This is a genomic window from Enterobacteriaceae endosymbiont of Donacia marginata, assembly GCF_012567685.1.
Lineage (GTDB): Bacteria > Pseudomonadota > Gammaproteobacteria > Enterobacterales > Enterobacteriaceae.
The window spans coordinates 354,422-462,406 of record NZ_CP046184.1; the positions used below are offsets into that span (position 1 = coordinate 354,422).

Genomic DNA, 107,985 nt, shown 5'->3' on the forward strand with positions numbered 1-107,985 from the left:
ATAAGAAACTTTAATAAAATAAATTTATAAATCATATTGTAAAAAAAAAATTACAAATTTGAAAATTTACAAATTTAAAAATTTACAAATTTAATAATACTCTGTAAAAGAGTGCCCTTAAAAATCTTTTATAAATTTTGAAAGAACAACAAAACAATATTAACTATCTTACATATTCACAATAAATAGTCAAGTATTTTATTTCAATTTTAAAGAAAATTATATTTTTATATTTTAAAACTAGAAATTTTTTTAAAACCTTTTTTTAAAAATAAAAACTCTATTTGTTTTATATATTTACTTTTTTCAGTATATAAAACAACATTTTCTTTTTTTTTTACATTTATTTGATTATAATTAAGATATTTTTTAAATTTTAAAATAATACTTTTCTTTGAATCTAAAAAATATATATTTTTAGGGAAAATAGTTTTTAATTCATTCAAAATTAATGGAAAATGTGTACAACCTAAAATTATAGTATCTGGAAATATTTTAAAATTATCCCAAGATTTAAAAATTTTTTTTATTTCGTTTATTTTAATTTTATATCCTAATAATTTTTTTTCTGCTAAAAAAACTAATTTTGAAGATGATATAGTTTTTATTTTATATTTTTTATTTAAAAAATTAATTTTTTTTCTAATTTTAAAATTTTTTAAAGTTGTATTAGTTGCTAAAAATCCAATTACATTATTTTTAGTTTGCTTTATAGCTAAATCAATAACAGGAGTAACTCCAATAATAGGAAAATTAAAATAATTTCTTATAATTGGTAGACTCGAAACACTAGCAGTGTTACATGCAATAACTGCTAATGTAATATTATAATAATTTGAAATTTTTTTTAAAATTTTTTTTAAACGTTGTAAAATAAAATTTTTTGATTTATTTCCATAAGGAAAATATTTATTATCTAATAAATAAATAAAATTTATATTTAAAAAAATACTTTTTATATAATTATATATAGTAATACCACCTAATCCAGAATCAAAAATAAATATTGTATTTTGTGATCTTAAAAATATTTGTTTCATAAATAATCCTAATTTATTTACAATATTTATATTTAAAATATAAATAATGTTATTTTATAACAAATAATATATATTATTTACTATAAATTTATAAAATTTTTTAAAATATTTAAATTAAAGATTTATATCTTAAATTATGAAAAAGTTAATTTATTTAGATTATGCTTCTACAACTCCCACTGATCAAAGAGTTTTAAAAAAAATGAATAATTATCTTACTATAGAAGGAGTATTTGGTAATTCATCTTCTTCAAATTATTTAGGCATAAAAACGAAAAAAAAGATTGAAAATGCTAGAATAAATATAGCAAATATTATTGGTAGTAATCAAGAAGAAATATTTTTTACATCTAGTGCAACTGAATCTATAAATTTAGCTATTAAAGGAATTATATATAGTTATTTTACTAATAAAAAAAAATATATTATTACAAGTAATATGGAACATAAATCTGTATTAGAAACTTGTAATTTTTTAAAAAAATTAGGGATTAAAATTATATATATGACTAATTCAAATATTGGAGTTTTAAATTTAAATTTATTAGAAAATAAAATTATAAATAAAACTATTTTAGTTTCTATAATGCATATTAATAATGAAATAGGAACAATTAATAATATTAAAACTATTGGTAATATATGTAAAAAAAAGAATGTATTTTTTCATGTAGATGCTACACAAAGTGTAGGTAAATATTCATTAAATTTAAGCAAAATGAATATTGATTTATTATCATTTTCTTCTCATAAATTTTATGGACCAAAAGGTATTGGAGTTTTATATGTAAAAAAAAAATCTAAAATTATTTTAACTCCATTATTACATGGTGGAGGACAAGAGAAAGGATTAAGATCTGGTACTTTAGCTAATCATCAAATTATTGGTATGTCAACAGCATTAATTATTGCTAATAACGAAATAAAAAAAGAAAAAAAAAGAATAAAAATATTAAAAAAAAAACTTTGGAATGGAATAAAAAATATTTCAGGGATATATTTAAATGGAAGTCTTCAAAATAGTTCTCCTTATATAATAAATATAGGTTTTAAAAATATCTTCAATAAAATTCTTATGTTAGAAATGAGAAATATCCTTATTTCATCTTCCTCTGCATGTAATTCAAATAAATATAATATTTCTCATGTTTTAAAAGCTTTAGGATTAAAAAAAGAATTAATACAAAGTTCTATTCGTATTTCTTTCGGAAGATTTACTACTGAAGAAGAAATTGTTTTTTTAATTAAAAAATTACATATTATTGTAGAAAAAATTAGACTGAAATAATATTTTATAATATTTAATTTATTTAAAATAAATATAATTTATATACATATTATATAATATGTACAGATGTAGTATTTGTTGTTCCACTAGGAACAAGGGCACCAGAAACCATTACAATAACATCTCCTTTTATAGCATATTTACTAGCTAACGCTACTTTTTTACCTATGATATAAAAATCATCTGTAGATGATATTTTATCAACTAATTTAGGAATTACTCCTTTACTTAAAATTAATTGTTTTACAGTTTTTTTATTCGTAGTTAAAGCTAAAATTATTGCTTTAGGAAAATATTTTCTTATTGATTTTGCAGATTTTCCTAATTGAGTTGCTACTATTATTAAAGGAGCTTTTAATTTTTCTGCAATTTCGACTGCACTACGACATACTGCATCTGTAATACTCATATCTGTATTATCATAAAAATTTATTCTATTAGTCATTGTAATATCTGTTCTTTCACAAATTGTAGCCATAATAGATACAGCTTCTAATGGATATCTACCGTTAGCACTTTCTCCAGACAACATAACTGCATCTGTTCCATCTAAAATAGCATTAGCTACATCACCAGCTTCAGCTCTAGTTGGTCTAGGATTTTTAATCATAGAATCTAACATTTGTGTTGCAGTTATCACTACTTTACCAAAATAATTACATTTTTTAATTATCATTTTTTGAGCAAAAATAACATTTTCTACAGGTATTTCTACTCCTAAATCACCTCTAGCAACCATGATTCCATCAGATACTTCTAATATTTCATCAAAATTATTTAATCCTTCTTGATTTTCAATCTTTGCTATAATTTTAATATCATTTCCATTATGTTTTTCTAAAAATTTTTTTATTTCTAAAATATCTTGTTTTTTTCTAATAAAAGAAGCTGCAATATAATCTATTTTATTTTTACATGCAAAAATTAAATCATATTTATCTTTTTTTGATAGAGAAGGTAATTTTATAGATATTCCAGGTAAATTAATACTTTTATTCTCTGATAATTTTCCGTTATTTAATATTTTACATATTATTTTATCATTAATAATTTTTAATACTTTCATTGCGATTAAACCATCATCTATTAATATTTTATTTCCTATATTTAAATCATTTATAAGACTAGGATATGTAATCGCAACACATTTATTATTACCTATTACAGATTTATCAGTAGTTAAAATAAATTTTTTTCCAGTATATAAATATACATCTTTACCTTGATATAACTTCATAGTCCTTATTTCAGGACCTTTAGTATCTAATAAAATTGCTGCATTTTTACCTGTTTTCTTTATAATTTTTTTTAAAGTATCAATACGTTTTTGATGATCATCATGAGTACCATGTGAAAAATTTAATCTTATAATATTCATACCTAAATTTAATAAATTAGATAAAATATATTTAGATTCAGAACTGGGGCCTATAGTACAAACTATTTTCGTTTTCTTCATAAAATTTATATTTCCTAGATTATTTTATTGAAAAAATAGTAAAATTTATATTATAAAATTTTAATTTATTTATTTTAATTAATAATTAAATTTTTTAATTTCTTTTTAATTGTTTTTATAATAATATTAATACCTTGTATTCTAGAATAAGTTAAATATCTATTAAAATTTAATTGTTGAAAACATGATTTAATATCAAAAGAAATAATTTCATTATAAGTTTTTCTATTATAAAAAATAAAAATTATTGTTAGTAATCCTTTAACTATCGAAGAATCACTATCACCTTTAAATTGAATATAATTATTAGAAATAATTTTCATAGAAATCCATACTCTACTTTGACATCCTGGAATAAAATTTTCTGAAGAATATTCTTTCTCTGATAAAATAGGTATTTGATTACCTAATTCAATTATATATAAATATTTTTCTTCCCAATTATTACAACTTATAAAGTTATTTTTGATTTCATTTATACATGGTAAAGTATATGACATAATTATTTACTTAATAAATTATTTATATAAATTAATTTTTCTATAAAAAAATTAATATCATTTGTATTATTATAAATAGAAAATGAAATCCTACACATAGATTGAACATTAAAATACTTCATAACAGGAATAGAACAATGATGTCCAGTACGAATAGCTATTCCATATTGATCTAAAAAACTACCTACATCATATGAATGATGTTTCCCTAAATTAAATGAAATTATACCTACTCTATTTTTATTAAATTTTTTTTTTCCAAATATTTTTATATTTGATATATTATTAAGTTTTTCCAAAGTATATTTTGTTAAAAACCTATTATGGTTAATTATATCTTTTATATTAAAAGACATAAACCATGATATTGCCATACCTAATCCTATAATACCAGCTATATTAGGAGATCCTGCTTCAAATTTCCAAGGTATTTTTTCCCAAATAAATTTATTTTTATATATATCCATAATCATTCCTCCTCCACCTTGCCATGGAGGCATTGATTCTAATATTTTTTTTTTCCCATATAATATACCTATTCCAGTAGGTCCGAAAATCTTATGACCAGAAAAAACAAAAAAATCACAATTTAAATCTTGAACATCAATTTTTTTATTAGCAATAGCTTGCGCTCCATCGATTAAAGTTATAATTTTTTTTTTTTTAGCTAATTTAATTATATTATCAATTGGATTAATCGTTCCTAAAATATTTGAAATATATGTAATTGATATTAAACAAGTATTTTTATCAATTAAATTATTAATTTTATTTAATTCTAAATCTCCATTTTTATTTAATGGAATTATACGTATATTAAAACCTATTTTTTCTGATAATATTTTCCAAGGAATAATATTGGAATGATGTTCCATTTCAGAAATAATAATATTATTATACGATAAAATATTATTTAAACCCCAAGTATTTGCGATTAAATTAATACTTTCTGTAGTACTTTTAGTAAAAATTATTTCTTCAGTATATTTTGCGTTAATAAATTTTGATATTTTATAACGTATATTTTCCATTTTATTTGTTGCTTTTACACTTAAACTATAAATACCTCTATTTACTGAAGAATATTCATTCTTATAAAAATTATTTAATGCTGAAATTACTTTTTTAGGTTTATGAACAGTAGCTGCATTATCTAGATAAACAAAATTTTTTCCATTAATTTTATTTAATAAAATTGGAAATTGTTTTCTAATAATTTTTATATTAAAACTCATGAAAAAAATTCTCTATTGATAAATAAAATAATATTTTTTTTAAAATTTTTTTTTTTAAATCATTATTTTTAATTTCTTTTAAAGAATCTAAAATAAATGATATAAGTAATATATTATATGCTTTTTTAAAGCTTATTCCTCTCATTCTTAAAAAAAATATTTGATTATAATCTAATTTCCCTGTAAAAACACTATGTGTGCATTTTACATCATGATTTAATATATCTAATCTTGGTTGTATATTTATTTTTGATGATTTACTTAATAGTAAACTACTATAATTTATTTGTCCATCTGTTTTTATGGCATTTTTATTAATTTTTAATAAACCAATTGAATTAATAATTGAATTATCTAATGTAATAGCTTTATGTATTTGAATACTACAACAATTTTGTCTATTATGTTCAACATAATTATTTAGATTTATAAAATTATTATTTTTAGCTAATGATATACTTTTATATATTAATTTTGATTTTTTTCCTATAAATTTAAAATTATTATTTTGTTCTATATTTTTATTAGACATTAAAAAATCATGTTTTTTAAAAAAAACATTATTATGTATATAAAATTCATTATTTATGATACAATAATTCTTATTTTTATTTTCATTTGTAATAAATTTATAATATTCTAACTGAGAATCATTATTTAAAATTAAAGTATTATAAATATTATTTAAGTATAATTGATTTATATTTATATGATGTTCAATAAATATTAAAGGATGTTTATTATTTAAATAAATATAATTTCGATAATTAGACATAAAAATTTTATTTTTTTCATTATTTATATTAAAATAAACTAAATAAAGAGGCATAATATTAATTTTTTTTTTATCATGAATATGAATTGTTACGATTTCTTTAGTTAAAGATTCAGATAAATATGTATAAATATTCTGTTGAGAATTAATATCTTTAAAATTACAAGTATTATACTTTTTTATATTTATATTATAATATAAATTATTTATATTACTAATATTTTTATTTATTTTACCATTAATAAAACATATTATAATTGCATCTATTTTAAACAAAAACTTTTTTAATTTATTAATATTTATTAATAAATTTTGATTATTTATTAATAGATTATTATTAATATATTTTAAAAAATTTTTTTTATTATTATCATATAATTTATTTTTTAATATATTTTCTAATTTTAACCAATTAAATTCTGATTTCTTAGAAAAATGACATTTTTTATGTAATTTATAAATATTTTTTATTTGTTTATAAATATTATTTTTCATTAAAATATCCATATCCGTGTTTCTCTATATGAGAAATAATATTACAATTTCCTGATTTTATAATTTTTTTATTATATAAAATATGAATATAATCAGGATTTATATATTCAAGAATACGACGATAATGTGTAATAATTAAAAAAGATCTATTTGAATTTTTCATAATATTAATTATTTTACATACCAATTTTAACGCATCTATATCTAATCCAGAATCTATTTCATCTAAAATACATAAATCAGGTTCTAATACAAGCATATGAAATATATCATTAATTTTTTTTTCTCCACCAGAAAAACCAACATTAACAGAACGTTGTAAAAAATCTTTTGATTTACCTAAAATCTTAATTTTTTCATTAATAATTTTATTATAAGTAAATCTATCTATTTGTTTTTTTTCTTTATATTTTTTTATAGCTTTTAAAGAATTATATAAAAATATATTATTACTTACTCCTGGTATTTCAATTAAATATTGAAAAGACACAAAAATTCCTTTTCTAGCTCTAATTTCAGGTTTCATACATAATAAATTTTCATTTTTATAAAATATTTCTCCTTTAGAAATAATATATTCTTTTTTACCAGATAATACATATGATAATGTACTTTTCCCTGAACCATTAGGGCCCATAATTGCATGGATTTCTCCAGAATTGATATTTAAATTAAATTTATTTAAAATAATTTTATTATTTATGTGAACTTGTAAATTATTAATTTTTAACATAATTTTCTTATATTATCCAATACTATCTTCTAAATGAAGAGATAATAATTTTTGTGCTTCAATTGCAAATTCTAAAGGGAATTTAATAAAAACTTCTCTACAAAATCCATTAATAATAAGTGAAATAGCATCTTCCATATTTAATCCTCTTTGTAAACAAAAAAATATTTGTTCTTCTTCAATTTTAGAAGTAGTTGCTTCATGTTCAACCTGTGCTGTATTATTTGCAATATTTAAAACAGGATATGTATGTGTACTACATTTAGAACCAATTAAAATTGAATCACATTGAGTAAAATTACGAGAGTTTTCTGCAGTTTTATTAATACAAACTAACCCTCTGTAAGTATTTTTACTATTTTCAGTAGAAATACTTTTAGAGATGATTTTTGATTTTGTATTTTTTCCTATATGAATCATTTTAGTACCAGTATCAGCTTGCTGATACCCATTTGTTAAAGAAACAGAAAAAAATTCGCCTATAGAATTATCTCCTTTTAAAATAACACTGGGATATTTCCAAGTAATTGCAGCTCCTGTTTCTGATTGAGTCCAAGACATTTTACTATTTTTTCCTTTACATATTGCTCTTTTAGTCACGAAATTTAAAATACCTCCTTTATCTTTAATATTTCCTGGGAACCAATTTTGTACTGTTGAATAATTTACTTGAGCATTTTTATGGAGAATTACTTCAACAACAGCAGCATGTAACTGAGAATTTTTTCTAATTGGAGCTGAACACCCTTCTATATAATTAAGATAACTATTTTCATCAGCAATTAAAATAGTACGTTCAAATTGTCCAACATTTTTTTGATTAATTCTAAAGTAAGTAGATAAATCTATAGGACAACGTATGTTTTTCGGAATATATATAAATGTACCGTCAGAAGCTACAGCTGCATTTAATGCAGCAAAAAAATTATCATCAGCAGGTACTACTGAACCTAAGTATTTTTTAACTAATTCAGGATAATTTTTTATAGCATTGTTTAAAGAACAAAAAATAATTCCTTGATTTAATAATTTTTTTTGATTTGTTGTAATAACTGATACAGAATCAAAAATAGCATCTATAGCTATATTAGAATTATTATTAATAGGAACATTTAACTTATTGAATGTATTTTTTACTTCAGATGTTAAATATTTATTTTTAATATTATTTTTAATTTTTAAATTATATAAAGGAGCTGAATAATATATATATTTTTGATAATTTAATTTTTTATAAAAACCATTTAACCAATGAGGTTCTTTTTGCTTTATCCATGAATAATATCCTTGTAATCTAAAATTTAACATCCATTTTGGTTCATTACGAATTTTAGATATTTTATGTATTATATCTAAATTAATGCCAGGAATAAATTTTTCATTTTTTAATTCAGTAAAAAAACCTTCTTTATATGTTCTTTTTTTTTCTCTAAAATATTTTAAATTATTATTCATAAAATTATTTCTTTTTTAATCAATATTAAAACTTTTTTTACAACCACAAAATTGTTTAATTTTTTTATTATAAAATTCAAATGATTGACTAAAATTATTTTTTTTAAAATCAATAATAGTTCCATCTATAAAAATAATATCTTTTTTATTTACAAAAATATATATATTATTTTTTTTAAATAAAATTTCATTACTAGGGATATCTTTTACTAAAAAAATTTTATATTTAAAACCAAAACAACCAGATTTTTTTAAAAATAATTTTATGCCTTTATCATTATATTTTTTTATTATTTTATTTATTTGTAAAAAAGCATTTTCCGTTATATATAAACCTTCATAAAAATCTATATCACATTTAAAATGTACTAAATTTTTTTTTATTATCATATAATAACCTAAAAATATAATTATATATATATTTTAATTTATAGAAAAGATAAAAAATATAATTTATAAAAATCAATTTTAATTATTTAAATTAAAATTATTAATATAATAATATTATATTATATATTTTTTTTAAAAAAAAAGATTATTTTTCTTTCTTTAAAGAAAAATCTTTTAAACGAAATCCTAATAAAAATAATATAATCATATATAAAACAAAAATAATTAAACAAATACTTAATAAAAAAAATATACGTATTTTAAAAGATGATAAAATTAACCATTTTTCAGAAATTAGATGAGAAATAAATAATAAAATTATGCTTAAAATAAATGTTACTAGACTAATACGAAATAAAAAATTAAACCAACCAGGTTCTGGTTTATAAATATTTTTTTTAATTAATTTATTAAATAATAAAATAACATTTAAAAATGCAGCAAAACATATAGAAATAGGAAATCCTATATGGTGTAGAAAAAAAATAAAAAAAGGACTAAATAATTGAGTAATTATTAAAACTATTATATTAATTTTGACAGGAGTTTTAACATCTTGTCTAGCATAAAATCCAATTGCTAAAACTTTAGCAATTATTAAAAATATTAATCCTACTGAATATATAATAATATTTATTTGTGTCATTAATACATCAAAATAAGTAAAAGCTCCATATTGAAATAAAGAAATTAATAATGTTTTTGATAAAAAACCTAAAATTAAAGAACTAGGTATTATTAATAAAAAACATAAACGTAAACCAATATCCATTAATTGATTATATTCCTTTTCATTATTTTGTGTAAAAGAATCAGTTAAGGCAGGTAATAATACTATTGTTAATGCGATACCAAACATTCCTACCGGTAATTCCATTAAACGATCAGCATAATAAATCCAAGTAATAGATCCCGTAATTAAAAAAGATGAAAAAGCAGAATTAATTAATAAAGATATTTGAGTAGCCGCTACTCCAATAATAGCTGTACCCATTTTTTTAAAAACTCTTAATACTCCTTTATCAAAATTTTTAAAATGAGGAAAAATTAACATATTTATTTTTTTTAAATAAATTAATTGATAAAAAATTTGTAATAATCCTCCAATTAATACTGCCCAGGCTAAAATTAAAATTGAGGGTTTCAGCATTTTAGGAAAAATAATAATTAATAAAATCATACTTAAATTTAATAAAATAGGAGTTACTGCTGGTACAAAAAAATTTTTCCAAATGTTTAAAATTGAACTTGCTAATGAAGATAATGATATTAATAAAATATACGGAAAAGTCATTTTTAATATTTTAGATGTCAGTTTTAGTTTAAAATCTGTATTAACAAATCCAGGAGCAATTATAGAAATGATTAAAGAAGAGAATATTATTCCTAATAATACTATTATAGAAAGTATAATAATTAATATACCTAATGTGGAAGCAATAAAATTTTTTGTATCTTTTCTACTTCTTTTATTTTTATACTCAGCTAAAATTGGAGTAAAAGCTTGAGAAAAAGCTCCTTCTGCAAAAATACGACGTAATAAATTAGGCAATTTAAAAGCGATAAAAAAAGAATCACTATAAACACCTGCCCCAAAAACTTTTGCTATAAGACTATCTCTGATAAAACCTAATAATCTAGAAAACAATGTTATTATACTCACTGTCGTTAATGACTTTAATAAATTCATATAATTCCTAAAAATAATAGTTTATTATATAAATAAATTATTTTAATAAAAAATTCAATATAATAAAATATTTTCTTTTTTAAGAAAAAATATTTTTTATTTTAACAAAAATATTTATTTTATTTTTTAATAAAAATTTTAAATTTTATAGGTAAAATTTTATGAATATAAAAGAAATATCTAGAGCTAAACTTCCAACAAAATGGGGTGAATTTATTATAATAGGTTTTGAAGAAATAAATACAGGTAATCATCATATTGCATTAGTATACGGATTAAAAAAAATATATAAACATTCAATTATTTTAACAAGAATACATTCAGAATGTTTAACAGGAGATGCTTTTTTTAGTTTACGTTGTGATTGTGGTTTACAATTACAATTAGCTTTAGAAAAAATTTCTAAAGCTAATTGTGGTATATTAATTTATCATAGACAGGAAGGTAGAAATATTGGTCTGTTAAATAAAATTAAAGCATATAATTTACAAGATCATGGATTAGATACTATAGAAGCAAATTTAAAATTAGGTTTTCGTGCAGATGAAAGAAATTTCATCTCTTGTATCAATATATTAAAAATATTAGGTATTTTAAATATTAAATTATTAACAAATAATCCTTATAAAATTAAAATTTTAAAAAAAAAAGGGATAAATGTTATAGATAGAATTCCTTTAATTATAGATTATAATGTTTATAATTATAATTATTTAAATACTAAAAATATCAAATTAGGGCATATATTAAATTAATGTATTATATAATTTTTTAGCATATTTTAATAAATTTTTTAGAACTAGAATTTTTTTTTCACATAATTCATTTTGTAAAAATTTTTTTATTTTTAAAATATAATTATCAAGAAATTTTTTATTAAAAATATTTTTTTGATATATATTCCATTTTTTTTGTTCTACTTTACTTAAAGTAGATGGAAAATTTCTTGCTTTATATTTAAATAATAAAATATTAGCTCTTTTATCTTTAAAAGATAATTTATTTAAATTTGAGTAAATATATTTTTTATCATTTATTTTTTTAAATTTATATAAATCTTCATTTGGAAAAAAATTTTTATATAATTGTTCATCTACATTATATATATTTGTATTATCATATTTTTTATAAAAATTAATTAAATTTAATTTAATAAAATTTTTTATTTTTAAAAAATTTTTTTTTAATATTAAAAAATTTTTTATATATAATAAAATATTAAATTTTAATCGCTTAATATCTGTTTTTTTTAAAATCTTAATTGGTATTAATAATGGAGATTTACTAAAATTAATATATTGCATATATAAAAAAACATATTCTTTATTTATTTTGTTTTTATTATTTAAAATTTTTAATAAATTATCTACATTTTTTTTTAAATTAAAAGTAATTAATATATTTTTATTTTCTGGATGCCAAAATAAAGGGGTAATACAATTTATATTGTTATCTTTATTTTTATAAATATTACTAATATGAATTAAAATTTGAATTTTTGATAAATTTATGATTTTTATTAATACTTTTTTATTTCTATATTTTAAAAAATATTTATATAACAATGGTTGTTTATTTTTTATTAATTTAGTAATAGATATTGTTGTATATACATCAGATAATGCATCATGTGATTTATAATACGGTATTATATTATTTAAAATAGCTATTTTTTCAAGATTAAATATTGGAATATTATTAATTTTTGGCCAAAAGATACCATTAGGTCTTAATACATAACATGCTCTAACTAAATTTATTATATCCCAACGACTATTATTATTTTTCCAAAACCAACTATATGAATCATAAAAATTACGATAAAATAAAAATTTACTAAATTCATCATCAAAATTAATATTATTATATCCTAAAATACAAGTATTAGGATATGAAAATATTCTATTAATAAAATTAGCAAATTTATTTTCTTTAAATCCTTTTAAATTAACTAAAGAAGGACTAATATTATGAATAATAATAGATTTAGGATTAGGTAAATAATCACTAGGTAATTTACAATAAATTACTGTAGGTTCCTTTATAATATTTAAATCTATATCAGTACGTATACAAGCAAATTGTGCAATTCTATCTTTTTTAGGATTTAACCCAAAAGTTTCATAATCATAAAATAAAAAATTAAATTTTAATTTTTTTTTCTTTAACATAGTAGTATAATACTATTATATTATTAATATTTTAACAATATTTATTATATAAAATTATGGGTGAGATGGCCGAGTGGCTTAAGGCGCATGCCTGGAAAGTATGTATATGGAAACATATCAAGGGTTCGAATCCCTTTCTCACCGAGATATTGTATTTTATAAATATTTATTTTATAAACGTGATATAAAACATGTTTAATATAAATATAACTAAAATAATGAACCATTATGGTTATTTAATTATATTATTAGGATCATTAATTGAATGGGAAACATTAATTATTATTTCTGGAATGTTAGCTCATAAAAAAATATTATTTTTACATAAAATTATTATTATTACTATTACAGGATCTGTGATAAGTAATCAAGTACTGTTTTTTATAGGTAAAAAATATAGTAAAAAATTTTTATCTTTTTTAAAAGATCATAATTTTAAAATTCAAAAATATCATAATTTAATGATTAATTATCCCTATATATTTATTATTATTACAAGATTTATTTATGGTTTTAGATTAATTAGTCCAATTACAATGGGTATTACTAATATTTCTAATATAAAATTTTTTTTATTAAATATTATTGGAGCTATTATTTGGACTATTTTTTTTACTATTACTGGATATTTTTTTGGTGAAATTATATCTAATTGGATTAAAGATTTTAGCAAAATTATTAAATATTTTTTATATATTGTTTTATTATTTATAATAATAAAAATTATTATAAAAATAATAAAAAAATTATTTTTTATTTTAAATAAAAAATAATTTTAATCTAAATTAAATTTTTAATATAATGAATAATAAATTCAGGATAAATACCTAATATAATTATTATTATTGTTAATAATAAAAATAAATTTTTAATAAAAAAATAAAAATTATTATTTTTTATTTTAGAAATATACCAATCTCTATTTACTTTAGATGGTATTAAATATAAACTAATAATAATTCGTAAATAATAATATAAACCTACAGAACTTCCTAATATAATAATAATAGTTAAATACCATATTTTCATTTTTATACTTAAAAGTATTAAATAAAATTTAGATATAAACCCTATAGTTAATGGAATACCTGCTAAAGAGAACAACATAATTGTAAATATAAAAGCAAGCATAGGATCATACCAAAATAATCCTCGATAGTAATATAATTTATCTATATTTTTTTCTTGAAAATTAAAACTTTCAAATAAACTTATTATTCCTAAAATTACTAAATTATTTACTATATATCCAATAATATATATTACCATCATTTCTAATGAAAGAATATGTATTGTATTTTTTTGATTATAAATTAAAATTATTAACATATAACCAATATGGGCTATAGATGAATATGCTAATAAACGTTTAATGTTATTTTTTGTTTTAACTCCCATAATATTACCAAAAATTATAGATAATATTGATAATATTATTAATATTTTATATAAAAAATATTCATTATTATTAATTTGAGTAAAATAAATTAAAAATTTTACTAAAAATATAAAAATAGATAATTTATTAAATGTAGTTAAAAATATTGTTACCGATGTAGGAGCTCCTTGATATACATCAGAAGTCCATAAATGAAATGGCACTATTGATAATTTAAAACTTAAACTTACTAAAATTAAACAAAATCCAATTGTAGTTAAATAATTAACTAAAAATTTATTATAAAATAAATAATGATTTATTAAAAATGTAAAATTTAAATTTCCATTATCTAAGTAAATAAAAGATATTCCAAGTATTATAAAAGATGATGCAATAGTAGATAAAATTACATATTTAATACTAGCTTCTAATGAATATTTTAAGTTAATATTATAACTTATTAGACCAAATATAGGTATAGATATTAATTCAATACCTACTAACATAGAAATAAAATTATTTGAATTTAATAATACAATACTACCCATAGTAGATATTATTGTTAATAAATAGAATTCATCTTTATTATATTTTAAATTAGATAACCATTTATATGATATTAAACATGTTATAATATTATTACAAATTAATATAATTATATAAAAATTTGAATACATATCATTTAAAAATAAATAATTTATTGAAAAATTATTATTTTTAGTATAAAAAATAGATATTATTGTTAATATAAATCCCCAAATTGTAATAATTAAACTTGTTAAATTATTTCTTTTAATAGATATTTTTATTAATAATAATATTAAAAATGTAATAATAGTAATTAAAGGTATTAATGATTTAGTCATAAAAAAATTCTATTTTATTTGATAAATTTATTTAAAATTAAATATATATATTTTATATATAATTAAGTAACATAATTCTATTATAAATACTATTTACAGTAGAATATGAAATATTTAAAATAATTTTTGGATAAAATCCTAAAATTAATAATAAAATTAAAAGTATAAAAATAATAATTTTTTCTCTTAAAAACATATTTTTTATAATAATATTTATTTTAGTTTTAGGCCCATAAAAAATTTTTTGTACCATATTTAAAGAATATATACTAGAAAATAATAAACTAAAAGAAGCAATACTTGCACATATAGGATATGTATGAAAAGTTCCTAGCAAAATTAAAAATTCTCCTATAAAATTTCCTGTACCAGGAATACCAATACTAGCTAAAGAAAAAAATAAAAATAACCCTGGTAATGTATTTAATTTATTCCAAATTCCTCCCATTAATTTAATATTCCTTGTTTTTAATCTTTCATATATTTGCCCACAAAGAATAAATTGTGCTGCAGCAGAAATTCCATGTGATATCATTTGTATAATGACTCCTTGATAAGCTAATTTATTATGACTATAAATTCCCATTAAAATAAATCCCATATGAGAAATAGAAGTATATGCTATAATTTTTTTAATATCAGATTGTATACAAGCCATCAAAGAACCATAAAATATACCAGACATTCCTAATAATATTGCAATAAAAGAAAATTTTAAAGATGATATAGGAAATAATGGTAAAGTAAATCTTAATAAACCATAAGCAGCTGTTTTTAATAAAATACCAGCAAGATCAACCGAACCAGCTGTAGGAGCTTGACTATGTGCTTCAGGTAACCAACCATGAAATGGGAGGATAGGCATTTTCACTGCAAAAGCAATAAAAAAAGATAACATTAATAAAAATTCTGTTTTTAAATTTACATAATTATTTAATAAAGAAGTATATTCAAAAGTTAATATACCAGTTGTTTTTTGATTTAAAAAAACTAAAGATAAAATTCCACATAGCATTAATAATCCACTAGATTGTGTATAAATAAAAAATTTTGTAGCTGCTTTTATACGGCTTTTTCCGCTTTTCCCTTTATGTCCCCATAAAGATATTAAAAAATACATAGGTATTAACATAATTTCCCAAAATAAAAAAAATAAAAACATATCTACAGATAAAAATACCCCAATAACAGCGCTTAAAATCCATAATAAGTTTAAATGAAAAAAACCATGCCATTTTTTAATTTCATTCCAAGAACATATAATTGCCATTAAACCTAATAACCCAGTAAGATTAATCATTAATAATGATAATCCATCCATCGCCAAATGAAAATTTATTCCAAATCTAGGAATCCAGTTAAATATAAATTCTGATATCCAAACAGGATATATAAATAATGTTTTTGTATTATAATTAATTTTATATGTAATACATTCAAAAATTGATAATAAAAAGATAAAACTAATAGAAATTAAAGATATCCAGCGAGGTAATTTGAAATTTATTTTTTCACTTTGCCAACAAAATAAACCACTAATAAAAGGTACTAGTATTAACCAGGGTAATAACATAAAATTTCCTAATTATATTTTATATAAAAATATTAATTTTATTATAAATTTAATATTAACTATTAATTAATATTATTAAATATAATATAATTAATATTATTCCTAAATATATTAATGATATATACCAACGAATATATCCATTTTGACTTAATAATAATATATTTCCTATTTTATTGATCATTTTTATTGTTAAAAAATCTATAAATTTAGCAATAGGATCATTTTTTATAATTAATAATATTTTCATAAAAATATTTACAAAAATTTTTTTATAAATAAAATCTATATAACATCCATGTAAAAAAAAATTATTTATAAAAGAAAATTTATAATAATAATTAATAATTATTTTAATAAGATAATTTTTTTTAATATAAAATATATATAATATAAAACTAATTAGAAATATAATAATAGATATTATTTCTAATATATGATTATAATAATTATTATTAAATAATACTTTATTAGGTAATAAAATATTATTTTTTATTGGTAATAACTTTATTCCGATATGGCTAGAAAGTATACTTAATACTATTAATGGGAAATTATGTGTAAATTTATTATTAATAATAGGTAAAATATTATTTTTACCATAAAATATAATATAAATCATACGTATTGTATATAAACATGTAAAAAAACTACCTATAATACCAATTATAAATAATATAATATGATTATTTATTAAAATTTCATATAATATTTTTTCTTTAGTAAAACCACTCATTGTTATAAAAGGTAATGATGCTAAAGATATAGCACCACATAAAAAACAATAATATATAAAGGGAAAATATTTTTTTATCCCTCCCATTTTAAATATATTTTGTTGGTTATTACATGAAGTAATAATAGATGCAACACATAAAAAAAGTAATGCTTTAAAAAAAGCATGAGCTATTATATGAAATAAAGCAGCATGAAATGAATGAATTCCTAATGCTAAAAACATATATCCCAGTTGACTCATTGTAGAATAAGCTAAAATACGTTTTATATTATTTTGTGTTAATGCAGACCAACCAGATAATAATAAAGTTATTGATCCTATAATACTAGTTAAAAAAAGTATATTATTATTCATCAAAAATAATATATTATTACGTAATATTAAATAAACTCCTGCTGTAACCATAGTAGCGGCATGTATCATTGATGATACGGGTGTTGGTCCAACCATAGCATCTATTAACCAAGTATTTAATGGAAATTGAGCAGATTTTCCTAATGATCCTATAATTAACATTATAGAAATAATTTTCAAATAATATGCTTTATAATAAATAGGGGAAGATGTTATTAAATATGATATTTTAGAAAAACTTAAAGTATTAAAAACTTTAAATATAAAAAAAATTCCAATAATTAAAAAAATATCACTAAAACGAGTTATTAGAAATGCTTTTATAGCAGATAATCCATTTTTTGATTTTTTATTAAAAAATCCTATTAATAAATAGGAACATACTCCTACCCCTTCCCATCCAAAAAACATTAAAATAAAATTATTAGCTAAAATTAATAATATCATATTTGAAATAAATAAATTAGTATATGCAAAAAATCTAGAATATCCTTCTTTATTTTCCATATACCAAATTGAAAAAATATGAATTATAAATCCGACCCAAGTAATGAGTAATAACATAATTAAAGATAATTTATCTAAATATAGAGAAAAATCAATATATAAATAATCAATATTTAATATTTTCCATAAAGTTTGTTGATATAATAAAATATTATTTTTTATAAAAATAAATCCTATAATTAATGTAAGAATTGCACTTATTCCTACAAAACTAACTCCAATAATTGAAATTTGAGTTTTATTAAGATAATTTGAAAATAATGATAGTATTAAAAAACTAACTAATGGCATTAAAATAATTAAAAAAAGAAATTTCATCCATTCATCTCACTAATTGAATCAATATTAATATTATTTTTATAATGATATAATTTTATTAATAAAATTAAATTTATACAAGTTTCTATAGCTGATATACTAATTGATATAATATACATAATTTCTCCTTCTGTTTGTTTCCAATAATTACCAGAAATTATGCATGATAGTGCTGCAGAATTAATCATGATTTCAGTAAAAATTAAAATATATAACATATTATTTCGAATAATTATTCCTGTTAATGCAAGAATAAATATTACGATAATAAATATTAAAACATGATATAAAGGTATCATTTTATACTCTTCTATTATTTTAGATTTTAAAAATAATTTTTTATTATTCTTGTGTTTTACCTATATGGAACACAGTAATTATTGCAGATAATAAAAGTATTGATATTAATTCTACAATAATTTTGTATTGTGTAAATAAATTAATACCAATATCTTTTATATTAATAAAATTCATAAAAATATATTTTTTATTATATGTTTTTTTTAAAATAAAAAATATAAGTATAAAAAATACTAAAGTTAAAAATAACATAATAAATAAAAAAAATATTTTTTTTAAAAATATTTTTTCTTCTTCTAATTTAATATTTTTATAATCTAAAAACATTAAAACAAATATAAATAGAATAACAATAGCTCCTGTATAAATAATAATTTCTAATGAACCTGCAAAATAATCTCCTAAAATAAAAAATATGCATGATATTGAAATTAATGAAATTAAAAAATATAATAGTGAATAAATAGGATTAATACTAATAATAATTAAAAATATGAAAATTATTGATATTAATTCTAAAGTATAAAATATTATTTCCATATGTAATTCCTTTTTAAAATTTAAAAATTATGGTAAGATATTTTTAATATCAACTTCAATATTTAAATCTTTATTTTTTTTATTATCATTATTTTTAATATTAACCCCCGAAATATCATAAAAATTATATTTAGTATATTTTCCTTGATTATTTTTTAATAAATCATTTTTTTCATAAATTAAATCTTTTCTATTTAATTCACATAATTCAAAATCTGGGATTAATTGTATTGCTCCTGTAGGACAGGATTCTTCACAAAATCCACAAAAAATACATCTAGATATATTAATTCTAAAAAATTTTGGATAAGACCTTCCGTTTTTACTTACTGTTTTTTTTAAACTTATACACCCAACTGGACATGATACTGCACAAAGATTACAAGCAACACAACGTTCATTATTATTAACATCAGATGTTAGTATAATTCTTCCTCTATATCTTGGTGGTAAATAAATTTTTTCTTCTGGATACATTATAGTCTCTCTTTTTTTAAAGAGATTAATCCATACTAAAAAAATACTTCTTATTTGACTTATTAAACCTTTAAAAAATTTTTTTATTTTCATTATTTTTAAAATTTACTTATTTAAGTATTACAAAAAATGCAGTAATAACGAGATTAATTAATGTTAATGGTAAACATGTAAACCAACTAAAATACATTACTTTATCATAACGAGGTCTAGGTAATGATGCTCTTATTAAAAAAAATAATAATATAAATATAAAAGTTTTTCCTAAATACCATATTATAGGTGGAAAAAATGGACCTAACCACCCTCCAAAAAATAAAATTACAATTAAAGAAGATACAACTATAATATTAATATATTCTCCTATAAAAAAAAGACCAAACTTCATACCAGAATATTCAATATGATAACCATCAATAAGTTCTTGTTCTGTTTCTGGTTGATCAAAAGGATATCTATGACATAATGCAATAGAAGAAATAAAAAAGGGTATAAAACCAAAAAATTGGGGAATAATATTCCAACAATATTTATATTGATAATAAACAATATCATATAAATTAAATGATCCTGTTTGACAAACGATACCCATTAAGGATAAACCTAAAAAAATTTCATAACTTATTATTTGAGCAACACCTCTTATTGTTCCTAATAAAGCATATTTATTATTACTTGCCCATCCTGCAAATAGAATAGAGTAAATAGAAAGACTAGCCATCATAAAAAAAAAAAGTATCCCAATATCTAAATTAGATATCATTAATTTAGGAGTAATTGGTAATGTAGCAAATACAGATAATAATGTATTAAAAGCTATAATTGGAGAAATATTAAATAATAATTTATTTGAAAAATTTGGGGTCCAATCTTCTTTAAAAAAAATTTTTATCATATCTGCTAATATCTGTAAACATCCATATAATCCAACTCTATTAGGTCCATAACGATTTTGAAATAAAGCTAATATACGCCTTTCAGCAAAACTTAAAAAAGCACCACTGATTATTAATAATAATAATATAAATATTATTTTTAATAAAAATCTTAATTCTATATTATTAAAAAAAGAAAATAAAATCATTTTAATACCTTTATTTTTTCAATAGTTTTTCCTAAAAAGGATAATGAAATTTCTTTTGCTCCTAATGGCATACTAATTAATCCCTGATGTAAAAATTCTGAAATACATACTTTTAATATAAAAACATTGTTTAAACAATGTAATTCAACTAAATTATTAGTTAAAATTCCTAATTTGTCAGCATCTTTTTTATTTAAAAAAACATAATGATTAGGAAAATACTTTTGTATTAAAGATGATTTTTGTACTAAACTATTACTATTAAATAAAGTATAATGAGAAATAATTATTAATTTATTAGATATAATAAATTTGTTATCATAATTTTTTTTTTTAAAATTTATTTTACAAGTTTTTTTTTGAGAAATTTTAAATCCTGTAGAGCCATATTTTGAAGAAATTCCTATTTCTTTTTGAAATTTATGTAATGCTTGAGAAGAATTCCATCCAGGAGACCATAAAAATGGAATTTGAGTACAATTAATATTTGAATTATAATTTCCTTCCATAGAAAAATTAAAAATAGTATCTTTATCTTCTGGTTGTTTAGGTTCATGTACATTAATATTAGATAATATAGATGTTCTACCACTCAATCTGATCGAAGATCTGGCGAATTTTCTATTATATACTTTATAATTAGAATAATATGATGCTAAATGAATACCATTAAGTATTGGGATATATTCTTCGCATTTTTTAATAATTTCATCTAATGTAATTTTTTTATTTAAATTATTTAATTGTGCATATATTTGATATATCCATTGCCAACTAGATTTTCTATTATTTTTTTTATTATAAAAGGATGGTTTATATACTTGGAAAAATCGTTGTGCTCTACATTCATTATTAATTACAGTCCCACTACTTTCTAAAAAATTTGATACTGGTAATATTATATTAGCTTGTCTCATAGTTTTAGTCAAAATATGATCTAAAACAATTATGTTAGGAATATTTTTAAAAAAATTATTTAATTTATTTTTTTCTTCATAAAAATATAAATCATTTTCCATAATAATAATTGTATCTATATCAATATAATTGTTAAATTTATTTTTTAGAAATAAATCATGTAAAGATTTTCCTTTAATTAAACCAATTCCCATACTATTTACTTTATTTAATACATAAAATAAACCTATATTTTTTTTTTTTTTATTTAATGCTTTAGCTATAGCATAAGATGCTGAAATTAATTCTATAGAACTTGATCCAGTACCAGAAATAATTAAGGGTTTTTTAGCATTTAATAATGTTTCCTTTATTTTTAAAATTTGATTTTTTAAATTTTTATTATTTAAATTAGAATTAATATTTTTATTTTCAATATAATTAGCTAATATAAACCCAAATTCAGATTGATCTAAAGTAGGTGCGTAATAATTCCATGAAGATATATCATCTAATAATGTTTTATCGTTACTTGTTATAAATAATGGATTAAAAAATTTATTTTTAAAATTTAAAATTGCATCAGCATGCCAATAAGGAATATTTTTATATTTTTTAAAATTAAAATTATTTTTTATAGCTTGTCTTACAGCTAAGGCAGCTCTTGGATTAGTATTTGTTAAATCTTCTCCTAATATTAAAATAGCATCATAATCTTCTATTTCAGATAATGTAGGAAAATATATATTTTTATTTTGTATTATTTTAATAATATTATTAATTTGTTTTTTTTCATTTTCTAAAATACCTAAATAAAAATTATTTTTTCCCACTAATTTTTTTAAAATAACGTTACTTTCTATACTTGCTCGAGGTGAGCCAATTCCAATTATTTTTTTTGATTTTAAGATTAAATTAGTAATTTTTTTAATAATTTTTTTATTATTTAAAATTAATTTTTTATTATCTTTATAATATATTATTTTAATAGGATTACTTTTTAAAAAAGTATATCCATACCCAAAATAACCCTTATCACAAAGAAAATAATGATTAATTTTTTCATGAAATCTATTTTGTATACTAGATAGTTGTCCATAACGTTCTCCTACAAAAATATTACATCCTAATGAACAATTTTGACAAATACTGGGAGCATATTGCAAATCCCATTTTCTTGAATAATTTATATTATAAGTTTTATCAGTAAAAACTCCTGTAGGACAAATTTCAATTAAATTTCCAGAAAATGGACTTTCTAATATACCATCTAAATATCTTCCAAAATAAATATTATTTTTTGAACCAAAAACATTAAAATCTTTACCATCTGCATAATTTTTATAGAATCTTAAACAACGATAACATGTAATACAACGATTCATTGTATGTGATATAAATGGACCTAAATATTGATTTTTATATTTTCTTTTAGAAAATTTATATCGACGAATATAATGTTCAGTCATTACAGTCATATCTTGTAAATGACAACTACCACCCTCATCACAAATTGGACAGTCATGTGGATGATTTAACATTAATAATTCAATATTTTTTTTACGGAAATTAATAGAATCTTGATCATTAATAGAAATATATAATTGTTTTATCGGAGAAGACATACAGGACATAATTATTTGTCCATTTTTTTTCATATTATCATATTGTTTTATAGCACACTGACGACATGAACCAATACTGCCTAAAATTGGATGCCAACAAAAATATGGTACATTAAACCCTAAAGATAAACATATTTTTAATAAATTATCTTTTTCATTAACTTTATAGAATTTACCTTCTATATTAATATTAATCATAATATACATTCCATCATATTATTTTAGTATATTTACTTTTATTAAAAATAATATATTAAACATAATTTTTATATAAAAATATTTAATTAATAATTCCATATTCAAATTCATGTAAAAAATATTTTAATGCACTATTTAAAGGTTCCATTGCTCCAGGTGCATGAGCACAAAAAGAACCTCCATTTGTTAATTGTTGACTTATATCTTTAAGAAGATAAATATCTTTCTTATTACCTTTTTTTTTTTCTAAATTATTTAATATTTTAACAATCCAAGGTAAACCTTCTCTACAAGGAGTACAAAAACCACAAGATTCTCTAGCAAAAAAAATTTCTAAATTTTTAACTAAAGATACCATATTAATAGTATGATCTATAGCCATAGAGATACCTGTCCCTAATCTACTTCCTGCTTTACTAATACTTATAAAATCCATAGGTAGATCTAAATGATTTTTTGTTAAAAATCCAGTTCCAGCTCCTCCTGGTTGCCAGGCTTTAAATATAAATTTTTTTTTCATACCACCTGCATATTTTTCTAAAATTTCACGAGCAGTTATTCCAAAAGGCAATTCCCATAATCCTGGTTTTTTTACATTACCAGAAAAACCTAATATTTTTGTTCCGTTATCATATATACTTTTAGATATATTTTTATACCAAAGTGGTCCATATTGAATTATACTAGGTATATTAAATATAGTTTCTACATTATTAATACACGTTGGTTTACCCCATAATCCAACTGCTGCAGGATACGGAGGTTTAAATCTAGGATTTGCACGTTTTCCTTCTAAAGAATTAATTAAAGCTGTTTCTTCTCCACATATATATCTTCCTGCTCCTATATGTAAATATAAATCAAAATTAAAATCACTATTTAATATATTATTACCTAAAAATTTTAAATTATAAGCTTCTTTTATAGCTATATTTAAAATTTTTGCACAATTTATATATTCACCTCTTAAAAAAATATATCCTTTATTAGCTTGAATAGCAAAAGCACTAATAATAATACCTTCTATTAATTGATGAGGAATATGTTCCATTAAAAACCGATCTTTATATGTACCTGGCTCCATTTCATCAGCATTACATAAAAAATAACGAATTTCTTTGTCATTTTTTTTCTGGGGGATTAAACTCCATTTTAATCCAGTATAAAATCCTCCCCCTCCTCTCCCCTTTAATTTTGATTGTTTCACTATATTAATAATATCTTGAGGAGAATGTTTTAATAAACTATTTTTTAAAATTTGATAACCATTTTTTTTTATATATTCTTTTAAAAAAATTGTTTTATTTTTCTTAATACGCCATGTTAGAGGATGTGTTTCTGGATTGGGATTTATTATTTTCATTAATATAATTATCCAATATTTGATTTATATAATTAATAGATAATGAAGTATAAATTTTTTCATTAATCATTATAACTGGACTATTTTCACAATGTCCTAAACAGCAAATAGGTATTAAAGTAAATAATTTATTAGATGTTGTTTGTCCTGGTTTAATATTTAATTTTTTTTGAATATATTTTAAAATTTTGTTATATTTAGTAATATAACAAACAACACTATCACAATATTTAATAACATATTTACCTACTGGAGATCTAAAAATTTGACTATAAAATGTTGCTATACTATCAACTTCAGAAGGATTTACATCTAAAAGATTAGAAATAATAATAATATTATTATTAGATATCCATCCATATTTTTTTTGAAAAAATATTAATATTTCAATAATAGCTGCATTATTAGATTCATAATGACTTTTAATTTTATCAATTATTTTTAATTCTTTTTTACTTAAAAATATATTTATATTATTAGTTATTTTTTTATTCATTATATTATACTTTTTAACGATCTACATCAGACATAACAAAATCAATACTACCTAAATAAGTAATTAAATCTGATATTAAATTACCCTGAATAACAGATGGTATTTGTTGTAAATGTGCAAAACTAGGTGTTCTAATTCGTGTTCTATAACTTATAGTATTTCCATCACTAATTAAATAATAACTATTAATTCCTTTTGTAGCTTCTATCATTTGAAATGATTCATTGGCAGGTATTAATGGCCCCCAAGAAACTTGAACAAAATGATGAATTAAATTTTCTATATTATTTAACATTCTTTCTCTTGGTGGTGGAGTTGTTAAAGGATGATCAACTTTATATTGTCCTGAAGGCATATTATTTAAACATTGTTTAATAATATGTAAACTTTGCCAAATTTCTTCAAATTTTAATAAAATTCTTGAATAAGAATCACTAATATTATATTGTCCTATAGGAATATCAAAATCAAAATTTTCATATCCTGAATAAGGTCTCCATTTACGAATATCAAAATTTAACCCAGTAGCTCTTAATCCTGTCCCAGTAATTCCCCAAGATATAGCTTCTTTTCTATTATAAGAAGCTATATTTTTAGATCTAGATATTAAAATACTATTTTCTAGTGCCACTTTTTTATACATATTTAATCGTTTAGGTAACCAATTTAATAATCTTTTTACTAAAATATCCCAGCCATTAGGTAAATCTTGTGCTAAACCTCCTATTCTAAACCAAGCAGGATGCATTCTAGCTCCTGTAATAGCTTCAATTATATCATATATTTTTTGTCTATCTGTAAAAACTAAAAATATAGGAGTCATTATACCTAAATCTTGCATAAAGGTAGATAGACATAATAAATGGCTATTAATACGAAATAATTCAGATAACATAATTCTAATAACTTTAATTCTATCTGTAACTGAAATATTAGCTAATTTTTCTATCGCAAGAATATAAGGCATTTCATTTATACAACCACCTAAATATTCAATTCTATCTGTATATGGTATGTATGTATGCCATGTTTGTCTCTCTGCTATTTTTTCTGCTCCTCTATGGTGGAATCCTATTTCTGGGATACACTGTACAATTTCTTCACCAGATAATTGTAATATTATTCTAAAAGCACCATGAACTGACGGATGATTAGGCCCTAAATTTAGATACATATAATTATTTAATTTATTATTTATTGAAAAATTATAATTTTCTGGATTAAATTTAGTAGATTCAATATCTTTCTTATATTTTTCTTTTGTTAAGAAATAAGGTGTACATTCAGTTGCTCTAGAAGGAAAATCTTTACGTAAAGGAAAACCATAATTCCAATTTTTTGGTAATAATATATGTGATAAATTAGGATGATTAAGAAAATTAATTCCGAACATTTCCCAAATTTCTCTTTCATACCAATTAGCATTTTTAAAAAAATTTGTAATAGTATTTATATTTAAATCATTTTCTTTTAAAGGAATTTTTATAATAATATCAGAATTTCTATTAATAGATATCAAATAATAAAATAATGAAAAATCCATTTTTTTCATTAAATTAAATTTATTAAAATGTAATCTTTCATCTATACCATGCATATCATATAACATATTATATGGATTATCTATTTTAGAAAAAAATTTTATAAATTTTATTAAATCTTTTGGTCTAATCCAAATAGTTAATGGCATTTTATTAGTAAAATTATTTTGTATAATAAAATCTTCAAAATTAAATTTTTTATTTAATTCATTTATGATAGGTTCTATATTTTTCTTATAAAAAAATTTATTATGTGCATCTCCTATTTTTTTAACTATATTATCAAAAAAATTATTCATAATAGATCCTATTATTAAATATAATATTATATATTTTTTATTGATTTAAATTTAAAATTTTTGTCATTAAAAAATTTATTAGACGATTTTAATTTAGCTTTATAAATACCCTGATCTCCTATAACCCATGATAAAGGACGTCTTTCATAATTGATAGATTTTTGTAATAATAATAATGCTTGTATATATGATTCTGGTCTAGGAGGGCATCCTGGTATATAAACATCTACAGGTAAAAATTTATCAACTCCTTGTACTACAGAATATATATCATACATTCCTCCTGAATTAGCACAAGATCCCATAGAGATTACCCATTTAGGTTCTAACATTTGATCGTATAATCTTTGTATAATAGGAGCCATTTTTAAGAAACATGTCCCTGCTATTACCATAAAATCAGCTTGTCTTGGAGATGCTCTTAATACTTCAGAACCAAAACGGGAAATATCATTAATAGATGTAAATGACGTAGTCATTTCAACATAACAACAAGATAATCCAAAATTATAAGGCCATAAAGAGTTTTTTCTTCCCCAATTAATAATTTTATGTGTAATCTTTTTTAAATTACCTAAAAAAATATTTTTACTAATTTGATCAGTTAAAGGATCTGTATCAATATTTTTTTTACTTTCTAAAGGATAATTTTTTTTATTATTTTTAATTTTATTTAGAATATATTTCATTTTATTATGTATTTTAATTGAATATAATTAATGGTTTTTATATTGCCAATGTAGGGCTTTTGTTTTAAATAAATAAAATAAAGTTATTAAAATAGTAAAAATAAATAAAATTCCTTCAATAAAACCTTCTAATTTTATTACTTTAATAGTAAGAGCCCATAAATATAAATATAAAGATTCAATATCAAAGATTATAAAAAATATTGCTATTAAATAAAAATTAATATGTATTTTAATTGGAGAAAGATCATAAGAACAAACTCCTGATTCAAATGGAATTTGTTTATCTATACCATAAGAACGACCTCCTAAAAAAAATGATATTAATATTACTAAACAACTAATAGTTATGGCAAAGACTTGAAATAATATAAAATATTGAGGATTATAAATTAATTTGTTTATTATCATAATTATTTATTAAAATAAATTTAAATTACATAATTTTTTATTAAAAAATTTTTTAAATGATTAAAATCATTAGATAATATATGAGATAAATTTTTTTTTTCTATACAATCAATTAAAATTTTAGGTAATAATATTTTTTGATGTAATGTATTATAAATATAATTTTGAAATTTAGCAGGATGTGCAGTACCAAGAAATATGTTAAACGTGTCTTCCTTTAAGATTTGTTTTTTTAATGCACAAAAACTAACAGATGAATGGGGTTCTAAAATATATTTATATTTTTTAAAAAAATTTATTGTTGTTTTTGTTGTTTGTTTATCTGTAATCGCAAAAGATTCTAATTTATTTAAATCCCAATTATTTTTATTAAAAATTTCTATAATTCGAGGCCAATTATTAGGGATACTAACATCCATTGCATTAGATAATGTTGCTATTGTTTTTTTTGGTTTCCAATATCCTTTATTTAAAAATCTAGGTATTGTATCATTTATATTAGTTGCTATTATAAATTTATATATAGGTAGTCCCATTGTTTTTGCTATTAATCCAGCAGTTAAATTACCAAAATTACCACTAGGTACTGAAAAAACTATTTTTTTTTTTCTTTTATTTAAAGGAATTTGTGTAAAAGCTTCAAAATAATAACATATTTGAGCTATCAATCTACTAATATTAATTGAATTTGCTGAATTTAAATTTAGAATATTACTAAGCTCTTTATCATTAAAAATTTTTTTTATAAGTTTTTGACAATCATCAAAATTACCCTTAATAGCAATTGTTGTTATATTATTTCCTAATGTACAAAATAATTTTTCTTGTAAAATAGAAATTTTTTTATAAGGATATAATATAACTACTTCAATATTTTTCATTTTATGAAAAGCATGAGCAACAGCGGCACCTGTATCACCAGAAGTAGCAGTTAAAATAATAATTTTTTTATTATCAAAGAAATTTAGCATTTGAGCCATAAAACGAACACCAAAATCTTTAAATGCTAAAGTTGGTCCGTGAAATAATTCTAAACAAGCAATATTTTTATCAATTAAGTTTAATAATAATGGGAAATTAAATGCTTTAGCTACTTGTAATTTTAAATTACCCCATGAAATTTCTTTTTCATCCAAAAATAATGAAATTATATAACTACTTTTTTCTATAAAATTGAGATTTAATATCTTATTAATTATTTTATGATTTAGTTTAGGTAATTCCCCAGGAAAAAATAAACCTTGATTTTTTCCTAACCCTTTTTTTAAGGCTTGACAAAAATTTATATTTTCTTTTTGAGAATTAAGATTATAAAATTTCATTTTTTCTCCATAATTTGAGTACCTATATTATTAATTTTACATATATAAACAAATCCTGTATTATTTTTTAAATAGTTTTTTTTTAACCATATAGCCATATTATGTGCATAATTTAGGTTATTAAAAATACTAAATATTGTTGGGCCTGATCCTGAAATTCCATAACTTAATGCTCCTAATTTTTTTGCTGTATAAGAAATTTTTTCAAAATTAGGTATTAAAGATTTTCTGTATGGTTCGGCAATAAAATCTTTCATTAATTGAGATGCTAATAATTCTTGTTTTGTATGACTAGCATTAATAAATCCTGCTAAATATTGATTTTGTTTAATTAAAATTTCTTTTTTATATAGTTTTGGTAAAATTTTTCTAGAACAAAAAGTAGATAATTTAATTCCTGGATATGCAATTACCCAAAACCAATTTTTAAAAATTGGAATATTTTGAATAATTAAATTATTTTTATTATCAATTAATATTAATTTCATTCCTCCTAATAAACATGGAACTATATTATCATAGTGTATATTCCCAGATAAAAATCCCTCTAATTCTCCCATTAATTTTAATAAATCAATATTATTTAATGGATTATGATAAAATAAATTTATTGCTTTTAAAAATGCAACTATTGAACATGCACTAGAACCTAGTCCTGATGCTACAGGAACATTTTTTTCTAAAATTATTTTTAAAGGAATTTTTTTCCCAACTTTATCACAAAATTTTGTCCAACAATGAAAAATAATATTTTCATAATTATTTTTTGGTAAATCATTTATAAATATTCCTTTATTAATTAATATAAATTTATTAGATGAAGAAATTGTTATTAAGTCTCCTAAAATACCTTTATCAACTCTAGATAATGCTATACCTAATGTATCAAAACCTACATTAATATTTCCAATAGAAGCAGGAGAATAAATTTTAATCATAAATAATAATTCCTTATATTTTAATTAAATTAAACGTAATAGATCAATTAAGACTCCTGCAGCAGTAACATTATTACCAGCTCCATATCCTCTTAGTACTAAAGGGTATGGTTTATAATAATTAGTATAAAAAGCAAAAGAATTTTCTCCATTTTTTATTTCAAAAAATGGATGATTATTGTTAATTTTTATAATTTTTACTTTGCACACACCTTGTGAATTTATACTTCCAATATAACGTAATACCTTATTATCCTCTCTTGCTTCTTTAATTTTTTTTATATAAATTTTATCTATTTCTGCTAAAGAATTAAAAAATTTTGTAAGAGATTTTTGTTTATTAAATTTATCAGGAATAATTGATTCAATAATAATATCATTTAATTCTATATTAAAACCAATTTCTCTAGCTAATATAAGTAATTTTCTAGCTACATCTATTCCTGTAAGATCTGTTCGTGGATCTGGTTCTGTAAAACCCATTTTTTGAGCCATTATTATTGATTGAGATAAAGTAACACCTTCTTCTAATTTACCAAAAATAAACGAAAGTGAACCAGATAAAATTCCAATAAAATTAATAATTTTATCACCTGTTTTTAAAATATTTTGTAGTGTATTAATTACTGGTAATCCAGCTCCAACATTTGTTTCATAATAAAATTTTAAATTTAATTTACTTGCTGTAAAACGTATTTGATTATAATATTCTATTGTGGTAGAATTTGCTTTTTTATTAGTAGCAATTATATTAAAACCATGATATAAAAAATTTATATATTGATCTGCAACTTCTTGTGAAGAAGTACAATCAATAATTACTGGATTAATAAATTTATATGTTTTAGATTTTTTTAATAATTTTTTTATTATATTGTCATAAGTATTATTTTTGATTTCTTTTTTCCAATTTTCTATATTAAGACCATTAAAATTAAATAAAAAATTTTTTGTATTTATAATACTACAAATTTTTAAAAAAATATTTTTATTTTTAAAATAACATTTATTTTGATAAATTTGTTTTAATAAAGTACTCCCAATACTTCCAGTACCTATTATAAAAATTTCTAATATTTTTTCTTTATGAAATAATATTTTATGTGTTATTTCTATAATATTTTTTGCATATTTTTCTTTTATCGCAACAGAGATATAATTTTGAAAAATATTTTGTGATATAGCAAATATGTTAATATTTGTTATTTTAAAAATATTTAAAAATTTAGAAATTATATTTGTAGAGTGATTAATATTATTATTTACTAATGTAATTAATGATAAATTTTTAATTATTTTAATTGATTTAATCAAATTATATTTTAATTCTAAATAAAATTCATCTTCTAATAAATTCTTTAATTTATTTAAATTTTTATTTGATAGTAAAATATTGATATTACAATCTTCTGAAGATTGAGTAATAAAATAAATAGATATTTTTAAATTAAATACAAAAAATAATATTCTTGATATAATACTTTTAATTTGTTTATTTTTATCTCCATATATATTTAATATTGATATATTTTTTAATTCTGTAACTCCTTTAATTTTTGGTAAAATATGGTTTTTAATATTAAAATTATTAATTATAGTACCGTCTGAGTTTAAATTAACTATATTTTTAATAATACAAGGTATATTTTTCTTTAATATCGGGGCTAAAGTTTTATAATGAATCACTTTTGCACCAAAATATGCTAATGCTATAGCTTCTTTATAAGAAATAAATTTTAATAATTGTGTATTTGGTATTATATTTGGATCTGCTGTGTATATACCATCTACATCAGTCCAAATTTCACAACATTTAGCTTTTAAACAAACAGCTAATATTGCAGCAGAATAATCAGAACCATTTCTACCTAATAAAACTGTTTGTTTTTTTTTATTAACAGCAGAAAAACCAGGCATTAACATTATATCAATATTTGTTAAATTAATATTTTGAATATTTTTTGAAGTTAAATTAATATCTACTGTAGATTCTAAATAATTTCCATATGCTAATAAATATTTCTTAGGAGAGATGATAAATATTCTATATTTTTTTATTGTTAATAAATATTCTAATAAAATAATAGAAAATTTTTCACCTTGTGATAAAATTTTTGCTTTGATAATATCAGGACAATAATTAATTAAATTAATACCATTTAATAATTTTTCTATTTTATTAATAATTTTATTTATTTTATTATTTATAATATTAATATCTAGATTTTTTATATTTTCTTTAAAATTATTGACTATTTTTATAAAAAAATCTTTTAGATAAATTATATCTTGTTTATAATTTTTTTCTTTTATAGATTTTTCTATCATTTTTTCTAAAATATTTGTAATATTTGCGGGAGCAGATAGGACTACAGCTATTTTTTCATTTTTTAAATAAATACGTTTAATTATATTAGTTACTAATAAAAATCTTTCTGCATTTTTTAAAGATGTCCCACCAAATTTCAATACTCTCATATTATTAAACCACCTAAAATTTTAAAATATAAAAATATGAATAAATATATGTTTATAATTTTATAAAAAAATAATGATAATATTATTTAATATATTTATTTTTTTATCTTAAATAAATTTTTTAATAAAAAATTATAAATAATTTAAAATAAATAATATTTTTACATAAAATATTATTTTTAAATTTTAAATTTATTTTAGATATATTGTAACATGAAAAATATTTTATGAATTAAATAATTATATAGTTTATATAAACATTTTTAAAAAACTAAATTATTTTTTATAAATATTATTTTTTTATTTTATAATAATATCTTTAATATTTTTAAAATTTTTATAAAAAAATCCTTTTTCTCCCTTAACTGAAAGAAAAATTTTTAATTTTTTATAATCTAGTTTAAATATTTCACTTTTTGTTTTTATATAAATTACAGAATTCTTATTTATAAGAAAAATCCATTTTAATTTATCTTTTTTTTGAATAAAATCTTTATTTTTAATAAAAATTAATCTATTCCCTCTTCCACGAGATAATCTAGGGATTTCACTAATAGAAAATAATAAAAATTTATTTAAATAAGAAATCACTAATATCTTATTATTTTCATTTTGGATCACTAATGGAGGTAGTATTTCTGCATTTTCTGATAAAATAATAGATAATTTACCATTTCTATTACATGCTATTAAGTCATGAAATTTACATATAAAACCATAACCAGAATTAGCAGAAAGTATAATTTCTTTATTATTAGGTTCCATTAATAAACTTTTGATTATAGATCCTTGTGAAATATTTATTTTCCCATTTAATGGCTCCCCACTACTACGTGCAGCAGGTAAAGAAAATGGATCAATACTATAACTACGTCCTTTAGAATCTAAAACTACTATAGTTTGATTTTTTTTTCCTTTGACTGATAATAAAAAAGAATCTCCTGATTTATAATTTAAATTTAAAGGATCTATAGTATGACCTTTTGCGCACCTAATCCAGCCCATTTTAGATAAAATAATAGTAATTGGTTCATTTAAAATTAATTCAGATTCATTTAATAATTTTGCTTCTTTTCTTTTTTTAAGTATTGAACGACGTGTATTACCATAATTATTTGCAGCTAATAATATTTCTTTTTTTAACAATAAATTCATATTTTCTTTTGAAAATAATATTTTTTCAATATTTTTATATTCTATTTCTAATTTTTTTTTTTCATCTATTAATTTTTTTTTTTCTATAAATGAAAGAGAACGTAATTTAAAGTTTAATAATGTTTCTATTTGTATATCAGTAAGATTAAATTTTTTTTTAAAAATAAAATCAGGATTTGGATTTAAACGAATAATTTTTATAAATTCTTCTAAATTAGAATAAACAATTAATAATCCTGTAATTATGTGTAATCTTCTATGTATTTTTTTTAAATTAAAATTTAAACGTTTTTGTACTATTTTCCGTCTAAAGATAATCCATTCTGACAATATTTCTATTAAATTTTTTACAGCAGGTTTGTTATTTAAACCTATCATATTTAAATTAATACGATAACTTTTTTCTAAATCAGTAAGAAAAAATAAATGGTACATAATTTGTTCTATTTTTAAATAATTAAAATTACTACGAATAACAATAACTATCCTAGTAGGATTTTCATAATCAGATTCATCTCTAATTTCATCAATCATTGGTAATTTTTTATTTCTTATTTGTGTAGTAATTTGTTCAATAATACGTATTCCAGAAATTTGATAAGGTAATGATGTAATAATAACTTTATTATCTTTTATCTGCCATGATGCTCTTAATTTAATAGAACCTTTACCTTTTTCATATATTTTATAAATTTCATCTTTAGGTGTTATAATTTCACTTCCGGTAGGGAAATCTGGACCTTGAATTATATTTAAAATTTCATTTAATTTTATTTTAGGATAGTCAATTAATTTAATTATAGCATTAGATATTTCTTTAATATTATGAGGAGGAATATCTGTTGACATACCCACTGCTATTCCTGTTGATCCATTTAAAATAATATTAGGTAAACATGCAGGTAATATTTTAGGTTCAAATAATGTTCCATCAAAATTAGGGATAAATCTTACAGTACCTTTTTCTACTTCGCCTAATAATATATCAGAATATTTTGATAAACGAGCTTCTGTATATCTCATTGCTGCAAATGATTTAGGATCATCTTGAGAACCCCAATTACCTTGTCCTTCTATTAAAGGATATCTATAAGAAAACGATTGTGCCATTAAAACCATTGCTTCATAACATGCTACATCTCCATGAGGATGATATTTTCCAATAACATCACCAATTGTTCTAGCTGATTTTTTAAATTTACATATAGATTTTAATCCTAATTGAGCCATAGCATATATAATTCTTCTTTGTACTGGTTTTAATCCGTCCCCGATATGAGGTAATGCTCTATCAGAAATTACATAAATAGAATAATTTAAATAAGCATGTTCTGCAAATTTATCTAATTGTATAGATTCTATTAAATTTTTTTGTATTGCTTTATTCATATATAATTTTCCTCATTATCATTTATATAAATTATATATTTATTATTATAAAGAATATTTCTAATATTTTAACTATAAAATAAAATTTTATTTAAGTTTCAAATTTAAATAAATTAAATTGAATTTTATAGAATAAATATGTTATTTATATGCAATAATATTTTTATCTATGGATATTTTATTATGCAAAACATTTATTTTAAAAATAAAAGATATTTAATAACTCCTAACGAATTAAGAAAAAAATTACCGTTATCTCAAGAAAAAAAAGAACAAATATTAAATTCACGTAAAATTATATCAAATATTATTTCAGGTAAAGATCATAGATTATTAATTATTTGTGGGCCTTGTTCTATTCATAATATTGATGAAGCAATAGAATATAGTAAATTTTTAAAACAAATGTTTTCTAAAATTAATAATAATATATATCTTGTAATGAGAGTCTATTTTGAAAAACCTAGAACTATTTTAGGATGGAAAGGATTAATTAATGATCCATATATGGATCATTCCTTTAATATAAACAAGGGGATATATTTAGCAAGAAAATTATTAATTAAATTAGTTCAGAATAATATCCCATTAGCAACAGAAATATTAGATCCTAATACATTAGGATATCTTGATGATCTTTTAAGTTGGATAGCTATTGGAGCACGTACTGTAGAATCACAAATACATAGAGAAATAGCTTCATTAGTTAAAATACCTGTAGGGTTTAAAAATAATATCAATGGTAATATTTTTTCTGCTATAAATGCAATTCAAGCCTCTGCTATAGAGCATCATTTTATTAGTTTAGATAATAATGGTAAAATTTGTATTATTGATACTAAAGGAAATAAAAATTGTCATCTGATTTTAAGAGGAGGACAAAAACCTAATTATGATAAATCTAATATATTAGAATGTGAAAAAGCTTTATTAAAAGTAAATTTAAAACCTAAAATTATGATAGATTGTAGTCATGGAAATTCTAATAAAGATTTTAAAAAACAAATTTTAGTTATACAGTCAATAATTTCACAAATTAAAGAAGGAAATAATTCTATTATAGGTATAATGCTTGAAAGTTATATTAAAGAAGGAAATCAAATTTTAAATATTCAAAATTATAAAAAATTAAAATATGGAATATCAATTACAGATGGATGTATAAATTTACAAACAACAAAAAATATTTTATATAAAATTAATACTGAATTAGATTTAATTCTTAAACAACGCTTATTATAAAATAATATTATTATTATATAATTATAAAAAATATGTTAAATAAACTAAATTTATTACGTAATGAAATTGATATTTTAGATTTAAAGTTATTAAATATAATATCAGAAAGATTAAAATTAGTAAAACAAATAGGATTAATAAAAAATAAACATGGTTTACCACTTTATGTTCCAGAAAGAGAAAGATATATAATTAATTTAAAAAAAAAAGAAGCAAAAAAAAAAGGAATGTCTCCTAATTTTATTGAAGATATATTTTATCGTATTATTAATGAATCATATTCATATGAAAAAATAAAAATATTTAAAAAAATAAAACCTAATTTCTCAAAAATATTAATTATTAGTCATCATAAAAAAATAAGTATTTTATTTAAAAAAATGTTAACTATAACTGAATATAATGTTAATTATATAGAAGAAAAAAAAATTAATATTGATAATATTACTTCTTTATTTGAAAATATAGGTATGATTATTTTAGATATATCAAAATTTTTTTTTAAAAAATTAATTAAAAAATTATGTCTTTTACCTAAAAATTGTATTTTAGTTGATTTATCCCCTATAAAAGAAATATTTATGACAAAAATATTAAAAATATATAAAGGTCCTGTTTTAGGCTTATATTATTTATTTAATTATCAAGAAAATTATCTATTTAAGGAAACAATAATATATTGTTATGGACGTAAAGAGAAGTACTATTCTTGGTTTTTAAAACAAATAGAAACTTGGGGATTACAAATTAAACATATGAATATAATAGAACATGATAAATATATTTTTTTTATAGAATCATTAAAATATTTTTTTACATTAATATATGGTATTTTTTTAAAAAAAACAAAAATATCATTAAATGAAGTTTGTATTTTATCAAAACCTATATATTATTTAAATTCGTTAATTTTAAAAAATTTTTTTTCAACAAATCCAAAATTATATTTTTATTTAATTGAAAATTCTCAAAATAATACTAAAAAAGTTAAAAAATATTTAGATTATATTAATAATTTAGTTATTTTAATTGATAAAGATAAAAAAATGAAAATAATTGATATTTTTAATAAAATTAAAAAATTATTAATAACAAATATAGAAATTTTAAGATAAAGGTTTAAAAACTTAATATTATTTAATATTAAGTTTTTTTATATTTTATTTTTTTAATAACATTTTATTATATGAATCTTTTAAAATTTTTCTAACAAAATATATATTCTTACTAGAAGAATATTTTTTTAAAAAAATTAAACATCTATTGATAGTAGCTATATAATTTTTTTTTTTAAAAAAAAAATTTATAATATTTAAATCGAAAAATTGTATTCTTTTTTCCATATGAATTAATTTTTTTTTTAAAATATTAGTATATATATTTTTAGGGAAATTTTTAATAAATATTTTTGTATCATGAATAGCTAATTGAGTATAAAAAGGATTACAATCATTTCTATTTATTTTAAAAAAATTTTGGATTAAATTATTAGAATCTAAAGATATTTCCGATAGAATTCTTACATAAAAAACATAACTAATAAACGCAGATATATTATATGATTCCATAAATTCTTCGGATAATTCTAAAACATTTAAAAAATCTTTATGAAGATAATTTAAATAAATTAAATATACTAAAATTTTTTCAGTATACATATTATATGGGTAATTAACATATAAATTACTAAATTTAATTAAAGCTTTATCATACTCTTTATGAGTTAAAGTTTTTATAGCTTCTAAATAGCCATGTTTTAATGAAATATTTAAATTTTTTTTTTTTAAGATTGAATGATATTCACAATTAGTTGTAAATACTAACAATATACATATTAAAATATTAATAAAAAAAAATTTGTTTTTTATAAAAATTTTCATTTTCTTCTTTTAAAAAACTAACATTATATACTAATATATACTAAATCAATTTTTATATTAAAATATTAAACATATGAAATATATAAATTTAACATTAAAAGTTTGTTCAATATATAATCAACAAAGATTAGATGTATTTCTTAATAAGAAAATTATACAATTTTCAAGATCACAAATAAAAAAAATTATAATTAATAATAATGTAAAAATAAATAATAATATTATAAATATTCCTAAAAAAAAATTTTTTTAGGTGATATAATTATATTTAATCCTTTAATTTTAAATAAAAAAAATATATGGAAAGCACAAAATTTAAACTTAAATATAATTTATAATGATAAATATATTTTAGTTATAAATAAAATAACTAATTTAGTTGTTCATCCTGGTAATAAAAATGAAAATAATACTATTTTTAATTCTTTATTATTTTATTATCCATATCTACGAGATGTACCTAGAGCAGGTATTATACATAGATTAGATAAAAATACTACAGGATTAATGATCATAGCAAAAAATATGAATTCATATATGTTTTTAAAAAAAGAATTAAAAAAACATAATATTATTAGAGAATATGAAGCGATTGTAAATGGAATAATTAAAAAAAATGGGATAATTAATTATCCAATAAAACGTATATATAAAAAAAATCATGTTTATATGAAAATTCATTCATTAGGTAAAAAAGCAATAACAAAATATTTTATAAAAAATATTTTTAGAAATCACACTTATTTAAGAATTAGATTAAAAACAGGAAGAACACATCAAATTAGAGTTCATTTATCATATATTCAAAATAGTATTGTTGGAGATCCAGTTTATAAACAATTTAAAAATAATTATATAATTAATAAATTTTATAAAAATAAAATTAATAAAATAATTCAAAGACAAGCTTTACATGCTTGTTATCTAAAATTTAAACATCCATTCTATAATATAGACATTAAATTATACTCAAAATTACCAAATGACATAAATAATTTAATTAATTTTTTAAAAAAAGATAAAATTTAAAAGAAAAAATTATTTATTTAAAAAATTATTTTATTAAAATAAATAATTAGTTTATAATAATAAAATCAAATTTGATCTTTTATTTAATCAAGAGTGATAAAAAATATGATAAATATAAAAAAATATGTATTATTTTTTAGCATGTTCTTTTTATTATTAATTACATCTAGTAATTGTATTGCATCTGAAAAATCATCTAAAATTTCATTTTATGATGTATTAACAAAAGAAGAACAAAAATTATTTATTAAAGAATTTGGTAATAAACCAGTTATAGTTGAATTTTTTTCATTTTTATGTCCACATTGTTATGAACTTCATAAAGGGACTAATCAAAAAATTTTAAAAAATAAAAGACTAAAAAATGTAAAAATTGTAAAAATTCATTATAATCAAGTAGGACAAGAAGATGGATTATCTACTGTATTAGGCTATACTTGGGTTGTTGCTAAAATACTAAATGTAGAAGATAAAGTAATTGGCCCAATTTTCGATGGTATACATAAAAATGCATCTATTCGTGATTATAAGTCCATAAAAAAAATTTTTATAAAAAATACTGGAATGAAAGGAAATATGTTTGATGCAGCATGGAATAGTAATATAGCAAAAATATTATTTGAAAAACAATATGATTTAGTGCAAAAATTTGGTATAAATGTAGTACCTGATATATATATCAATAATAAATTTATAATTAATCTTTCTGAATTATATTCTAGTGATAATTATAATTTTTATCAAAATTATATTAATTTAATAAAAAAACTTTTAAAAAAATAAAAAGATACTACTTTATAGTATAGTTATAAATATGAGAAAAAAAATAATTTTAATAGATGGATCATTTTATTTATATCGTGCTTATTATTCTTTACCTAATTTAATGAATACTAAAGGATATCCTACAGGTGCAATATATGGTTTTATTAGAATGTTTAATAAAATTATAAAAATGAACACTAATAGTTATTTTTTAATTATATTTGATACTAAAGGAATATCTTTTAGAAAAAAAATTTTTGATAAATATAAATCAAAAAGAATAAATATGCCTGATAATTTAATTATACAAATTAAACCTTTATTTAAAATTATACAGGCAATGGGTTATAATGTTATATATATAAAAAATATAGAAGCTGATGATATTATTGGTACTTTAGCAATACAAGCTGAAAAAAAAAAATTTTTAGTTTTTATTTTTAGTATAGATAAAGATATAACTCAATTAGTTAATAAAAATATAAAAATAGTAAATCCTATTAACTATTCTATTTCTGGACCGAAGGAAATATATCAAAAATATGGAGTATACCCAAGATGTATTAGTGATTTATTAGCATTAAGTGGTGACCCTATTGATAATATCCCCGGAGTTCCAGGAATAGGTAATAAAATAAGTAAAAATTTAATAAATAAATTAGGTAATTTAAAATATATTTATAATAATATAAATAATATCAATAATACTAATTTTAGATCAGGAGATATTATAAGAGAAAAACTTATAAAATATAAAAAATTAGTTTTTTTATATCATGAATTAACAAAAATTAAAACAAATATTGTTATAAATATAGATTATCTTAATCCTCTAAATTTAAAAATTACACCACAAATAAATTATTTAAAATATCTATTTAATAAATATGAATTTAATAAATTAAATAAAATTATTTATAATTAATTTTATATATTTTATAAGTTTATTATATTTTTTTTTAAATTCTATAAATTATTTTTTTATGATTTAAAAAATTACTTATAAATTATAAGTTAGTATTTATTAAATTATTTATTTTTTTCATATAATTAAATTAGTATTAAGTTATAAAATATTTAAGTCTTATTGATAATAAGATTAAATTTATATTTTAATAAAAAATTAAATAATTAAAATATTATTTTATTAGGATTTTTTTATGAAAAAAATACGTAATATAGCTATTGTTGCACACATAGATCATGGTAAAACCACATTAATAGATAAATTATTACAAGAATCTGATAATTTTAGAAATATTTCTATAGAAAATAATAATATAAATAGAATTATGGATAGTAATGAATTAGAAAAAGAAAAAGGAATAACTATTTTTTCGAAAAATACGTCTATTTTTTGGAAAAATTATAAAATTAATATTATTGATACTCCAGGCCATGCGGATTTTGGAGCAGAAGTAGAACGTGTTTTATCAATGGTAGATTCTGTATTATTATTAGTAGATGCTGTTGAAGGCCCTATGCCTCAAACAAGATTTGTTACATTAAAAGCTTTTTCATATAATTTAAAACCTATTGTATTAATAAATAAAATAGATAGAAAATTTATTAGACCAGATTGGGTTATTAACCAAATATTTGATTTATTTGTAAATTTAAATGCTTCTGATGAACAACTAGATTTCCCAATAATATATACTTCTGCACTTAAAGGAACATCTGGATATAATATGAATAATATCCAACATAATATGAATGTAGTATATGAAACTATTATTAAACATGTTCCTGAACCTCAAGGTGATATTAATGAGCCATTTCAAATGCAAATATCTCAAATAGAATATAATAATTATATAGGAAATATTTGTATTGGTTTAATAAAAAAAGGACAAATTAAAAAAAATAAATATGTAACTATTATTAAAAATAATAAAATTTTTAAAAAAATTAAAATTTTATATATTATATTTAACATAGGATTAAAACCTATATATAGTGACAGTGCTAAATGTGGCGATATCGTTGGAATTGCTGGTTCAGGATTTGAAGAAATAAGTATTTCAGATACTATTTGCGATATTAATTATAATATACCTTTACCTATATTAAAAATAGAAAAACCGAAAATAAGTATGTTATTTCATGTAAATGATTCCCCTTTTTCTGGAATAGAAGGAAAATATATAACATCTAATAAAATATTTAATAGAATTAAAAAAGAATCCTTAAATGATGTAGCTTTAAAAATTGCTGAAACAAAAAATAATAATATTTTTCATGTTTCTGGTAGAGGAGAATTACATTTAGTTATTTTGATAGAAAATATGAGAAAAGAAGGATTTGAATTATCCGTATCTAAACCGCAAATTTTATCTAAAATAATAAATAATAAAAAATTAGAACCATTTGAAATATTAACTTTAGATTTTGAACAAAATAAAAAAGGTCATATAATACAATTAATTAGTCGTAGAAGAGCGATTATAAATAATATTATTTTAGATAATGATACTAATAGAATAAAAATTGAAGCAATTATTTCAAGTAAAGGGTTAATTGGATTTCGTAATGAATTTATAAATACAACTTCAGGAAATGGTATAATGAATTCTTTTTTTAGCCATTACGATATTAATAAATATCATATGATTGAAAATAGAAGTAATGGAGTTTTAATTTCTAATAAAGAAGGTTATGCTGTTGCTTTTGCTTTATATAATTTACAATCTAGAGGTAAATTACTAATTAATCCAGGAGAAAAGGTATATGAAGGGCAAATAATAGGAATACATAATAAATCTAATGATCTTATTGTAAATTGTTTAATTAATAAAAAATTAACTAATATGAGAGCATCAGGTAATGATAATCCTATTAATTTAATTTCTGTAAAAAAAATGTCATTAGAAGAAGCAATAGATTTTATTAATAATGATGAATTAGTTGAAATCACACCAAAATCAATTCGTATTAGAAAAAAATATTTAAAAAAATCCCAGCGTAAATTTAAAAAATTTAAAAACATTAAAAAATAATTATTGGAGCTGGGGGGATTCGAACCCCCGTCCAAAATTACTACACTTTCGGAACTACATGTTTAGTTTTATCTTTTGAAAAATTATTAATATAAACTGATAAAACAAAGTTTAATATTATATAGTCTAATAATTCTTTAATATATAATTTTTAGACCAATTATATACGATCTCTTTTATTTATGACCTATTTACTTTTTATCAAAGAGAAAAATAATAAGCAATAGGGCTTTTACAGTTTTTTATGCTGCTAAAGCATAGTTTTGATTATTTGCAACTATTTTGTACGGTTTTTTTACAAGGCCTACCGTTCCTTGACATGCTCCTAGAGTTTTATAACCTTGTCAAATCCATAATCAGCCCCATATATTTTAAAGATTTTTTTTTAAAAAACGTAATTTATTAAAATTCCATTCTTTATTTTTTAATATATTTCTTTTATCGTATTTTTTTTTACCTTTAACAATTGCAATTTTTAATTTACACCAAGATTTTTTCCAAAAAAGGCCCATTACAACAACTGTAAAACCTTTTAAATTTATATAGTTTTTTAATAATTCTATTTCTTTTTTTTTTAATAACAATTGTTTTTTTCTATTATTATCATATTTAATATGACTACAAGTGGTGATTATAGGACTAATATTCAAATTAAATACAAAAACTTTATTATATACAAAACTTATATAACTATTAATAATAGTCACCTTATTTAATCTTAAAGATTTTACCTCCCAACCTTCTAAAACAAGGCCTGCATTCATTTTTTCCTTAATAAAAAAATTATAAAAAATTTTTTTATTAAAAATAATATATTTTTTTTTTCCATTATAAAATATTAAATATTAAATATTATTAATTATAATAAATTTATGTAATAATTTCAATATATTATAAAATAATATATATTTTTTAAAAAAAAAATTTTAAATTATATTTTATTTTATTATTATTTAATAAATTTGTAATATTTATTATTTAAATAATAATATATTATTATTTATAATAAGTGTTTATTTTTAAAATTTTTTATAAAAAATTATATAAGGATAATATATGAAAAATAATCAATCATTAAATGATATAGAAAAAAATAATATAGAAAAAAAAGAGAATAATAATAAATTAAACAATTTAAAAAAAAATAATAATATAAAAAATGAAGAATCTATAAATAAATATAAACAAAAAAATACTATTGAATATTTTAAAGAAAAAAATGATAGTTATAAACTTGAAATTATTAAATTTAAAACTAAATTAAAAAAATATAAAAATGACATATGGGATTTAAAGTTACGTTCTCAAGCTGAAATTGAAAATATTAGACATAGATCTTTACTAGAAATAGAAAAAGCCTATAAATTTTCATTAGAAAAATTTATCAATGAATTACTACCTGTAATAGATAATTTAGAAAGAGCTATTAATTTAAAAATAATACAAAAAAATAAAATTAATTCATCTATAATAGAAGGTATTAAGTTAACTTTAAAATCACTTTTAATATTAATTAAAAAATTTGGTGTTAGTATTATAGATGAAATTAATATACCTTTTGATCCTTCTAAACATCAAGCAATGTCTCTTATTGAATCAGATATTATTAAAGAAAATTATATTATAGAAATTTTACAAAAAGGATATTTTCTTAATAATAGATTATTAAGACCAGCTATGGTTATAGTATCAAAAATTAAAAAAATTGAGAAGCATAATTAATATTTATTTTAATAATATGTTCATATACTATTAAATAGTTTATGAACATATTATTTATATAAATATATTTTAAAAATTTATAAAAAAATAAGGTATTAATAAATGACTAAATTTTGTCAAATAACAGGTAAAAAAACTATAAAGGGTAATAATCGTTCTCATGCAATGAATGCTACTAAAAGAAAATTTTTACCTAATATTCATTACCATAAATTTTGGTTAGAAAAAGAAAAAAGATTTATAACTATAAGAACATCTGCAAAAGGGATAAGATTAATAAATAAAAAAGGAATAGAAAATACTTTTTTATATAAAAAATTAAGGTAATTTTATGGCAAAAAAAACACGTGTTATAATAAAATTAATTTCATCAGCTAAAACTGGTCATTTTTATACTATTACTAAAAATAAAAAAAATATAAAAAAATTAGAAATTAAAAAATTTGACCCTTATATTAGAAAACATATATTATATAAAGAAAAAAAAATTAAATAAAAATAAATTTTATTTAATTAATAATTAATTATATATTAATCAATAATGTTATCTTAATAATTAACCATTATTGATTAATTTTTTAAAAAATTTTATTCAAATATTTTAGAATTTTTAAATCTTTTCTTAAATTTTTCTACACGTCCTTTAGTATCTGTTATTTTTTGTTTCCCTGTATAAAAAGGATGACATAAATTACAAACATCTAAATTAAATTCTTTATTATTTTTTAAAGTTGATCTAGTATTAATAATATTACCACAAGAACATTTCATAGTAATTTTATTATATTGAGGATGAATATTTTTTTTCATAAATTACCAATAATATTTTTTTAAAAAACTATTATTTATTTTATAAATAAATTTTTTTATTACAAGGTTATTTTATAAAAAAATAAAAATATTAAATTATGAAAATCATTAAAGTAGTATTTAATAATGCTATTATTTATAAAAAATTTGATTATTTATTATCTAAAAATATACCAATCTATATTGGATGTAGAGTAATAGCACCTATAAAAAAAAAGAATTATATAGGAATAGTCATAAAAATACAAAATAATTCTAAAATATCTATAAAAAAATTAAAATTTTTACATAAAATTTTAGATAAAACATCACTTTTTAATTCTTTAATTTTAAAATTTGCAAGTAAAGTTTCTAAATATTATCAATTTCCTATTGGATTAATTTTATTTCAAATATTACCAATTTTTTTGAGAAAAAAAAATAAATATGTTTTAAATTTAAAAAATAATTTGCAATTTAATAAAATTAATATGATAAATAATAATAAAATAATAAAATTATATAATAATAAAAATAAAAAAAAATTTATTATTAATAATAAAAAAAATAATATATTAAATTTTTTTCAAAAAAAATATTTTCAACCAAATTTTTTTGTTTGGATTACACAAGATAATATTATTTTTCTTGAAAAAATAAATATTTATTTAGATCTTATAAAAATTATTTTATCTCAAAAAAAACAAATTTTAATAATAGTACCTCAAGAATATAATTTACTAAATTTATATCAATATTTTATGTCTAAATTAGATATTTTAATCTGTTTATTATATTCAAATTTTTCAAATAAAAAAATATTATCAATTTGGGAAAATATAAAAAATGGGACAATATCAATTATTATTGGTACAAAATTTACTATTTTTACACAATTTTTAAAATTAGGATTAATTATTTTAATAGAAGAACATAATTTTATATATAAAAAAACAAACATATTTAAATATAATATACGAGATATTGCTATTTTAAGAGCAAAAATAGAAAATATTCCCATAATACTATGCTCTAAAACATTAAGTTTAGAAACATTATATAATATTAATATAGGGAAATTTAAATTATTATTTCAAAATAATAAAAAAATATTATATAAAAATTTTTTTAAATTTAAAATATTGGATATAAATAAACAAATATTACAGTTACAATTATTTTCTAAAATTTTAATTAAAAATATACAAGTATGTATTGAAAATAATGAACAAATTATTATTTATAATAATCATCAAGGTTATTCAAAATTAGTTTTCTGTTTCTTTTGCAAAAAACCATTAAAATGTATTAATTGTAATACAAATTATATTTTTTATAAAAAATTATGGAAATTATATTGTATATATTGTAAAAAAAATATTAGTATGTTAGATTACTGTCCTTTATGTAAAAAAAATTTTTTTATACCAATTGGTATTGGAAATGAAAAATTAATTGAGTTTTTAAGGAAATTATTTCCTAATATATTACTTTTAAATATTACCAATAAGAATTTTATAAAAAAAACTTTATTAATTAAAAATAATAAACCAGCTATAATAATAGCTTCTCAAATTTTATATAAAGAATATTTTTCTTTTTTAAAAAATAATTTAATTATTATTTTGAATATAGATAGTGTTTTTTTTTCAAAAAATTTTAGAGCAATAGAATATTTTTCACAATATATTTTTAATATATTAAATAATCATTTAGATATAAAAAAAAAAACAATTATTATTCAAACACATTATCCGCAAAATAAAATTATTAAAAAAATTTTTAAAAAATATAATACATATTTTGATATATCAAATTTTCTTTTAAAAGAAAGAGAAATGATGTTATTACCACCTTTTACTAATCATATTATTTTAATATTAGAATCTAATGATAAAAAAATTTTATTAAATTTTTTAAATATTTTAAAAAAAAAAATTATATTTAAGTATATAAATGAAAAAAATTTTTTTATTATTGGACCTTTATCATTAATACAAAATAAAAGGAAAGGATTATTTCGAAAACAAATTATTTTACAACATATTTTTAAAAAAAAATTACAAATTATTATAAAATATATTATTTCTATTTTTAAAAAAATTATAAATTCTAATAAAATAAAATTGATAATTAATGTTGATCCAACATAATTTAAAATATTAAAAATAGATCTATTTAGTATTTTATACTTAAATAAGGTAAATATTGTATGTATGATTTTAATAAATTTGATGTAATAGTTGTAGGTGGAGGACATGCTGGAACAGAAGCTGCTATCGCTAGTGCAAAAATGAAAAAAAAAACGCTCTTAATTACAAATAATTTAGATACAATAGGGCAAATGTCTTGTAATCCAGCAATAGGTGGGGTTGGTAAAAGTCATTTAGTAAAAGAAATAGATGCATTAAATGGGATAATGGCCACAGCAATTGATTATTCTGGAATTAATTTTAAAATACTTAATAGTAGTAAGGGTCCCGCAGTTCAATCAACAAGAGCACAAGCGGATAGAGAAATATATAAATCTCAAATTAAATTACTTTTAAGTAAAGAAAAAAATTTATTTTTTTTCCAACAAGAAGTAAAAAAAATAATAATTAAAAATTATAAAATAATAGGTATTCTTACTAAAAATAATGATATTATAAATGCAAAAGTTGTAATTTTAACTACTGGTACTTTTTTAAATGGTAAAATTTTTATTGGATTAAATAATAAATTTAATGGTGGTCGAATTAATGATTCCTCATCTACAGACTTAGCCAATTTTTTAAATGAATTACCCTTAAAAAAGGGAAGATTAAAAACAGGTACTCCTCCTAGAATTGATAAAAGAAGTATTGATTTTTCTAAATTAGAAATACAAAATAGTGATATTCCTTTACCTTATTTTTCTTTTATCGGTAATGCTGAACAACATCCTAAACAATTACCTTGTTATATTACATATACTAATAAAAATACACATCAAATAATAATAGATAATATTATTCAAAGCCCAATATATGCTGGGTTAATTAAAAGTAAAGGGCCTAGATATTGTCCTTCTATTGAAGACAAAATTATTAAATTTCCTAATAAAGATCAACATCAAATATTTTTAGAACCAGAAGGTATATTTAGTTATGAGATATATCCTAATGGTATTTCTACTAGTCTTCCTTTTGATATGCAGTTTACTATTATAAAATCTATTAAAGGTTTAGAAAATGCATATATTACAAGACCAGGATATGCTGTAGAATATGATTTCTATGATCCTAAAGGATTAAAACCTACAATGGAAAGTAAATTTATAAAAGGATTATTTTTTGCAGGACAAATTAATGGTACTACTGGGTACGAAGAAGCTGCGGCACAAGGATTAATAGCTGGATTAAATGCTTCTCTTTTAATTGATAAAAAAAAAAACTGGTATCCATTAAGAAATCAAGCATATATTGGAGTATTAATAGATGATTTATGTACTTTAGGTACAAAAGAACCGTATCGGATGTTTACTTCTAGAGCAGAATATAGATTACTTTTAAGAGAAAACAATGCAGATATCAGATTAACAGAAATAGGATATAAATTAGGTTTAGTTGATAATTTACGTTGGCAAAAATTTAATGAGAAATTAGAAAATATTGAAAAAGAATATCAAAAAATTAAAAATTTTTATCTTAATTATAATGACAAAAAAAATATTAAAAAAATTAATCTTTTATTAAAAAATCCTATTAAAAATAATATAAATGGTATAAATTTATTAAAACGTTCTGAAATTAATTGTTTAGATTTAATAAAATTAAATATTTTTAATTTTAAAATAAAAAATTTAGAAACTATTAAGTATATTGAGACAGAACTAAAATATCAAGGATATATAAAAAGACAAGAACAATTTATAAAAAAATTTAAAAAAAATGAAAAAATATTAATACCAATAAATATTAAATATTTTAATATAAAAAGTTTATCAAATGAAGCAATAGATAAATTTAACTTATATAAACCTTTTAACCTTGGCCAAGCTTCTAGAATACCTGGTATAACACCTGCCGACATTTCAATACTTTTAATTTATTTATTAAAAACTAAAAATAATTAATATATTTAAATTTAAAAAAGTAATTAAAAATATTTAATTAAATTTAATAATATATATAAATAAAACTTATTATTAAATATTTAAATTTAATTAAAAGAAATACATAATGTATGTTAAAAAAAAATTTCAATCTCTAGATATTAGTATTCTTACTACTTTCCAAAGGAAATCGTATATATTTTACTTTATCTAGAGTATTATATACTTTAACTTTATATAGAAAACTTTAATTCAATATATTCTTGAAACATTAAAAAATATTAATAATTTAATTAACAATATACCATATCGTATATGGTTTTGATAAAGAAAAACTTAATAAGTTTTTAAAAAATGAAACATATATTAAATGGATATATTAACTTTGGAGGTACTGTAAAATAATTTTTGTTAAATTTTAATAAAAATAAAGATATTTTAATATTATATAGAGATGTTCCTCTAATTTTAAAAAAACAATAATATAATTATTATAATGAAAAACCTAAAAAAGGTATTTCTGTATTTTCAGTAACAATAAATAATTCTAAAGAATATGGTAAAATTTATGTAACAAAAATAGAGATATAATTGGTATTATTAAACATATAGAAACAAATTAAAAAGAATTAAAAATATTAATACTGGGATATTGATTATTAATATTATTTATTTAAAATAAATAAATTAATAGAATTAATAATAATAATTTAAAATCAGAGTTTTATATTATTGATATTATTAATTTATCTTATAAAGATAAAAAAAATATTAGATGTATAAATTTTAAAAATTTAATAGAAATTAAAGATATTAATAATAATCAATTAACACAATTAGAAAAATTATATCAAAAAAAACAAATTAAAAAATTACTTATTAATGAACTTAAAATTTTAAGTACAAATAGATTTAATTTATAAGGTTCTTTAAAATATTGATTAGATATTATAATAGAAGAATATGTATTAATTAAAAATTTTGTGAAATTAGGAAATAGAGTAATAATAAGTAAAAGGTGTATACTAAAAAATAATATTCTTACAAACGATTATAGAATACTTCCTATTCAATAATAGAAAATATAATTTTAAATAAAAAATATCAAATTAATTCTTTTAGTTGTATAAATCAGAATCATAAAATAGATAAAAAATAACATTATTAATTTCATAAATAAAAAAATGATTTTTTATAAAAAATTAAAAATAATAGTTTTATTTATATAAAGTTCAAAATGAATAATTTTATTAAAAACTATAATTATAAGTTAATTATAATAAAATTAATAAATAATAAAGTTTAAAAGAAATATTAATTGTAATATTATAATTAAAAAATTTTTCATTTATAAAATTAAATTAATATGATCTTAATATGATGTTATAAATTATTTTAAAAAACATAAATTTAATTTATAAAAAAATTAAAAAATTTACATTAAAAATCATATTTAAAAATTACATATAGAAATATTTATTTTTATTTTTTACTGAAAAAATTTAAAAATAATAATTTTTATAAAATAAATAATAGAAAACATCTATTAATAAATAGAAAATTATTAAAAAATAATTTACATAATAAAAAATTATTTTAAATACAATTTTATATATTCAATTTTTTATTAAAATAATAAAGATTATTTAATTTATTATAATTAATAAAAATTATTTATATTAGTTATTTTAAAATAATAAATAATTACTAACAATTTTTGTTCTAAAATAGAAAAATATAATAATATATATTAAAATATAAAAAAATATTTTATTTAATTAAATTTATATTTAATTTTATAAAAAAAAAATTATTTTTAGAAAATAATATATGTAATTAAAAAATTTAATTAAATAATATTAGTTTAATTAATAATTTTAATTTTTATAAATAATTTTTAAAAAAATTAAATCTAATATATAAAATATTTATATTTTAATAGATTATAATAATCTTTATTAATAAATATTTTAAGTTTTGTAAAATAAATAATAATTTTATCTGATAAAAAATAATATATATATTTTTTTATATAAAAATATAATATTATTATAATTTATATTATTTATTATACTTTTATTAAAAAAAATAATGATATAAATAATCTAAAAAATTTAGTAAAATCTATTAATTTTAAATAAAAATCTTATTAAAGATAAAGATCTTTTTTTTTTGTTTTTTTTAAATTAACTAATTTTTTCTAAAACGAATTTTTATTAAATTATATTTTTAAATTTATTAATAAATATTATTAATATTTTTTTAAAAGGTTTTATATATGAAACAAAATTTATTTGTTATAAAAAGAAATGGTTATAAAGAATTAATAAATATAAATAAAATAAATTTACTATTATCACGGGCGGCAAAAAATTTACAAAAAATATCTTTATCACAAATAAAAAAACAATTATATTTACAATTATATAATGAAATTAATACAACAAATATTCATAATATTTTAATTAAAATTACAGCAGATTTTATTTCAGAAACAAATCCTGATTATCAATATATGGCAGCTAGATTAGCTATTTCATATTTGAGAAAAGAAGCGTATGGGACATTTATTCCTCCAAAATTATATGTTCATATTAAAAAAATGGTACATTTAAAAAAATATGATAAATTTCTTTTAAAAGAATATACAAAAAAAGATTTTTATTTAATGGAAAATTTTATTGATCATAATCGTGATATGAACTTTTCATATGCGGCAGTAAAACAATTAGAAGGAAAATATTTAGTTAAAAATAGAATTACAGGGAAAATATATGAAAGTGCACAATTTTTATATATATTAATTGCAGCTTGTTTATTTGCTAAATATCCATCTAATGAAAGAATAAATTATATAAAATTTTTTTATGATGCTATTTCTAAGTTTAAAATTTCTTTACCTACCCCAATTATGTCTGGTGTTAGAACATGTACTAAACAATTTAGTTCATGTATTTTAATTGAATGTGGAGATAATATTGATTCAATTAATGCTACCACTAGTAGTATAGTAAAATATGTTTCTCAAAAAGCAGGTATTGGTATTAATGCAGGCCGAATTCGTGCAGTAGGTAGTCCAATTAGAAATGGAGAAGCATTACATACTGGATGTATTCCATTTTATAAACATTTTCAAACAGCAATTAAATCTTGTTCTCAAGGAGGTGTTAGAGGTGGAGCAGGAACATTATTTTATCCTTTATGGCATTTAGAAATTACTAATTTATTAGTTTTAAAAAATAATAGAGGCATTGAAACTAATAGAGTTAGACATCTTGATTATGGAGTACAAATTAATAAATTATTATATCAACGTTTAATTAATGGAGAAATAATTACTTTATTTAGTCCTTCAGATGTTCCTGATTTATATGAATATTTTTTTTCAAATCAAAAAAAATTTAATGATCTTTATGAAAAATATGAAAAAAATATTAAAGTTAGAAAAAAAAAAATTAGTGCTGTAAATTTATTTTCGTTAATGATGCAAGAACGAACCTCAACAGGAAGAATATATATTCAAAATGTTGATCATTGTAATACTCATTCTGCATTTAATCCTAAAATAGCTCCAATAAGACAATCAAATCTTTGTTTAGAAATTACTCTTCCTACAAAAATTTTACATAAAATTGATGATCCTAATGGCGAAATAGGATTGTGTACATTAGCTGCTATCAATTTAGGACAAATTAAAAATTTAAAAGAAATAAAAAAGTTATCAGATTTAATAGTAAGAGCATTAAATTGTTTATTAGATTATCAAAAATATTTAATTCCTGCTGCAAAAAATTCTGCCTTAGGTCGTAGGCCATTGGGTATAGGAGTAATTAATTTTGCATATTATTTGGCAAAAAATAATGTACGTTATTCTGATAATAGTGCAAATAATCTAACACATAAAACTTTTGAAACTATACAATATTATTTATTAAAAGCATCTAATAATTTAGCTAAAATTAAAGGATCTTGTCCTTTATTTAAAGATACAAATTATTCAAAAGGAATATTACCTATTGATACTTATAAAAAATTTATTGATAATCTTCATACAGAAAAATTACATTATAATTGGGAAAAATTAAGAAAAAATATAAAAAAATATGGATTACGTAATTCTACCTTATCAGCTTTAATGCCATCTGAAACTTCTTCTCAAATATCTAATGCCACTAATGGTATTGAACCTCCCAGAGGATTTATTAGTATAAAAACATCTAAGAATGGTATTTTAAAACAAGTAGTCCCTGAATTTTTAAAATTAAAAAAAAAATATGAATTACTATGGAATATACCTAATAATAACGGATATTTAAATTTAATAGGAATAATGCAAAAATTTATTGATCAATCTATTTCTTCAAATATAAATTACGATCCTAGTCGTTTTAATAAAAATAAAATACCTATGCAACAATTATTAAAAGATTTACTATTTTCATATAAATTAGGAATTAAAACTTTGTACTATCAAAATACTAGAGATGGAGCTAAAGATAATCAAAATGAAAACATATTACAAAGTAATAATGGATGTGTAAATGGATCTTGTGTAATTTAATTTTAAATAAATTTATTATTATTCGGATAATTAAATGAGTTATACTACTTTTTCAAAAAAAAAAAATAATCAATTAAAAGAACCTATGTTTTTTGGTCAATCTGTAAATATTGCACGTTATGATCAACAAAAACATTATATATTTGAAAATTTAATTGAAAAACAATTAAGTTTTTTTTGGAGACCTGAAGAAATAGATATATCATATGATCAGATCCACTATCAAAATTTACCAAAAAATGAAAAACATATATTTATTAGTAACCTAAAATATCAAACTTTATTAGATTCAATTCAAGGAAGAAGTCCTAATATAGCATTACTCCCCCTTGTTTCTATTCCAGAATTAGAAACGTGGATAGAAACATGGTCTTTTTTTGAAACAATACATTCTAGATCATATACACATATAATTAGAAATATCGTAAATGATCCATCAATAATTTTTGATGATATTGTTACTAATAATAATATTATTCTTCGTACAAATGATATTATTAAATATTATGATGAATTAATTAAAACAACTAATTATTGGCATTTATTTGGTGAAGGTCATTTTATATTTGATAAAAAAAAAATAAATATTAATTTATATGATTTAAAAAAAAAATTATATTTATGTTTAATGAGTGTTAACATTTTAGAAGCTATAAGATTTTATGTAAGTTTTGCATGTTCATTTGCTTTTGCTGAAAGAGAATTAATGGAAGGTAATGCTAAAATTATTAGGTTAATAGCACGTGATGAATATTTACATTTAATAGGAACTCAATATATTATAAATATAATGCAAAAGGGTGAAGAAGATAAAGATATGGCAAAAATTGCAATTGAATGTCAAAAACAATGTTATCAATTATTTCTTGATGCATCAATACAAGAACAAAAATGGGCAGAATATCTTTTTTGTAATGGATCAATGATTGGATTAAATAAAAATATTTTATGTAAATATATTAAATATATTACTAATATTAGAATGGGAAAAGTTGGGTTAAAAAGTCCATTTTCTATAAAAAAAAATCCTATTCCATGGATTAATTCTTGGTTAATATCAGATAACGTCCAAATGGCACCTCAAGAAGTAGAAGTAAGTTCTTATTTAATTGGACAAATTGATTCTACAGTAGATATTAAAAAATTTAAAAACTTTAAATTGTAATTTTATTATTATTTTATGACTGTTATTTTATAAGTTATATAACAGTCATATTGTACTTTATTATCATTATCTCATTAAAAAATATAAAGAATAAAAAGATACTAATAATAAAATAAAACAAAAAAACTTTTCTATTTTATTTAAAAATAAAATATTTGGATTATTAATTTTAGTTAATACTAAAAATATTAGGCCAGGAATATATAAGACTAACGATAATAATAAATTTAAAAATCCTGCTGCATATAATAACCATATAGAATATATACAAGAACCTAATCCTATAAAAATATTAAATTTATTTTTTTTTATAAAAGATATTTTTAATAAATATGCACCTACTAAAAAATATGGTACTAATATCATTTCAGATGCAATAGTTAATAATTTATTATAATCTATTTTAGATATCCAGATTAATATTAAACATATTTGCATACTAATATTAGTAAACCATAAAGCATATGATGGCGCATTATTATCATTTTGTTTAGATAATATATTAGGAAATATATTATTTTTAGAAGCGATCCATGGAACTTCAGCTGCCATAATAGTCCAGCTTAAATAAGCTCCACATACTGATATAATAAGTCCCATTGCAGTAAATAAATTACCAAATTTACCAATTAAAATTGTCATTATCCCTGCTATTGAAGGATTTTTCATGCTTGCTAGATCTATTCTATTCATAATCCCAAAAGATAATATAGTTACTAACAAATATATAAATAATGCAATAATTACTGCTAATAAAGTAGCTTTCCCTACATCATTTTTATTTTTTGCTCTAGATGATAAAATAACAGCACCTTCTACACCAATAAATACCCATAAAGTAATTAACATTGTATCTTTAATCTGTTTTAAAAGAGAATTATTTAAATAATATCCCATTAAATCTATTTTAAATGTTTTAAAATTAAAAACAACAAAAGATAAAATTATAAAGATACTTAAAGGTATTAATTTACATAATGTAGTTATTATATTAATAATAGATGCAGTTTGTGTTCCATTAAGTAATAAAAAATGAATTAACCATAATAAAATTGATGCTCCTAACATAGATTGCCATGTATTACCATTACTAAAAATGGTATGTTTTGGCGTGTCAATAAAAAAACTAATAGCAGAAAAAACAATAACTAAATAAGAAACATTTGCAATAACAGCACATAACCAATATCCCCATGCTGAATAAAATCCAATTAAGTTGCCAAAACCATCTTTTGCATATGAAAAAATTCCTCCTTGAAGATTAGGTTTTATTTTATTTAATAATAATAATGTTGTAGCCAAAAAAATAATACCAATCCCAGTAATTCCCCATCCTATTAATAAAGCAAAAGGTCCAGCAATAATAGCCATATTTTGGGGTAAACTAAATACTCCAGCTCCTAACATAGAACTAAGAACTAATGATGTAAGTGATATTAAATTTAATTTTTTATTCAAAATAATTCCTTTTTTATAAAATTATTAATTTTAATTAATTATTTTTTAAATTTAAATTAGAAATTAAAAATTTAGTTAAAAATAAAAAATATTATTTTTTATACTGGATTAGGTATATTAATAAAATTAGCATTTAATTTAAATTTTTTTTTTAACCAATTACCTAACATAATAACACCACCTTTTTCAGTTGCATGATGACCAGCACTAATAAAATGAATTTTATTTTCGTTAGCAATATGAAAATTCATTTCAGATACTTCTCCTGTAATAAAAACATCTATATTATAGTTTATAACTTCTTCTAAAAATTTTTGTCCTGCTCCACTGCACCAAGCAATTTTATAAATTTTTTTTGGCGCATTTTCTCCAAAATGTAATGGAGTTCTATTTAATTTATTTTTTATAATAAAAAGAAATTCTTTTATACTAATTTTATTTTTTAAATATCCATAAAAAACAAAAGGATTAATTTTACCTTTAAAATTTATATCTAAAATTTTAGATAAATAAATATTATTTCCTATTTTGTGATTAATATCTAAAGGAAGATGCCAACTATATAAATTAATATTATTTTTTAAAATTGTAAATATTCTTTTTTTTTTAGATCCTTTAATTATTAAAGATTCATTATTCCAAAAATATCCATGATGAACTATAATAGCATCTGCTTTAAATTTTACAGCAATATCTAATAATTTTTGACAAGCACTAACACCCATTATAATATTTTTTATATATTTTTTGCCTTCTATTTGTAATCCATTCGGTATATAATCTTGTATACTAAAATTAGTATTTAATTTATTATTAATAATAATTTCTAATTCTTTATTTTTTATCATTTTATTTTATGAAAATTTATTTTATTTTTAAAATAAATTTATGTTTTTTAGTCTTAGGAAATTAATAATTAATTTTTTAAATTAAAACAATACTTTTTGAAAAAAAATAAAATTTATGTGAGGAATGTAAATGTTTGAAAATTTAAGTAATAAATTATCTAAAATATTATCAAGAATTAGAAATTATGGACGTTTAACAGAAAAAAATATTAAAGATACTTTAGATGAAATATATATTAATCTATTAGAAGCTGATGTTGCATTAGAAGTAACTAAAGATTTTATTAAAAAAATTAAAAAAGAAGCTATTGGTAAAAAAATTAATAATAATTTTACTCCAGGACAAGAATTTATAAAATTAATACATAAGAATTTAATAAAAATAATGGATTCTTCTGATAAAAATATTAATCTTGCAATTCAACCTCCCGCGGTAATATTATTTATCGGACTACAAGGTGTAGGTAAAACAACGAGTGTTATAAAATTAGCATATTTTTTAAAAAAAAAATATAAAAAAAAGGTCTTAGTAGCATCAACAGACATATATAGACCAGCTGCGATACAACAATTAAATATTTTAGCACAAAGTGTAAAAATTAATTTTTTTAAAATAAATTCAGATATGTCTCCAATAGAAATATCTAAAAATGTATTAAATTATGCTAAGACAAACTTTTATGATATTCTAATTATAGATACAGCAGGTAGATTACATATTGATAATAAAATGATGAAAGAAATAAAAAATATTTCTAATTTATTATCTCCTATAGAAATTTTATTCGTTATAGATGCAATGACAGGACAAGATTCAATTAATAGTGCTAAAAAATTTAATGAATTATTACCAATAACAGGAATTTTTTTAACTAAAGCAGATAGTGATACTAGAGGAGGAGCTTTTTTATCTACAAAATATATTATAAAAAAACCTATTAAATTTGTTGGTAATGGGGAAAAAATAAATAATATTGCAATATTTTCCCCTGAAATAATTGCTGCTAAAATTTTAGGCATGTCTTCTGAATTAAATATTATTGAGAATATTAAAAAAAAAATTAATTTAAAAAAAAATCAAGAAATAATTAATAAATTAAAAAGTAAAAAAACATTAAATTTAAAAGATTTTTTAGACCAATTAGAACAAATAAAATCAATAGGTAATAAAAATATTTCGTTTTTATTAAATAAAATGAAGATAAATAATATTCAGTATCCTATAAATCCTATAATTAATATTATGAATATAGATAATTCAACTATAAATAATATTAAAGCAATAATGCAATCTATGACTACTCTAGAAAAAGAAAATGTCGATATACTTAATTACTCTAGAAAAAAAAGAATATCATTAGGATCAGGAGTATCTATTTTAAAAATAAATGTTATACTAAAACAATATAATCAAATGAAATTAATTAATAAAAAAATGAAAAAAAATAATAATATTAATAAAATAATAAAATATGTAAAAAATTTTTTTAATTTTAAAAAATAGGAATAAATATGATTAAAATTAGATTATCTAGAAAAGGAATAAAAAAAAAACCTTTTTATAAAATAATTGTTACTGATAGTAGAAATTCTAGAGATGGCCGTTTTATAGAAAAATTAGGTTATTTTAATCCTTTTAACTCTAAAAAAAATTCTAAAAAAAAAATAATAACATTTAATAAAGATAGAATTAATTTTTGGTTATCTAAAGGTGCTATTCTCTCAAAAAGAGTACATAGTTTAATAAAATAAATTTATAAATTTATTCATGAATCTTTTAAATAAAAAAATAATTTTAGGTAAATTTGGTAAAATTTATGGTATTAAAGGATGGATTAGATTATTTTCTTATACTGAAGACAAAAAAAATATTTTTTTATATAAAAAATTATTTATTATTAATCATATGAAAGATATTTTTTTTATAAAATTTAATAAATATAAAAATAAAAAAAAATATTTTATTGTTCAGATTAATAATCTTTATAAAAATCAAGATACTATTAAATTTATTAATCATAAAATTTATATTTTTAAAAATGAATTAATAAAATATAAAAAAAAAAAAGAATATTATTGGCATGATATAATTGGATGTTATATATTAAATAATAAAATTTATTTAGGTAAAGTTATCAATATAGTGACGACCAAATTATATGATATACTTATTATTCAACCTAATAACTTATATATAAAAAAAAAAATATTAATTCCTTTTATTGAACCTCATATAATTAAAAATATAGATTTAATTAATAATATTATTAAAGTAAATTGGAATTAATAATTTTAAAACAAAAAAATAACAATTATGTGGATTAGTATTATTAGTTTATTTCCAGAGATGTTTAAAACATATATAAAATATGGATTAATTAATAAGAGTATAAAAAAAAAATTACTAAATATTAGTTTTTGGAATCCTAGAGATTTTATAAAAAATAAATTTAGTAAAATAGATTCTAATATTTATGGAGGTGGGGGAGGAATTATATTAAAAGCAGAACCATTAATAAAATCTATTTATAAAGCAAAAATAGAGATGAAAAATAATGTTAAAATAATTTATCTATCTCCCCAAGGTAAAAAAATTAATATTTCTTATATTAAAAAATTATTATCATATAATAAAATGATATTTATTTGTGGAAGATATAAAGGGATAGATGAACGGGTTATTAATAATTTTGTAGATGAAGAAGTATCTATTGGTGATTATATTTTAAGTGGAGGAGAATTACCTGCGATGATATTATTAGATACAATAGTAAGACAAATACCAGGTGTATTAAATAATATGTCATCTAGTCAGACTGATTCTTTTTTTAATAATGGTTTATTAGATGCTCCTAATTATACTTATCCGAAAGTACTTAAAAATTTAAAAAAAAATACTGTACCATCTATATTATTATCAGGAAACCATAAAAAAATAAAAGAATGGAAATTACAACAATCTTTAGGAATAACTTGGTTAAAAAGACCTGATTTATTAAGAAAAAAAAAACTAACAAAAAAAGAAAAAATTTTATTTCAAAATTTTAAAAAATATTATTTTAAAAACAAATAATTTTATGGAGTTAAAAATGAATAATATCATTTCTTATGTAGAAAAAGAACAAATAAAAAATTATAATAAATATCCTATATTTAGATCTGGAGATACATTAGAAATAAAAATTTGGGTTGTTGAAGGTTTAAAAAAAAGACTTCAAACTTTTGAAGGTATTGTTATTTCTTTAGTTAAAAGAAATAGTTTTAATTGTTCTTTTACAATTAGAAAATTATCCAATGGTATTGGAGTAGAACGAGTTTTCCCTTTATATTCTAAAATAATTAATTCTATTATAATAAAAAAAACAGGTCATGTAAGAAAAGCAAAGTTGTATTATTTACGAAAATTAACAGGTAAAGCAGCTAGAATTAAAGAAAGATTACTTTAAAAAATTTAAAATAAAACAAATTATAAATAACTATTTTCTAAATAGTTAATTATTTTTTTTTTAATATTAGAAAATCTTTTAATTTTTGATTTTATTGCTTTATAAAAAATTGATTTATGACTATAAATATTTATTTTTTTTTTAGCTCTTGTAATTGCAGTATAAATTAATTCTCTAGTTAAAATAGGATAAAATTTATTTGGTAATACTAATGATATATTTTCAAATTCTGATCCTTGAGCTTTATGTGTAGTTATTGCATAAGCTATATCATAAGATGGTAAATTTTTAATAGATATTATTTGATATTTACTATTAGATAATAAAAATTTGACTTTTAATTTTTTATCATTTTCATCAAAAAAAGTAATTCCAATATCTCCATTAAATAAATTTAAAAAATTATTATTTTGATTAATAATAATAGGTCTACCTATATACCAATTATTATAAAAAATATTATTTATTAAAAATTTTTTATTAAATAATTCTTTTTCTATAATATTATTAATTATTTTTGTACCAAAGAAACCATGTTTAATTGCACATATAATTTGATAAGAATTAAATTTTCTTAAAATATCTTTGTGATTATTATTTTTTTTTAAAAATATAAAATATTTTTTATACTCATTAATAAATGAGTTAATCATTAATTTATATTTTTTTTCATTCAAAATATTAATATAATTAATATCAGTATATTTTTTTAATAAAAATAATTCTTTAATTTTTTTAATATCTCCATTTTTAATCATTAAAGCTAATTTATTAATACCAGAACTATTTAAATATCTATAATTATGTTGTAGTACAGTAATAAAATTACGGAAAAAAAATTTTGGGATATTATTATTTTCTTGTAATTTATTATTATTTATCATATTTAACCATATAAAATATTCTTTTGTAAAAAAAAAATTTTTAAAATAGCATAAATCTTTAAACATATTACCATATTCTATTGAAGGTAATTGATATTCATCTCCTAATAATATTAATTTGGTTTTTTTAGATAAAGATTTTAAAATAATAGACATTAAATTAACATTAATCATAGATGCTTCATCTATTATTAATAGATCTAAATCTAATTTATTTTGATGATTATATAGAGTTTCTTCAGTATAAATTTTCATTTTTAATAAATTATGTATAGTAGTTGCTTTACTAGGAATATTTTTTTTTTCATTTTTATTTATTAAATTTAAAGATATTTTTTTAAAAAAATTATTTATAGATTGGGTTAGCCTTACAGAAGCTTTGCCAGTAGTGGCCGCAACCCTAATTTTAAAAGGATAATTAAAAATTTTTATAAATGTAAAAATTATTTTAGATACTATACTTGTTTTCCCGGTACCTGGAGAACCACTAATAATACTAATCTTATGTGTTAAAGCAGCACAAATAGCTTGTTTGTGAAAAAAATCATTTTTATTATTATTAATAAATAAAAATTTTAATATATTTTTAATTTTATCTTGGTTTATAAGTATAAATTTATTTTTAAGAAAATTTTTTACTATTGTATTTTCTTCATCCCATAATTTATATAAATAAAGACAATTATTTTCTAAAATAATAGGGGTAATTTTTTTACCATTACTAATAATTTCTTTATTTTGATATAATATGTTTTTCCAATTTGTAATTTGATTTATTTCTTTTATTTTTTTTATAAAAAAGATATTTTTTTGATTTTTAATATCAATATTTAAATATAATTTAGATATTGGTAAACAAATATTACCTTTACTAATACTATTACTAAGTAATGTAATTGAATATTTTAAATATTTTTGTTCTTCTGGTATTAATATAGATGCTAAATAAAAATCAATTAATCTAATAATACCTATTTCACATAATTTTTTAAAAAAATATTGCATATATTTTGTCTTAATATTTTACAAATAAATTTAAATGAATAGCTTATTTAATTCATTAATTAATTTTAAAGATGGTTTTGTTATCCAAATACCATTTTGATTTTTTTTATTATTAATACCTCTAATGTAGAGGTATATTACTCCTCCAAAATGTTTTTTATAATTATAATTACTAATACGATATTTTAAATATTTATGTAAAGCTAAAGAGTAAATTTGATATTGTATATCATAACGATTTAAACATATATCATTTTGAATATATTTTTTTTTATATTTTTTATGATCATTACCTAACCAAGTAGATTTATAATCTATAATATAGTATTTTTTTTCCCATAAAAAAATTAGATCAATTATACCTGATAAAAATCCTTCTATTACTTTAAATTTTAATTTATATAAATTATAAGAAATTATATCATATTTACTTATACAATTATTATATTTTGTGGATGAAAATGTTTTTTTTATAGATAAATAAAATTTAAATTCTGTTTTTTTATTTTTATTATCTATTTTATTTAAAATAATATTTTTATTACTTATTGGTTTTTTTAAAATATTATTAAACCAATTAGTTAACATAATATGCCAGGTAAAATTAATGTTTTTTTTTATTAATTCTTCTTTAATAAATTTTCTAGAGATTATTTGGGTAAAATCTAATTTTTCTAAAATCTTATGTAATATAATACCTATTTTTTTACCATGTGGAAAATTATATTGTGTTTTTTTAAATTGATTTTTATTTGGATTTATAAATATATTTTTTATATTATTTAAATAATTAAAATTAATATTTTGTTGTTTTTTTATTTTAGAAAAATTAGATATTATTTTATTTTTAAAAAAGAAATTATTAATTTTATGTGTAAATAATAATTTTTTTTTTGGTTTTTTTAGAATTTTATCATCTATTTTTATTAAGTTTTTTTTTTTTATTATTTTAATTGAAATATCATTATTTTTTAAATTATTTAAAATTTTTTCCAATTGTATATTGGAGATATTATTTTTTTTTTTAAGTAAAAAATCTAAAGCATTAAAATATTTTAAATATAAATTTAATTTTTTTAAATTAAAAAATTTGATATTAGCAATTCCAATACTACAATGGAAAATTGATCTTGTTAATGAAACGTATAATAGTCTTAAATTTTCAGCAAGTGATTCTTCTAAAAAGAAGATTTTACTTTCTTTATCTTTTTTAAAATCTAAAATTGATTTAAAATTTTTTCTGTCATGATAAATAACTGCATCTTTATTTATAGAATCTATAATATTTGAAGAAATAAATGGTAACCAAACAATAGGAAATTGTAATCCTTTTGATTTATGTATTGTCATAATTTTTATTTTATTAACATCATAATGTAATTTTACTTGTTTATTTAATAAATTTTTATTAGTATTTACAATTTGTTGTGATAACCATTCTATAATTTGCTTGCAATTTATCATATTTATACATGATATTTGAATTAATTCTCCTAAATATAAAATATTTTTTATTTTTTTTTCTATAAAATTATTAATAGTATTTTTTTTATAAAAAAGAACATCTTTTATAAATATTGTTTCTAACATAGTTAAAATACCATATTTTTCCCAAATAGATTTATAATTAATAAATTTATCAATTATTTTTTTTATATAATTTTTTTCTTTATTCTCTATAAAAAAAGATAAATTAACATTAAATAATGTACTTGATAAAATATTAATAATTTTTTGTTCTTTATTTGGTTTTAAAATAGTTTTTAATAATAGAATTAATTCCTTTGTTTCCTCTTTTTCAAAAATATTATCTGTATCAGATAAATAAATAGAAGGTAGTTTAAATTTAATAAATTCTTTTTGTAAAATAGAAGCTTCAAAACGATTTCTTACTAAAACTGTTATATCTGAAATTTTAATTTTTTGATTTTTATAATTTTTTTGAAAAAATACTTTATTTTTTTCTCCCAAAATTATTAATTGACATATTTCATATGCACATGTATATGCTATTTTTTGTTTATATGCATTAATATCAATAGTTTTATTAATAAACCAGAAAGTTATACCAGGTATAATTTTTTTATTAATAATAAAATTATAATTTAATTTTTTAGTTGTATATCTAAGGGGATAAAAAATAATATTTTTAAATAAAAAAGGATAAGATCTATTAGAAAAAATTTTATTTATACTATTTACCATAGTTCTAGAAGAACGCCAGTTATTTTTTAATGTATAACATTTTTTTATTTCAAATGAAGCTTTTAAATAGGTAAAAATATCAGCTCCTCTAAAAGAATAAATAGCTTGTTTAGGATCACCAATTAGTATAATTATACTATTTAATTTATTAATATAAATTTTTTTTAGAATATTATATTGTTGTATATCTGTATCTTGAAATTCATCAACTAATATTACAGGAAATAATTTTTTTATATCTTTTGCAATTTTTATACCAAATGGGCTATTTAATCCTTTATTTAAAATAATTAATAAATCATTAAAACTTATCTCATTTTTAATTTTTTTTTTTTTTGTGGTATATTTATTTATATATTTTATAGCTTTTAAAATTATTAAAAATTTTAAATCATTAAATTTTTGCAAAAAAATATCTATATATTTAAATAATATATATTTTGGTATTTTAGTATTATTAATTGTATTATTAATTAAAAATTTTTGAGAAAATTTAGATAATTCCTGAGGATAAAAATTATCTTTACTTTCTGTAAAAGTCCATAAATCAATAATATTTATCCATTTATTTATTAATTTCTGATTATAAATATGTTTATTTACACTAGAATTAGTAATAATATTAAATATATTATTTTTATATTTTATCCAATATTTTTTTATTATTTTAATATATTTTATATTTTTATAAAATTGTATATAAAAATCTTTATTTTTAATTAAATTTTTAATTTTTGGAAAAGGTTTTTTTAATAAAAAAGGGGTTAATGTATTTAATAAATCAAAAGGATTTTTCCAATAAGAAAAAATTATTCTTGCTATTTTTTTTGGTAAATTATAAAAATATTTTCTCCAAAAATTAACAGAAGCTTCTTGCTGTAAAATTGATTCATCACTAATAATTTTTTTATTAGAAAAAAAATCATAAATTTCATAATTTTTAAAATTTAAAATTTTTTGACAAAAAGAATGTATTGTATAAATAGATGCATTATGCATATTTAATTCAGCTTTTAATAATAAATTATGAGCTATTTTATGATCTTTAATTTTTTTAATAAAATAATTTATAATATCATATTTACTTTTTTTTTCTAAACATCCCTTTCTTAAGATACGAATACTTTTTTTAATTCTTTTACATAAATCTTGTGTTGCAATATCAGTAAAAGTTACTACTAAAATTTGTTCCACAGTTAATGGAAGTCCATTATAATTTTTTTGATGTAAACCTAAAAGCATTCTTAAATATAAAATAATAATAGTAAATGTTTTTCCAGTACCAGCAGATGCTTCAATAAGATATTGTCCTTGTAAATTTTCTTTAAACGGATCAAATTCTTTTAATTTTATTATTTTTTTTATCATTTTATTAAATTTAAATTAATTATTATAATATAATAAATCATTCATCCATTTTTTTATTATTTTTGTAATTCTTATCCATTCTTTTTCATTTAAATCAAAATTTAATTTTTTAAAATATGGATCATTATTTTCATTAATAAAGTTATTATTATTCCAATAATAAAAAAAATTTTTTTTTGCTTGTTTTTGTATGAATAAATCATTATTAATACATTTTTTTATTTTATCATAACAAGTATTTATCCAAATCCAAGAACTTTTCATAGGTAAAAAAATAGGATGATTTATACCAGATAAATAACCATTTATATATTTTTCTAATAAAAAAATAGCTTTATTTTTTTTTAAAAATTTGAAATTATATTTGGTTTTTTTAAAACCATAAATAAATAAATTTATTTTTTCATTATCAATATTATTTGCACATAAAATTAAATGTTTAAGCCAAAGACTAATAATAGTTTTAATATCTATTATTTTAGGTTCAAATTTAATTAAACCTTTTTTATATTGAAAAAATTTTATTTTTCCTCTTAAAAAAATATTTAAAATTTTTAAATTAATTATATAAGTTTTTTCTATATATTTATATTTTTGAAATTTATAATTAAATATTTGATTAATTTTATATATTTTTTCCTCCCACCATATTTCTCCATAATACCCATAAGGCAAAACTCCATTATTTAAATAAAAATAATATAAATCATTAATATTTTCATTTAAAATTAATGTACGTAATATTTTTTTATTTATAATATATTCTTGTAAATAATTAATTGTAAATGGTTCCGTATTAGATACTTTTATTTGATTTAAATTTTTTAAATATATTTTTAATTTTTGATTAAAAAATCCTTTGATTGGATGTTTCCAAAAATTAATAAGATTATTAATTTTTAATTTATTAATTTTTATAGGTTTTTTAACAATAATATTGTTAATAACAATATTATTATTAAATTCTTTTTTATTAAAAAAATGAATATATTTACTTTTATAATCCCGATTAAAATATTTAATAATATTATTATTAATTATTTTTTTTTTAAAAAAATAATTTTTAGAAATATATAATAATAATTTTTTTACTATACTAGATATATTATTATTAATTTTATTGTTATCAGTATAACTAATAAATAATTTATTTTCTGTAGAAATAATTATTTTTAAAAATAAATTTTTTTCTTTATCTAAATAATTATTTTTATAAATATTATTTTTTAATAAATCAAAAATAATAGGATATTTTTTTTTTGGAAAATAATCATTATTCATTCCAATTAGAAAAATTTGTTTAAAAAATATATTTTGAAATATGTTTAAAGAACAAAAATTAAGTTTATTTATAGAAAATAAAAAATTTTTATGTTTTTTTTTGATAAAAAATTGAACTTTTTTTATAATTATTTCAATTGAAATTTTTTTTTTATATTTTAAATTAATACCTTGATCAAGAAATAAAAAAATTTTCTTTATAATGAAATATATATTTTTATCTATAAATTTATTTTTAGGAAAAAAATTTTGATAAAGTTTTAATAAAATATTTTTCCATTTTTTTAAAAAATATTTTTTATTAAGTTTATTTTTCCATTTTTCTAATTGAATTAAAAAATAAAGAAATTTGCCTATTAATTCTTTTGATAATCCAAGAGATATATTATATGGAATTAAATTTTTCCATTTACCTATATTTTGATTTAAAACAAAACCTAAAAAAATACGATAAATACCTAATTTCCATGTATATTGATCTTTAGGTAAATTAATATTATGAAAATTTTTTATATTTAAACCATATTTAATTCCTAAATCTTTTATCCAATAATGTAAATATTCTAAATCATCTTTATTTAAAAAAAATTTATTAGATATATAATAATCATCTAATAAAAAAAATATTTCTTTAGGAGTTAGATTTTTATATGGTATTTTTAATAAGAATAAAAATTTATTTAAAATATCTAAATTTTTTATTTTATCTCGGTTAGAATATATATTAATAGGTATATTAATATTTTTAAATATTGCATTAATATATGGAACATATAATTCTAAATTAGGTGATACAACGATAATATCGTGTAAAAAATAATTTGGATTTTTTTTTAAAATATATAATATATTGTTATATAATAATTTTGTTTCAGTATAAAGATCTTCACAGATATTTACCTGAATAGATTTATCTAAAGAATTAATTTTTTTTTTATATTTTAAATTATTTTCATTTAAATACAAGATATCATTTTTTATATTATCTAATAAACTTAGATTTTTATTTTCTATATAAGTTTCAATATATCTAGATGATAAATTTATTAATTTATTTATATTATTTAAACAATAATTACCCCAAGAAAATAATAATCTATTAAAATTAATATTTTTTTTTTTATTTAGATTAATATTTTCGGAAATATTACCCCAATAGTATTTAGAAGGATTACATATTAAAATATGTATTTCTACATATTTTTCTATTTTTTTTAATAAATTTAAATATATTAAAGGAATATTTTGTATATCTAATACAAAAATTCTTTCTGGAATTAAATTATATTTAAATAATATTTTTTTTTTATAATTTTCATAAAAAAAAAATAATTTACTACAATACCATAATTTTTTATTAAGATTATTTTTATAATATTTTAATATTTCTCTCCATAATTTAGCTTGCCATATTTGATGTTCATTATTTAAAGATGAAAAAATTTTATTTTTTTCCCATAAAAATAATAATTCTGGTTGATATTTTTGATAATCATTATATAAATTAGAAATTTGAGTAGATATTTGAAATAAATAATCAAAATTTCTAATTTTAGATCCAAATTTTTTTTTAAAATTTATAAATTCTTGAGTAGCTATTAATTTAGGAATTAATAATAATATTAGCCAAGTAATATTTTCTTTATATAAAATATTATTTTTAGATATATTAGGTATAATTTTTATAAAAGTATTCCAAATAAATTTATCAAAAGAAATAAATTCAATATTACTATATATTCCTAAAATTTTTGAAAAATAAATCTTAATTAATTTAGAAAAATTTTTATGTTGATCAAATAAAATTATTTCTGGAGTTAAAGGATTTTTTAAAGGGTTTTTTTTAATTTGTATTTTTATTATATCTAATAAAATATTAATATTATTCGAATAATAGCTTGTAAACATATTAATTTATATTTAATTAAATGATTTTTTTTTTATAAATAAAATTATTCCACTAATTATCATAATTATTGAAAATAATTGATCAATAGTTAAAATAATATAATTTTTAAATAAATTAAATTGAATATCTGGTTCTCTAAAATATTCAATAAAAAATCTTATTATACCATAAAAAAGTAGGAATAAAATAGATTTATATCCTGTAAATATATTTTTTTTAAAAATTATATTTAATATTAAAAATAACATTATACCTTCTAATAAAGATTCATAAATTTGTGTTGGATGTCTAGGTAAATTACCATATTGTATAAAAATTTTTTTATATTTTAAATTTTTTTTTAGATAAATTAGATCTTTTTTAATTGAATTAGGAAATATAATAGCCCATGGAACATTTGTTACTTTTCCCCATAATTCACTATTAATAAAATTTCCTATTCTTCCCATTCCAATACCAATAGGTATCATAGGTACTATAAAATCTGTAATTTGTAAAAATTTTTTTTTTTTTATATAAGAAATATAAAATATAACTATAATAGTTCCTATTAACCCACCAAAAAATGACATCCCTCCTGTCCAAACTTTTATTAAAATAATTGGATTTTTTATAAAAAAATGTGTATTGTATAATAATACACATCCTATCTTACCTCCTAATAATAAACCTAAAAAACAGAAACATAATAAATTATTAATTTCTTCTTTTTTCCAGAAATTATTATTTTTATTTCTTATATAAGAAATTTTTTTTACTAAAATAAAACTAAGAAAATACATAATTCCATACCAGTAAATATTTATTTTATTTATTTTTAAAAAAATTGGGTTTATGTTTGGAAATAAAAAATATTTTTTATACATTTTAATATAGATTAATTGATTTTATTAATATATTATACAACATATTTATTTATAAATATAATTTATGTTAAAATATGAGAGAAATTTTTTCTACTTTTATTCCTAATGAAAATATTTTGTTTTTAAGAGCAAAATTAATAACAGGATATTATATAATAGATATTGCAAGATGGTTAAATTATAAAATATCTGATAATACTAAAAAAGATAAAGGAATAATAGGAAAATTAATAGAATTTTATTTAATAGGTAAAAAAAAAAATAATTTATCTAATCAAGATATACCATATCTTGGTATAGAAATTAAAACAATAACTATTAATTTAAATAATAAAAGTATAAATAATAGTTTTATTTGTTCTTTACCTTTAGTGAATAAAAATCTTTTTTACTTTTATAAAAGTAAATTATATAATAAATTATCTAAAATTTTATGGATACCTATTATTATTAAAAATATAAATACTCCTATTCTTAAAAGAAGAATAGGTAAACCATTTTTTTGGATACCAACTATAGATGATAAAATAAAATTAAATTATGATTGGTCTAATTTAATAAAATTATTAATTTTAGGAAAAATAAAAAATATAAATTCTTATAATGGTTATATTTTATTAATAAAAAATAAAGGTAAAAAAAAATCTTTTACTAAAACTATAAATAATTTAGGTAAAACTATATCTGTTCCTCCAAAAGCTTTATATTTTAAAAAAAATTTTTTAAATTCTTTATTAAAGAATAATTATTAAAAATTTTTTTAAAATAATTCTAAATTAATTAATTCCTGTATTTTCTGACGACGTCTAATAATTTTAGGAATATTATTTTCAATCAAAATTTCAGGTATTAAAGGTCTACTATTATAATTAGAAGACATTGATGCACCATATGCACCAGTATCATGAAAAATTAAATAATCACCTAAATTAACTATAGGTAACATAAAATATGAAATTTCACCATTATCTAATTGTGTAAATATATCTCCTGATTCACATAAAGGTCCTGCGACAATAGTATTAATTTTTAAATCATTAGACATATCTTTACCTTTAGAAGAAATTGCAGATATATAATGATAACTACCATACATTACAGGTCTAATTAAATCATTAAAACCAGCATCTACTATAACAAATCTTTTTTTTTTTATATTTTTTATAGCACATACTTGACAAATTAAAATACCTGATTCTGCTACTAAAAATCTTCCTGGTTCAATTTCTAATTTTATATTTTTTTTAAAAAAATTATTAATAATATTTCTTGTATTATTCCATAATTTAAAATAATGATCAGTATTTACTTTTATATCTCTTTCTTTATAAGGTATAGATAACCCCCCTCCGGCTGAAATTATATCAATTTTTGGCATATAAGGTTTTAATACATTATTTAACATTGAGTTACATACTTTTTGTAAATGATAATAATCAACTCCTGAACCTATATGCATATGTATTCCAATTAAATTGAGATTATATTTTTTTATCAAATAAATTGATTTTTTTAAATCTGTATACCAAATTCCATGTTTACTTGTTTCCCCCCCTGTATTTGTTCTTTTATTATGACCATGTCCAAAACCAGGATTAATCCTTAACCATATGTTATGACCTTTAGAAATACTACCTAATTGATGTATCATATCTATTGACCCAATATTTACAGTAATATTTAGATCAATAATACGTTTTAATGTTTGTTTATCAAAAATATCAGATGTAAACACAATATCATTATTTTTTTTAGGATTATAACCAGCAGTTAGAGCTCTTTCTATTTCTCCTAATGAAATAGCATCAACTTTAACACCTTCATATCTCATAATTTTTAAAATATTTATATTAGAACAAGATTTTTGTGCAAATCTTATTGTATCAAATTTTTTTAATTGTAAAATTTTATTTTTTATATTTTCAGCACAATATAACCAAAATGGTGTTTTATATTTTTTTATTAAAAATAAAATTGTTTTAATTGAAATATTATTTTTATTAAATTTTTTATCAAAAATTTGCATTTTCATATAATAACCTTATAAATAAACTATTTTACAATATTAAAATAAATATTTTAACAATTACACATATAATTATTCATATTTATTTTTTATAAAATAAATAATAACTTATATTCATAATATATATTTTAAATTTTATTAAAATATTTTTTATATTAAAATCTAGATCTATATTATTAGTAATAACAAATAAAATAGATAATATATTTATCTTAATAAATTTAGTAGCCAAGATAATCTATCTATGTTATTTATAAAATAAAATTTTTAAATATATAAAAATTATTTACTAATATAAATTTTATTTATTTGATAAATTAAAAATTAATATTTTAAATATTATATATTTATTTTAAATATATTAAAATTAGGGAAAAATAATGTTACAAAAAGAAATTATTATTCATAATAATCATGGATTGCATACCCGTCCAGCAGCACTTCTTGTAAAAGAAGCTAAAAATTTTATATCAGATATTACAATTACATCTAAAGGAAAAACAGTAAATGCTAAAAGTTTATTTAAAATTCAAACTTTAGGGTTAACTAAAGGAACTTTAATTATTTTAAAAACTTCAGGAATAGATGAAAAAAATGCTATAGAACATTTGACTAAAATTATTCAAAAATTATAAAATAATTTTTTAGTTTTATAATAAAAAATATAATTTATAAATATTTTATTAATAAAATAAATTATTAATTTAGTAAAATTATTTAAATTATTATTTCAGTAATATTGATATAAAATTATTATATAATAGAGGTAAAATATGATTTCAGGAATTTTAGCTTCTCCTGGTATTTCTTTTGGTAAAGCTTTTTTATTAAAAAAAAATAATATTATTATTAATCGTAATAAAATTACTGATAATCAAATAAATATAGAAATAAAAAAATTTTTAGATAGCCAAAAAAAATCTATAGAACAATTAGAATATATAAAAAAAAAATCATTAAGTAATTTAAATTCTGAAAAAGACTTAATTCTTGATGGTCATCTTCTTTTTTTAGAAGATGAAGAAATGACTAAAGAAATTATTTTTTTAATAAAAAATAATTTATTTTCAGCAGATGCTGCTGTAGATTCAGTAATAAAATCTCAAATCAAAACATTAGAAAATTTAGATGATACATACTTAAAAGAAAGAATTATTGATATAAAAGATATTGGAGATCGATTAATAAAAAATATTTTAAATTTAAATATTATAAATTTAGATGAAATAAATCAAAAAGTAATCTTAATTTCAAAAGATCTTACACCTTCAGAAACAGCTCAATTAGATCTAAAAAAAATTTTAGGTTTTATTACTGATTTAGGAAGTAATACTTCTCATACAGCGATAATGGCACGTTCATTAGAAATACCCGCAATTGTTGGGACAGGTAATATAACAACTAAAGTTAAAACAAATGATTATATTATTTTAGATAGTATTAATAACTTAATTTATATAAACCCCTCTATTAATATAATTAAAGAAAAAAAAATATTATTTAATCAATATATAATTGAAAAAGAAAAATTAAAAAAAAATAGTAATTTACCAGCACAAACTAAAGATCATTTTAAAATAAAAATATGTGCTAATATAGGATCATTAAAAGAGTTAAATAATATTGAAAAAAATGGAGCTGATGGTATTGGTTTATATAGAACAGAATTTTTATTTATGAATCGGGTTTCTTTACCTACAGAAGAAGAACAATTTAATATTTATAAAACTGTTGCTATAAATATGCGTAATAAATCAGTTATTATTAGAACTATGGATATCGGAGGTGATAAAAAAATACCATATATGAATTTACCAAAAGAAGAAAATCCCTTTTTAGGTTATAGAGCCATTAGAATAAGTATGGATCGTAAAGATATTTTACATACACAGTTAAGAGCTATTTTAAGAGCATCTTTTTTTGGTAAATTATATATAATGTTTCCTATGATTATTTCAATAGAAGAAGTTTTATTTTTAAAAGAAGAGTTAAATTTTTTAAAAAAACAACTGCAAAAACAAAAATATAATTTTAATAAAAATATTCCTATAGGAATAATGATAGAAACTCCAGCATCAGCTATAATTGCTCATCATTTAATAAAAGAAATCGATTTTTTTAGTATAGGTACTAATGATTTAACTCAATATACATTGGCAGTAGATAGAGGTAATGATTTAATTTCACATCTATATAATTCTATTCATCCCGCTATACTTTTTTTAATAAAAAAAGTTATAGATGCATCACATGAAGAGGGAAAATGGACAGGAATGTGTGGAGAATTAGCAAGTGATGAAAATTTTATTCCTATATTATTAGGAATGGGACTAAATGAATTAAGTATGAATTCTATTTCTATTCCAAAAATTAAAAATATTATTCGTAATATAGAAATGTCTCGAGCAAAAGAATTAGCTAATAATGTTTTATTACAACCTACAATTAAAAAGATTAAAAATTTATTATTAGAATTTAACAAAAAAAAATAATTTTTCTAAAAGGAAAATAAATGAATATTTTTTCTAATTTTTTTAAAAAAAAACAAAAAAAAATTGAAATTACTAAAATATTTGCTCCTATTTCAGGTAGTATAATAGATATAGAAAAAGTTCCTGATATTGTTTTTTCAGATAAAATTGTAGGAGATGGGATTGCAATTAATCCAACTGGAAATATAATTGTTTCTCCTATTGATGGAATAATTGGTAAAATATTTGAAACTAATCATGCTTTTTCAATAAGAACATTAAATAAGATAGAATTATTTGTACACTTTGGAATCGATACAGTTAAATTAAAAGGAAAAGGATTTATAAGAAAATTTAATTTTGAAAAAAATAATATAGTAAAAAAAGGAGAAATAATTATTGAATTAGATTTAAATTTTTTAAAAAAAACTGCTAAATCTATATATACTCCAGTAATAGTATCTAATATTGAAGATATTAATAAAATAAAAAAATACTCTGGAAATGTAATTGCTGGTATTGATCCTATATTAGAAATTTATAAATAAAAAATTTTATATTAAAAGCATTTTTTAATAATTAATTTGTTTATTATTAAAAAATGTAATTTAAATATTTATTTTTTTAAATAAAAATTTTTAATAACTTTTTTATACATAAAGACGACTATGTGTAATTGCAATTGCTAATGCATCAGCAACATCTTTTTGGGGATAAAAAGATAATTTTAATAACATGAATACTGTATCTTGTACTTGTTTTTTTTTTGCATTACCAATACCAGCTACAATCATTTTTACTTTACTTGCTGAATATTCAAAAACAGTAAGATTATGATTTACAGCTGATACTATTGCAGCACTTCTTGCATGTCCTAATTTTAATGCAGAATTTGCATTTTTAGACATAAAAATTTGTTCTATAGCAAAATTATCAGGTTTAAATTTTTTTATTATTTTACTTATATTTTTATAAATTATTTTTAATCTTGTAGGAAAATCTTTAATTTTTAAAGTTAAAATACATCCACTATCAATATAAATTATTTTATTATTCTTAAGCTTTTTAATCAACCCATATCCTGTAATTCTAGATCCTGGATCTATACCTAAAATTATTGTCATAATATCTTATCTTTTAAATTATATAAAAAAATGTTTGTTAAATCTCAGCATCATGATAAATATTTTTTATGTCTTCATTTTCTTTACATAAAGATAAAAAAATAGATAATTTATTTTTCGTAAAAATATCAATTTTTTTTTTTATAAATGGTTCAATAAATAAATTAATTTCTATTGGTTTAATTTTAAAATTTTTTATTTCCTTAGTAAGGAGTTTATATTTTTTTTTTGAAAAAATAATTTTAATATTTTCTTTATTATAAAGAATATCATCTGCTTTTAATTTTTCTGCTATATCAATAATATTATCTAGATTATTTTTACATGAATATGAAACAAAAATTTGTTTTTTAAAAATATAATTAACAGCACCTTTTTGTTTTAAACTACCTCCAGTTTTATTAAAAATATTACGTATTAAAGAACTAGTTCTATTATTATTATTAGTTAAACATTGAATCATTAATGCAATATTATTTGGACCATATCCCTCATAATAAATTTCTTTTAATGTATTATTATTTTTTTTTTTTTTTTCTAAAATATTATTAATTGTTGATCTACTCATATTAAATGATAATGCTTTTTCTATAACTAAACGTAATTTAGAATTATATTGTGGATTTATATGTCCTCCTTTTTTTAAGGCTGTATTCAATTCTTTAATAATTCTAGAAAAAATTTTATCTTTTTTATTATCTTGTAATTTTTTACGATGACGTGTATTAGCCCACTTACTATGTCCAGACATAAAAATTATATTCCTTTTATTATTATTTATTTTTACTAATATAATTAGGATAACGATAATCCTAAATCTTTTAAAAGATTAAAATCAATTTTATTAGGAGCTTGAGTTAATAAACAATTTGCTGATGTAGTTTTTGGAAAAGCAATAACATCGCGAATATTATTAGTATTAGTTAATAACATAATTAATCGGTCTAATCCTAAAGCTATTCCTATATGTGGTGGAGTTCCAAATTGTAGAGCTTCTAAAAAAAAACCAAAATTTTTTTTTTGAACTACTTCATTTATTCTAAGAAAATTAAATATTTTTTTTTGTATTTTATAATTATTTATTCTTGAAGAACCACTTCCTATTTCATAGCCATTAATAACTAAATCATATGAATCAGATAATATCTGATGAGGGTTTTCTTTTAAAAAATTATCTATATTATTAATAAATTCTTTTTTTGGAGATGTAAATGGATGATTCATAGGAATTAATTTACCTATTTTATTTTTTTTAAATAAAGGAAAATCAATTATCCATAATGGACACCATTTATTATTTTTAATAAGGTTGAAGTCTTTTCCTAGTTTTTTACGTAAATATCCCATAGAAGATATATTATCATTAATAGTTTCTGTTCCAATGAAAATAATGTCATTATTATGACAATTATTTTTATAAATAATATCTTTGATTTGATCATTATTTAAATTAATAATAAAATTATTTTTTGTATTTAAAATATTTATTAATTTATTATTATTTACTTGGAATATATTTAAGTCATTTGTATTATATTTTTTAATATAAGAAATATATTTACTTAAACCTTTTATATTAAAATTAGATAAATATTTATTTTTGATGGAAATAGAAACTATTCTATTTTTATTTTTTTTAATAAAAAAATTACTTAAATCTATTAATTTTAATTTATTTCTTAAATCAGGTTTATCTGTCCCAAAATATTTCATTGATTTTTTAAAAGTTAATATTTTAAATTTATCTAAAAATATATTTTTTATGTTTTTCCATATATTAAATATCATTTTTTCTATGAAATATCGTAATATTTTTGATTTTGTAAAAGATATTTCTATATCAATTTGGGTAAATTCTGGTTGTCGATCAGAACGTAAATCTTCATCCCGAAAACATTTAGCAATTTGATAATAACGATCTAATCCAGCAATCATTAATAATTGTTTAAAGATTTGTGGAGATTGAGGTAGTGCATAAAAATTATGTTTGTGAATTCTACTTGGAACTAAATAGTCTCTTGATCCTTCTGGAGTTGAATTTGTTAATATAGGAGTTTCAATATTTAAAAAATTATTTTTTTCTAAAAAATTTCTGATATAACTTATTATTATAGATCTTTGTTTTAAAATTTTAGTCATTTTTATTTGTCTTAAATCTAAATATCGATATTTTAATCTCATTTCTTCTGTATTAATCATATTATTATCAATAGGTAATGGTTTAGATTTATTAAGTATAAATATATTAAATACAATAATTTCTATTTCTCCGGTTATTAAATTAAAATTTTTATTTTTTTGAGTTCTTTCTACTATTTTCCCTTTCACTTTTACACAAAAATTATTACGTAATGTAATAGCTACATTATAAGCTATTTTATATTGTGGTTTAAATACCGCTTGAATAACACCTTCTCTATCTTTTATATTAACAAAAATTAATTTTCCTAAATTTCGATAATTATCAATCCATCCATAAAGAATTATTTCTTTATTTATATATTCTTTATTTATTTCACCACAATAAATTTTCTTTTTCATTTATAAATCCTTTATTTAAAATAAATATCTTTTATATAACTAAATTATTTATATAAAATATATTTAATATAAATTAAATTTTAATATATATTAATTTATATTAAAATTATTTATTATTTTACATAAAAATTATTTATTAAAATATTAATAAAATATTTTTTAATAAATTTATTTATAGAATAAATAAAAATTTAATATATTATTAATATAATAAAAAATATCTTTATATATGTAAAATATATAATTAATTTAAATTTAAATATAATTTTATATAATAATTAATTATTATTTTTAATAAAAAAGAAAAACATAAATAATTTTATATTATTATTTTTTAATATATTTATTTTATCTTTTGATAAAAAAATTTAATTTTTAATTTATTACATTTCATAAATGTAATTTATTATTATAAATAATAATTAAAAATTATAATTATATTAATTAAATAAAAAATTGTTTTTTAAAACAAAAATATTATATTAATTGCATAATATTATTAATTTATTTTAATTTAATATTTTAAAGTAAAAAATAATATAATTAAATTTAATTAATAAAATATATTTATAAATATAAATAAAAAAATTAATCTATATATTTTTAAAATAAAATATTTATTTTTTCGAAACGTATTTATAAAATAAAAATAAGTATTTATATATATCATTTTAAATAATAAAAAAGAAAAATATATGAATATAAAAAAAATTCTTTCAAAAAAAATTCATGAATCTATGATAAAAGTAGGTATTCCAGAAAAATATGATGTTATATTACGTTCATGTAAAAAAATAGAACTAGGACATTATCAAATTAATGGTATTATTTCTGCAGCTATTTATTTAAAAATTAATCCTAATGATTTAGCTACTAAAGTAGTAAAAAATTTAAATATAAAAAAAATAATATCTAAAATTACAATATCTACAGCAGGATTTATTAATCTTTTTGTTAAAAAAAAATGGTTATCAAAACAAATTAATTTATTAATCACTTCTAAAAAGTTAGGATTAACGAAAAAAATTATATCAGAAAATATTGTTATTGATTATTCAAGTCCTAATATAGCTAAAGAAATGCATGTTGGTCATCTAAGATCTACAATTATAGGAGATTCTATTGTAAGAATTTTATCTTTTGTTGGGCATAATGTTATTAAATCCAATCATATTGGAGATTGGGGGACAAATTTTGGGATACTTATAGCTTTTTTAAAATTAAAAAGTAAAAAAAAAAATTTGTCGCTTTCTGATATAGAAAAATTATATAAACAAGCTCAAAAAAAATATACTCAAGATATAAATTTTGCAAAAAAAGCTAGATTATACGTAGTTAAATTACAAAATAAAGATATTTCTTGTTTAAGAATATGGAAAGAAATAGTTAATATTACAATGAATTATAATTATCAACTATATAATAGACTTAATATTAAACTTACATATCTTGATACTATGGGAGAAAGTACATATAATGATATGTTATCAAATATAATTATAGATTTAAAAAAAAAAGGAATAGCCATTAATAATAATGGAACTATTATTATCCCAATAGAAGGAATAAAAAATATAAAAGGAGAATTAATGGCAGTTATTGTTCAAAAAAAAGATGGAGCTTATCTTTATGCTACGACAGATATTGCATGTATTAAGTATCGTTATGAAAAATTTAAAGCAAATAGAATTATTTATTATGTAGATGCACGTCAAAATCAATATTTAAAACAAATTTTTCAAATAGTTAAAAAAGCAAAATATGTACCTTCTAATCTAAAATTAGAACATCATATGTTTGGGATGATTTTAAATCATAAAAATAAACCTTTTAAAACACGAGAAGGAAAAAATATAAAATTAAATGATTTAATTAATAAATCTATTTTAAAAGCTAAAAATATAATTCTACAAAAAAATCCTTTTATAAAGAAAGATATATTAAAAAATTTGTCTTACCATATTGGTATTGGAGCAATAAAATATGCTGATTTATCTAAAAATAGAATAAATAATTATATTTTTAATTGGGATAAAATGTTATCTTTAAATGGTAACACAGCTTTATATATACAATATGCTTATGTCAGAGCTATATCTTTATTAAAAAAATCTAATATTGATTTAAAAAATTTTTTAGATTTAGAAATTAATTTTATAAATCATTATGAATTTAATCTTGCTATATTATTCCTAGATTTTGAAGAAATTATTCTAAAAATTGTTGAAAAAGGGACACCACATATATTATGTAATTGGTTATATAAAATTACAGTATTATTTACTTCATTTTATGAAAACTGTAATATTTTAAATTTAAAAGATAAAATATTAAAAATTAGCAGATTAAAAATAGTTTTTTTAACATCATTATTTTTAAAAAAAGGATTATATTTATTAGGAATAAATACTATAAAAAAAATATAAAAAATATTAATAATAAATATATTTTTAAAATAATTTTATTAAATTAATTCTTATCAAAATTTTATATTTATATATAAATATATGTTTAAAAAAAAAGTAATAATTGCAATGTCTGGTGGTATTGATTCTTCTTTTTCTGCCTGGTTATTAAAAAAACAGAACTATCAGGTAGAAGGATTATTTATGAAAAATTGGGAAGAAGATGATACAAACAATATTTGTAATATCGAAAAAGATTTATATCATGCAGAAATTATTTGTAAAAAATTAAAAATTCCTTTACATAAAATTAATTTTTCATATGAATATTGGAAGTATGTTTTTACAAACTTTCTTTCTGAATATAAAAAAGGATATACACCAAATCCTGACATTTTATGTAATAAAATTATTAAATTTAAATATTTTATGAATTTTGCTATTAATAATTTAGGAGCTGATTTTATCAGTACAGGTCATTATGTACGGTGTAAAAAAATAAAAAATAAATTTTTTTTATTAAGAGGTATTGATGATAATAAAGATCAAAGTTATTTTTTATATACAATAAAAGAAAAACAATTAAAAAAAATTTTATTCCCTATTGGAGGGTTAAAAAAAACAGAAGTAAGATATTTTGCAAAAAAACTTAAATTTATTAATGCTAATAAAAAAGATTCGACAGGAATTTGTTTTATAGGTGAAAGAAATTTTCCTAAATTTTTAAATAAATATATATCTTCTTCATCAGGAAATATAGTAAATATTAATGGAGAAGTTATAGGAAAACATAAAGGATTAATAAATTATACTATAGGACAAAGAAAGGGTATTGGCTTAGGAGGTTCTATTTTTTATGAAAATAAACCATGGTATGTTTATAATAAAAATATAAAAAAAAATATTTTAGTTACAATTCAAGGCAGAGAAAATTTATATTTATATTCTATTGGCTTAATAGTTAAAAAAATTAATTGGATAAGTTATATACCAAAAAATATAAAAAAAAAATGTACAATTAAAACTAGATATCGACAAAAAGATGTAAAATGTAAAATTATTTTTTTAGGTAATAATAGAATTAAAGTATATTTATATACCCCTATTTCTAGTATTACAAAAGGACAATCAGCTGTATTTTATTATGGAAGTATTTGTTTAGGAGGTGGAATTATTGAAAAAGAAATTCCATTAATTAACTAAAATAAATTTTAATTGTTATTAAAAAATAAATTTAAATATTTAAAATTATTTTTTAGTTACATAAATTAATAATTAAATAAAAATAATATTTTATTAAATAGAGTATTATTATGGAAAAAAAATCTTTTAAAAAAATTTTAATTAAATTAATTAATATTAATAAATCTTTTGCAAATAAAAAAATTATTTATAATTTAAATTTAGAGATAAATGATGGAGAATTTATTACTTTATTAGGTCCATCTGGTTCTGGTAAAACAACGATTATACGTTTAATAGCAGGTTTAGAAAAAGTAGATAGTGGTTCTATTTTTCTTAGTGGAAAAGAGATAACAAAATATCCAGCAGAAAAAAGACAAATAAATACTGTTTTTCAAAGTTACGCATTATTTCCCCATATGTCTGTGTTTGATAATATAGCTTTTGGCTTAAGAATGCAAAAAAAAACAGAAAAAGAAATAATTAAAAAAGTTGAAAAAATTTTAGATATAGTTCAATTAAAAAAATTTATAAATAGAAAACCTCATGAATTATCTGGAGGACAACAACAAAGAGTTGCTATAGCAAGAGCTGTAATTAATCAACCTAGATTATTATTATTAGATGAACCCTTATCTGCTTTAGATTATAGATTACGTAAAAAAATGCAAAATGAATTAAAAGCATTACAAAGAAAATTAGGTATTACATTTATATTAGTTACACATAATCAAGAAGAAGCTTTAAGTATATCAGATCGTATTATTTTATTACGAAATGGAATAATAGAACAAGATGGTTCACCAAGAGAAATATATGAAGAACCTAAAAATTTATTTGTTGCTAATTTTATAGGAGATATTAATATATTTAATGCTTTAATTTTAAAAAAATTTAATTCTAATCAGGTATTAGCTAATTTAGAAGGATACATATGTAAAATACAAGTTCCATTCAATATTATTGAAGGAGAAAAAATACATGTTTTATTAAGACCAGAAGATTTAAGAATTAAAGAAATTAATAATAAAACTAATTTAAATACAGGTTTAGTTGGTTATATAAAAGAAAAAAATTATAAAGGTATGACTTTAGAATCTACTTTAAAACTTAATAATGGTAAAATTATTATTGTAAGTGAATTTTTTAACGAAAATGATCCTTATGTTGATCATTCTTTAAATCAAAAAATGTTAATAAACTGGGTTGAAACATGGGAGGTTGTATTACCTTATGAAAAAGGTAATGGAATATTTTAAAAAAATTATAATTTTTATAATTATTAGTTGGTTATTATTATTTATTTTATTACCTAATATAATTATAATTATAATTAGTTTTTTAAAAAAAGATAATGATAATTTAATTATTTTAAAATTTTCTTTTAATAACTATCTAAATTTATTAGATTTTTTATATATTAGAGTATTTATAAATTCTTTATTTATTTCATTTATTACCACAATAATATGTCTTTTAATAGGTTATCCATTTGCATGGTGTTTAACAAAAATCTCTAATAAAAAAAAATCTTTGATGTTATTTTTTTTATTTTTACCATTCTGGGTAAATTCATTAATTAGAATATATTGTCTTAAAATATTTTTAGGAATTAACGGATGGTTTAATAATATTTTAATGTATTTTAAAATTATTAACTCTCCTATTCATATTATTTATACTCCTATTGCTGTAATAATAGGATTAGTATATATTTTATTACCTTTTATGATAGTTCCAATATATTCTAGTTTTGAAAAACTAGATCAATTATGGATAGAAGCTGCAAAAGATTTAGGAGCAAAATCTTGGAAAATATTTTTTTATATAATAATACCTTTAACTACTTCAGGAATTATAGCAGGATGTCTTTTAGTTTTTTTACCTAGTATGGGGATGTTTTATATTTCTGATTTAATGGGAGGATCTAAAAATTTATTAATAGGTAATATTATTAAAAATCAATTTTTGAATATTAGAGATTGGCCATTAGGAGCTGCGACAAGTACCATAATAACATTATTTACAGGTATTTTATTAATATTATATTTTAAAACTATTAAATTTTTAAATAAAAAGGAATTTAAAAAAAATGTTTAAATATATATGTAGAATAATTTTCATAAATTTCATTTATTTCTGTTTTTATATACCTATTATTTTATTAATAATTAACTCTTTTAATAAATCACGTTTTAGTATTATATGGCAGGGTTTTACAATTAAATGGTATCAGTTAATTATCCATAATTCTTCTTTATTAGAAGTTACATATCATTCTCTATTTATTGGAATTATTACCGCAACTTTTACAACCCTATTTGGATTATTAACTGCATTATCATTATATCATTTTAATATACATATTAAATCTTTTATAAATACCCTATTATTTATAGTAATTATTTCTCCTGATATTGTAATGGGTATTTCTTTATTATTATTATTTATTTTTTTAAATTTATCTTTAGGTTTTTGGACTTTATTATTTGCACATATTACATTCTGTTTTCCATATGTAGTTATTACGATTCATTCTAGATTACAAGATTTTGATAATCGTATGATAGAGGCGGCAAAAGATCTAGGTGCTAGTGAAATCGTTATTTTAACAAAAATTATACTTCCTATCATATTTCCTACTATTATTTCAAGTTGGTTATTAAGTTTTGCTTTATCTATGGATGATATAACAATATCAACTTTTGTAACAGGTCCAGAATATGAAATACTCCCATTAAAAATTTATTCAATGTCTAAAATAGGTATTACTCCTGAAATTAATGTTTTAGCCACAATATTAATAACTATATCTTTATTTTTAGTAATAGTAAGTAGGATAATATTAGGTAGATATAATAAAACATGTAATCAAATTACATCTTTATTAGATTAATTATTTTATTTTAAATTTAAATAACTTATTTTTGACATTTACAACAAAAAAATGTGCTTCGATTCCTTTGTATTTTTCTAATAATCTGTGTCTTACATATTTTACATAGTTTATTTTTTCTTCCATATACAAGAAAATATTGAGAAAAATTTCCAATATTATGATTAGGTAATTTATAATTACTAATAGTAGATCCTCCATATTTTATTGATCTATATAAAATAGATTTAATATTTCTAGTTAAAATTGTAATTTCTTTTATATTTAAAGTGTTAGATATACGAAACGGAGAAATCTTTGATAAAAATAAAGATTCATTAGCATATATATTTCCTATACCAGTAACAATACTATTGTCCATTAATAATATTTTAATGTAAATATTTTTTTTTTTTGTATAATTATACAAATATAAACTATTAAAATTATTTTCTAATGGTTCAGGACCTAATTTTTTTAAAAATATATTTTTTTTATAATTTTTGTTTTCCCATAACCAAAATCCAAATTTTCTTATATCAGTATATCTTAAAGTAAAATTATTATTTATAATTAAATCTATGTGATCATGTTTATGATAAAAAATATTATTTTTATTATTAATAATAGATAATATTCCAGTCATACCTAAATGTATAATAATTGTATTTTTAAATAAAATTATTATAATATATCTACCTCTTCTTTTAACATCTAAAATTTTTTGATTTTTTATTTTAAAAATATTAATAGGTATCATATATCTTAATTTTTTAGTTCTAATTATAGAATAATTAATTATTTTTCCTTTTAGAAAAGGTTTTATAACATTTTTAATTACTTCTACTTCAGGTAATTCTGGCATAAATTTTATTTACCAACACAAAATTGAGAAAAAATATTATTTAATAAATCTTCAGAATAAAATTTTCCAGTAATAGAATCTAATTCTTTTTGTATTAATCTAATATCTTCAGATAATAGTTCTATAGAATTTGTATTTAAAAAATTATTTTTTCCTTTTATAAGATATTTATAAATAGAATTTAAAATATCTAAATACCTTTCTCTAGCTGAAAATTGATTTTCATTTGTATTTTTATTTAAAATCTTTTTTTTTATAAAATTCATTAAATTTAATATTCCGATTTTTTTTTTAATTGATATTTTTATTATTGTATAATTACTACTATATATTATAGTAGGAATATTATTTGTTAAATCTATTTTATTACGTATAATGATAATAGGAATATTTTTTATAAAATTTTTTAAATATTTTTTTATAATTTTAGATAAATTATTTTCTGACATTTTATCTTCTATAACTAAAAATAAATAATTAGAATTTTTAATTTCTTCAAAGGTCTTTTTAATACCTAATATTTCAATTTTATTACTAGTCTCTCTAATACCCGCAGTATCTATTATTTCTATAGGAACTGAATCTATATAAATATTTTCATGTAAAATATCTCTAGTCGTTCCAGGGATATCAGTGACTATAGAAATCTTTTTATCAGTAATTAAATTCATTAAGCTAGATTTACCAGAATTAGGTGGCCCAATTAATGTTATTTTTATCCCTTCTTTAATTCTAATACCATTTTTTACATATTTTATAATATTTATTAAAAATTTTATTAATTTTTCTAATGTTATTAAAATTTTTTTACAAAAAATAGTAAAATTTATTTTATAATCAAATTCAAGAAAAGATTCTATTTTTACTCTTAATTTAATAATGATTTTTGTGAATTCTGTTAATAATAATGATAATTTTCCATTCATTAAATTCATTGCTGAAAATATAGCTGCTTGTGAATTAGCTGAAATTATATCAGCAATTGCTTCTACTTGAGTTAAATCAAATTTTTTATTTAAAAAAGCTCTTTTAGAAAATTCTCCTGGATCTGCCATCCTAATTCCTGGAATATTTAAAATATTATTAATTAATAAATCTAATAAAATAGAATTTCCATGACATTGTAATTCTAAAACATCTTCTCCAGTAAAAGAATTAGGTTTTGGAAACCATAATGCTATACCTTTATCTATAATTTTATTTTTATAAAAAAAAGGTAAATAATGCGCATATCTTGGTTCAAGAGAATTTAATTTTAATGTATATTTTATTACATCTATCGATTTATTACCAGATATTCTTATTACTCCTATACTTCCTTGTCCTGTAGGAGTTACTTTAGCTATTATTGTATTTTTTTGTTTTTCCATAATTTAATTATCATATTTAATAATATTTATTATTTATTTTATAAAAAACCCATTTTTGTTGTAAAATAGTTATTAAGTTATTTATTATATAATAAAGAACTAATCCAGAAGGTAACCATAAAAAAAATAAACTAAAAATAATGGGTATAATATATATAAATTTTTCTTGTTCAGAATTATTCTCAAAATTATTTTGAGAAATTTTTTGTATTATTAACATAGTAATACTCATTATAATTGGTAAAATATAATATGGATCTTCTGATGATAAATCTTTAATCCAAAAAATAAATGGAGCATGTCTTAATTCGATAGAATTAGTTAACATATAATATAAAGCTAAAAAAATAGGCATTTGTATAATAAAAGGGATAAATCCCATTAATGGATTTAAATTTTCTTTTTTATATAATAAAATTATTTCTTTACTAAAACGTTCTTTATCATTAATAAATTTTTCTTTTATTTTTTTAATTTTTGGTTGTAAAACATTCATTTTATTTATAGCAATAAATTGCTGTTTAGATAATGGATATGTTATAAATCTTATAATGAGAGTAATTACAATTATAGCAAAACCCCAATTTCCTATTAAATAAAATAATAAATTTAACAAATTAAATAATGGTTTAGATAAGAATCTTAAAAAACCATAATCTATAGTTAAATCTAAAAAAGGTGCTATTTTAGACATTTTATTTTGAATTTTAGGCCCTATCCATATTTTAGATAAAAAATTATATTTTTTTTTTGGTAAAATTGAATAATAAGCAGATCTAAAACCAGCACTAATAGTATTATGAAAATTTTTTTTTATATATATATTATTTTTTTTAGAAAAATTAGGAATAATCCAAGCTGAAGTAAAATATTGTTGTAATACAGCTATCCATCCATTATTAGTATAAATATTAATTTTTTTTTTTTTTAATATTTTAGAAAATTTATATTTTTTAAATTTGTTATAATCTGTAGAAATAGCTACACCATCAAATGTTTTAATAGAAATACTATTATGTTTTTTATCTAAATACTTTTTAGGAGTATTAATAGACTTATCTATTTGTCCAAATATGCTTACTTTAATAGGTTTTAAACTTTTATTAAAAATTTGATGATTAATATTTATTAAATAATCCCCTCTTTTAAATGAGAAAATTTTAACATATAAAATGTTTTTTTTTATAAAAAATAAAGGTATTTTTAAAATATTTTTATTTTTTTCTAATTTAAAATTATATGATTTTGAAAAAAATTTATTATTTTGATTAAAATATTTATTTTTTTTAAAATTATCTTTTTGAATTATACCACTTTTTATTTGATAAATAAAATTATTATTTTTTCTTAATAAAGTAAAAAAATTTTTAGAATTTAGTTTCTCAAAATAATCTAATAATTGTATTTTTTCAATAATACCTCCATAAGGATTAATATATAAAAAAAATTTATCAGTTTTAATTAAAATATTTTTATTTCTAATAATATTAGGGATAAATTGATATTTATTATTTATGTTTTCATTAATAATTTGTTTTTTATAATTTTTTATATAATTATGTATTTTTTGCCAATTACCTAAAATAATAAAAAAAAATAAACAAAAAATAATTATAAAAATATTATTTTTTGAATTCATTATTTTATACTCATTTTAATTTATTTAATAATAAAAATTGATTATAACTTAAAATTAATAATTAGTTTAAATTTTCTTAGGAAAGAAATATAAATTTTATTTAAAATAATTATTTTATTTTGAAAATATTCCATATTTTTTCTAAATATTTTTTAAAATAAAAATTGTTTATTTTTAAAATATTTTTATTATTTATTATAATAATATAATCCATATTAATAAATAAATATTGATTTAAACGAAAATATTCACGAATAATTCTTTTAAATTTATTTCTAATATTTGTTTTATTAATTATTTTTTTGGGGATAATTATACCTATACGAGAATATTTTATTCTATTTTTTTTACTTAAAAGAGAATAATATTTATTATGTAATTTAATAGGTTTATTAAACACTAAATTAAAATTTAGTGAAGTTAAACGTTTTTTTTTTGAAAAATTAAAATATTTCACTTTTTTTTTATTTAAATTTTTTATCTGATATACTTAAATATATACGATGTTTAGCGCGACGACGATTTATTATTTGTCTTCCATTTTTTGTTTTCATTCTATTTCTAAAACCATGAGATCTGTTTTTTTTTAATACAGAGGGTTGAAAAGTACGTTTCATAAAATTATACTTATAAATATTTTATAATATATTAATTATTACATAATTTTTATATTTAATAAAATATTTTTATCAATTTTTTATATTAAATTTTAGTAATTAAAAATTTAATTATGTTATAATTATAAGTAAAGATTTTTTGTTATAATTTTTTCTAAAAATAAAAAAATGATAGAAAATAATATTATTATTAGTCGTGAATTATTAATTAAACCATTAAAATATGTAACAAATATTATTAATAATAAATCTATATATCCAAATATTAGTAATATTTTAATAGATATGTTAAATAATGGTTCAATTTTTTTTAAAAGTACTAATTTAGAAATTGAAATCTCATCATTTATTAAAAATATAAGTAATATAAAAAAATATTCAATTATAATTGAAGGAAAAAAATTTTATAATATATGTCGTAGTTTACCTAAAAATCATGATATAAATATATCATTTAGTAATAATCAAGCTATTATATCATCACAAAATTGTTGTTTTAATATAGCTACCTTACCAGCAAATAATTTTCCTACTATAGATTTTATAAAATCTGATATAGAATTTAATCTTAAACATAAAATAATAAAAAAATTTATATATGCTACTTATTTTTCAATAGCAGATAATGATGTCAGAAAATATTTAAATGGATTATTATTACAAATTAAAAATAATATTTTAAATATTGTATCAACTGATGGACATAGATTATCCATTTATACTTATTCAATAAATAAAAATATTATTAATTATTATGCTATAATTCCTAAAAAAAGTATTCTTGAGTTATCTAAATTACTTAATAATACTAATGAATTAATTAATATTAAAATTAATAAAAATAATATTTGTTTTATTTTTAATAATTTAACATTTATATCTAAATTAATTGAAAATAATTTTCCTGATTACGAACAAATTATACCTAAATTTTTTCATAAAGTCATAAAAATTAATCGTATAGAATTTAAAAATTCTTTAAATAGAATTTCTATTCTAGTTAATGAAAGAACTAAAGGAGTAACTTTATTATTTAATAATAATTATTTAAAAATATTCAGTAGTAATATAAATAATGAAAAAGCAGAAGAAATATTAAAAATAGAAAAACATAATAATGAAAAAAAATATAATATTAATATATCTTTTAATATTAATTATTTAATTAATGTAATTAATATATTAGAAAGTGAAATAATTAAAATTTCCTTTATTGATAATATTTCTAGTATTAAGATAGAAGATTATTATAAAAAAAATAAAATTTATTTAATAATGCCAATGAAAATATAAAATTATATTTTTTCTATAAAAAAATGAGAGTGAAATTTGACAAATAAATATTATAATGCATCAAGTATTCAAATTTTAAAAGGATTAGATGCAGTAAAAAAAAGACCAGGAATGTATATTGGAAACACAGATGATGGAACAGGATTACATCATATGGTTTTTGAAGTTATAGATAATGCTATTGATGAATCTCTTGCTGGTTATTGTAAAAATATAAATATAATTATTCATAATGATAATTCTATATCTATTATTGATGATGGAAGAGGAATACCAACAGATATACATAAAGAAGCTCAAATTTCAGCAGCTGAAGTAATTATGACTATATTACATTCAGGAGGTAAATTTAATAATAAGTCATATAAATTATCAGGAGGATTACATGGAGTAGGAGTTTCAGTAGTAAATGCTTTATCTAAGAAATTAGAATTAGTAATTAAAAGAAATGGAAAATTATATAAACAATTATATTATTATGGGGTCCCTCAAAATAAATTACAAAATATTGATAGTAGTACTACTACAGGTACTCATATTAGATTTTGGCCTAATTATAATATTTTTAAAAATATTCAATCTTTTAATTATAAAATTTTATCTAAAAGATTAAGAGAATTATCATTTTTAAATTCAGGATTATTTATTTCAATAAATGATAGAAGAAATAATAAATTTAAATCATTTCAATATCATGGGGGTATAAAAGAATTTATTAAATATTTAAATAAAAATCAGAATATTATTCATAATAATATTTTTTATTGTTATAAAAAAAATAAAAAGATAAATATAGAAATTGCTATGCAATGGAATGATTCTTTTAAAGAAAAAATATATTGTTTTACAAATAATATTCCTCAAGAAAATGGCGGTACTCATTTATCTGGATTAAAAACAGCTATAACACGTACAATTAACTTGTATATAGATAAAGAAAAATATAATAAAAAAAAAAAACATATTCACATTACAGGTGAAGATACTAGAGAAGGATTAATCGCTCTTATATCTATTCAGATTTCAAATCCTAAATTTTCTTCTCAAACTAAAGATAAATTAATTTCATCAGAAATAAAATCTTTAGTAGAATGTTATGTTAATCAACAATTAATGTTTTTTTTATTAGAAAATCCTAATGATTCAAAAAAAATAATAGAAAAAATTATATATGCAGCAAAAATCAGAGATGTAACAAGAAAAACAAAAGAAATAATAAAGAATCAAAACACTTTTAGTATATCTAGATTGCCAGGTAAATTATCTGATTGTCAAGAAAATAACCCAAAATTATCTGAAATCTATTTAGTAGAAGGAGATTCGGCTGGAGGATCAGCAAAACAAGGAAGAAATAGAAAAAATCAAGCAGTATTGCCATTAAAAGGTAAAATTCTTAATGTAGAAAAAGCTGGATTTAATAAGATCATATCTTCACAAGAAATTATTACATTAATTACTGCTTTAGGTTGTTATATTAATAAAAATGAATATAGTATAGATAAATTAAGATATCATAATATTATTATTATGACAGATGCAGATGTAGATGGCGCGCATATTCGTACTTTATTATTAACATTTTTTTATCGTCAAATACCTCAAATAATAGAAAAAGGATATGTATATATTGCACAACCTCCATTATATAGAATTAAAAAAGGAAATAAAAAATTATATATTAAAAATAATGAAGAAATGGAAATTTTTACATTTAATATAGCTTTTAATAAAGCTATATTTTTTTTTAAAAATTCACAAAAAATTTTATCTGATAAAAAATTATTAATATTAGTGAATAAATATAATTATATTAAAAAAATTATAAAATTTTCACAATATATTTTTTCCGATAAAATATTATTTGCATTATTATATAATTCAAAATTAGAAAAATTAAATGATTATAATAATGTAAATTTATGGTTAAATAATTTATTATTATTTTTAAATAAAAAATATATTAATATTAATTTTACAGGAAATATAAATAAAAATATAAAACAAAATATTTTTGAACCAATAGTTTATGAAAATAAATATGGTAATATAGATAAATATTTATTAAATTATGATTTTTTTATTAGTAATGAATATAAAAAAATATGTTTATTAGGAAAAAAATTACTCTCTTTAAAAGAGAGAAAAATTTTTCGTGTAGAAAAAGGAGAAAAGTATAAAAATATTAATTCTTTTGAAGAAGGTATTGAATGGTTATTAAAAGAATGTAAAAAAAGGTTTACTATACAAAGATATAAAGGATTAGGTGAAATGAATCCAACCCAATTATGGGAAACAACTATGAATCCTTTAACTCGTAATATGTTACAAGTAACAATTAAAGATGCAAAAAAAGCAGATAAATTATTTTCAACTCTTATGGGAGATCAAGTAGAACCTAGAAGGTTATTTATAAAAAATAATGCATTAAAAGCCATTAATATTGATATTTAAAATAATTTTTATAAAAAAATAGTTATTTTTTTATAAAAAATTAGTAATTATCTAAATCAATAGATTGAAATTTTTTATCTATGTTTTTTTCATAATTATCTATAGTTTTTTTATTTATTAAACCTTGTTCAATTTCTCGTAATGCTAAAATAGTTGTTTTATCATTTTTTTCTGATAATAAAGGAATTTTACCTCTAATTTGAATTTGTCTAGCTCTTTTAGCCGCAATTATAACTAAATCAAATCGATTACCTATTTTTTTAACAGCTTTTTCTACAGTAACTCTTGCCATAAAAAATATACCATTTTTATATTAAAATAAATAAATTAATTTATTAATTTTATTTAAATAATAATAGTATTATACATATTAATTATAATATCATATATTTTAAAATTATAATATTTTATATAAAATATATTTTTTATATGAAAGGAAATTATTATATGAATTTAAATTGTGTGCCTTCTGGAGAAAATATTCCTAATGATATTAATGTTATTATTGAAATATCTTCTAATTCTAATCCAATAAAATACGAAATTAATAAAAAATATGGAATATTATTTGTAGATCGTTTTATTAATATACCTATATTTTATCCATGTAATTATGGATATATAAATAATACATTATCATTAGATGGTGATTGTTTAGATGTAATGGTAATAACAAAATATCAAATTATGCCAGGATCTGTAATTAGATGTCGTCCTATAGGTTTATTAAATATGATAGATGAATCTGGAGATGATAAAAAAATAATTGCAGTCCCACATGATAAAATTTCTCAAGAATATACTTTTATTAAAAGTATAAAAGATTTATCTATTTTTTTACAAAAACAAATTATATATTTTTTTAAACATTATAAAGATTTAGAACAAAATAAATGGTGTAAAGTAAATGATTGGGGAAATGTTGCCCAAGCAGAAAATGAGATTTTACTTTCTATTAAAAGATTTAAAACAAAAAATGATAATTATTAATATTTTAATTAATTTAATTAAAAAAATAATTTTTAAAATTTTAATATATTTTTTATAAAAAATTTTAGTAAAATATTATCTACAGTCTAAATTTTATTAAAGGAAAAAAATGTCTAAAATAAAAAAAATAATAGGTAGAGAAATTCTTGATTCTAGAGGTTATCCAACTATTGAAGCAGAAGTTCATTTAAACAATAACATAATTGGAAGTGCATCTGTACCCTCTGGAGCATCTACAGGATCTAAAGAAGCAATTGAATTGCGTGATGGAGATAAAAAAAGATTTTTAGGAAAAGGAGTTTTAAAATCAGTTAAAATAATTAATAATATTTTTAGTAAATATTTAATTAATCAAAATTCATTAGATCAAGAAAATATTGATAAAATTATGATTAATTTAGATAATACTGAAAATAAATCTAATTTTGGAGCTAACACTATTTTAGCAGTTTCACTTGCTAATGCTAGAGCGGCGGCTCTATATAAAAAAATACCATTATTTCAATATATTAGTGATATTAATAATACAAAAGAAAAATTTTTTATGCCATTACCCATGATTAATATTATTAATGGCGGAAAACATGCTGATAATAATTTAGATATACAAGAATTTATGATACAACCTATTAGTGCAAAAAATATAAAAGAAGCTATACGTTATGGTGCTGAAATATTTCATCATTTATCATTAGTACTTAAAGAAAAAAAATTAATTACTTCAGTTGGAGATGAAGGAGGATATGCTCCAAATTTAAATAATAATAGCGAAGCCTTTGATATGATATCAAAGGCAGTTTACAATGCAGGATTTATTCTAGGTAAAGATATTACCTTTGCTATTGATTGTGCTGCTTCAGAATTATTTTATAATAAAAAATATCACTTAGAAGGTGAAAAAATAAATCTTTCTTCAAAAGAATTTACAAATTTTTTATCTAATCTAGTTAAGAAATATCCTATTACTTCAATAGAAGATGGATTAGATGAATCTGATTGGGATGGATTTATATATCAAACAAAAATATTAGGTAGTAAAATTCAATTAGTAGGAGATGATTTATTTGTTACAAATCAAAAATATTTAAAAAAAGGAATTAAATATAAAGTAGCTAATGCAATTTTAATAAAATTAAATCAAATAGGTTCTCTTACAGAAACATTATCTACTATTAAAATAGCTAAAAAAGCAGGATATAAAATTATTATTTCACATAGATCTGGAGAGACAGAAGACACCTTTATTTCAGATTTAGCTGTAGGGACAAATGCTGATCAAATTAAAACTGGTTCTATGAGTCGTTCTGATAGAAATGCAAAATATAATCAATTAATTAGAATTGAAGAAAAATTATAAAAAATTTATTACTATGTTGTATATTTTTTCAACATAGTAAAATTATTATTTAAATAAATTTTAATTTAAAATGAAAATATATACAGAAGAAAAAATAATTTTTTGGTTAAAAAAACAAAGTTTTTTTGCTAAAAATCTATTAATAATTTCTTATTTGTTAAATTTTATTAATATATGTTTATTAATAATACAAAATTGGATATTATCTAAACAAATACAAACTTTTTTTTTTAAAGAAAATAAAAATAAAATTTTTCATTATTATATAATATTATTTTTATGTTTTATTATAAAAATATTTATAACTATTTTAATAAATAAAATAAATTTTTATTATAGTGAAATAATAAAAGTTTCTATTAGGAAAAAAGTTTTAAATAAATTAACATCTAGATATTATGAAAGATTAAAAAATCAAACAACTGGCTCTGATATATCATTAATTATAAATCAAGTAGAAAATTTACAAGATTATTATAATGAATATATACCTCAATTTTTTAGGATAAAAATATCATCATTAATAATTTTAATTACTATATTTTTTATTAGTTGGATTATAGATTTAATTATAATTATTATTAGTATAATAATTATTTTTTTTATAATTTTAATTGGGAAAAAAACTACACAAAAAAATAAAAAAAATTTTAAAATTTTATCACTTTTAAATGGATTATTTTTTGATAGACTAAAAGGTATAGAAACTATTAGATTATTTAATCTTCGTAAAATAGAAATAAAAAAAATTTCTTTTTATATTGAACAATATAGAAAAAAAAATATTGAGATATTAAAAATTATTTTTTTAACTTCAGCTATCTTAGAATTTTTTTCTTCTGTTTCTTTAGCTTTTATTATTATGTATTTTAGTTTTACATATTTACATATAATAAATTTTGGTTTTTATAATAAAAATATTAAAATATTACATAGTTTTTTTATATTGATGTTAATTTCTGAATATTTTCAAAATTTTAGTAATTTAGGAAAATTATATCATATTAAATCTAAAGCTATCGGAGCAGCTGATAATATTATAAAATTATTAAATAATAAAATTTATATTTTAAAAAAAAAAGAAGAATTTTTTTTAAAAAATAGCAATAAATTAGAAATAATAGCAAAAAATTTAATAATTAAAAATAAAAAAGGGAATATATTAATAGGACCTATATCTTTTAAGATATTTTCTGGACAAAATATAGTTATTATTGGTGCTAATGGATGTGGGAAAACAACATTATTTAATGTTCTTTTAGGTCTTTTACCATATCATGGATCATTAAAAATTAATAATATTGAATTTAAAAATATAAATTTATATAGTTGGTATGAAAAAATATCATATGTTAAACAAAATCCTAAATTACCTGCTATAACAATTAGAAAAAATTTATTTTTTAATAAAAATATAAATATTTCTAAAATAGAAAAAATTATTAAAGAAATTGGTATAATAGATTTTTTAAAAAAATTACCTCATGGGATAGATACTTCTTTATATAAAGAAGATATATATTTATCAGTTGGACAATTACAAAGAATAGCTATTGCTAGAGCTTTAATTAAAGATCATTTAATATTATTATTAGATGAACCAATATCTAATATTGATATTAAAAGTCAATATGATATTATTAAATCAATAAAAAAAAATAATTCATCTTTTAAAATTAGTATAACAATTACACATAAAATATATCAAATAAATTATTATAATGTAATATGGTATATGGAAAATGGTAAAATTGTTAAAAAACATATTTTAAAAATAAAAAAAAACAAATAATTTTTTTTTTAAAAAAAGAGTTTTTTAAAATGTTTTATGTATTTTATTTTTTAAAAAATTATAAAGGTTATATTAAAAAAATTTTTTTGGGAATTTTTTTATCTATAATAAATAATTTAATGAATTTGTTTTTATCTATAATTTCTGGATATTTATTAACTTATACTTTTTTATTAAGTATGAAAGATAATCTAATTGATTATAATTATATTATCCCTTCAACTATTATTCGATTAATTTCAGTAATAAAAATTATTACTAAATATTTTGAAAAAATAATTCAACATAATAATACTTTATATTTTTTAAAAAAATTAAGAATTCTTCTTTTAAAAAAGATATTTCCTTTATATCCATCTAATTTAATTTCTATTCATAATATTGAAATATTAAATATATTAATTTCAGATATTGAAATATTAGATTTTTTATATTTACAAATAATTACACCTTTTTTAATTATTATAATTATAATTTTACTAGTTTTAATTTATCTAAGTATATTTAATACATTTTTTTTTATAATTTTATTTATTAATATATTAATATTAACTATATTTTACCTTTTTTATTTTTATAAAAAAGGTAAAATAATAGGAGAAAAAAATATAAATATAAAAAAAAAATATTATTATTTAATAAATAATTTTTTATCATATTATACAGAATATAAAATATTTGAAGGTATAAAATATATATCTAATAGAATTAATATTCTAGAATTAAAATTACAAAAAATACAACTCATAAAAAATAATAATAATATTTATTCACAATTATTAATGAATATTATTACTGATATAAACATAATAATAATATTATTATATACTCATATATATTTTAATAATATAAAATTACAATATAAAATAATATTATTTTTATTATTTTTAATAACATTTTCAAAAATATTATTTCCTTTAAATAATATTTTTCAAAATATTCATGAAATATTTTTTTCAGCTAAAAAAATTTTTAATATTATAAAAAAAAAACCAATTATTACTTTTATAAATAAAGAAAAAATTAATAAAAATTATTATCTAAAATTAGATATAAAAAATCTATCTTTTTACTATAAAAAAAACTATCCATATATATTAAAAAATATATCTTTACATATAAAAAAAAAACAAAAAATAGCTATTACTGGGCATAATGGTTGTGGAAAAACAACATTATTTATGTTATTAACTAGAGCGTGGGATCCAATAAAGGGAGCAATTTATTTAAATGAATGTGATTTGAATAAATGGAATTTATCTTCATTAAGAACCAGTATAAGTGTTTTACCTCAAAAAATATATTTATTTAGTGATACATTAAAAAATAATATTTTATTAAATAATCAAAATAATATCAACATTAGTAATGAATATTTAATAAAAATTTTAAAATTAGTTGGTTTAAAAAAATTACTAGATAAAAAAAATAATTTGGATATATGGATGGGAGAGGGAGGAAGAACACTTTCAGGAGGTGAATTAAAAAAATTAGGAATAGCAAGAATTATATTTCATAATGGGGATTTAATTTTATTAGATGAACTTACAGAAGGATTAGATGCGATTTCATCTACTAAAATTATTAATTTAATTTTATCAATTTTTCAAAAAAAAATAATTATATTTATTACACATAATATTGAGATTATGAAAAAAATGGATTGTATTTATTTTATGGATAATGGATTTTTAGTTGAAAAAGGGAAGTATGACTATTTAATAAATAAAAAAGGATATTATTGGAATTATATAAAAAATAATATAAAATTATAATTATAATATTTTATTTATTTATATAAGGTATAGTAATGTCAAAAGAGGAAAATATAGAAATGCAAGGTGTTGTATTAAATACATTACCAAATACTATTTTTCATGTAAAATTAGAAAATGGACATATAATAACAGCACATATATCTGGTAAAATGAGAAAAAATTATATTCGTATATTAACAGGAGATAAAGTTACTGTAGAATTAACACCATATGATTTACAAAAAGGTAGAATTATTTTTCGTAGTCGTTAATAATTTTAATTAATTTAAATAAAATAATTATTTTTTTTACTAATTTATTATTTAGTTATGATTATTGATCTTTTTTAAAGAATTAATTATTTATTAGTAATTTTTATTCAAAAACTTTTGTGCATCTAATGCAGCCATACATCCTGTAGCTGATGATGTAATAGCTTGTCTATAAGTATTATCCATAACATCACCAGCAGCAAAAATTCCAGGGATATTTGTTTCTGTAAAACAAGAATTATTTAATTTATCTCTATTAGTAATAATATAACCGTTTTTATCTAATTTTAATATTTCTTTAAATAAAACACTATTAGGGATAGTACCAATTAATATAAATATACCATATAATGGTAGTATTTTAACATTTTTATTAGATAAAGAATAAATTTTTATACCTGTTACTCCAATATTATTTCCTAATATTTCCTTAACTATATAAGGAGTATGTAATACTATTTTATTATTTTTTATTAATATTTTTAATTTTTTAAGTAATATTTTTTCAGCAGTAAAATTATTTTTTCTATGAATTAAGTGTACTTTAGAAGCAATTTCTCCTAAATATAATGCTTCTTCTATTGCAGAATTACCTCCTCCTATGATAGCTACTACTTTATCACGATAAAAAAAACCATCACAAACAGCACATGAAGAAACTCCTTTACCTATAAATTTTTTTTCAGAATCTAAACCTAAAAATTTTGGATAAGACCCAGTAGCAATAATTATACTGTTACAAATATATCTAAATAAATTACCTTCTACAATAAAAGGTGATTTATCAAAATTAATAATTTTTATTATCGTATCATTTATAATACTAGTATTAAAATATAAAGCATGATTATATAATTGATCCATTAATTTTTTTCCAGTTATATTTGGAAAATTTCCCGGCCAATTTTCTATATTAAATGTTTTTGTTAATTGTCCTCCAATATGATTACCTGTTACTATAATAGGATGTAAATTAGCTCTTGCAGCATATATTGCTGCTGTATAACCAGCAGGACCAGATCCTAAAATAAGGAGTTTTGTTTTTTTTAAATTTTTCATATAATAAACTTATTATTTTAATATTTAAAATATCAAAATTAAATACTAATATTTAATTTTTTAAAAATTAAAATTTATATAAAATAAATTTACATTATATAATATATTTTTTATTTAATATAGAGGGAAAATTATGTTAGACGTAAAATTATTACGTAATAATATTGATTATGTATATTCAATTTTAAAAAAAAAAAATTTTTTTTTAGATATTAATACAATAAATCAATTAGAAAAAAAACGTAAAGATATACAAATAAGAATAGAAAAATTACAAATTAAAAAAAATCAAATATCTAAAATTTTATCAAAAAAAAATATTAACAATATATTTGAATTAAAGAAAAAAGTAATTAACATTAATAAAAAAATTTTAAAAGAAAAAATTATATTTAATGATATAAAAAAAAATATAAATAATATTTATACTTCAATACCTAATTTACCATTAAATGATGTACCTTTAGGAAAAAATTCAAAAGGAAATAAAGAAATAAAAAAATGGGGGGAAAAAAATAAATATAATTTTACTATACGCGATCATGTAGAATTAGGTTATTTAAATAAAGGTATTGATTTAGAAGCAGGAGTTAACTTAAGTGGTTCAAAATTTTTTGTATTAAAAGGATTAATTGCTTATTTATATAGAATACTTATTCAATTTATGTTAAATACTCACATTATTAACCATAACTATACAGAAGTTTATGTCCCTTATATAGTAAATAAAAGAGCTTTATATGGTACTGGACAATTGCCTAAATTTAGTAAAGATCTTTTACATATAAAAAATTTTAAAAATTCTGATATATGTGAAGAATTTTTAATTCCTACTGCCGAAGTGCCTTTAACAAATTTAGTATATAATAAAATTATTGAAGAAAAAAATTTACCAATTAAATTAGTTGCTCATAGTCCATGTTTTAGATCGGAAGTTGGTTCATATGGTAAATATAATAAAGGATTAATACGTACACATCAGTTTGATAAAGTAGAATTAGTACAATTAGTTAAACCTAAAAATTCTATTATCGCTTTAGAGCAAATTACTGATCATGCAGAAAAAATATTACAATTATTAAAATTACCATATAGAAAAGTATTATTATGTACAGGAGATATGAGTTTTGCATCAAGTAAAACTTATGATTTAGAAGTATGGTTTCCTTCAAAAAATAAATATTATGAAATTTCTTCATGTTCTAATATGTGGGATTTTCAATCTAGAAGAATAAAAGCAAGATATAGAAGAATAACAGATAAAAAAATTGAATTTATACATACTTTAAACGGTTCTGGATTAGCAATTGGTAGAACATTAGCTGCAATTATGGAAAATTATCAACTTAAAAATGGAAATATTAAAATACCTAAAATTTTAAGGACATATATGAATGGATTAAAATATATAAGATAAAATTTTTTATAAATCTTATTTATATTAAAATTTTTGTTCAAATAAATTTTGTATAGAATTATATAAATGAATAGTTTTAAATAAACGAGTAGGTACTACAAAAATAGTATCATCACCAGCAATTGTACCTAATATCCCCTCTGATTTACCTAAAGAATCTAATAATCTAGCTATTAATTGAGCAGCTCCAGGACTAGTGTGAATAATAATTAAAATATCATTATAATCAATATCTAATACTAAATTTTTTAATGGACTAGTTGTATTTGGCACTCCTAATTCTAAAGGAAAACAATATACCATTTCCATTTTAGTATTTCTAATTCTTACAGCTCCAAATTTTGTTAACATTCTAGATACTTTAGATTGATTTATATTATTAAACCCTTCTTCTTGTAAAGCACGTACAATTTCTATTTGTGTACTAAATTTTTCTTGTTTTATTAAATTTTTAAATATTTTAATTAAATTAGCTTCTTTTTTTTTTGTAGAGATTAGATTCATAAAATCACCAAAAAAATAAAATAAAAATATTATTTATTTAAAATAAAGATTTTATTTTAAATATAATTCAATGTGTAATATTAAAATAAAAAAGACTAATTGCATTTATAATATAACTATATTATCATATTTTTAATAAAAATTTATATTTTTTTATAAAAAAATTAAAAATAAATAAATTACATAATTTTATTACTTAATCATATTTTGGATATATATATGAGTATTTTATTAAAAAAAAAAATTCATCGTCAATGGCATCTTGTAAATGCAAAAAATAAAATTTTAGGAAGATTATCAAGTATAATTGCATATTATTTAATGGGAAAACATAAAATTTCTTATTTGCCTTATACTGATATAGGCGACTATATTATAATTATAAATGCTAATAAAATTAAAATTACAGGAAATAAAAAAAAAAATAAATTTTATTTTAATCATAGTGGTTATTCTGGAGGATTAAAAAAAATTTCATTTGAAAAATTAATTAAAAAAAATCCTTGTAAAATAATTCAACATTCTGTTAAAGGAATGTTACCTAAAAATAAAATAGGAATCTTAATGTTAAAGAGATTAAAAATTTATTCTAGCTCAACACATAAACATATGGCACAAAAACAAAGTATTTTAAATATTTAATCATATTATTAAGGATATAAATTAATGAAAAAAACTAATTATGATTATAATGCAACAGGAAGAAGAAAAAGTTCTTCTTCTAGAGTATTTATTAAAAAAGGAAATGGTAATATTTTAATTAATAAAAAAAGCATAAATATTTTTTTTTCTAGAAAAACATATCATTTTATGATAATGAAACCTTTAGAATTAATAAAAATGAATAATAAATTAGATTTATATATTACTGTAAAAGGGGGTGGTACTTCAGGACAAGCAGGGGCTATTAGACATGGGATTACAAGAGCATTAATAAAATACGATAATTTTTTCAGAAAAGATTTAAAAAAAGCAGGATTTGTAACACGTGATGATCGCAAAGTAGAACGTAAAAAAGTAGGTTTTAAAAAAGCTAGACGTAGTCCTCAATTTTCTAAACGTTAAAATTAAATTTTATTGGTTAATTTTTTACAAAATTAATTAAAAAGATTATTTATCTTAAAAATTTATAAAATATTAAAATTTATTATATTTTAAAATTTTATTAGTATTTCAGAGTAAAAAATGGGTAAATTTATAATAAAAGGTCCAGTGAAACTAAAAGGAGAGATTAATATTTCTGGATCTAAAAACGCAGCTTTACCAATTTTATTTGCATCACTTTTAATAAAAGAAGTAATCGAAATTAAAAATATTCCTAAATTAAAAGATATAGATATAGTGATAAAATTATTTTTACATTTAGGAGTAAAAATTAAAAATGGTAAATCATTAATAATTAATGCAAGTAATTTACATACTGATTTTAATTTTCCACAAAATTTAATAAAATCAATTAGAGCTTCTATTTGGTTAGTAAGTCCTTTATTAGTACGTTTAAAAAAAATACACATGTCTTTACCAGGAGGTTGTTCTATTGGTATGAGACCTATTGATTTACATATTAAATATTTACAAAAATTAGGTGCTAATATTTATATAAAAAATAATTGCATTATTGCTTCTATAGATAAAAAATTTAAAGGGTCTCATATTATAATGGAAAAAAATAGTGTAGGAGCTACTATTAGTATTATTTTAGCTGCAATTTATGCTAAAAATATAACTATTATAGATAATGCAGCAAAAGAACCGGAAATAAAAGATTTAATAAATTTTTTAAATATTATGGGAGCTAAGATTAAAGGAGCAGGAACTAAGAAAATAATAATTCAAGGTGTCTTAAAACTAAAAGGAGGTATTTATACAATTATGGATGATAGAATAGAAACAGGGACTTTTTTAATAGCAGCTGCAATATCAAAAGGATATATTATATGTAAAAATACTAATCCTAAAAATTTAAAAATAGTTCTAAAAAAATTAGAATATACAGGAGCAGAAATTAAAACAGGTAAAAATTGGTGTAGTATTAATATGAATAATAAAAGACCTAAAGCTGTTAATATTATAACTGGACCATATCCTAATTTTCCTACAGATATGCAACCCCAATTTACTTTATTAAATTGTATATCCTCAGGATATAGTATAGTACAAGAAACTATTTTTGAAAACCGTTTTTTATATATACATCAATTGAATAAAATGGGGGCAAAAATTCTTATAGATAATAATAAAGTATTTTGTCAAGGAGTTACATCACTTTATAGTTCAACTATGAAAGCTACAGATTTAAGAGCATCAATTAGTTTAGTTTTAGCTGCATGTATTGCAACTGGGATCACTACTATTGATAATATTGATTATATTGATAGAGGATATGAAAATATAGAAAAAAAATTAATTTCTTTAGGTGCAAAAATTAAAAGAATAAAATAAAAAGATTAATTACATAAAAATTATTAAATAATTAAAATTAAATTATATTTTTTATATAATTAATTATTTTTAAAATATTTTATGAGGATAATAATAAATGTATGCTGTTTTTGATAGTTGTGGGAAACAATATAAAGTTGTTCAGGGTCAAACTATTAAAGTAGAAAAAATGATAGGTAATATTGGAGATAAAATTGAATTTAAAAATGTTTTAATAATATATGATAAAAATCAAATTAATATAGGTAATCCTATTATTCCTGGAGCTAAAATAATAGCGCAATTAATTTTACATGGTAAAAATAAAAAAATTAAAATAATTAAATTTCGTCGAAGAAAACATTATCGAAAAACACAAGGACATCGTCAATTATTTACTGATATAAAAATTCTTAAAATTCAATATTTAATATAGGAAAATATTTATGGCACATAAAAAAGCTGGAGGTTCTTCTAGAAATGGTAGAGATTCCCATTCTAAAAGATTAGGAATTAAATGTTTTGGAGGTGAAAAAGTAAAACCAGGATATATTTTAATAAGACAAAGAGGGACTAAATTTCATGCTGGAGATAATGTAGGATGTGGTAAAGATCATACTTTATTTTCTAAAATACATGGAACTGTTAAATTTACTAATAAAGGGATAAAAAAAAAAAAATATATTAATATTATGATTATTTAATTTCAAATTCTAATTAATAAAAAATAACTAATTTTTAATTAATAAAATATTTTTTTTTATAAAATGGAGTTATAATGAAATTTTTTGATGAAGCTATTATATATATTAAGGCAGGTAAAGGAGGTAATGGATGTATTAGTTTCCATCATGCAAAATTTATCCCTAAGGGGGGGCCTGATGGCGGTAATGGAGGAAAAGGGGGAGATATATATTTTATATCTGACAATAATATTAATAACTTAAATAATTTTCATCGTAAAAATAATTATATATCCCAAGATGGATTTAAAGGCCAAAATTATCAATGTACAGGGAAAAATGGTAAAAATTTATTTATTCGTGTGCCGATAGGCACAAATATTATTGATATAAAAAAAAATATAATTATTATTTCATTAAAAAAAAATAAACAAGTTTTTTTAGCAGCAAAAGGAGGTAATGGAGGATTAGGGAATATTAATTTTAAATCTTCTATAAATAGAACTCCATATAAAAGAACTGAAGGTGTCTTAGGAGAAAAAAAAAAAATAAAATTAGAATTTATTATAAAAGCTGATGTAAGTGTATTAGGTTTACCTAATTCAGGGAAATCAACATTTATAGAAAAAATATCTTCGGCTAAAACTAAAACTGGGGATTATTTTTTTACAACTACAAAACCTATTTTAGGAATTATTAAAAATAAATTAAATAATTCTTTTATTTCTATATTAGATGTTCCTAGTATTATTAATAAATCTTCTCTTGGGAAAGGTTTAGGATTAAGTTTTATTAAGCATTTTAAATATTGTAATTTATTATTACATTTTATAGATGTATCTTTAATTAACATTAAAAATAATTTGTCTCTATCTAATATTATAAATATTATTAATTATGAAATTAAAAAATATGATAAAAAAATTCTTTTAAAAGAACAATGGCTTATTTTAAACAAAATTGATTTATTATATAATAAAGATGATTTAATTTATTACAGTAAAAAAATTTTAAAAGAATATAAATTTATAAGTAAATTTTATTTTATTTCGTCTAAAAAAAATATTGGGATAAAAAAATTATCTTTAGATCTTTTAAAATATTTAAATAAATAAAAAAATTATAATATAAAATTATTTTAATAAAAAAATTATATTGTTTTATTCCAAAATTATATTAAATTAAATTTTATTTAATTTGGATTTTAAA

Annotated in this window: 93 protein-coding genes, 1 tRNA gene and 1 other RNA gene; 46 read left to right on the forward strand and 49 right to left on the reverse strand. The window is 18.5% G+C overall.

The genetic code is table 11. From position 1 onward, the window contains the following. Positions 1 to 227: 227 nt before the first annotated feature. Positions 228 to 1,040: a glutamate racemase gene (murI, locus tag GJU04_RS01770; RefSeq protein WP_168893176.1), complete on the reverse strand. Its 813-nt coding sequence runs from the start codon at positions 1,038 to 1,040 to the stop codon at positions 228 to 230. Positions 1,041 to 1,176: 136 nt separating this feature from the next. Between murI and GJU04_RS01775 the strand changes: the two genes are divergently transcribed. Continuing rightward, on the forward strand, positions 1,177 to 2,328 hold the full coding sequence (locus GJU04_RS01775) for a cysteine desulfurase family protein (protein WP_168893177.1): 1,152 nt from the start codon (positions 1,177 to 1,179) through the stop codon (positions 2,326 to 2,328). A gap of 49 nt (positions 2,329 to 2,377) precedes the next feature. Here the strand turns inward: GJU04_RS01775 and pykF are convergent, their stop codons facing one another. The 8 genes from pykF to murJ form a co-directional block, all read right to left on the reverse strand. After that, positions 2,378 to 3,787, reverse strand: a complete 1,410-nt coding sequence (pykF, locus tag GJU04_RS01780) for a pyruvate kinase PykF (protein WP_168893178.1) — start codon at positions 3,785 to 3,787, stop codon at positions 2,378 to 2,380. Between the two features lie 74 nt (positions 3,788 to 3,861). Further along, positions 3,862 to 4,287: a cysteine desulfuration protein SufE gene (sufE, locus tag GJU04_RS01785; protein WP_168893179.1), complete on the reverse strand. Its 426-nt coding sequence runs from the start codon at positions 4,285 to 4,287 to the stop codon at positions 3,862 to 3,864. Positions 4,288 to 4,289: 2 nt separating this feature from the next. After that, on the reverse strand, positions 4,290 to 5,522 hold the full coding sequence (locus GJU04_RS01790) for a SufS family cysteine desulfurase (RefSeq protein ID WP_168893180.1): 1,233 nt from the start codon (positions 5,520 to 5,522) through the stop codon (positions 4,290 to 4,292). Then, complete coding sequence (locus tag GJU04_RS01795; RefSeq protein WP_168893181.1) at positions 5,512 to 6,792, reverse strand: SufD family Fe-S cluster assembly protein; 1,281 nt, start codon at positions 6,790 to 6,792, stop codon at positions 5,512 to 5,514. The genes GJU04_RS01790 and GJU04_RS01795 overlap by 11 nt, the downstream gene beginning before the upstream one ends. Continuing rightward, entirely contained in the window at positions 6,782 to 7,525 is a 744-nt protein-coding gene (gene sufC / locus GJU04_RS01800; RefSeq protein WP_168893182.1) for a Fe-S cluster assembly ATPase SufC, read from the reverse strand. The genes GJU04_RS01795 and sufC overlap by 11 nt, the downstream gene beginning before the upstream one ends. 12 nt (positions 7,526 to 7,537) lie before the next feature. Continuing rightward, positions 7,538 to 8,980, reverse strand: a complete 1,443-nt coding sequence (gene sufB, locus GJU04_RS01805) for a Fe-S cluster assembly protein SufB (protein ID WP_168893183.1) — start codon at positions 8,978 to 8,980, stop codon at positions 7,538 to 7,540. A gap of 15 nt (positions 8,981 to 8,995) precedes the next feature. Further along, a complete protein-coding gene (locus GJU04_RS01810; RefSeq protein WP_168893184.1) occupies positions 8,996 to 9,370 on the reverse strand; it encodes a HesB/IscA family protein in 375 nt (124 codons plus the stop codon). A 145-nt stretch (positions 9,371 to 9,515) separates the two neighbouring features. After that, the gene (murJ, locus tag GJU04_RS01815) at positions 9,516 to 11,060 is read right to left on the reverse strand and encodes a murein biosynthesis integral membrane protein MurJ (protein ID WP_168893185.1); all 1,545 of its coding nucleotides are present in this window, start codon (positions 11,058 to 11,060) and stop codon (positions 9,516 to 9,518) included. A gap of 161 nt (positions 11,061 to 11,221) precedes the next feature. Between murJ and ribA the strand changes: the two genes are divergently transcribed. Further along, the gene (gene ribA, locus GJU04_RS01820; RefSeq protein WP_168893186.1) at positions 11,222 to 11,815 is read left to right on the forward strand and encodes a GTP cyclohydrolase II; all 594 of its coding nucleotides are present in this window, start codon (positions 11,222 to 11,224) and stop codon (positions 11,813 to 11,815) included. On the opposite strand, the gene sbcB is transcribed toward ribA, so the two are convergent. Next, entirely contained in the window at positions 11,807 to 13,231 is a 1,425-nt protein-coding gene (gene sbcB / locus GJU04_RS01825) for an exodeoxyribonuclease I (RefSeq protein WP_168893187.1), read from the reverse strand. The two genes, ribA and sbcB, sit on opposite strands and share 9 nt — an antisense overlap. Before the next feature lie 59 nt (positions 13,232 to 13,290). Here sbcB and GJU04_RS01830 point away from each other — a divergent pair. Then, positions 13,291 to 13,375 (forward strand) — tRNA-Ser (locus GJU04_RS01830). A 47-nt stretch (positions 13,376 to 13,422) separates the two neighbouring features. Beyond that, positions 13,423 to 14,004, forward strand: coding sequence for a DedA family protein (locus GJU04_RS01835; protein ID WP_168893188.1), 582 nt, complete (start codon positions 13,423 to 13,425; stop codon positions 14,002 to 14,004). A gap of 7 nt (positions 14,005 to 14,011) precedes the next feature. On the opposite strand, the gene GJU04_RS01840 is transcribed toward GJU04_RS01835, so the two are convergent. The 17 genes from GJU04_RS01840 to parC all read right to left on the reverse strand — a co-directional run bounded on the left by GJU04_RS01840 (position 14,012) and on the right by parC (position 36,168). Beyond that, complete coding sequence (locus GJU04_RS01840) at positions 14,012 to 15,478, reverse strand: NADH-quinone oxidoreductase subunit N (protein ID WP_168893189.1); 1,467 nt, start codon at positions 15,476 to 15,478, stop codon at positions 14,012 to 14,014. 52 nt (positions 15,479 to 15,530) lie between these two features. Next, on the reverse strand, positions 15,531 to 17,051 hold the full coding sequence (gene nuoM, locus GJU04_RS01845; protein WP_168893190.1) for an NADH-quinone oxidoreductase subunit M: 1,521 nt from the start codon (positions 17,049 to 17,051) through the stop codon (positions 15,531 to 15,533). 55 nt (positions 17,052 to 17,106) lie between these two features. Further along, positions 17,107 to 18,966 (reverse strand): NADH-quinone oxidoreductase subunit L, encoded by a 1,860-nt coding sequence (gene nuoL / locus GJU04_RS01850; RefSeq protein WP_168893191.1) that lies wholly within the window; start codon positions 18,964 to 18,966, stop codon positions 17,107 to 17,109. Then, a complete protein-coding gene (gene nuoK / locus GJU04_RS01855) occupies positions 18,963 to 19,265 on the reverse strand; it encodes an NADH-quinone oxidoreductase subunit NuoK (protein ID WP_168893192.1) in 303 nt (100 codons plus the stop codon). The genes nuoL and nuoK overlap by 4 nt, the downstream gene beginning before the upstream one ends. A 43-nt stretch (positions 19,266 to 19,308) precedes the next feature. Continuing rightward, entirely contained in the window at positions 19,309 to 19,806 is a 498-nt protein-coding gene (locus GJU04_RS01860) for an NADH-quinone oxidoreductase subunit J (RefSeq protein WP_168893193.1), read from the reverse strand. Between the two features lie 27 nt (positions 19,807 to 19,833). Next, positions 19,834 to 20,376, reverse strand: a complete 543-nt coding sequence (nuoI, locus tag GJU04_RS01865) for an NADH-quinone oxidoreductase subunit NuoI (protein ID WP_168893194.1) — start codon at positions 20,374 to 20,376, stop codon at positions 19,834 to 19,836. A gap of 16 nt (positions 20,377 to 20,392) precedes the next feature. Continuing rightward, positions 20,393 to 21,367, reverse strand: coding sequence for an NADH-quinone oxidoreductase subunit NuoH (gene nuoH, locus GJU04_RS01870; RefSeq protein ID WP_168893195.1), 975 nt, complete (start codon positions 21,365 to 21,367; stop codon positions 20,393 to 20,395). Beyond that, positions 21,364 to 24,087: an NADH-quinone oxidoreductase subunit NuoG gene (nuoG, locus tag GJU04_RS01875; RefSeq protein WP_168893196.1), complete on the reverse strand. Its 2,724-nt coding sequence runs from the start codon at positions 24,085 to 24,087 to the stop codon at positions 21,364 to 21,366. Before nuoG ends, nuoH begins: the two co-directional genes overlap by 4 nt. Before the next feature lie 82 nt (positions 24,088 to 24,169). Next, complete coding sequence (gene nuoF, locus GJU04_RS01880; protein WP_168893197.1) at positions 24,170 to 25,450, reverse strand: NADH-quinone oxidoreductase subunit NuoF; 1,281 nt, start codon at positions 25,448 to 25,450, stop codon at positions 24,170 to 24,172. Beyond that, complete coding sequence (gene nuoE, locus GJU04_RS01885) at positions 25,398 to 25,946, reverse strand: NADH-quinone oxidoreductase subunit NuoE (RefSeq protein ID WP_168893198.1); 549 nt, start codon at positions 25,944 to 25,946, stop codon at positions 25,398 to 25,400. The genes nuoF and nuoE overlap by 53 nt, the downstream gene beginning before the upstream one ends. A gap of 13 nt (positions 25,947 to 25,959) precedes the next feature. Continuing rightward, entirely contained in the window at positions 25,960 to 27,786 is a 1,827-nt protein-coding gene (nuoC, locus tag GJU04_RS01890) for an NADH-quinone oxidoreductase subunit C/D (RefSeq protein ID WP_168893199.1), read from the reverse strand. A gap of 26 nt (positions 27,787 to 27,812) precedes the next feature. Next, positions 27,813 to 28,475, reverse strand: coding sequence for a NuoB/complex I 20 kDa subunit family protein (locus tag GJU04_RS01895; RefSeq protein ID WP_168893200.1), 663 nt, complete (start codon positions 28,473 to 28,475; stop codon positions 27,813 to 27,815). A 27-nt stretch (positions 28,476 to 28,502) separates the two neighbouring features. After that, positions 28,503 to 28,886, reverse strand: coding sequence for an NADH-quinone oxidoreductase subunit A (gene ndhC / locus GJU04_RS01900; protein WP_168893201.1), 384 nt, complete (start codon positions 28,884 to 28,886; stop codon positions 28,503 to 28,505). 20 nt (positions 28,887 to 28,906) lie between these two features. Further along, positions 28,907 to 30,208, reverse strand: coding sequence for a threonine synthase (gene thrC / locus GJU04_RS01905; protein ID WP_168893202.1), 1,302 nt, complete (start codon positions 30,206 to 30,208; stop codon positions 28,907 to 28,909). Continuing rightward, a complete protein-coding gene (gene thrB / locus GJU04_RS01910; RefSeq protein ID WP_168893203.1) occupies positions 30,205 to 31,146 on the reverse strand; it encodes a homoserine kinase in 942 nt (313 codons plus the stop codon). Before thrB ends, thrC begins: the two co-directional genes overlap by 4 nt. 24 nt (positions 31,147 to 31,170) lie before the next feature. Further along, positions 31,171 to 33,624, reverse strand: a complete 2,454-nt coding sequence (gene thrA / locus GJU04_RS01915; protein ID WP_168893204.1) for a bifunctional aspartate kinase/homoserine dehydrogenase I — start codon at positions 33,622 to 33,624, stop codon at positions 31,171 to 31,173. 300 nt (positions 33,625 to 33,924) lie between these two features. Beyond that, positions 33,925 to 36,168, reverse strand: a complete 2,244-nt coding sequence (gene parC / locus GJU04_RS01920) for a DNA topoisomerase IV subunit A (protein WP_168893205.1) — start codon at positions 36,166 to 36,168, stop codon at positions 33,925 to 33,927. Positions 36,169 to 36,351: 183 nt separating this feature from the next. On the opposite strand from parC, the gene GJU04_RS01925 reads away from it, so the two are divergent. Then, the gene (locus GJU04_RS01925) at positions 36,352 to 37,410 is read left to right on the forward strand and encodes a 3-deoxy-7-phosphoheptulonate synthase (protein ID WP_168893206.1); all 1,059 of its coding nucleotides are present in this window, start codon (positions 36,352 to 36,354) and stop codon (positions 37,408 to 37,410) included. A gap of 32 nt (positions 37,411 to 37,442) precedes the next feature. After that, positions 37,443 to 38,525, forward strand: a complete 1,083-nt coding sequence (tyrA, locus tag GJU04_RS01930) for a bifunctional chorismate mutase/prephenate dehydrogenase (RefSeq protein ID WP_168893207.1) — start codon at positions 37,443 to 37,445, stop codon at positions 38,523 to 38,525. A 45-nt stretch (positions 38,526 to 38,570) separates the two neighbouring features. Here the strand turns inward: tyrA and bamD are convergent, their stop codons facing one another. After that, a complete protein-coding gene (gene bamD / locus GJU04_RS01935; RefSeq protein ID WP_168893208.1) occupies positions 38,571 to 39,290 on the reverse strand; it encodes an outer membrane protein assembly factor BamD in 720 nt (239 codons plus the stop codon). Positions 39,291 to 39,363: 73 nt separating this feature from the next. Between bamD and GJU04_RS01940 the strand changes: the two genes are divergently transcribed. The 5 genes from GJU04_RS01940 (at position 39,364) to typA (ending at position 44,083) form a co-directional block, all read left to right on the forward strand. Next, positions 39,364 to 39,543, forward strand: a complete 180-nt coding sequence (locus GJU04_RS01940) for a S4 domain-containing protein (RefSeq protein ID WP_168893209.1) — start codon at positions 39,364 to 39,366, stop codon at positions 39,541 to 39,543. A 44-nt stretch (positions 39,544 to 39,587) separates the two neighbouring features. Continuing rightward, entirely contained in the window at positions 39,588 to 40,319 is a 732-nt protein-coding gene (locus GJU04_RS01945; RefSeq protein ID WP_281351278.1) for an RluA family pseudouridine synthase, read from the forward strand. 105 nt (positions 40,320 to 40,424) lie between these two features. Further along, positions 40,425 to 41,102 carry a DsbA family protein gene (locus GJU04_RS01950; RefSeq protein ID WP_168893210.1) on the forward strand — a complete coding sequence of 226 codons (678 nt, stop codon included), beginning with the start codon at positions 40,425 to 40,427 and terminating at the stop codon, positions 41,100 to 41,102. A 31-nt stretch (positions 41,103 to 41,133) separates the two neighbouring features. Beyond that, positions 41,134 to 42,009, forward strand: a complete 876-nt coding sequence (locus GJU04_RS01955; protein ID WP_168893211.1) for a 5'-3' exonuclease — start codon at positions 41,134 to 41,136, stop codon at positions 42,007 to 42,009. Positions 42,010 to 42,244: 235 nt separating this feature from the next. Beyond that, a complete protein-coding gene (typA, locus tag GJU04_RS01960) occupies positions 42,245 to 44,083 on the forward strand; it encodes a translational GTPase TypA (protein WP_168893212.1) in 1,839 nt (612 codons plus the stop codon). Between the two features lies 1 nt (position 44,084). Here the strand turns inward: typA and ssrA are convergent. Continuing rightward, positions 44,085 to 44,447: a transfer-messenger RNA gene (ssrA, locus tag GJU04_RS01965) on the reverse strand. A 7-nt stretch (positions 44,448 to 44,454) separates the two neighbouring features. After that, a complete protein-coding gene (smpB, locus tag GJU04_RS01970; protein WP_168893284.1) occupies positions 44,455 to 44,922 on the reverse strand; it encodes an SsrA-binding protein SmpB in 468 nt (155 codons plus the stop codon). A 217-nt stretch (positions 44,923 to 45,139) separates the two neighbouring features. On the opposite strand from smpB, the gene grpE reads away from it, so the two are divergent. The 3 genes from grpE (at position 45,140) to rpmG (ending at position 46,301) form a co-directional block, all read left to right on the forward strand. Continuing rightward, the gene (gene grpE / locus GJU04_RS01975; protein ID WP_168893213.1) at positions 45,140 to 45,805 is read left to right on the forward strand and encodes a nucleotide exchange factor GrpE; all 666 of its coding nucleotides are present in this window, start codon (positions 45,140 to 45,142) and stop codon (positions 45,803 to 45,805) included. A gap of 102 nt (positions 45,806 to 45,907) precedes the next feature. Then, complete coding sequence (gene rpmB, locus GJU04_RS01980) at positions 45,908 to 46,132, forward strand: 50S ribosomal protein L28 (RefSeq protein WP_168893214.1); 225 nt, start codon at positions 45,908 to 45,910, stop codon at positions 46,130 to 46,132. 4 nt (positions 46,133 to 46,136) lie between these two features. After that, positions 46,137 to 46,301, forward strand: a complete 165-nt coding sequence (gene rpmG, locus GJU04_RS01985) for a 50S ribosomal protein L33 (protein WP_168893215.1) — start codon at positions 46,137 to 46,139, stop codon at positions 46,299 to 46,301. A 92-nt stretch (positions 46,302 to 46,393) separates the two neighbouring features. On the opposite strand, the gene rpmE is transcribed toward rpmG, so the two are convergent. Further along, positions 46,394 to 46,615, reverse strand: coding sequence for a 50S ribosomal protein L31 (gene rpmE, locus GJU04_RS01990; protein ID WP_168893216.1), 222 nt, complete (start codon positions 46,613 to 46,615; stop codon positions 46,394 to 46,396). 98 nt (positions 46,616 to 46,713) lie between these two features. Here rpmE and priA point away from each other — a divergent pair, with 98 nt between their 5' ends. The 4 genes from priA to nrdB all read left to right on the forward strand — a co-directional run bounded on the left by priA (position 46,714) and on the right by nrdB (position 56,395). After that, positions 46,714 to 48,747 carry a replication restart helicase PriA gene (gene priA, locus GJU04_RS01995; protein ID WP_168893217.1) on the forward strand — a complete coding sequence of 678 codons (2,034 nt, stop codon included), beginning with the start codon at positions 46,714 to 46,716 and terminating at the stop codon, positions 48,745 to 48,747. 59 nt (positions 48,748 to 48,806) lie between these two features. Then, positions 48,807 to 50,690 (forward strand): tRNA uridine-5-carboxymethylaminomethyl(34) synthesis enzyme MnmG, encoded by a 1,884-nt coding sequence (mnmG, locus tag GJU04_RS02000; RefSeq protein ID WP_168893218.1) that lies wholly within the window; start codon positions 48,807 to 48,809, stop codon positions 50,688 to 50,690. Positions 50,691 to 52,947: 2,257 nt separating this feature from the next. Beyond that, a complete protein-coding gene (nrdA, locus tag GJU04_RS02010; RefSeq protein ID WP_168893220.1) occupies positions 52,948 to 55,230 on the forward strand; it encodes a class 1a ribonucleoside-diphosphate reductase subunit alpha in 2,283 nt (760 codons plus the stop codon). Positions 55,231 to 55,264: 34 nt separating this feature from the next. Further along, positions 55,265 to 56,395, forward strand: coding sequence for a class Ia ribonucleoside-diphosphate reductase subunit beta (gene nrdB, locus GJU04_RS02015; protein ID WP_168893221.1), 1,131 nt, complete (start codon positions 55,265 to 55,267; stop codon positions 56,393 to 56,395). A gap of 66 nt (positions 56,396 to 56,461) precedes the next feature. Here nrdB and GJU04_RS02020 read toward each other — a convergent pair whose 3' ends face one another. Together GJU04_RS02020 and GJU04_RS02025 are read right to left on the reverse strand one after the other, a co-directional pair. Then, positions 56,462 to 57,853, reverse strand: coding sequence for a basic amino acid/polyamine antiporter (locus GJU04_RS02020; RefSeq protein WP_168893222.1), 1,392 nt, complete (start codon positions 57,851 to 57,853; stop codon positions 56,462 to 56,464). A 98-nt stretch (positions 57,854 to 57,951) separates the two neighbouring features. Further along, positions 57,952 to 58,698 carry a Nif3-like dinuclear metal center hexameric protein gene (locus tag GJU04_RS02025; RefSeq protein ID WP_168893285.1) on the reverse strand — a complete coding sequence of 249 codons (747 nt, stop codon included), beginning with the start codon at positions 58,696 to 58,698 and terminating at the stop codon, positions 57,952 to 57,954. A gap of 133 nt (positions 58,699 to 58,831) precedes the next feature. Here GJU04_RS02025 and GJU04_RS02030 point away from each other — a divergent pair, with 133 nt between their 5' ends. From GJU04_RS02030 to rplS, 5 genes are read left to right on the forward strand one after another with little or no spacing between them, the layout of a single operon-like run. Further along, on the forward strand, positions 58,832 to 60,205 hold the full coding sequence (locus GJU04_RS02030) for a signal recognition particle protein (protein WP_168893223.1): 1,374 nt from the start codon (positions 58,832 to 58,834) through the stop codon (positions 60,203 to 60,205). 8 nt (positions 60,206 to 60,213) lie between these two features. Continuing rightward, positions 60,214 to 60,453 carry a 30S ribosomal protein S16 gene (gene rpsP / locus GJU04_RS02035; protein WP_168893224.1) on the forward strand — a complete coding sequence of 80 codons (240 nt, stop codon included), beginning with the start codon at positions 60,214 to 60,216 and terminating at the stop codon, positions 60,451 to 60,453. A gap of 16 nt (positions 60,454 to 60,469) precedes the next feature. After that, complete coding sequence (rimM, locus tag GJU04_RS02040; protein ID WP_168893225.1) at positions 60,470 to 60,988, forward strand: ribosome maturation factor RimM; 519 nt, start codon at positions 60,470 to 60,472, stop codon at positions 60,986 to 60,988. Positions 60,989 to 61,015: 27 nt separating this feature from the next. Continuing rightward, complete coding sequence (gene trmD / locus GJU04_RS02045) at positions 61,016 to 61,774, forward strand: tRNA (guanosine(37)-N1)-methyltransferase TrmD (RefSeq protein ID WP_168893226.1); 759 nt, start codon at positions 61,016 to 61,018, stop codon at positions 61,772 to 61,774. Between the two features lie 16 nt (positions 61,775 to 61,790). Then, positions 61,791 to 62,147, forward strand: coding sequence for a 50S ribosomal protein L19 (rplS, locus tag GJU04_RS02050; RefSeq protein ID WP_168893227.1), 357 nt, complete (start codon positions 61,791 to 61,793; stop codon positions 62,145 to 62,147). A gap of 20 nt (positions 62,148 to 62,167) precedes the next feature. Here rplS and recD read toward each other — a convergent pair whose 3' ends face one another. From recD to lgt, 4 genes are read right to left on the reverse strand one after another with little or no spacing between them, the layout of a single operon-like run. Then, entirely contained in the window at positions 62,168 to 64,036 is a 1,869-nt protein-coding gene (recD, locus tag GJU04_RS02055; RefSeq protein ID WP_168893228.1) for an exodeoxyribonuclease V subunit alpha, read from the reverse strand. A 30-nt stretch (positions 64,037 to 64,066) separates the two neighbouring features. After that, positions 64,067 to 67,609 (reverse strand): exodeoxyribonuclease V subunit beta, encoded by a 3,543-nt coding sequence (gene recB, locus GJU04_RS02060; RefSeq protein ID WP_168893229.1) that lies wholly within the window; start codon positions 67,607 to 67,609, stop codon positions 64,067 to 64,069. A 15-nt stretch (positions 67,610 to 67,624) separates the two neighbouring features. Then, positions 67,625 to 70,798: an exodeoxyribonuclease V subunit gamma gene (locus tag GJU04_RS02065; RefSeq protein WP_168893230.1), complete on the reverse strand. Its 3,174-nt coding sequence runs from the start codon at positions 70,796 to 70,798 to the stop codon at positions 67,625 to 67,627. 12 nt (positions 70,799 to 70,810) lie between these two features. Next, a complete protein-coding gene (gene lgt, locus GJU04_RS02070) occupies positions 70,811 to 71,665 on the reverse strand; it encodes a prolipoprotein diacylglyceryl transferase (RefSeq protein WP_168893231.1) in 855 nt (284 codons plus the stop codon). A gap of 74 nt (positions 71,666 to 71,739) precedes the next feature. Here lgt and GJU04_RS02075 point away from each other — a divergent pair, with 74 nt between their 5' ends. Next, positions 71,740 to 72,417 (forward strand): MutH/Sau3AI family endonuclease, encoded by a 678-nt coding sequence (locus GJU04_RS02075; RefSeq protein WP_168893232.1) that lies wholly within the window; start codon positions 71,740 to 71,742, stop codon positions 72,415 to 72,417. A gap of 8 nt (positions 72,418 to 72,425) precedes the next feature. Here the strand turns inward: GJU04_RS02075 and lysA are convergent, their stop codons facing one another. Beyond that, positions 72,426 to 73,691 carry a diaminopimelate decarboxylase gene (gene lysA / locus GJU04_RS02080; protein ID WP_168893286.1) on the reverse strand — a complete coding sequence of 422 codons (1,266 nt, stop codon included), beginning with the start codon at positions 73,689 to 73,691 and terminating at the stop codon, positions 72,426 to 72,428. Between the two features lie 380 nt (positions 73,692 to 74,071). Between lysA and GJU04_RS02085 the strand changes: the two genes are divergently transcribed. From GJU04_RS02085 to crr, 3 genes are all read left to right on the forward strand, one after another. Continuing rightward, the gene (locus tag GJU04_RS02085; protein ID WP_168893233.1) at positions 74,072 to 74,326 is read left to right on the forward strand and encodes an HPr family phosphocarrier protein; all 255 of its coding nucleotides are present in this window, start codon (positions 74,072 to 74,074) and stop codon (positions 74,324 to 74,326) included. A gap of 138 nt (positions 74,327 to 74,464) precedes the next feature. After that, complete coding sequence (ptsI, locus tag GJU04_RS02090; RefSeq protein ID WP_168893234.1) at positions 74,465 to 76,183, forward strand: phosphoenolpyruvate-protein phosphotransferase PtsI; 1,719 nt, start codon at positions 74,465 to 74,467, stop codon at positions 76,181 to 76,183. Positions 76,184 to 76,203: 20 nt separating this feature from the next. Further along, the gene (gene crr / locus GJU04_RS02095) at positions 76,204 to 76,710 is read left to right on the forward strand and encodes a PTS glucose transporter subunit IIA (RefSeq protein WP_168893235.1); all 507 of its coding nucleotides are present in this window, start codon (positions 76,204 to 76,206) and stop codon (positions 76,708 to 76,710) included. A 102-nt stretch (positions 76,711 to 76,812) separates the two neighbouring features. Here the strand turns inward: crr and ruvC are convergent, their stop codons facing one another. Genes ruvC through aspS form a run of 3 tightly spaced genes read right to left on the reverse strand, consistent with a single transcriptional unit; the run spans position 76,813 to position 79,827 of the window. Next, positions 76,813 to 77,286 (reverse strand): crossover junction endodeoxyribonuclease RuvC, encoded by a 474-nt coding sequence (gene ruvC, locus GJU04_RS02100; protein WP_168893236.1) that lies wholly within the window; start codon positions 77,284 to 77,286, stop codon positions 76,813 to 76,815. Between the two features lie 37 nt (positions 77,287 to 77,323). Then, on the reverse strand, positions 77,324 to 78,037 hold the full coding sequence (locus GJU04_RS02105; protein ID WP_168893237.1) for a YebC/PmpR family DNA-binding transcriptional regulator: 714 nt from the start codon (positions 78,035 to 78,037) through the stop codon (positions 77,324 to 77,326). 44 nt (positions 78,038 to 78,081) lie between these two features. Beyond that, on the reverse strand, positions 78,082 to 79,827 hold the full coding sequence (aspS, locus tag GJU04_RS02110; protein WP_168893238.1) for an aspartate--tRNA ligase: 1,746 nt from the start codon (positions 79,825 to 79,827) through the stop codon (positions 78,082 to 78,084). Positions 79,828 to 80,522: 695 nt separating this feature from the next. On the opposite strand from aspS, the gene argS reads away from it, so the two are divergent. The 5 genes from argS (at position 80,523) to potC (ending at position 86,310) form a co-directional block, all read left to right on the forward strand. Then, positions 80,523 to 82,253, forward strand: a complete 1,731-nt coding sequence (argS, locus tag GJU04_RS02115) for an arginine--tRNA ligase (protein ID WP_168893239.1) — start codon at positions 80,523 to 80,525, stop codon at positions 82,251 to 82,253. 81 nt (positions 82,254 to 82,334) lie between these two features. After that, complete coding sequence (mnmA, locus tag GJU04_RS02120; protein ID WP_168893240.1) at positions 82,335 to 83,435, forward strand: tRNA 2-thiouridine(34) synthase MnmA; 1,101 nt, start codon at positions 82,335 to 82,337, stop codon at positions 83,433 to 83,435. 110 nt (positions 83,436 to 83,545) lie between these two features. Then, positions 83,546 to 84,673 carry a spermidine/putrescine ABC transporter ATP-binding protein PotA gene (gene potA / locus GJU04_RS02125; protein WP_168893241.1) on the forward strand — a complete coding sequence of 376 codons (1,128 nt, stop codon included), beginning with the start codon at positions 83,546 to 83,548 and terminating at the stop codon, positions 84,671 to 84,673. Next, positions 84,648 to 85,514 carry a spermidine/putrescine ABC transporter permease PotB gene (gene potB, locus GJU04_RS02130; RefSeq protein ID WP_168893242.1) on the forward strand — a complete coding sequence of 289 codons (867 nt, stop codon included), beginning with the start codon at positions 84,648 to 84,650 and terminating at the stop codon, positions 85,512 to 85,514. Before potA ends, potB begins: the two co-directional genes overlap by 26 nt. Continuing rightward, positions 85,507 to 86,310: a spermidine/putrescine ABC transporter permease PotC gene (gene potC, locus GJU04_RS02135; protein ID WP_168893243.1), complete on the forward strand. Its 804-nt coding sequence runs from the start codon at positions 85,507 to 85,509 to the stop codon at positions 86,308 to 86,310. Before potB ends, potC begins: the two co-directional genes overlap by 8 nt. A 25-nt stretch (positions 86,311 to 86,335) precedes the next feature. On the opposite strand, the gene mutM is transcribed toward potC, so the two are convergent. From mutM to rpmH, 5 genes are all read right to left on the reverse strand, one after another. Continuing rightward, on the reverse strand, positions 86,336 to 87,154 hold the full coding sequence (mutM, locus tag GJU04_RS02140) for a bifunctional DNA-formamidopyrimidine glycosylase/DNA-(apurinic or apyrimidinic site) lyase (RefSeq protein WP_168893244.1): 819 nt from the start codon (positions 87,152 to 87,154) through the stop codon (positions 86,336 to 86,338). A gap of 5 nt (positions 87,155 to 87,159) precedes the next feature. Further along, on the reverse strand, positions 87,160 to 88,524 hold the full coding sequence (mnmE, locus tag GJU04_RS02145; RefSeq protein ID WP_168893245.1) for a tRNA uridine-5-carboxymethylaminomethyl(34) synthesis GTPase MnmE: 1,365 nt from the start codon (positions 88,522 to 88,524) through the stop codon (positions 87,160 to 87,162). 16 nt (positions 88,525 to 88,540) lie between these two features. Beyond that, positions 88,541 to 90,163, reverse strand: coding sequence for a membrane protein insertase YidC (gene yidC, locus GJU04_RS02150; RefSeq protein WP_168893246.1), 1,623 nt, complete (start codon positions 90,161 to 90,163; stop codon positions 88,541 to 88,543). Between the two features lie 109 nt (positions 90,164 to 90,272). Continuing rightward, positions 90,273 to 90,620 (reverse strand): ribonuclease P protein component, encoded by a 348-nt coding sequence (gene rnpA, locus GJU04_RS02155; protein ID WP_168893247.1) that lies wholly within the window; start codon positions 90,618 to 90,620, stop codon positions 90,273 to 90,275. Between the two features lie 7 nt (positions 90,621 to 90,627). After that, positions 90,628 to 90,780 (reverse strand): 50S ribosomal protein L34, encoded by a 153-nt coding sequence (gene rpmH / locus GJU04_RS02160; RefSeq protein WP_168893248.1) that lies wholly within the window; start codon positions 90,778 to 90,780, stop codon positions 90,628 to 90,630. A 168-nt stretch (positions 90,781 to 90,948) separates the two neighbouring features. Between rpmH and dnaN the strand changes: the two genes are divergently transcribed. Both dnaN and gyrB read left to right on the forward strand, forming a co-directional pair. After that, on the forward strand, positions 90,949 to 92,073 hold the full coding sequence (gene dnaN, locus GJU04_RS02165) for a DNA polymerase III subunit beta (protein WP_168893249.1): 1,125 nt from the start codon (positions 90,949 to 90,951) through the stop codon (positions 92,071 to 92,073). Positions 92,074 to 92,109: 36 nt separating this feature from the next. Continuing rightward, positions 92,110 to 94,524, forward strand: a complete 2,415-nt coding sequence (gyrB, locus tag GJU04_RS02170) for a DNA topoisomerase (ATP-hydrolyzing) subunit B (RefSeq protein ID WP_168893250.1) — start codon at positions 92,110 to 92,112, stop codon at positions 94,522 to 94,524. 40 nt (positions 94,525 to 94,564) lie between these two features. Here gyrB and rpoZ read toward each other — a convergent pair whose 3' ends face one another. Then, on the reverse strand, positions 94,565 to 94,816 hold the full coding sequence (gene rpoZ / locus GJU04_RS02175; RefSeq protein ID WP_168893251.1) for a DNA-directed RNA polymerase subunit omega: 252 nt from the start codon (positions 94,814 to 94,816) through the stop codon (positions 94,565 to 94,567). Positions 94,817 to 94,971: 155 nt separating this feature from the next. Between rpoZ and ppa the strand changes: the two genes are divergently transcribed. The 5 genes from ppa (at position 94,972) to infA (ending at position 100,692) form a co-directional block, all read left to right on the forward strand. Continuing rightward, a complete protein-coding gene (gene ppa, locus GJU04_RS02180; RefSeq protein WP_168893252.1) occupies positions 94,972 to 95,514 on the forward strand; it encodes an inorganic diphosphatase in 543 nt (180 codons plus the stop codon). 109 nt (positions 95,515 to 95,623) lie between these two features. Then, positions 95,624 to 96,871, forward strand: coding sequence for a phosphopyruvate hydratase (eno, locus tag GJU04_RS02185; RefSeq protein ID WP_168893253.1), 1,248 nt, complete (start codon positions 95,624 to 95,626; stop codon positions 96,869 to 96,871). A gap of 70 nt (positions 96,872 to 96,941) precedes the next feature. After that, entirely contained in the window at positions 96,942 to 98,663 is a 1,722-nt protein-coding gene (locus GJU04_RS02190) for an ABC transporter transmembrane domain-containing protein (protein WP_168893254.1), read from the forward strand. Between the two features lie 29 nt (positions 98,664 to 98,692). Continuing rightward, complete coding sequence (locus GJU04_RS02195) at positions 98,693 to 100,438, forward strand: ATP-binding cassette domain-containing protein (protein WP_168893255.1); 1,746 nt, start codon at positions 98,693 to 98,695, stop codon at positions 100,436 to 100,438. Between the two features lie 35 nt (positions 100,439 to 100,473). Then, positions 100,474 to 100,692, forward strand: a complete 219-nt coding sequence (gene infA, locus GJU04_RS02200; protein ID WP_168893256.1) for a translation initiation factor IF-1 — start codon at positions 100,474 to 100,476, stop codon at positions 100,690 to 100,692. 93 nt (positions 100,693 to 100,785) lie between these two features. Here infA and trxB read toward each other — a convergent pair whose 3' ends face one another. Then, positions 100,786 to 101,751 (reverse strand): thioredoxin-disulfide reductase, encoded by a 966-nt coding sequence (trxB, locus tag GJU04_RS02205; RefSeq protein ID WP_168893257.1) that lies wholly within the window; start codon positions 101,749 to 101,751, stop codon positions 100,786 to 100,788. Between the two features lie 133 nt (positions 101,752 to 101,884). Between trxB and serS the strand changes: the two genes are divergently transcribed. Further along, positions 101,885 to 103,168: a serine--tRNA ligase gene (gene serS / locus GJU04_RS02210; RefSeq protein ID WP_168893258.1), complete on the forward strand. Its 1,284-nt coding sequence runs from the start codon at positions 101,885 to 101,887 to the stop codon at positions 103,166 to 103,168. A gap of 24 nt (positions 103,169 to 103,192) precedes the next feature. Here serS and argR read toward each other — a convergent pair whose 3' ends face one another. Further along, positions 103,193 to 103,672 carry a transcriptional regulator ArgR gene (gene argR / locus GJU04_RS02215; protein WP_168893259.1) on the reverse strand — a complete coding sequence of 160 codons (480 nt, stop codon included), beginning with the start codon at positions 103,670 to 103,672 and terminating at the stop codon, positions 103,193 to 103,195. 219 nt (positions 103,673 to 103,891) lie between these two features. On the opposite strand from argR, the gene rplM reads away from it, so the two are divergent. The 6 genes from rplM to cgtA all read left to right on the forward strand — a co-directional run bounded on the left by rplM (position 103,892) and on the right by cgtA (position 107,891). Next, entirely contained in the window at positions 103,892 to 104,314 is a 423-nt protein-coding gene (gene rplM / locus GJU04_RS02220) for a 50S ribosomal protein L13 (RefSeq protein WP_168893260.1), read from the forward strand. A 24-nt stretch (positions 104,315 to 104,338) separates the two neighbouring features. Next, positions 104,339 to 104,737, forward strand: a complete 399-nt coding sequence (rpsI, locus tag GJU04_RS02225) for a 30S ribosomal protein S9 (RefSeq protein WP_168893261.1) — start codon at positions 104,339 to 104,341, stop codon at positions 104,735 to 104,737. A 120-nt stretch (positions 104,738 to 104,857) separates the two neighbouring features. Continuing rightward, positions 104,858 to 106,114, forward strand: coding sequence for a UDP-N-acetylglucosamine 1-carboxyvinyltransferase (murA, locus tag GJU04_RS02230; RefSeq protein ID WP_168893262.1), 1,257 nt, complete (start codon positions 104,858 to 104,860; stop codon positions 106,112 to 106,114). 97 nt (positions 106,115 to 106,211) lie between these two features. Beyond that, positions 106,212 to 106,529 (forward strand): 50S ribosomal protein L21, encoded by a 318-nt coding sequence (gene rplU, locus GJU04_RS02235; RefSeq protein ID WP_168893263.1) that lies wholly within the window; start codon positions 106,212 to 106,214, stop codon positions 106,527 to 106,529. Between the two features lie 10 nt (positions 106,530 to 106,539). Next, the gene (gene rpmA, locus GJU04_RS02240) at positions 106,540 to 106,797 is read left to right on the forward strand and encodes a 50S ribosomal protein L27 (protein WP_168893264.1); all 258 of its coding nucleotides are present in this window, start codon (positions 106,540 to 106,542) and stop codon (positions 106,795 to 106,797) included. A 74-nt stretch (positions 106,798 to 106,871) separates the two neighbouring features. Beyond that, positions 106,872 to 107,891 (forward strand): Obg family GTPase CgtA, encoded by a 1,020-nt coding sequence (gene cgtA / locus GJU04_RS02245; protein WP_168893265.1) that lies wholly within the window; start codon positions 106,872 to 106,874, stop codon positions 107,889 to 107,891. Positions 107,892 to 107,985: the final 94 nt, after the last annotated feature.

What these genes read in the sequence shown, in the direction of transcription:
- GJU04_RS01795 (WP_168893181.1), bottom strand. Translation starts at nt 6,792, where the DNA reads ATGAAAAATAATATTTATAAACAAATAAAAAATATTTATAAATTACAT.
- GJU04_RS01775 (WP_168893177.1), top strand. Translation starts at nt 1,177, where the DNA reads ATGAAAAAGTTAATTTATTTAGATTATGCTTCTACAACTCCCACTGAT.
- nuoE (WP_168893198.1), bottom strand. Translation starts at nt 25,946, where the DNA reads ATGAATAAAAAAATAACTAATAATATAAATATATTTTTAAGTAAAAAA.
- tyrA (WP_168893207.1), top strand. Translation starts at nt 37,443, where the DNA reads ATGTTAAATAAACTAAATTTATTACGTAATGAAATTGATATTTTAGAT.
- nuoH (WP_168893195.1), bottom strand. Translation starts at nt 21,367, where the DNA reads ATGATTTTATTTTCTTTTTTTAATAATATAGAATTAAGATTTTTATTA.
- sufE (WP_168893179.1), bottom strand. Translation starts at nt 4,287, where the DNA reads ATGTCATATACTTTACCATGTATAAATGAAATCAAAAATAACTTTATA.
- GJU04_RS02085 (WP_168893233.1), top strand. Translation starts at nt 74,072, where the DNA reads ATGTTACAAAAAGAAATTATTATTCATAATAATCATGGATTGCATACC.
- mnmG (WP_168893218.1), top strand. Translation starts at nt 48,807, where the DNA reads ATGTATGATTTTAATAAATTTGATGTAATAGTTGTAGGTGGAGGACAT.
- GJU04_RS01895 (WP_168893200.1), bottom strand. Translation starts at nt 28,475, where the DNA reads ATGAAATATATTCTAAATAAAATTAAAAATAATAAAAAAAATTATCCT.
- GJU04_RS01940 (WP_168893209.1), top strand. Translation starts at nt 39,364, where the DNA reads ATGAAATATATAAATTTAACATTAAAAGTTTGTTCAATATATAATCAA.
- nrdB (WP_168893221.1), top strand. Translation starts at nt 55,265, where the DNA reads ATGAGTTATACTACTTTTTCAAAAAAAAAAAATAATCAATTAAAAGAA.
- GJU04_RS02075 (WP_168893232.1), top strand. Translation starts at nt 71,740, where the DNA reads ATGAGAGAAATTTTTTCTACTTTTATTCCTAATGAAAATATTTTGTTT.
- potC (WP_168893243.1), top strand. Translation starts at nt 85,507, where the DNA reads ATGTTTAAATATATATGTAGAATAATTTTCATAAATTTCATTTATTTC.
- rpmB (WP_168893214.1), top strand. Translation starts at nt 45,908, where the DNA reads ATGACTAAATTTTGTCAAATAACAGGTAAAAAAACTATAAAGGGTAAT.
- dnaN (WP_168893249.1), top strand. Translation starts at nt 90,949, where the DNA reads ATGATAGAAAATAATATTATTATTAGTCGTGAATTATTAATTAAACCA.
- recD (WP_168893228.1), bottom strand. Translation starts at nt 64,036, where the DNA reads ATGCAATATTTTTTTAAAAAATTATGTGAAATAGGTATTATTAGATTA.
- rpmG (WP_168893215.1), top strand. Translation starts at nt 46,137, where the DNA reads ATGGCAAAAAAAACACGTGTTATAATAAAATTAATTTCATCAGCTAAA.
- ndhC (WP_168893201.1), bottom strand. Translation starts at nt 28,886, where the DNA reads ATGATAATAAACAAATTAATTTATAATCCTCAATATTTTATATTATTT.
- ptsI (WP_168893234.1), top strand. Translation starts at nt 74,465, where the DNA reads ATGATTTCAGGAATTTTAGCTTCTCCTGGTATTTCTTTTGGTAAAGCT.
- serS (WP_168893258.1), top strand. Translation starts at nt 101,885, where the DNA reads ATGTTAGACGTAAAATTATTACGTAATAATATTGATTATGTATATTCA.
- GJU04_RS02190 (WP_168893254.1), top strand. Translation starts at nt 96,942, where the DNA reads ATGAAAATATATACAGAAGAAAAAATAATTTTTTGGTTAAAAAAACAA.
- mnmA (WP_168893240.1), top strand. Translation starts at nt 82,335, where the DNA reads ATGTTTAAAAAAAAAGTAATAATTGCAATGTCTGGTGGTATTGATTCT.
- cgtA (WP_168893265.1), top strand. Translation starts at nt 106,872, where the DNA reads ATGAAATTTTTTGATGAAGCTATTATATATATTAAGGCAGGTAAAGGA.
- GJU04_RS01840 (WP_168893189.1), bottom strand. Translation starts at nt 15,478, where the DNA reads ATGACTAAATCATTAATACCTTTAATTACTATTATTACATTTTTAATA.
- nuoK (WP_168893192.1), bottom strand. Translation starts at nt 19,265, where the DNA reads ATGATACCTTTATATCATGTTTTAATATTTATTATCGTAATATTTATT.
- rpmH (WP_168893248.1), bottom strand. Translation starts at nt 90,780, where the DNA reads ATGAAACGTACTTTTCAACCCTCTGTATTAAAAAAAAACAGATCTCAT.
- GJU04_RS02065 (WP_168893230.1), bottom strand. Translation starts at nt 70,798, where the DNA reads ATGTTTACAAGCTATTATTCGAATAATATTAATATTTTATTAGATATA.
- GJU04_RS01835 (WP_168893188.1), top strand. Translation starts at nt 13,423, where the DNA reads ATGTTTAATATAAATATAACTAAAATAATGAACCATTATGGTTATTTA.
- GJU04_RS02105 (WP_168893237.1), bottom strand. Translation starts at nt 78,037, where the DNA reads ATGTCTGGACATAGTAAGTGGGCTAATACACGTCATCGTAAAAAATTA.
- GJU04_RS02195 (WP_168893255.1), top strand. Translation starts at nt 98,693, where the DNA reads ATGTTTTATGTATTTTATTTTTTAAAAAATTATAAAGGTTATATTAAA.
- nuoF (WP_168893197.1), bottom strand. Translation starts at nt 25,450, where the DNA reads ATGAAAATAATAAATCCCAATCCAGAAACACATCCTCTAACATGGCGT.
- pykF (WP_168893178.1), bottom strand. Translation starts at nt 3,787, where the DNA reads ATGAAGAAAACGAAAATAGTTTGTACTATAGGCCCCAGTTCTGAATCT.
- GJU04_RS01860 (WP_168893193.1), bottom strand. Translation starts at nt 19,806, where the DNA reads ATGGAAATAATATTTTATACTTTAGAATTAATATCAATAATTTTCATA.
- nuoI (WP_168893194.1), bottom strand. Translation starts at nt 20,376, where the DNA reads ATGAAAATAAAAAAATTTTTTAAAGGTTTAATAAGTCAAATAAGAAGT.
- trxB (WP_168893257.1), bottom strand. Translation starts at nt 101,751, where the DNA reads ATGAAAAATTTAAAAAAAACAAAACTCCTTATTTTAGGATCTGGTCCT.
- rplS (WP_168893227.1), top strand. Translation starts at nt 61,791, where the DNA reads ATGAATAATATCATTTCTTATGTAGAAAAAGAACAAATAAAAAATTAT.
- ribA (WP_168893186.1), top strand. Translation starts at nt 11,222, where the DNA reads ATGAATATAAAAGAAATATCTAGAGCTAAACTTCCAACAAAATGGGGT.
- rpoZ (WP_168893251.1), bottom strand. Translation starts at nt 94,816, where the DNA reads ATGGCAAGAGTTACTGTAGAAAAAGCTGTTAAAAAAATAGGTAATCGA.
- GJU04_RS01810 (WP_168893184.1), bottom strand. Translation starts at nt 9,370, where the DNA reads ATGATAATAAAAAAAAATTTAGTACATTTTAAATGTGATATAGATTTT.
- infA (WP_168893256.1), top strand. Translation starts at nt 100,474, where the DNA reads ATGTCAAAAGAGGAAAATATAGAAATGCAAGGTGTTGTATTAAATACA.
- nrdA (WP_168893220.1), top strand. Translation starts at nt 52,948, where the DNA reads ATGAAACAAAATTTATTTGTTATAAAAAGAAATGGTTATAAAGAATTA.
- lysA (WP_168893286.1), bottom strand. Translation starts at nt 73,691, where the DNA reads ATGCAAATTTTTGATAAAAAATTTAATAAAAATAATATTTCAATTAAA.
- potB (WP_168893242.1), top strand. Translation starts at nt 84,648, where the DNA reads ATGAAAAAGGTAATGGAATATTTTAAAAAAATTATAATTTTTATAATT.
- thrC (WP_168893202.1), bottom strand. Translation starts at nt 30,208, where the DNA reads ATGAAATTTTATAATCTTAATTCTCAAAAAGAAAATATAAATTTTTGT.
- typA (WP_168893212.1), top strand. Translation starts at nt 42,245, where the DNA reads ATGAAAAAAATACGTAATATAGCTATTGTTGCACACATAGATCATGGT.
- crr (WP_168893235.1), top strand. Translation starts at nt 76,204, where the DNA reads ATGAATATTTTTTCTAATTTTTTTAAAAAAAAACAAAAAAAAATTGAA.
- potA (WP_168893241.1), top strand. Translation starts at nt 83,546, where the DNA reads ATGGAAAAAAAATCTTTTAAAAAAATTTTAATTAAATTAATTAATATT.
- eno (WP_168893253.1), top strand. Translation starts at nt 95,624, where the DNA reads ATGTCTAAAATAAAAAAAATAATAGGTAGAGAAATTCTTGATTCTAGA.
- sbcB (WP_168893187.1), bottom strand. Translation starts at nt 13,231, where the DNA reads ATGTTAAAGAAAAAAAAATTAAAATTTAATTTTTTATTTTATGATTAT.
- GJU04_RS01790 (WP_168893180.1), bottom strand. Translation starts at nt 5,522, where the DNA reads ATGAGTTTTAATATAAAAATTATTAGAAAACAATTTCCAATTTTATTA.
- recB (WP_168893229.1), bottom strand. Translation starts at nt 67,609, where the DNA reads ATGATAAAAAAAATAATAAAATTAAAAGAATTTGATCCGTTTAAAGAA.
- murI (WP_168893176.1), bottom strand. Translation starts at nt 1,040, where the DNA reads ATGAAACAAATATTTTTAAGATCACAAAATACAATATTTATTTTTGAT.
- mutM (WP_168893244.1), bottom strand. Translation starts at nt 87,154, where the DNA reads ATGCCAGAATTACCTGAAGTAGAAGTAATTAAAAATGTTATAAAACCT.
- mnmE (WP_168893245.1), bottom strand. Translation starts at nt 88,524, where the DNA reads ATGGAAAAACAAAAAAATACAATAATAGCTAAAGTAACTCCTACAGGA.
- bamD (WP_168893208.1), bottom strand. Translation starts at nt 39,290, where the DNA reads ATGAAAATTTTTATAAAAAACAAATTTTTTTTTATTAATATTTTAATA.
- lgt (WP_168893231.1), bottom strand. Translation starts at nt 71,665, where the DNA reads ATGTATAAAAAATATTTTTTATTTCCAAACATAAACCCAATTTTTTTA.
- sufB (WP_168893183.1), bottom strand. Translation starts at nt 8,980, where the DNA reads ATGAATAATAATTTAAAATATTTTAGAGAAAAAAAAAGAACATATAAA.
- priA (WP_168893217.1), top strand. Translation starts at nt 46,714, where the DNA reads ATGAAAATCATTAAAGTAGTATTTAATAATGCTATTATTTATAAAAAA.
- GJU04_RS01950 (WP_168893210.1), top strand. Translation starts at nt 40,425, where the DNA reads ATGATAAATATAAAAAAATATGTATTATTTTTTAGCATGTTCTTTTTA.
- ppa (WP_168893252.1), top strand. Translation starts at nt 94,972, where the DNA reads ATGAATTTAAATTGTGTGCCTTCTGGAGAAAATATTCCTAATGATATT.
- GJU04_RS01955 (WP_168893211.1), top strand. Translation starts at nt 41,134, where the DNA reads ATGAGAAAAAAAATAATTTTAATAGATGGATCATTTTATTTATATCGT.
- rpmE (WP_168893216.1), bottom strand. Translation starts at nt 46,615, where the DNA reads ATGAAAAAAAATATTCATCCTCAATATAATAAAATTACTATGAAATGT.
- rpsP (WP_168893224.1), top strand. Translation starts at nt 60,214, where the DNA reads ATGATTAAAATTAGATTATCTAGAAAAGGAATAAAAAAAAAACCTTTT.
- argS (WP_168893239.1), top strand. Translation starts at nt 80,523, where the DNA reads ATGAATATAAAAAAAATTCTTTCAAAAAAAATTCATGAATCTATGATA.
- rpmA (WP_168893264.1), top strand. Translation starts at nt 106,540, where the DNA reads ATGGCACATAAAAAAGCTGGAGGTTCTTCTAGAAATGGTAGAGATTCC.
- nuoC (WP_168893199.1), bottom strand. Translation starts at nt 27,786, where the DNA reads ATGAATAATTTTTTTGATAATATAGTTAAAAAAATAGGAGATGCACAT.
- nuoL (WP_168893191.1), bottom strand. Translation starts at nt 18,966, where the DNA reads ATGAAATTTCTTTTTTTAATTATTTTAATGCCATTAGTTAGTTTTTTA.
- rplM (WP_168893260.1), top strand. Translation starts at nt 103,892, where the DNA reads ATGAGTATTTTATTAAAAAAAAAAATTCATCGTCAATGGCATCTTGTA.
- rimM (WP_168893225.1), top strand. Translation starts at nt 60,470, where the DNA reads ATGAATCTTTTAAATAAAAAAATAATTTTAGGTAAATTTGGTAAAATT.
- GJU04_RS02030 (WP_168893223.1), top strand. Translation starts at nt 58,832, where the DNA reads ATGTTTGAAAATTTAAGTAATAAATTATCTAAAATATTATCAAGAATT.
- nuoM (WP_168893190.1), bottom strand. Translation starts at nt 17,051, where the DNA reads ATGTTATTACCCTGGTTAATACTAGTACCTTTTATTAGTGGTTTATTT.
- ruvC (WP_168893236.1), bottom strand. Translation starts at nt 77,286, where the DNA reads ATGACAATAATTTTAGGTATAGATCCAGGATCTAGAATTACAGGATAT.
- GJU04_RS01925 (WP_168893206.1), top strand. Translation starts at nt 36,352, where the DNA reads ATGCAAAACATTTATTTTAAAAATAAAAGATATTTAATAACTCCTAAC.
- trmD (WP_168893226.1), top strand. Translation starts at nt 61,016, where the DNA reads ATGTGGATTAGTATTATTAGTTTATTTCCAGAGATGTTTAAAACATAT.
- thrB (WP_168893203.1), bottom strand. Translation starts at nt 31,146, where the DNA reads ATGATTAAAATTTATTCTCCTGCTTCTATTGGAAATATTAATGTAGGT.
- grpE (WP_168893213.1), top strand. Translation starts at nt 45,140, where the DNA reads ATGAAAAATAATCAATCATTAAATGATATAGAAAAAAATAATATAGAA.
- rpsI (WP_168893261.1), top strand. Translation starts at nt 104,339, where the DNA reads ATGAAAAAAACTAATTATGATTATAATGCAACAGGAAGAAGAAAAAGT.
- yidC (WP_168893246.1), bottom strand. Translation starts at nt 90,163, where the DNA reads ATGAATTCAAAAAATAATATTTTTATAATTATTTTTTGTTTATTTTTT.
- thrA (WP_168893204.1), bottom strand. Translation starts at nt 33,624, where the DNA reads ATGAGAGTATTGAAATTTGGTGGGACATCTTTAAAAAATGCAGAAAGA.
- aspS (WP_168893238.1), bottom strand. Translation starts at nt 79,827, where the DNA reads ATGAAAAAGAAAATTTATTGTGGTGAAATAAATAAAGAATATATAAAT.
- sufC (WP_168893182.1), bottom strand. Translation starts at nt 7,525, where the DNA reads ATGTTAAAAATTAATAATTTACAAGTTCACATAAATAATAAAATTATT.
- argR (WP_168893259.1), bottom strand. Translation starts at nt 103,672, where the DNA reads ATGAATCTAATCTCTACAAAAAAAAAAGAAGCTAATTTAATTAAAATA.
- nuoG (WP_168893196.1), bottom strand. Translation starts at nt 24,087, where the DNA reads ATGATTAATATTAATATAGAAGGTAAATTCTATAAAGTTAATGAAAAA.
- murJ (WP_168893185.1), bottom strand. Translation starts at nt 11,060, where the DNA reads ATGAATTTATTAAAGTCATTAACGACAGTGAGTATAATAACATTGTTT.
- rplU (WP_168893263.1), top strand. Translation starts at nt 106,212, where the DNA reads ATGTATGCTGTTTTTGATAGTTGTGGGAAACAATATAAAGTTGTTCAG.
- murA (WP_168893262.1), top strand. Translation starts at nt 104,858, where the DNA reads ATGGGTAAATTTATAATAAAAGGTCCAGTGAAACTAAAAGGAGAGATT.
- parC (WP_168893205.1), bottom strand. Translation starts at nt 36,168, where the DNA reads ATGAATAAAGCAATACAAAAAAATTTAATAGAATCTATACAATTAGAT.